Below are 115,343 nucleotides of genomic sequence, written 5' to 3' on the forward strand. Positions count from 1 at the left end.
AACAATCTAATTTTTTTGTAAGAAAGTAAATTATTTTCAGAAATGAAGCGGTACTACTTTTGTACATCTTGATACTTGTAAAATACTGTAAATGAATTAGTTTTTACTTTCTGTATCGGGAAATAAAAAAAAATCAAATTACATTAAATACAACCACACCTAAAAAGTGTGGTTTTTCAGTAATCAACAAATCAATAGCAATCGATACTCCCCATCGCTTTCTATAGGAGCTCTGTGAACACAAGGTAATACCTTTTGTGTAGGATGATCAACTGCAAATCGCCAAAGATTTCCTACACCTAAATTGACAGGTTTTGCATTTAGTTTTGGTTGATAATGAAGATCAAAGAAATACTCTTTTAGAAAGGCTTCAAATTCTGCTTCCGGACCGTTGTGTAATTCTTTAAGCTTTTCTCTGATTTCTGGAATCAGGATTTTTTGTTCAACCTGATCATTAGAAATAATGTCACTTGCAGCGCCGTGATAAGTGCATAAAAAAGTATCGGTTCCAATAGGTGAACGATCTACATGAAAAGAATAAACATCTGTAGAAATGAAATCAAACTCTTCATCTCGTTCGTAATTTTTAAGTAAATTAAGAGAGGGTAACGCTCCGAAATCTGTTAATAATTGTAAATCATTTAAGATAATTTCTCTTGCTACACTGCCTTGTTCTGATAATTTCAGGGCTAAAAGATTTTCTTTAGAAACTTCTGTAATATTTTCTTTTAAATGAAGTTTAGACACAATTTCTTTAAAATCTCCACTCAAATTTCTGTTCCAGCAGATTGCATTCATCGCTCCCTGAAAATTGGTATTTATCAATTCCGAAAAAGAAGAAACGAGCCTTATTTGACTGTTGTCTGAAAATTCATTACCCATATATAGAAAATATTGACGGAGCACAAAAATAATGAACTAATTAAAAAACATGAGAATTAAATTTATTTTTTTTAACATAATAGATTAGCATTATACCTTATTTGTAGATTTTATGGCCTAAAAAGGCGTCATTAACAAAACAATTTCGCATTATATATCGAGAAAAGTACAACAACTATACTCTACTTAAAAATATTCTAATCAAAAATCCGTAACTTTGCGCTCTACGAAAAATTTTATGGAAAGTATTCAAGTTCACGACAAAACTTTTGTTCCTTATTTAAAGGATGCCGAAATTCAGGAAATTGTAAAGGCAACCGCTCTAAAAATCTATGAAGATTATAAAGATGAAGTACCTGTTTTCATCGGTGTATTAAACGGTGTTATTATGTTTTTCTCCGACCTTCTTAAGCATTATCCTGGTCCTTGCGAAATCGCTTTTATCCAGATGAGTTCTTATGCAGGAACTGAATCTACAGGGATTGTTTATCAGAAAATGGAACTAACAAAAGATGTAAAAGACCGTCACATCATTCTTGTAGAAGACATCGTAGATACAGGAAATACTGTTGAAAGTCTATTCAAATATTTTAATGAAACACAACGTCCGAAATCTGTAAAAATTTCTTCATTTTTATTGAAACCTGATGTTTATAAAAAAGATTTCAAGCTAGATTATATTGGAAAAGAAATTCCAAACAAATTTGTTCTAGGCTACGGATTGGATTATGATGAATTGGGTAGAAACCTATCTGATCTATACCAATTGGAAGACGGACAAATCAATCATTAAACGCTGTTGGCTCTTAGCTGATAGCTTTTAGCCTAAAAAGTAAAAAAAATAAATTTAATAATAACTTAAAAATGCTAAAGGCTAAAAGCAAAATATGCTAATGGAAAAATCCAAAAGCTAACTGCAAAAAGCCAAAAGCCCTTCAACATTATGATAAACATTGTTCTCTTCGGTCCTCCAGGAAGTGGAAAAGGTACTCAAGCGCAAAACTTAATCGAGAAATTCAATTTAAAGCAAATCTCAACAGGTGATCTTTTCAGATTCAACATGAAAAATGATACCGAATTGGGAAAATTGGCAAAATCTTACATCGATAAAGGAGAATTGGTTCCGGATCAGGTAACAACAGATATGCTGATTGACGAAATCAGAAAGCCAAGTGATGCTGCAGGATTTATCTTCGACGGATATCCTAGAACTGCAGTGCAAACCGAAGCTTTAGAAAAAATAGTAAAAGAAGAACTGAATGATAAAATCGACATTTGTCTTTCTCTAGTTGTTGAAGATACTATTTTGGTTGAAAGATTACTGAAAAGAGGTGAAATCAGCGGAAGATCTGATGACAGCAATGTAGAAATCATTGAAAATAGAATAAAAGAATACTACACAAAAACAGCCGAAGTAGCCGAGCTTTACAAAAAACAAGGTAAATATGTAGAGATCAACGGTGTAGGAGAAATCAACGAGATTTCTGATAAACTCTTCGCTGAAGTAGAAAAAATAAAATAAGGAATTAGGGTTTAGGAATTAGGTAATAGTTGTTTACGCTAAATCCTAAGCTCTAAGCCCTAAATCCTAAGTTAAAAATATATGTCAAATTTTGTAGATTACGTAAAGATTCATTGTAAAAGTGGTCACGGTGGTGGAGGTTCTGCCCACCTTCGTCGTGAAAAATATATTCCTAAAGGAGGTCCTGATGGTGGAGATGGTGGTCGTGGAGGCCACGTTATCATGAGAGGAAATTCCCACGAATGGACTTTACTCCCACTTCGTTATACCCGTCACGTTAAAGCTGAAAGGGGTCAAAACGGAGCTAAAAACCAATTAACAGGAGCTTACGGTGAAGATGTTTACATCAACGTTCCGATCGGAACAATTGCCAAGAATGAAGATGGTGAAGTTGTAGGAGAGATTCTTGAAGATGGCCAAGAAATCATTTTGATGGAAGGTGGTAAAGGTGGTAAAGGAAATGAATTTTTCAAAACATCAACCAATCAAACTCCTCGTTTTGCACAACCGGGAATGGATGGACAAGAAGGCTATATCGTTTTTGAACTTAAAATATTAGCTGATGTAGGTCTTGTAGGTTTCCCAAATGCCGGAAAATCTACTCTTCTAGCATCAGTTTCGGCTGCAAAACCAAAAATCGCTAATTACGCATTTACGACTTTAACTCCTAACTTAGGAATTGTAGATTACAGAAATTATAAATCTTTTGTAATGGCAGATATCCCTGGGATTATTGAAGGTGCTGCGGAAGGTAAAGGTCTTGGTCACAGATTCTTAAGACATATTGAAAGAAATTCTATATTATTATTTTTAATTCCTTCAGATTCTGAAGATCATTTTCAGGAGTTTAAAATTTTAGAAAATGAATTAAAAGAATATAATCCTGAACTTTTAGATAAAGACTTTATTATTTCTGTATCTAAAGCTGATCTTTTGGATGATGAATTGAAAAAAGAAATCTCAGCCGAGTTCCCAGAAAATAAAAAACCATTATTTTTCTCAGGGGTTACCGGAGAAGGTTTAATGGAGCTGAAAGATGCCATTTGGAAACAATTGCACGGATAGAAAATAATATTTATCAATAAAAAAATAGAGAAGCTTTTGAGTTTCTCTATTTTTTTGTTCTTGTTTTTGGAACACTTATTGAAAGAAAGTTTTCAAAATTTAAAACAATGAAATATCTATTAAGCTTCTTTTCAATACTCTTTTTGTTCTCATGTACTTCTCAGAAAATGTCGTCAAAGTATTCAACTATAGAATATGAAGCTGGAGCTTGCTTTGGTTCTTGCCCGATTTTTAAAATGACGATTAATCCGGATAGAACTGCTGTTTTAGAAGCCGAACATTTTAATTTCTCAAAAGAATTTTCGAAGGGTGAATTTGATAAACCCAGAGAAGGAACTTTCAAAACAACCATTAAAGAAAGCGATTATAAAAAGCTAACTCTGCTTCTTGATGGTTTAGATTTAAAAAATCTTAATGAGAAATATGGCACCCGTAATATTACAGATTTACCCACATCATATCTTAGAGTAAAATTTGAGGATGGATCATCTAAAAATATTGAAGATTACGGAAAAAGAGGATCAGAAAAACTAAGTACCGTTTACAAATTTTTTGAAGATTTGAAGCATAATCAACAGTGGGAAAAAGTACAATAATTACTCTTAAATTTATTTAGACTATCTTTGCATTATATTTCGCGGCATTCTCAGCCAAATAGTAATTGATTTTACTTAAAAACTCTGTTAAATAAACTTTAGCAGATCTGCTAAAAATGATGAAGTATACTGCTTCGACCGCATTATTTTAATACACAACATACATTTTGTTATTTACAGACTTAAAATTAATTAAGCCCATCTTAGATGCGCTTCAACACCAGGGTTACGAAAAACCAACTCCAATTCAGGAACAAGCGATTCCTTCAATATTAGAACAGAGAGATGTACTGGGTACAGCACAAACGGGAACAGGAAAAACAGCGGCTTTTGCTATCCCAATTTTACAAAATCTTACTGAAAGAAAAGGACCAAAAAACAATCATATTAAAGCATTAATTCTTACTCCAACGAGAGAATTAGCAATACAAATTGAAGAAAGTTTTAACGCATACGGAAAAAATTTACCTTTAAAACAATTGGTAATTTTTGGTGGTGTAAAACAAGGAAATCAAGTGGCGGCTCTTAGAAAAGGAGTAGATATTTTGGTAGCAACTCCTGGAAGATTACTAGATTTTATTGCGCAGGGAATTATCTCGCTTAAAAATCTTGAAATTTTTGTATTGGATGAAGCTGATAGAATGCTTGACATGGGTTTTGTACACGATGTAAAAAGAATTATTAAACTTTTACCTCAAAGAAGACAAACTTTATTTTTCTCGGCAACAATGCCTACAGAAATTCAGAAGTTAGCAGATTCTATTCTGAATACTCCGATAAAAGTTTCTGTAACGCCTATTTCTTCTACAGCAGAAACCATTAAGCAATCTGTTTATTTTGTGGATAAAGATAATAAGCTAGATTTGCTTACGCACATTTTACAGAATAAAATTTCGGACTCTGTATTGGTTTTCTCAAGAACAAAACACGGAGCAGACAAAATTGCAAGAAAATTACAGGCTCATAAAATTTCTGCAGAAGCGATTCACGGAAATAAATCTCAGAATGCAAGACAAAATGCGCTCAACAACTTCAAATCTGGAGCAACAAGAATTTTGGTTGCTACAGATATTGCCGCAAGAGGTATTGATATTGACGAACTGAAATATGTTGTTAATTTTGAACTTTCGGATGTAGCTGAAACCTATGTTCACAGAATTGGAAGAACAGGTCGTGCAGGCTCAGAGGGAAGCTCAATGTCTTTCGTAGACGGATTAGACCTTTTAAACTTAAAGGATACCGAAAAACTAATCGGGATGAAAATTCCTATCGTAAAAGACCATCCTTTTCACACCGACAATTTGGTGGTTGAGAAAAGAGATTCAAACAATAAACCTTTTACGCCGAGACCAAAACCAGCAAACCCTGGTCAGCAGAAAAAAGATATTGGTTTTAAAAAGCCCAATAATAAAAGTAATTTCGCTAGAAAGAAATAATAAAAAAAGTCATTCAGGTTTTCTGAATGACTTTTTTTTGTAAAATATTTTTTAGTTTTTCAATTGATAAACTGATACCGAATCATACTGCGGTTGCCATGTTTTTATCGGGTTGACATACGATTTTATTTTAGTCAATTCACTTTCTTTCAGACTGTCTATAATTGTTTTTCTTAAGGTATTTCTTAGTTTAAAAACATAATCGTCAGTACGACTATCTACGTGAAGCGCCAGAAAGCCTTGTGTTTCATGTTTAGTATGAAAATGAGTAGGAAAAAGAAGGTATTTAATGTCATTCTTAATCATAAAATTTTTAAAATTACCTGATTTCATATCATTAAAATACTGTTTATTTGCTACCAATCCATCAGCAGGAATGACATTAAAATCTGAGTAAAAAGCAAATTTCCCCGGAAAATCATAAACATAAATACGTGTTTTTTTTGGAATTTCCTGTTCAAATTCTTGAGCCGTTTGTCGTACAAGGTCATTTGATTTTTTTTCTAATTTAGAATGACTTGCAAAAACATTATTCTGAATACTAAAACTCGTCGTGAGCTTTAGCCAAGCAATTCCACAAACAAAAATCAAGGCACCTGCAAAGATAATTTTATCAAAAGACCACTTCTCAAAAGTTTTATTAAATAAGCTATTGGCAACATCGTAAATAAATAAACCACAGAAAAACATTTGAGAAACAAAGTACCACTGCCCTATTTCCGACTGAAAAAGTAGATTATAAATGAGCTGTAATAAACTTCCGATTAAGAAAGAAAACTTTACGGCTCTATAGGTATCTTTTTTATTGAAACATAAAAAAATAAAATACAGAATCCCACATCCCACAAATATTTTTGGAAAGAACTCAAGATGAATATCCGGCTGAAAATCAGGGAATGAGCTTTTGATTCTTCCACTAATTGGAACGAAGTTATCAAAAAGATAATAATTAGATAAAAGATAAGGTAAAGCCAAGACTAAAAACCCAACAATCATTAATCCCAGGCTTTTGATGCTCCATTTTCTGAAATTCCAATATAGAAAGCCAAAAGGTATCAACACAAAAACATGGTCTAATCTTGCTAAAAAAACCAAACTGCAAATTAACCCAAATGCAAAATCATTGGTGAATCTCTTGCACATGAAGAAGATAATCAAGCTAAAAGTAAAAAATGTAAGATGTGCTTCAATTAAATACAGCGTTCCAAGGCTAAAAAACATCAAACAGTAAAATGCTAAGCTGAGAATCTTACCCATTTTACTTTCTTTAAAAACGGTCTTTTCTAAAAGAATATATCCAAATAAGACTAATAAAACCTGAAATAACCAAAGAATATTTAATGCAAAAAACTTATCTGAAGGGTTGATTAATTCTGCTACTACACAAAAAACCATCCATAAAGGATGAAATCCGTTGGTAAGATACAAATCATTGAATCCCATGAAGCCATGGTTAACCAGATTATAAGCAATCTGAGGATAGAAAAAGCCATCATCTGAAGGAAATTTAGAAGGATTTCCCAAGAAAAAAACAGAAGAAAGCAATAACAAATAATGAAAATTCTTTTTAATAAACTCCATGTCTAATTACAATAAATTTTTAGCTTGTGGTTTTAGTCGGGTTGTCTTATAAAAATGACCTCTAAACCATCATTTAAACATTTTTCTCGCATTCTCAGTAGTAATTCTATCGATTTCGGCAAAGTCTTTTTGATAAATATCGACCAACTTCCCAGCAACCAAATCTAGATATGAGCTTTCATTTCTTTTACCTCTGAAAGGAACAGGCGCAAGATATGGAGAATCTGTTTCTAAAACGATTTTATCTAGTGGAATTTCATTTAAAAATTGGTCAATTTTCCCATTTTTAAAGGTTACTACTCCACCGATTCCTAAAATAAAATTTAAGTCTAAAGCATGTTTTGCCTGCTCAAGGTTTCCTGAAAAACAATGAAAAATACCTCGTAATTTCGGATGTTTTTTTCTTTCTAAAACATCAAAGGTTTCATCAAAACTTTCTCGGGTGTGGATTACGATGGGTAAATCTTTTTCGATTGCCCAATCTATCTGTTGTTCAAAAGCTTTTACCTGAATATCCAACGTTGTTTTGTCCCAATACAAATCAATTCCTATTTCTCCAATTGCCGGAAAATGTCTTTGATCTAAATAGTTTTTCACCAATTCAAGTTCTTTTTCCCAAGACTCAGGTTTTACATAACAAGGATGCAAACCCATCATTGAAAAAATCTGATTAGGATATTCGCTTTCTAACTGAAGCATTTTCTCATGCGATTCTGAATCGATAGCCGGAAGATAAAACTCAGTAATCCCTTTATCTAAAGCTCTCTGAATAGCTTCTTTTCTGTCTTCATCAAATTCTTCGGCATATAAATGCGTATGGGTATCTATCATTATTATTAAAATTTCAAAAGATCTTCGTAAGGATTTTCTAAACCTAAAAGTAACCCAAAAGCGGGCTCGGTTTTTATTCCGTTATTCTTAAGATCAATAATTTTTTGTTTAAACTTATCTCCTTTTTCCTGCAAAATTTTGTATTCTGCAATCATGTGGCGATAAGCATTTTGTTGTGTTGTGTTGTTGGTTTATTTTGTGCAAAAATTTCGATAGGAAATTCTTCCAATTTAAAATTACAAATAATAGAATCTTCTCCTTTCATTGTAATTTTTTCGATTTTTAAATCATTCTCAGAAAAATTTTGAATTAAAAAAGCCTCAAACTTCATCTGATCCTCAACTTCACAGATAATATCCAAATCACTTCCTTCAATATCAATTTCTATAGGAATTGTTCCTGCTAAAATGGGTGAATAATCATCTAAGATGGTGAAGATTTTATATTTTGTAAGAACTTCGTACGCTCTTTTTTGCTTTTCATTTCCTATTTTCAGATAATCAAGTTTCGTAAAATCAATCATTTGAAAATATTTTATGTTTTACTTTTTGCTTTTGAGCTTCGATTCTCAGATTCAGTTTTTCTTTAAATTCGATGAATTTTGGATTTTTTTCATCATCCGTTCTATGTTCTAAAGCTCTATTGATTTTAAAATTTTCTTTGATAAAACCTTTCGTTTCATCTGAAAAATAAGCATTCCCAAATTTTTCAAAAATATAATTAATCGCCTGAGAATTAGGATGTATTAAATCGTCTTTATAAAATCTATAATCGCGTAAATCATCCATTACAATCTCATAAATAGGTAGATAATGGCAGTTTTCAAACTGAGCAATCACTTCATGAATCGATGTGATTAATTTAGACTTACTCAACTGATTTTCAATCATTCCATCTTTCGTATGACGGACTGGTGAAACCGTAAAAAGAATCTGTACATCATCTTTACAAATATCTTTCAGATTAATAATCGTATCATAAATAGAATCGTTTAATTCTTGATTCGTTAAAAGTCTTTTTTCGAAGAATTTTTGTGGAATTTTATGACAATTAGCAACCAGCTTTTTTTTAGGTTCAAATTCATAGATAAATGAAGTTCCATAAGTAATAATTACCCAATTGGACTCCTGCAAAAAACGGTTTCCTTCTTCTATTTTTGTATTAATCTTATCTAAAGTCTGATGAATGTATCGGGTATCAAAACTGGTGTGATGATCCAAAGAAATAAATTCGTCATCGTAAGCAATTAAATCATCTTCATGATAAAATTCTGCATCATGAAGTTTTTTAATCGAATTATTAATCGAAAACGGGTTAAAAACAGTTCCAAAAGGATTGTTTACTGTCTGAAGCTGACCTTTTAGAAACAAATCTGACATCTCTGAAGCAAAGCAAGAACCTATTGAAAATATTTTATCTTCAACTTTTATTTTTTGCGGCGATTCTTTAATATCAACTTCTGTCCGGAATTTCATTCAGTTAATTTGAAAATTTGAGAATATGTCAATTTGAAAATTAAAAACTCTGATTGATTCATTTTCAAATTTTCAAATTGACGAATGATCAAATTATGATTCTCTTCTTAAAAGGTAGTTTGCCAATTCTGTGAATGGTTTTTTCTTTTCTTCAGGAACATCTATTTTAGCCAAATAGCTTTGTCCGATTTCATTATGTTTTTCAATTAAACGTAATGCTTTCTCATCCACTTTTGTTCTTCTGAAAATCTTTTCTACACCGTACACTTTATCAATATTATCGGTTTTTTTAGAGTACCAGTAATCTAATTCTTTACGCTCTTCTTCAGTTCCGTGTTCTCTTGCCAAAAGATAAAGAACTGTTTTTTTGTTTTCATAGATATCTCCAGCGTGTTTTTTTCCAAACTGAGCCTGGTCACCGAACACATCCAAATAATCATCCATAATCTGGAAAGCGATACCAATATGTTTTCCGAAATTGAAGATGGCTTTTGCATCCTTAAACTGCGCTTTGGCAATCATCGCACCAATCTCAAATGATGAAGCGCTCAAAACTCCGGTTTTATAGGTAATCATTCTGATATAATCTTCGAACGTTACATTTTCCTGAGTTTCAAAATTAATATCATACTGTTGACCTTCACAAAGAAGTAAACCTGTATGGGTGAAAATTCTTATACATGCTTTAAAAATTTCAGGCTCCAAATCTTCAAAAAACTTATACGCCTTAAGCATTAAACCATCTCCTGAAAGAATCCCTGTATTAAGACCGTGAATGGTATGAATCGTCGGTTTATTTCTTCTTAGTGGAGCTTCATCCATAATATCATCATGGATTAAGGTAAAATTATGGAAAAACTCAATCGCCAAAGCTGGCTTTATCGCTTCTTTCTGGTCACCACCAAACAAGTCACAAGCCATTAAAACCATTATCGGACGGAGACGCTTGCCACCATGCGAGATAATATAATTCATCGGCTCATACAGCTCAGTCGGTTTGTCTTTAAACGTATATTTAGTAATAGCATCAGCAACAATCTGTTGGTAGGTGTCTAAGAATTCCATAAAAGATTTTAATTTGAACAAAAATACGATTTTCTGAGGGGTTGTAAAACAAAAAACTTTGCCCATTCGAGCAAAGTTTTTTATTTATTTTAAATTTTTCTATTTAAACAAGATATGTAACGATAAGGTAAGTAATTCCTGCAACAATTGCTGAAATTGGAATCGTTAATACCCAAGCCCAAAGAAGACTTACAGTGATCCCCCATCGTACAGCAGAGATTCTTTTCGTAAGACCAACCCCAATGATAGAACCTGTAATCGTGTGTGTTGTAGATACAGGAATACCAAAATGATCGGTTACAAATAAAGTGATCGCACCTGCCGTCTCAGCACTTACCCCTTCAAGAGAAGTAACTTTTGTGATTTTAGTACCCATTGTTTTGATGATTTTCCAACCACCACTCATGGTACCTAAAGCAATCGCAACGAAAGAAACCAAAGGAACCCAAAGATAATCTTTAGCAAAATAATTAAAACGATCTGCGGATGCAATTTGTAAATAATCATCTTGTAACATATTAACATGATAATAAATTACCGCTGCACCAATAATCCCCATTACTTTCTGTGCATCATTTAAACCATGTCCTAAACTAAATAAAGCCGACGAAGCTAACTGTAGCCTCTTAAAAGACTTATCAGCCTTGTAAGGATTAGATCTTTTATAAAGGTGAACGATGATTAAAGTAATAATAATCGAAATAATCATCCCAATAACTGGAGCCATAAAGATGAATAAGAAAATAGGAATTACTTTATCAAACTTCACAACACTCTGATGGGTAAGCTGGCTTATTGCCTCTTTAAACGTTTCCAAAGTCCCTAAGTGTGGCTGAGTTGCAACAACATCATGGTAATCTAACATAAAAGCGTGCATTAAAGCAGCCCCTATAAAGCCTCCAATCAATGTATGTGAAGATGAAGAAGGAATACCAAACCACCATGTCAGCAAGTTCCATAAAATTGCAGCGACAAGACCTGAAAAGATGACTTCAAGTGTTATAAAATTCTCGTTAACTGTTTTGGCAATCGTATTACCAATTTTGAACTCTCCAATAACGTAAGCAGCGATAAAGAACGCTGCAAAATTCCAAACTGCCGCCCAAAGTACAGCCTGAAAAGGAGTTAAAACTTTTGTAGAAACTATAGTTGCAATAGAGTTTGCCGCATCATGAAAACCGTTGATGTAATCGAAGATTAAAGCTAGTGCAATAATAACTATAAGTAAAATCGGAAATTCCATTTGTCAATTATAATTATTAATTAAGCGTATTTAATCATGATGTTTTCAATTGTATTGGCCACATCTTCTGCTTTATCGGTTACTACTTCAAGGTAATTTAATACAGATGAAATTTTAATAATATTAATAGCATCATTAGTTTCAAACAATTCTACCATAGAATTTGAAAGAAGATCATCTGCAATATTTTCTATAGAATTTACTTTAATACAAGCTTCTTTTACCTGCTCCATATTTTTGAAACCTTTAAGGTTTTTCATCGCATTCTGAATCTCAAGGCAAGCTTTGTAAATCAATAATGAAAAATCTGCATAAGCCTTCATCAAAGGAGATTTGTAAAGGAAAATATACTTTGCCGAAGCATAGATATAATCTGCGATGTCATCTAGACCAGTCGCTAACGTGTGAATATCTTCACGGTCGAAAGGTGTAATGAAGTTTTTCCCCAATTCAATGAAAATCTCGTGAGTAAGCTCATCATTTTTATGCTCGTAGTCGCTCATTAATTTAAGCATAGAATCATCATTAAGATCAAAATCTTTGATTCCGTGATTAAAATCGTTAGACATAGCAACCAAGTTATCTGTAACTTTTTCAAAAAGCACAAAAAAGATTTTATCTTTCGGTTGAAAAGCGTGGAAAATATTACCAATGCCCATTTTATAGTGTTTATAAATTCGTGTGCAAATTTCTAAAAAAACCATGTTACCAAAAAGCTTCTCACGTTAATTTTTGTTCACATTGAGGTAATATTTATCTTCACAAAAAGCCCACAACAATAAGCTTCTGGCTATAGACTTTGGAATCAACATTTTAAGCTTTGGCTAAAAATAAAAAAAGCCGACAAAAATGTCGGCTCAAATTATATGCTAAGAATAAGATTAGTTAGCTTCTTCAGCTCTCATATCTTTTCCTTTGAATTTCATTGATTGAATGTTCCCTAAAAGCTCATTCTTATATCCTTTTTCAATCTCAAAGAAAGAGAATTTTTCAAGGATTTCGATATTACCGATTTCCGCTCTCTTGTTACCTTTGCTTGAAGTTGCCTTGTTGATGATTTCTAAAACATCTAGTTTCTTCAACTGATCTTTTTTACCAAGATTGAAGAAAAATCTAGTCATATTTTCGTCTCTCTCTCTTGGTCTACCACCACGATCACCTCTTCTTTCTCCTCTGTCGCTTCTACCGTCACGATCTCTTCTGTCTCCTCTGTCACGATCTCTACCTCTGTCGCGGTCTCTATCTCTGCCTCTATCACGATCTCTTCCACCTCTGTCATCATCTCTGCTGCTCAATTTCTGATCCGTCAAATCATGTCTGTCTTTGTAATACAAAGCAAGATCTTTTAACTGGAACTGAAGTAATTTGTGCACCAACTCTTCTTTTGTGAAAGCTGATAAATCAGGAATTAAAGCATCGTTAAATTCAAAGAAATCTTCGTGTACTTCAAGTAAGTTTTCAAAAACACCAGCAACCTGAGCTTTAATTACATCTTCACCAGTAGGAATTTTAGCTTCTGTAATATCAATTTTTGTAACCGATTTAATCTGCTTTAATTTTCTGCTTTCTTCAGGCTTAATCAATGCAATCGAAATACCGTCTTTACCTGCTCTACCCGTTCTACCACTTCTGTGAACGAATACTTCAGGATCATCTGGTAAAGAGAAATGCACAACGTGAGTTAATGAATCAACATCCAAACCTCTTGCAGCAACATCTGTTGCTACCAAAATATCGATGTTTTTCAATCTGAATTTCTTCATTACCGTATCTCTCTGCGCTTGAGAAAGGTCACCATGAAGAGCATCAGCTGCATATCCATTCTGCATCAAGAAATCAGCAACTTCCTGAGTTTCCATTCTTGTTCTACAGAAAATAATTGAGTATTGATTAGGGTTTGAATCGATTAATCTCTTCAAAGCCTCTTTCTTATGACGGTAACCAGCTACAAAATAAAAATGCTTGATATTCTTCTTAACTTCGTTAATAGAACCCACAGAAATACGGTGAGGGTTTGTCAAATAATTTTTAGAAATACGCTCCACTTCTTTACTCATCGTTGCCGAGAACAAGAAAGTTTGTTTTGTATCAGGAGTTTCTTTCATAATGGTTTCCAAATCGTCTTTGAAACCCATTGAAAGCATTTCATCTGCCTCGTCTAAAACCAACCAGTGAATTGCTGAAAAGTCTAATGCCTTTCTGTTAATCAAATCGATTACTCTTCCTGGAGTTCCCACAATAATTTGTGGTTTGTCTTTTAAAGAACGAATTTGATCCATAATACTGCTTCCCCCATAAACTGCTGTAGTTTTGACGCTCGGCATGTATTTTGTGTAATTTTTGATGTCTTTTGTAATTTGAAGACATAATTCTCGCGTCGGACAAAGTACCAAAAATTGGATTTTGCGACTCGTATCGTCAATCATATCCAAAATCGGAAGCGAAAACGCTGCTGTTTTGCCTGTCCCTGTCTGCGCAAGTGCGATTAGATCGCGAATATCTGAAAGAATGAAAGGGATAGTCTGTTTTTGGATTTCTGTCGGGCTTTCGTAACCCAGTTCGCCAATGGCCTTAAGGATATCAGGACTTAAATTGGTCTCCGTAAATAAATTCATTAAATATTATAAAATTTCTGCAAAGATACAGCTTTTATTTGAATATTGAATTATATAATATTAACGAATTGATAATTTTATTTTAGAAAACCACAATCATTTTTATATTTAGACAAAAAAACTACACCTTTTTTATTTTTAATTTAAAAAATTTTCAACTATAGCCACAATTAACAGATAATACGTTTTATAGATTAATAATTATGAAATAATGAAAAACATCTCTATAATTATTTCAAATTTTATTATTTACATTTGATTAAAATTTAAAATATGGCATCTCAGGTCTCATCTAAAGTATTCGATTTTTTAAAACTTATTGAGAAAAATAACAACCGAGAATGGTTTAATGACAATAAAAATCTTTTCCTGGAAGCACAATCAGATTTTCAGAATTTCACTGAAGAACTGATTACCGAGATGGGAAAATTTGATGAACATATTTTAAAAATTGATGCTAAAAAATCTTTGCTAAGAATTTACCGTGACACAAGATTTTCAAAAGACAAAACACCTTACAAAACCTATTTTGGTGCGTCATTAGGAATGGGAAAAATGAATTCTAAAGCAGGTTTTTATCTCCATGTAGAACCTGGAAAATCTTTTCTTGGAAGCGGAATTTATTTACCAGACTCTCCTATTTTAAAAGAAATCAGAAAAGAAATCTCTATTTTTAAAGACGACTTCCTTACCTCCATTGAAAATCAAGATTTTAAAAAATACTATGGAGCGCTAGACCAAGAACACAAACTAAAAAACGTACCTCAAGGTTTTGAAAAAGAAAATCCCATGGGCGAATTTTTAAAACTTAAAAGCTTCATTGGCGTACACAACATGACCAATAAAGAATTGATGGAAAAGAATGCAGTGAAAAACATTTCTAAAATATTTGAAGCCGCAAAACCTCTGAATAATTTTTTAGACACCTCAATTTCCAACATACAAGATTAAACAAAATCAAAATAAGTACTGATAATCAATCTATTATAATCAATATTTTTTAACAACAATTTAACATTTTTCATTACCTTTGCTGGTCGTCAAATTCCCATACAATGTCTTTATACCAGCAACTCGCAGAAAAACTACAATACATCAGTCCAAGTTTTTATAAACAGAGATATTTTAAAAAATTAAAAAATCTTACAAAAGAAAACTTTTCAGGTCGCAATGTAGAACCAGAGTTGATTTGGATTAAAGAATATTTACAAAACGACGCCATAATTTTTGACATTGGAGCCAATGTTGGAACTTTTCTTTATCAGTTTGAATATAAACTGAATCATAAAAACATTTACGCTTTTGAGCCCAACAAAAAATTAAACATCAGGCTGAGAAGGCTTTTCCCAACGATGAATATTTCTTCTGTAGCACTTTCTGACGAAAATACAACTGCTCAGTTTAAAGTTCCGATTATTAAAGGAAAAATGGTTGCTTCAAGAGGTACTTTAAATACTTCTTACAAAGAAAAAGACGAAGAAAACTCTTATACAGAAACCGTAGAAGTGGTAAAACTGGATGATTGGGCAAAATCTAAAAACATCAAAAAAATTGATTTTATCAAAATAGATGTTGAAGGAAACGAAATGAAAACTCTGTTTGGCGGTAAAAGCACAATCCAGCAATTCAAACCTACTTTAATGGTTGAGATGGAACAAAGACACCACAACCAACCCATTTGGAACGAAATTTCAGAAGTAGAAAACTGGGGTTTTGAAGCTCATTATTTAAACAGAAAAACATTTGCTTTAGAAAAGCTCACTCAAGAAATTCTCATCAAAAACATCAGCGACGAAAAAAACAAAACCGACTACATTAATAACATTATTTTCCTTCCAAAAAACCTTTAAAATCTAAATATGAGTGTAGTTGCAAGGCAGGGTTTTAAGTATTCTATCATCGGGTACATCGCCACGTTGATTGGGATGTTTTCCATTTTTATTTTCACCAATGACCTTTTTTTTTACGGAACTTTAAGGTACATCATGTCAGCCGCAGAAATGTTGGTTCCTTTTGTGGTTTTAGGAATTTCTTATTCTAATGTACGATTTTTTGGCAAAACCCATGAAGATGGTAAGAATCAAAATATGCTCTCCCTTTCTTTAGCATTGGTTTTTATTAATTTCTTTCTATTTCTGATTATATTTTTGCTCATTCCTTATTTTTTCCCTGAATTTACCAAAATGAAAATCTGGGAAAATAAAAAATACATTCTTCCATTAGTTTTAACGCTTTCTTTATGTGCGGTTTTCAATAGATATATTTCCAATTATAAGAGAATTGTAGTTTCTAATATTTTCGACAATCTTTTGCCCAAACTAGCAAACCTGGGAGCCTTTTGTCTGTACTTTTATTTTCAGTTTTCAGAACAGATTGCATTGGCTTTTTTCTTCGGAATGTTTGCTTTAATGCTTACAGGATACATCTATTACACCAATAAGCTTGACAAAATAAACCTTGATTTCAGCAGAGATTACTTTAAAAAAGATAATTTTTACAAAGAATTTGCGGCTTATAGTTTCTTTGGGTTTCTAGGAACATTTGGAAACCACATGGCGATTAACAATTATATGATTGGAGAATTTATTGGGGAAGAAGAAATTGCTATTTACAGTATTTTACTGGCTCTAATTTCTTTGATTTCCATTCCACAATTGGGATTATTTAATATCTCTGCGCCGATTATCAGAAAAAATTTAGCAGATGGAGACATGGAAGAGCTCGACAGATTTCACAAAAAAACATCATTAACGATTTACTTTTTGGGCGCTGTTCTTTTTGGCTGTATCATGGTCGGATTTCCTTATCTCACTCATTTTATGCCTAACAAAGGTGATATGTTGAGAATGTACGAACCTGTAATCTGGATTTGGGGTTCTGCTGTTTTAATGGATTTAGCAACTGGTTTTAACGGAAATATTATCTCCCTTTCAAAATATTACAAATTCAACATTATCGTAATGCTTTTATTAGCGGGTTTAACGATTAGTTTAAACTGGTATTTCATCAATAACACCGACCTTTCTCTTATAGGAATTGCTTTATCTACCGCAATTTCGGTGACTATTTACAATGTTATCAAGGTTATTTTCAACTATTTCATGTTTAAAGTTTCTCCCTTTTCGATTGAAATGATTTTCGTGTCGATTATTTGTACTTTGGCAATTACCGTGGCGATTGTTTTACCGGTTTTTGAAAATAATTTCATCAATTTAGTTTATAAACCTGCAGTGGTATTGGTTCTGATATTTATTGGAAATCATTTCACCAAGATATTCCCGATTGAAGATTATCTGAATATGAGGTTTATTAAAAGTATATTAAAATTTAAATAACGATAGGATTTCCCACAGATTATTTTATTTGTAAGACGCCAATGCAACTTGTCACGAATGCACGAATATTAATTGCTATCAAATCTAGATTAGATAAGTTTTTGAAGAAGATTTTCTAAGTTTTCGAGAACAACTTGTTTGCTGTAGTCTTTTTGAAAATCATATTGAAGGTCATGTAATTCGTAGAACTGCTCTACAACATTTTCGTTTTCCGAAACAATAAAGTCGAGATTTGAAGTGTAATTTACCGGGAAAACTGCGATTTTATCAAACTTAATGGCATCACCGATATTTCCGGTCATTTTTGTTTTTCCGTAGATTTCTTTTTGGCTAAAAAACGTTGTCTTTTCCTGAATTGGACACCATAAAACATCTGCTTTTTTCATCCACATTTCAAAATCTTCCTGCGAAACTCTTTCTGTAAAATAGATTATATTAAATTGTTCAGCAATATTTTTAATACTTTCAAGCTCCTCGCCTATTGCTTTCCCAAGAAATACAAACTGAATATTTTTTGCGCCTTCCGATTTTTCAATCATCTCCAAAACATGTTGGTAATCTCTTCTTTTTTGAGAAACTCCACCCGGAATAACTACCGTAAACAATTTATTTAAAGGTTTTTCAATAGATTTTGTATAAAAAAGAGGCAAAAAATGATATTCTTGAGAAGAAAACGTTTTATCTAAAACCAATAGATGATTTGTCTTCTGGTATACTTTTGTAGAATAAAATAATCCTTCTTTCCACCATAATTTCAGTCTATAAATGAAATCTTCTTTAAAAATATTTTTAAGTAAATCAAACCTTGAAACTTTAGAAAAATTAAGATTATGAACAATTACCGCAGTTTTATATTTCTGAGTAATATTTAAAAGAGTATTAAAATAACGATGAACAGTCCCGATAATAATCAAATCATATTTTTGAGTTTTCAGCTGGTCTAAAATCATTGAATTATCACTAAGAAAAACATTTTCAGACCTTGTTTCAATTCTGTGTTTAATTCTTTCCGAAAAATAATAATCCACAGAAAATTCTTTTGAATCATTCATCAAATCCATAAAATCGGCAGCGATTTCTGCATGGGTATCGATTTCTATGTAAGCTATTTTTTTCAAAGTGAAAATTTAGATTTTAAGTTTTGGCTAAAGCCAATTGCATTAATTTTATTTTAAAAACGAGCTTAAGCCCATTCCTATTGAATTATTAAACTCTTGTGAATATTTAATTATATATATTGGATTATTGATACAATGACTACCAATCCATCAACCAAGAACTATAAACTATCAACTACATAATTTATACTTTAAACCATTTCTTTTTAAACATATCCCAACGTTGTTTGTTGATGACTTTTTGCTCCTCTTTTGAAATTTTCAATTCAAGATTTTGAGACTTGCATTTTTCATACGAACTGATAATCTGAAACAAAAACGAAGGTGATTTTATTTTAACAGCTTCTTTAGCTGCCGCAACATAAGTAAGGAAACGGTTGAGTCCTAAAAAATAAAAATATCTCCCGTAATAATCAGCAGGTTTTATGGTATAATCTGCGCCTTTTACTTTGATTAATTTTACATGCAATTCCGGAAGAACAATTTCTTTCCAACCTAAATTTTGCAGAAGAATAGCATCAATATTATCCCAACCTAATGTTTCACGCAAACCTCCCATTTGAAGAAAACATTCTCTTCGGTAAGCTTTCATTGGACCACGAACATGATGTTTATTCGAGTTTCCTTCATACACCCATTCTCCGTTTTTTTCCACATACAATAAACCACCAACCAAACCGTAATCTGTATTTTCCGCAAAAGAATTAGCAACTGCTTGAAGGTAATTTTCAGACAAAATAATATCTGAATCAAACTTGCAAATAATATCAAAATTATTCAAATCCTGAGTCTGTAATCCTTTTTTAAACGCTGCTACAACTTTTGAACCAGGTTGATGCACAGACTTTTCAAGATTAATGGTTTCAAAACGAGAATCCTGGTCAGTATATTTTTTAATGACTTCTGAAGTGCAGTCAGTTGAGCCGTCGTTCACCACCACCACTCTAAAATCTCTGCAACTTTGCTGTTGTAAAGAATCTAAAGTAAACGGAAGATTATTTTCCTCGTTGTGTGCGGGAATGATGATTAAAAATTTCAATGTAAATTATCAATGATAAATAATAATTGATAAATGATAAAATTCAACAGTTAGATTTGCATCAATTATCATTTATCAATTATTGTTAATATTATTTATTGTGCGGTGTCAGCATATTTTTAGGGTCTAGAATCTCATCTAATCTTTCCTGAGAAAGTAAATTCTGTTCCAAAACCAAATTATAAACACTTTTACCGGTCTCTAACGCTTCTTTAGCAATTTTTGTAGATTGTTTATAACCAATATAAGGGTTTAACGCTGTTACGATTCCAATGCTGTGTTTCACCATATTCAGGCAAACATCTTTATTGGCAGTAATTCCTACAACACATTTTTCACGAAGCGTTTCTAAAGCATTACACAAGAAATGAATATTCTCCATAATCGCATGCGAAAGTACTGGTTCCATTACGTTTAATTGTAGTTGTCCGGCTTCAGCAGCGAAAGTTACGGTAAGGTCATTTCCGATTACTTTAAAGCAAACCTGATTCACCACTTCCGGAATTACAGGATTTACTTTCCCTGGCATAATTGATGACCCTGGTTGCATTGGAGGAAGGTTAATTTCAGATAATCCTGCTCTAGGTCCTGAAGAAAGCAATCTTAAATCATTACAGATTTTAGAAAGTTTTACCGCAAGACGTTTCATTGCTGAAGAGTAAATTACATAAGAACCCGTGTCTGGAGTTGCTTCCACCAAATTGGGCGCTGAAATAACAGGATATCCCGTCAATTCAGCTAAGTTTTTAGCGCAAAGCGTAGCATAACCAATCGGAGCATTAATCCCAGTACCAATCGCCGTTGCACCCATATTGACTTCAACAAAAAGATTAGCGTTATTATTCAGTTTTGAAATATCTTCTTCTAAAGTAGCAGCAAAAGCTTCAAACTCTTGTCCCATCGTCATTGGAACAGCATCCTGAAGCTGCGTTCTTCCCATTTTAATGACATCATGAAACTCTTCACCTTTAGCACGGAAAGCTTCAACAATCCCTATTAATTTTTTCACCAGCGTATCATTCATCTGCAACAATCCCATTTTGATTGCTGTAGGATACGCATCATTGGTAGACTGAGAAAGGTTGATATGGTCATTTGGCGAGCAAAATTCGTATTCCCCTTTATTTTTACCTAATTTTTCTAAAACTCGGTTAGCAATCACTTCATTAGCATTCATGTTGATAGAAGTTCCTGCCCCACCCTGAATCATGTCTACCGGAAATTCGATATGGAATAATCCTCCAATCAATTCATCGCAGGTTTCTGCAATTTTAAAATATAAATCCTGGTCTAAAAGACCTAATTCATAATTGGTTTTTGCAGCCGCTTTTTTCACATAAGCCAACCCTTTGATAAATTCAGGATACGACGACAAAAGCTGTCCCGAAATTTTGAAATTGTCTATTGCTCTCTGAGTCTGAACTCCGTAATAAGCATTTACCGGTACATTTAATTCACCCAGTAAATCACTTTCTTGTCTAAAATTTTCCATTAAATATTATTTAATAGTTTATTAATTATGATTTATAAAAAAACGCACCGTAAAGATGCGCTTTAAAAATTTATTTTGTAGGATATTTTTGATTTAAAGCTTGAAGAATTGCCCATGTTTCGGCATCCATAATCCCATCATAAGTTTGAGGCCTGAAGTGATATTGCAATGCTTCAATTGTTTTTTTGGTAGCATCATCCCATTTTCCGCTTCCTTCAATAGCATAACCAAATTTCTGTAACGCTATTTGAACCATATACACAAAAGAGGGCTCATTGTATTTTGTTGAAATATCTGTTTGTGCCAAAGTAAGAAGATTCTGTTTAGCCGCTTCATCATACCACATTCCGATTTGATACTCATCATATAATTTTTTCCATGGGAAAAGTGGTCCTGGATCTTGTTTTCTTGTAGGAGCAATATCAGAATGCGCCAAAACATTGGTTGCAGGAATATTATATCTCGTTACAATATCTTTAGCTAAAGCTGCTACTTTCTTAATCTGGTCATCACTGAAAGGCTGGAAGGTCTTTAAACCTGCAGCATTTGCCGTATACCCCATATTTACAATCTCAATGCCGATTGAGGTATCGTTTAGGTTTTTATCTGCACGCCATGCACTTACTCCTGCATGATAAGAACGTTTGTTTTCGTCTACTAATTGATAGATTTCATTATCGCCTAAATTATTTACCAGATAATGTGCACTTACTCCTTGCTGAGTAAGTACTGTTATTGATTTATCATCCGGTAAAACGGTATAATGTAAAATAAGATATTTCTGTCTGAAATTTTGTGCAATGGCAGGGAAATGCGTTTTTACAACTTTATAGCCTGCGGGTTTTGCCGAAACAATAGAACCGTAACTTACCGTGTTATCATTTTTAGTTATATCTGCAATATTAGTAGTAAAAAACTCTACTCCACTTTCTTTTGTTATCTGTGGTTTAATTTTTTCCTGAGAAGCAGAATTAGTTACAGTTTTTGGTTGTGAGACTGGAGTTTTCGGGCGATATGTATTTTTTTTAATATTTTTTTGTGAGGTACATGAAAAAACAAGTGTACTTAAGCTTATGATATATAATGTCTTACGCATTAGTTTAAATTTTTAATCATTTATAAGCGTAAAAATACACAATTTTTTTCTGAATTTTATTTGGTAAATAAAGAAATCTGTTCTATATTTGCACTCGCAATAACGGAGCAGCGATCATTCAAAAAGACGTTATTTAGGAGAGTTGCCTGAGTGGCCGAAAGGACATGTTTGCTAAACATGCGTACTGGTAACGGTACCAAGGGTTCGAATCCCTTACTCTCCGCATTTATTATTCTCGGGGCGTAGCGTAGTCCGGTCATCGCGCCTGGTTTGGGACCAGGAGGTCGCAGGTTCGAATCCTGCCGCCCCGACTGTTTTAGTAATTTTCTCAAAATTACAAATGGGTGCGTAGCTCAGCTGGATAGAGCATCTGCCTTCTAAGCAGACGGTCTCAGGTTCGAATCCTGACGCGCTCACTTAAAACTCACAATGAAAATTGTGAGTTTTTTTGTTTTATAGGTTTCGAATCTTCAATTATTCTTTTTATTTCATTACTTTTTTTATCTTCTTTGGATCCCGCAACCTTATTCATTAGAAAAACTCCTTAAATACGCCCTTCCCACCTTAAGTAAACACCCCAACAAACGTTTTGAGTAAACCACCAACAAATACATATGAAGTAGTCTGAAATATACTTTACACTGTTTTTTGTGGCTCAAAATTCCGTTTTTAATATCTAAATTTAGCCCGTCAAATCATCAATAGCTTTAAAACTATCGAATGCCTAGATACAACTAAAACAATGATAACAAATAATTAAGTATGACAAAAACAAAATGGCATCTATTCATCATCACAACTATCACATTACTTGCAAGTAATACTATATTTAGTCAAATAAATTCTAAAGAAATAGATGTACTTGTTGCTAATGCAATGGGGAAATTCAATGTTGCAGGAGTTGCTGTAGCCATTGTAAAAGATGGAAAAATAATTCATGAAAAAGGATACGGTGTAAAATCAGTTGACAGCAAATTACCTGTTAATCAACATACAAATTTTGAAATCGCCTCTAATAGCAAAGCTTTTACCACTGCCGCTCTATCTATTTTAGTAGATGAAGGAAAGCTTTCCTGGAGTGATAAAGTCAAAAAATACATTCCCGAATTTAAAATGTACAATGACTATGTGACAGAAAATTTTACTATTGAAGATTTATTATGTCATCGAAGCGGCCTTGGTTTGGGAGCCGGCGATTTAATGATGTTTCCAGATGGCACAGATTTTACCATTAAAGACGTGGTAACATCTTTTCAGTATTTCACCCCTGTTTCGGGTTTCCGAACACAGTTTGATTATGACAATCAACTGTATTTAATGGCGGGCGAGGTAACTGCAAGAATAAGCGGAATGACTTGGGAAGCGTTTATACAAAAACGTATTTTGGAACCTTTACAAATGAAAAATTCATTCAGTTCAGTCAACCAAATAAAAGATTTCAGCATAATGGCTTCTCCACATTCATCAGAATCAGGGACTATAAAAAAAATACCATTATACGGAGCAATGGCAAATGGTGCGGCCGGAGGAATTGTATCAAATGTTAATGATATGTCGAAATGGATGATTACCCAGTTAAACAAAGGTAAATATGGAATCAATCTAAACCAACAGCTTTTCACTGAAGAAAGACAAAGTGAAATGTGGACGATACATACCGTTGAAAAAACAAATTCTAACCCAAGATATAACCAACACTTTAATGGATACGGATTAGGCTGGGATTTATCTGACATCAAAGGAAATTTAAGCGTTTCCCATACCGGAGGTTTACCTGGAATGCTTTCTATTGTCACCATGATTCCTGATTTAAATTTGGGTATTGTTATTTTAACGAATACAGAAAATGGCGGGGCAGGTCTTTTTTCATCAGTCAGTCAAACTATTATCGACAGTTATTTAGGATTGAACGATTTCGGTTGGATAGATAAATATGCAGCTCATTTTCAGTCTCAAAAAAAATCTGGAGATGAAGTAACCAAAAAAGTTTGGGAAACAGTAAGTAAAGCAAAAAATACAACCTTAAAAAATGAAGATTTAATCGGTTTGTATGAAGATAAATGGTTTGGAAAAATTGAAATTTCCCTAAAAGGAAACCAACTATGGTTTAAGTCATATCGTTCACCAAAACTAAATGGACCGATGAGTTTTTACAAAGCAAATACTTTTGCCATTAAATGGGAATACAGGGATATGAACTGCGATGCATTTGCCATCTTCAGTCTAGATGAAGAAGGTAAAGCGGAAAGCATAAAAATGAAAGGTATTTCGCCGGAGATAGACTTCAGTTTTGACTTTCAAGATTTAGATTTAAAAAAAATAAAGAATTAAACGATTCGATAATCATTCTTTCACAACAAAAAAACTCACAGTAACATTGTGAGTTTTTTTGCTTTTATGATTGATAATACACTTTATTCTAAATGCTTTCAGAATTATTGCAACAGTAAAATCTATTTTTTACTCTTCTACCAATTTTCTTCTAGCTGCCTTCATTCCAAAATAAAACATCATTATAATCGAAAGTGCTAAAAAGTAAAATGACCATTCCCAAGAGACATCAAAGTCATGTAATTTACCGAAAATAGCGGGTCCGAATGCTGCTATTAAATACCCTACCGATTGCGCCATTCCTGAGATTTTAATTGCATTAGCGCTAGATTGTGTACGCAAAGAGAAAAATAGGATTGACAAACTGAATGACAGACCATTTGACAAACCTAATAATACAGCGGTTAAGTAAATCCATTCAGATTTCAACCATGCAAACATCAGAATACTTGTTATCATCAATACACTGATAAAAACAATCATCGCTTTTTGATTTTTCATTTTACTCGCAATAATAGGCCCTACAAAGGTGATTGGAATCATCGAAACCTGTATAATAAATAAAACCCAGCCTGGTTCATTCCCACGCATTCCATAATCGCCAAGTACAGCCGGCAGCCACGAGATTAGTGAATAATACACCAAAGACTGAAGCCCCATGAAAATACTGATATTCCAAGCTTGTTTAGATTTAAACATATTAAAATCTGACTTAGCAAGCGACTTTCCAACTTGTTGCAAACTGGATTTATTTAAAAATAATTCTAAAATAACGACAAACAACGCCAACAATGCAATCACTAACCAAATTCCCAAAGAACCACGCCAGCCGTAGCCTGTCCATTCACCGAGACTTACGCTGTATCCTGAAGCTAAAGCCGCCGTAAGATTCATGGAAACCGCAAAAATGCCGGTCATTAAGCCTATCTGTTTTGGGAAATTATTTTTAATATAACCCGGAGTAACCACATTTCCGATACAAATTCCCAAGCCAATAAATACTGACCCTACAAACAAAGTAGAAACCGACCCAAACACACGCATAAACAGCCCAAAAATCAAGAAAATTAATGCATACAGTAAAAACCTAGCAATACTTAAACGACGCGAAAATTTACTAACCAAAACAGAACAGCTCGCAAACATCAAAAGAGGAATCGACGTAAGCATGCTACTTTGAAAATTATCTAAATGAAGCTCGCTGCTAATCTGATTCAACACCGGGCCTACAGAAGTAATGGGAGAACGCAGATTACTCGACACCAAAACAAGAACTAATATATTTATTGCCACCATTACATATGACAATTCTTTTGTTGTTTTATTTTCCATACTACTTTATAAAAATTGATACAGCAAAAATAGCTATGTTATTATTTTAAAATTTGCCATAATATCAATCTGAAACGACAACATTATCTAATGAAAATTTAAATACGAATAAAACTTTGGATTGAAGACATACGTTAAATAACAATTTAATCCTGTAAACACAGAAAAATACAATTAGTTTATGCAGAAAAAGAGTTTTAATGTTAACCGCTTATCCTGAACATCACAAAAATGAAATTATTTTCAATTTTATAATATGAGATAAATAAATGATTACCAGCATCATTATAGACATCAAAGAGTAAAGTCTAAATATTTATAAAAAATTATTGCAGATTTTATTTTGAAGTATAGAAAAATATCCTATCTTTGCACTCAGAAAAAACAAGGTAATTCTTGTTAAAAGATGACCTTTAATCGGGGCGTAGCGTAGTCCGGTCATCGCGCCTGGTTTGGGACCAGGAGGTCGCAGGTTCGAATCCTGCCGCCCCGACTGTTTTAGTAATTTTTTCAAAATTACAAATGGGTGCGTAGCTCAGCTGGATAGAGCATCTGCCTTCTAAGCAGACGGTCTCAGGTTCGAATCCTGACGCGCTCACTTAAAACTCACAATTTTCATTGTGAGTTTTTTTGTTTATAATGATTTTTCTAGATACATATATTTTTAAGAATATTTTTGTTTAAAATTATTTGTCATTAATATTGCACCATGAAAATCTACATTACACTATCTCTTTTATTCCTGCTTTTAAGCTGCGATTTTAAAACGTTTCGTGAAAATAATTCTCAAGACATAAAAGAAGCCGAGAAAGTAACTGAAAGCTATTACAGTCTTGTAGAAAAAGGTGATAAAGAAGAATTGTTGAAACTATTCAGTAAAGATTTTTTTGAATCCTCCGACAAGAATGCAGTTGAATCGGTTATTGATTGGCAGATTCAAGAAAGTAAAAAACCTAATTATACATATACTCTAATTGACTCTCAAACTCTTGTTGAAGAAGGAACTGATGCAAAATCAGAATATGTTTTAACTTATAGTGTACAAAGAGAATTTAAAACAAAAGATAAAATCACTCTAATTAAAGAAAATGATGATAAAATCAGAATCTTTAAATATGAAATGACTTCTGAAGAACGCAAATAACTATAAAACCACCGTAAATATACAGTGGTTTTCAAATTTATCATTAAAATTATTTCAGTTGATAAGAATCTCCGTTCCAAAGGTAGATTTTCGATGCGTTTTTCTTCTTTTCCCGATCTTTCTCATCTTTTTCACTTTTTTTCTTTATTTTTAATCATCTTATTTGAGATTTTTAAAACATGACAACGCCCTCGCAACTCTTACAACATTTAGAACACCTTCACCAGCTTAATGATGAAGAGCGTATTGCATTATCTAAAATAGGAAAACCTCTATTTCTTCCAAAAAAAACAAAATTGGTAGAATCTGGCGATTTATTTGACCATGTTTTTGTGCTTACAACTGGCTTATTGCGTTGGTATTTTGATTCGGATGATGGTACCGAAAATAATGTCTTTTTTACCTCAGAGAAGGAACACGCCATAATATCCGGAATTCCTGAATATTATGATGATCAAAAACAGACAAAATATACTATTGAAGCGCTTGTAGATACGCAGTTATTATTGTTTCCAAAAGACCAGTTTGAAGAATTAGCTTTTCAGCATAAAGGCATTTTTCAGTTTTATATTAAATCTCTGAAAGTTATTATTGATACTTTACGAAATCGTACAGAGCAGCTCTGCAGTGATTCTCCAAGTTCGCGTTACGAAGTTTTCTTAAAAAATCGTCCTTACATTACAAGAAATGCAAACCGTAAGTATATCGCTAATTTTCTAGGGATTACCCCCAATTCTTTATCGAGATTAACCTCTCGTATACATAAAAAGCTACCACCTAAAAAATAACTTAAGAATAGTTTTTCTGGATTTCTTCGTTCTAATTTTGTACCGTACAAAAAACTGTAATACAGACACTTGTATAAAAAGTATGATTTAAAACGAAAAAACAATGAACAAAAAAAAATTAAGAATAGGTATATCAAGCTTATTCATAATGTTAGCAAGCATGCACCTGAATGCACAATCACAACAAGTAGAAAAAGCTGGGATTTACATGACTCAAGAAATGTCATTTCTTAATATGACCCCAATACAGGTAGAACAAGTTTATCAAGCTAATTTAGAAGCTGCTGAAGCTGTAGAAAATCTAGACAAAGAAAGTATCGCTCAGAATTCAGCTCAGTCAGAAAACATCGAAAGTTTTGCAAAAATTCTAAAAGAGAGAAATCATTCTTTACAAGATATTCTTTCACCGGTACAATTTCAACTTTTTCAGGAAAATAAAATCGCAAGAGCCGCTACTTTCAGAACAATTGTTATGGCACGTATGCTAGATTTAAGCAACGACCAGTTGACGCCGGTTTTCAACATTAACCAAGAAATAGTAGAAAACGTAAGAAAAGATTTAGATATCTACTTTTCTGCAAATAACAATAGAGGTAAAAACAATGCTCAACGAAAACTACACAAAGCATTGAAAAAAGCAGACAAAGCTTTTGACCAGATTTTAAGCCCACAACAAATCATCACTTATCATGAAAATGCCGATTTCTTTCGCAATATAATTAGTGAAGAATACGGAACTAAAAATTAGTTTTTTATCATGTTTTATGATTCTCGGTATTATCTTAACTGATATGCCGGGATTTTTATCCCCAAATTTATCTTACCATGCAAAAATCACTTACAATACTATGTGTATTCCTGTGTTGCGGCCTTTCGTATGCTTCCACAGGAACTTTAGAAGACACTATCGCAGATACAGCATCTTGGCTTATCATGCTTATTTTACCATTTGCCGGAATCTTTCTTTTTTGGAAAGTTCATATTTATCCTGAAAAAGTGGCGGAAAAGAAAAACCATCCACAATTAAACGCCATCAAAAGCATGTGTTTGCTGTCGTTAATATTTGGTGGTCTGCTTTGGCCTGTTGCTTTAATATGGGCAAACTACGATTACAAAAAAGAAAAAACACCTTCTTCAGATTCAGAAAATTTAGATTCTACAAACGAAAAAGAAGAAATTTTAATTGAAGAAAATCAATCGCTTTCAGAAGAAACACAAAGTCATTAAGAATAAAAATTATGTTAGAATTACTTATCGGAATATATGCCGGAATTTGCTGGCTTCTCATCAAAAAATTAAAATGGATTCCTTGGAATTTCAATACGCAGGTCGTTGTCTATTCCTTACCCATTTTCGGGTCTATTGCTCTTATATTGAGTTTGAACTACTTCTGCCCTATCACATCGGATGTGAAAGTGGGTAATCGAAGCGTAGATATTACGACTCAAACTTTAGGAAGAGTAAAAAAAGTTTATGTAAAAACCAATCAGGAAGTTAAAAAAGGAGACACTTTATTCACCATCGACCCTTTGCCTTATCAACAAGAAATAGAATCTTTGGAAGCCCAACTAAACAATATGAAGTCTACCGTTTCGTCTTACAACTCGGATATTGATGCTTCTCGTAAAAACATTGCGAGCCTGCAATCTCAATTGGATTTGAGCAACAAAAGAATAAAGCAATATCAGGAATTAGTAAATGCAGGTGCAGCCAATAAATTTGATTTAGAACAGGCAATGTCAACTTCACAGGATTTACAATCAAGAATAAGTGCGGCAAAGGCTCAGAAATCATCTTTAGAAACCAAATACAACTCTAATTACAACGGAGAAAATGCTTCAGTGTCGGAACTTAAAGCCAAATTAGAGCAAGCAAAATGGAATCTTTCTCAAACGGTCGTTTTAGCACCAACAGACGGTTTTATTCCCAACGTACAGCTGAATGAAGGAGCAATCATCGCACCTTTCAAGTCTGCTTTTGTTTTGATTCAGAAACAGCAATCTATCATTGCATTCTTTTCTCAAAACGAATTGGAAGCGGTGAAAAATGGTGATGAAGTAGAAATTGCCTTAAAAACAGCCCCCGGAAAAGTGGTAAAAGCAAAATTGGAATACGTAATCGATGCAACAAGCCAGGGTATTATGAATAATGCAGGAGGAATGTTTGGCGGCAACGGAACAACAGCCGGAATCCCAGATACCGCGAGACAATTGCCCGAAACGGACGGAAAACTGATTGCAAAATTTGTTTTAGATGAAAAAGACCAGGTATTAACAGTAGGCTCTCGAGGTACAGCCGTTATTTATTCTGATAACATTAAACCTTTACATTTAATAAGAAAAGTGATGGTAAGAGTGAGCAGTAAAGTTAATTACTTAATTCCAAAACTTCACTAAATGCTAAAGAAAATAAGTATTGCAAGCGTTCTGTTGCTGAGTTTAACATCTTGTATTGGATACAAAAATGCAACACCTGAAAAAATAGAAGCTTTAAAAAACACCAGCGAAATAAAATCAAACATCGAAATCCCTGATAAATGGATTCAAGATAAAGAAACAGACAGCCCCGATTTTTCTTATCAATGGATGCATGAACTTATTACAACCGAGCTTGAAGTTTTGGTAAAGGAAGGCCTTGCTCACAACGCAGATATCATTATCTCTAAAGAAAAGCTGAACCAAATAGAATTGTCGATGGATATTGCAGGAAGCAATCTTTACCCAAGCGTAAATGCTTTGGCAAATACCAGCAACAATCTTGTAAGCGGTACTCACATCGGAAATTTACAGTTAAAGGCCAATTGGGAACTCGACCTTTGGGGAAAAAATAAATCGGCTGAAATGGTGAGCGTAAGTCAATATTACTCGGCAGCATTTCAGCAAAAAATGTTGAAACAATCGGTTGCTGCAATGATTGCTAAAGCTTACTATCTTAATATTGCCGGACAATATCAGGAGCAGAAAATCAGTCAGTATATTGGTATGACCGAAGATTTGAAGAAAATTTATTCGGTTCAAAACAAGGTCGGAACTGCCAATGAAATTGATTTATCCAACATCGAAAGTGAAATTATTTTGTTGAATTCTTATCTTGAAAAAGTAAAAAATGCCAATTCACAATCCAGAAGAAGTTTAGAAATGCTTTGCGGAAGATATCCGGAAGGCTTGCTGAAAGTTAATGCAGAGTTTTCAGCTTTAAAACAGGAAATTCCAGCCAATTTTCCTTTGAGTCTTTTAGAAAAAAGGTCGGATATTATGGCGCAGCAATTTCAGATAGAAACCAGTTTTCATGAAATTCAGGAAGCGAAAGCCGCAAGATTACCTTCCATCAACATCAGCGCAGCTTTTGGTGCAGCAGAAACTAATGTAGGAGCTATTAGCAATCTTTTTTCCAATCCTTTAATAAAAGTTGGTGGTGGATTGACTACGCCTATTTTCAACGGAGGAAAACTGAAAAAGAATGTTGAAGTAAAAACTTCAAAGCAAAAACAAGTGGTCGAAGAATATGCAAAATCAGTGCTTTTGGCCTATAATGAAGTAGAATCCGCATTAGCAAATCTCAGCTCTATCGAAAAGCTAAATGTTTTTCAGAAACAAGCAATTTCTTCACTTGAAAGAAACGTTGGTTTAACGAAAAAACAAATCAAAGTAGGCAGCAATAATAGTTTTGTTCTACTTCAAAAGCAAAGAGATTTGATTAAAAAAGAAATGAACATCATCGACCTTGACCTGCAACAGCGTATTGAAAGAATCAATCTTTATATGGCTCTAGGAGCAAATGGTCTTGAATATTTTTAGAAATATTGGTCTCAGTGGCTTTTCAAAAAAGAAAAGCAGACTTGGGACCTATTTTATATATTCAGTTTTGTAGATGACATTTTTTAACCGCAAAAGAAACAAAAGATTTTGTGGTCGTAAAAGTGATTTAAAAGTTAGCAAAATTAACACTGAATTGATACTGTGCTTTTTGCATTCTTTTGAAATTTTATTTTTTCAATCATTTCTTTTGTAGCTTTTGCGGTTTAGTACATGACATTTTTTTTTAACCGCAAAAGTGACAAAAGATTTTATTATGGATAAGTTATCCAAAAGCTAACAAAACAAGTGATAAAGTAAAAGAAACATTTTGTAAACTTTTGAACTTCTCTTTTTCCAATCATTTCTTTTGATGCTTTTGCGATTAAAAAGAGATTTTAAGTTTTTGTCATGTACTAAACTTTTGCGGTTAAAATTTAAATATTATTTTTTGTCATGTACGAAAATATTAAGAGCTTATTTAAATTTAAATGAAAATAATTTATCTCGCGGATATTGCTGATTAAGCAGATTAATTTCTGCTGTTTTTAATCTGCTTAATCCGCGAGAATTATATAAAAATGATTAAGTTTAGATAAAACAAAAACCACTGCAAAAATACAGTGGTTTTCAAATATATTGTTAAAATTATTTCAGTCGATAAGCATCTCCGTTCCAAAGATAAGTTTTTGAAGCATTTTTCTTCTTTTCACGCTCTTTCTCATCTTTTTCCATTTCTTCCATTTTAAAGATAAAAGCATCGGGAATTCCGCCCTTATCATTAGGAAAAACAAATTGTTCACTGTGGTAATAAACATCGGCATCTCCTACGTTCATGAGCTGAGGAAGTACAATCATTTTTTTATCTTTCAACAGGACATATTGGTCATAACTTGCAATTCCGCAAGCTTCGCCAGAAACCATGGCTTTTAAAGTAAATTCTACATTTTTCAATTTGTGATTACTTTCAATAGTAAACGTTCCATAGCTCAGACTTTCGCCTGAACCGGTATCGAAAGAAACCTCATCAATCAGTGTATTTCCTTCAACCATTTTAATGGAAGCAATATTTTGCTTGATTATAATTTCAGGATATTCCTTGTCTTTTTTATTAATGGTTTTTGTTAAGCCAAAAAGAAAATCATATCCATTTTTAGTTCTGTAGCCCACACAAAGATTTCCGCCCCAAACATAGCCTTCTGATCTTTTATCACCTTTCTGATAAGATATCTTGTACCAATTGGCTCTTCTTTCTCCTAATTTCAAAATAGTTTCATCTTTTTTAAGAATCAAAATCTGCTGATTCGTTTGTAAAGAATCTAAAATTTGAGCATTGACATTGGGTGATTGTCTGATTCTTGTAAAATCGGTAAAAATTTTCTGCGTTTTATTTTCTTCAAAGTGAAAAACTCCGTTTGCATATTCGTAATCTTCTTCCTGCGCAGAAAAAAGCTGAATGATACATAAAAATAAAACAGTGATGAATGGTTTCATATTTTTTAGGCTAATACTGAGGTTGAGGTTAAGGTTGAGGTTAAAATATTATGATAATATATCTTATTTCTCAAGCAATAAGCTTACCCATTCTTCACGTTGCAATTTCTTTTTAAGTTCTAAATTGTTTTCTTTACAAACTTCCAAAATATCATCAACGTCGAAGAAACACAATCCTGAAAGCAATAATTTTCCACCTTCATTCAATACAGAAACATACCTTGGAATATCTGAAATCAGAATATTTCTGTTGATATTTGCTAAAATAATATCGTAGTTTTCTTTTCCTAAATTATCTGCAGTTCCCAACTCAATATCCAATTCTACGCCGTTTCTTACAGCATTTTCTTTAGAATTTTCAACTGACCATTCATCAATATCGATGGCTTTTGTATCTCCGGCTCCGATTTGTTTTGCATAAATCGCCAACACTGAAGTTCCACATCCCATATCCAAGACTTTCTTGTCTTTAAAATCGATATCCATCATTTGCTGAATCATCAAATGAGTTGTTGGATGGTGACCTGTTCCGAAAGACATTTTAGGCTGAATGATAATCTCATGCATTCCTTCTACAGATTCATGAAATTCTGCTCTGATTAATACTTTATCATCAATATTGATGGGTTCAAAATTCTTTTCCCACTCTTCATTCCAGTTGATATTGGGCATTTCTGTGAACGTGTATTCTATTTTCACCTCATCATTCTGAAAAAGAGGCAAAGCCTTCAGTTCTTCTTCTTTAAAAAGTTCTTTTTGAATATATCCTAAAATACCATGAATTTCTTCTGTAAAACTGTCGAAACCTATCTCTATAAGTTCTGCCATTAATATTTCGTTCCAAGGCTGAAGTGGTGAAATCTTGAAATCGAATTCTAAATAATTTTGCATGTGAATAATTTGTTGCAAAAATAAGTATTTAAAAGTTTAAAGCTGATGAGATTTACCCATGAAGATTACAATTTAAAGAAAATACATTTTGCCTAAAGTCATGTATCGTATCAAAGCAAAAGCGGACTAAAGCCCGCTCTTGTTGATTTTATTATCTTGATGTAGAAGTTGTTATTATTTATAGCTACCCCGTCTTTTTGTTTTCACAAAAATCCACCTCTTCCTTGAATGGGAATTTCAGTATCCCTAATACTAACTTCTAACATCTAGTTTCTAACTTCTAAATTATGGATTGGTAGAGAAAATAGAACCATTAGCAATCAAAGCTCTTCTGTTCATTTTCAAAATATCTCTTACCCATTCTGCGAAATCTTCAGGCTGAAGAACTTTATCAGGATTACCATCCGTCAAACCTCCCTGAATAGACATATCTGAAGCAATTGTACTCGGTGTTAAAGTAATCACACGGATATTTTGCTTTCTCCATTCTGCCATCATTGATTGAGATAAAGAGACAACTGCTGCTTTTGACGCTGCATAAGCCGACATATTGGGTCCGCCTTTCAAACCTGCTGTTGAAGCTACGTTTACAATATCACCTTCACCTTTTTCTTTTAAGAACGGATACACTGCTTTTGAAGCATAATAAACACCAAAAAGATTGGTTTTGATGACTTGCTCCCAAGTTTCAGAAGGCATATCTTCGATAGAACCAAAATCTCCGATTCCCGCATTATTAATAAGAATATCTACCCCACCCAATTGCTCAGCAATAGATTCTATTCCTGCTTTCACATGAATTTCATTATCGATGCTAAACACTGCGTATGCTGCATTTACACCTAATTTCTGAATTTCATCAACAGTCATTTTAAGGTTTTCTTCATTTCTTCCTGTGATTCCTATATTTACGCCTTCACTGGCAAGGATTAAGGCTACAGCCTTTCCTAAACCTCTACCACCTCCGGTGATAATAGCATTTTTTCCTTTTAGATTCATTGTTTTAATTTTATTGGTACAAATTTACGAAACCATTTTTTTAAACAAGCGTTTACGATTTTGATTTAATAAAAATTAATCATCTTTAAATTCTATCTCAAAACAAAACCAGCCTACGAATAAGCCGGTTTCTGAAAGTAATATATAAAAAGTAAAAATGATGTAAGGAATCAATATTTAATAAAGTTTGAATTTGAAATTCTTGTGACTAATTTCTATACATATCATGCACGTTAAGCTCAACGTTATGTTTTGCTTTCGATAATAATTAAGTTTCTTTAGGCCTATATTTTTTTGTTTGCGCAAAATTAGAAAGCTATGACGAACATAGGTTTAATAGGGCTTTAACATATTTTAAACAAATTCTAAACGACATATTAATTCATGATTAACGATAATACATAAGCTTTTAGATAGCAGCACGTTAAAAGGATGAATTATTTTTAATACAAAAAGCAAGTTATTTTAGCCTACCTTAATAGTCTTTTCCGGAGAAAACATTTTGCTACACAAACATCATCTTATTTCGAACTGAGCTTACATAAACAAAAAATCTGCCCCAAATGAGACAGATTCTTGTTTCTAATTATTTAATCAATTTATTTTCCTTTCAACTGTTCCGGAATATTAGTGGTAATAAAACCTATCCCTTGTTTTTTCAGTTCGTTGTAAATTTCAACTTCATTGACTGTCCAAGAATTGGTGATTAAGCCTAAGGCATTGGCTTCAGAAATCCATGTAGGGTTTTTCTGAAATACTGAATAGTGATAATCTAATCCGTCTAAACCTTCTTCTTTAATCTGTTGTGGAGAAAGCTCACCTCTCAAATACTGAACTTTAAAATCAGGAGCCAGTTTTTTGATTTGTTTGCAAATATTTAAGCTGAATGAGATATATTCACATTGAGATTCCAGTTTCATTTCTTTAATCATTTTAATGGTTTTTTCCACCATTTCATTTTCTAAAGCTTCAGTTTTTGCAGGCTTAATTTCTACAATAAGCTTTAAACTTTTGTCTTTCTTACCAGCTTTCAGATAATCTTTCAGCGTAGGATATTTTTCACCATTTGAAAGTTTCAGTTTTTCCAATTCTTTAAAATCGGTTTCTGAAATTTCCATTTTCCCGTGATGCTCGTCGTGGTTAATCACCAAAACACCATCTTTAGACATTCTTACATCAAACTCAGATCCGTAAATCTTTAGTTTTTGGGCATTCTGCAATGCTGTAATAGAATTTTCCGTTGTTGGAGGATTTGTCTGAAAATAACCTCTGTGCGCAATAATTTGGGTTTGTGCATTCATAAAAACTGTCGTTAAAACTGCAAACCCTAAGATAAACTTTTTCATAATATCGATTGATAATTAAAATCTAAAAGCCTTTTTTCAGACTTTTAGATAAAATTAGTACTTATTTTTTTAGAATGAATATTTTGCTCCGATTTGAATTTGATAAGGATTACCTGATAAAGGTGCTAAACCACTGGTATTTTTAGCATATTCAAACTGTTTTGTAACGGGATCAAACTTATTGATTCTATACAAAGACATGTTTCCGTAAGATTTGTTTACTCCCCATTCTCTGTTAAGTAAATTGGCCAGGTTGAAAATATCAACAGAAAGTTCAAAGGCTCCAATTTTTTCAAACTTAATTTTTTTCGCTACACGTACATCCCAAACTCCGTAGAATCCATTTTTTCCACCGTTTCTTTCTGCAATTTGGTTATTATAATCGGTGATGTAATTTTTTAAAGCCTTTCCTACTTCAGGATCATCAATCAAAGATTGTGTTAATTGAGGGAAAATGTATGCTAAATCGTTAGTATCCACGAAATCTCCGTTGATATTCCCACCTGCTGTCACAGAAAAACGTGTTCCGCCAATTCCTGAATATCTGATTCCTAAAGTAAATCCTGCAATGGTTGGTGAGTTTCCGTATAATACCACTTTGTTTCTGAATTGGTTATCAGAATAGGTCATTCTTAAATTTCTAGGATCACTTTCTACCAATGTAGACAATGTCGCTGAATTCGCTACGTTACCGTTGTATGAAGTATTATCTTTAATATCAGACCATGTGTAACTTGCGGTAATTTCTCCGTCTTTCCAGTAACGGTAGCTTGTATCTGCTACAAAAGAGAATTGATTGACTTTTCCGTCACTTACAAGCTCTAAAACTCTCCCGAACTTTTTATTAATCGTTCCTTCTTTCCAATTCATTACACCATTACTTGCATTGATCGTACTAGCCGGAACAAAAACACCTCTTCCACCTTCATTATCAAGAGTGAAGAAAGGATTAGCTTCCATATTTCTATCATAATAGAAGTAATTGTTTCTACCTAAAGCCATATAACCTGCAAGCCCAGCTCTGAATCTTTCGTTGAAGAAATGCGTATACGAGATATTTGCTTTATAAACAATCGGGATTTTCGCATCTTCACCGGTATAATTAATCGTCGGAAGCTGATATTGCGACAATGTAGGAACAGTATTGTAATCATTTCTATAGCTGTTGAAATCAGGTGTCAAACCAATTTGTGAAGGATTAACATCTACCGTTGCTAAATGTTTCCCATCAAACACCAAATTATTGATAACCATATAATTGTTGATATCTGAAGAGAAAATTCCTGCTCCGAATTTTAAGAAATCTTTATTTCCTTCATTCACATTCCACTCAAACTGAAATCTTGGCTGAATAACAAAAGATTTAATCTGATTATCAGTTCTGATTCCCATTTCATCAAATAATTTCTGATTAAACTGAGCTTTCGGATAACCACCATAATCAAGCCTTAAACCAGCCATAAAATCTAAACCTTTTGCCACTTTCGTTTGAATCTGTCCGTAAATACCCGCATTCCAAATACTCGACTTTACAGACGGATCTTCTACCAAAGGAACTTCTCTGTAGAATCTGTTAGAAATAAGATTGTTAAAATTAAATAAATTATCACCACCGTTTACGGTAGGGTTTTCTCTGAAATGAAATCTTCCGTTGACCTCACTTCCGTACACAGATCTTGCTTTGGTGTACATTAAATCTACCCCAAAAGTATATTTAATCTTATCGGTATTGTAATACAAGTTATCAACAATCTGAATTACATTATTTTTGAAGCTTTCCTGCGCAAAACGGTGACCTCCAATCTGGATGTTTGTCGCCTTGTTTCCGTCGATATTGGTGATTATATTTTCTACAATTGCTCTCGGAACAGCATGTCCCAATTGGTCATTTTGATAACTGTCTTGGAAAGTATATAAATGTTGAACTTTCAATTCGTTCGTTATATTAGGCTTTAAGTTTGATCTTAAAGTTAACAACAAACTGTTATCCATGTTTTTATCGGTTCCGTAAGACTCAAATGCATTAATTGCCGTATTGTCTCCTAATCCGTTTTTATTGAGATCGTAAGTAAAATTGTTTCTTAATGTTAATAAGTTCTTCTCATTAATCTGCCAGTCTAAACGTAAAAAAGCGGCATCAGAATTTCTTACTTTATCGAAACTTCCAAACTGTGGAGAATTTCCAACACCGTATTTTGCTCTTGCAATATCAAGGAATTTATTAAGTGTCGCAGTTGTTGTATTTAATCTTAACTCATCTTCACGCGATTTGATGTCTGCAATCTGCAACGGTCTCGAATCTAGCTGATGATCCCAAGCTGCGAAAAAATGTAATTTGTTTTTAATAATTGGTCCACCCAATGAAAACCCGAACTGAGAAGTAGAAAAATCAACATCTCTCTTGTTTCCACGAATATCATATGGGCTCGAAAGCCAGTTGGTTCTCAAATATTCCCAAGCGCTTCCAGAAAATTTATTGGTACCCGATTTCGTAACCGCACTTACCGTTCCCCCTCCACTTCTTCCCAAAGTAACATCGTACTGATTGGTTGTGATTTTAAATTCTCTTACCGCTTCAATCGATATAGAAAAAGGCGCACCACTTCGGCTGGTTGTAGATCCGGCTGAAGTAGGATTTTTCGCCGTCATTCCGTCAATGGTAAAGTTGGTAGAAGAACCTAACTGCCCCGATAAATTACCGTTTTTACCGCTTAAAGGAGACAAATCTGTAAGACTGGCAAAATTTCTTCCGTTTACAGGTAAAATACCTATGTTCTTTGCCGAAATTGCAGTTGCTGCTCCTAAGTTTCCTATTTTATTTTTAAGATTACCATTAATAACTACTTCTTCAATCATTTTTTCGCTATCATCCAAATTGAGATTCACAGTAACCTGATCACCAAAATTTACATTGTAGCCTTCCTTTTTTTCGTCATTTACGATAACCGTATAAGGTCCACCCAAAGGTATTTCTTTGAAAATATATTCACCCTTCGAGTTGGTTTCTGTTACTGTACGAAAACCCGTAGACTCATTCACAATAGTAACTTTTACTTTTTCCTGAATACTTTTACCCGTAATTTTCCCTACAATAGAAGCTTGTGTTGTTTGTGCATAGGCAATAGTTCCTACTCCCAAAAACAGAAGTCCCAATAAAATCTTTACTTTTTTCATATGATAGATTAATTGGGTACAAAGGTATAGTGTCACTGCAAGCCACCTGTTTAAGGTAATTTTAACATTTTTTTAATTAAATTAGAATATTATGTTAAACAAATGTAAACGATTACATTATTTAATAGACTATCAAGTCATTAGATTACATTACAAAGTTTTAATTTTCTCAGAATAATTAATAGTGTTATTTTTTTAAATTATTATTTACATTATTTTTGTTGAAAAGATAGAAAACCCATGTCCGAAAACATTCAGCATAAAATTGAGCAATTAAGAAAAGAACTTCATCAGCATAATGAAAACTATTATCTGCTGGATGAACCCAGTATTTCAGATTTTGAGTTTGACTTATTATTAAAAGAGCTTCAGAATTTGGAAGCACAACATCCTGAATATCATGATGACAACTCACCCACGATTCGTGTAGGTGGTGGTGTAACAAAAAACTTCCCGACGGTTCAGCATCAATTCAGAATGTATTCTTTAGACAATTCTTACGACTTTGATGACTTAGAAGATTGGGAAAAGCGACTCATTAAAACCATCGATGAACCGGTAGAATTTGTTGCCGAACTTAAATATGACGGTGCCTCAATCTCTATTTTATATGAAAATGGAAAATTGATACAGGCTGTTACTCGTGGCGACGGTTTTCAGGGCGATGAAATTACAGCAAACGTACGTACCATTTCAGATATTCCATTAAAACTAAGCGCAGATTTTCCTGAAAGATTTTTTATGCGTGGCGAAATTTATTTAACCCGAAAAAACTTCGATAAAATAAATAAACAGCGTGAAGAGGAAGGCTTAGACCCATTTATGAATCCAAGAAATACGGCAAGTGGAAGTTTAAAAATGCAGGATAGCGGCGAGGTAAGAAAACGAAGACTTTCATCAGTACTTTATCAATTTGTTTCAGATGAAATTCCTGCAGAAACGCATTGGGAATTGCTACATCAGGCACAAAATTGGGGTTTCAAGATTTCTGATCAGGCAAAATTATGCAAAAATTTAGATGAGATTAAAGAATTCATTAATTTCTGGGATGTTGAAAGACATAACCTGCCTTTTGAAATTGATGGAATTGTATTAAAAGTTAACTCTATCAAACATCAAAGACAGTTGGGTTATACTGCAAAATCTCCGCGTTGGGCGATGGCGTATAAATTTAAAGCTGAAAAAGTAGAAACCGAATTACAAAGCGTTTCTTATCAGGTCGGAAGAACCGGAGCAATCACTCCTGTTGCCAATCTGAAGCCTGTTTTGCTTGCCGGAACAATTGTAAAAAGAGCATCTCTGCACAATGAAGATATCATCAAAAAACTGGGTCTTCACGAAAAAGATTTTGTGTACGTTGAAAAAGGTGGCGAAATTATTCCTAAAATTGTTGGCGTAAATACTGAAAAAAGAACTTCTGAAAGCAAAGAATTAGAATATATTAAAAATTGCCCGGAATGCGGAACCGAATTGGTAAAACTAGAAGATCAGGCGATACATTTTTGCCCGAACGATTTGCATTGTCCGCCTCAGGTTGTGGGTAGAATGATTCATTATGTCTCGAGAAAGGCTTTGAATATTGATAATTTGGGAAGCGAAACCATAGAACAGCTTTACAAAGAAAAACTGGTTGAGAATCCTGCCGATTTTTATGCTTTAACCAAAGAACAACTTCTTCCTTTGGAAAGAATGGCCGAAAAATCTGCACAAAACATCATTACCGGAATTGAAAAATCAAAAGAAATCGCTTTTGAAAAAGTTTTATACGGAATAGGAATTAAGCATGTCGGAGAAACCGTCGCTAAAAAATTGGTCAAAAACTTCAATACCATTGATGATTTAAGAAACGCAACAGCCGAAGAACTGTGTCAGGTTGAAGATATCGGAATGAAAATCGCTGTAAGTATTGTTGATTTCTTTAATAATTCTGAAAACATTTTAATGCTTGAAAGATTAAAATCTTACGGTGTACAGTTGGAAAAAGGTGAAAATACGAATGAAGTTTTATCGAATGCTTTAGAAGGAAAAACATTCTTATTTACAGGAAAACTTTCCCTTTTCACAAGAGAATCTGCAGAAGAAATGGTAGAAAAACACAACGGAAAAAATATTTCTGCCGTTTCTAAAAACCTCAATTATCTGGTTGTCGGCGAAAAAGCAGGAAGCAAGCTGAAAAAAGCACAAGACATCGGAACGATCACGATTCTTGATGAACAACAGTTTCTGGATTTGATTAATAATTAAAATAAAGACTGTCTTTTGGGCAGTCTTTTTTGTTTGATATTTTATTGTAATTTTATTTTATTAAATTATAAAAAATGGATTTTCTAAAAGACCACTCTATTCAAAACGAGTTGCTTTTGATTTTTATTTCGGTATTTCTCGGTCTTTGCATTGGAGCCGAAAGGGAATATAGAAACAAATCGGCGGGATTGAGAACATTTATTCTCGTTTGTTTTGGATCTTGTCTTTTCACCATTCTTTCCATAAAAATAGGCGTTGATAATCCCGATCGATTGGCAGCCAACATCATTACCGGAATTGGTTTTTTGGGCGCTGGAGTTATTTTTAAAGGAGACAATAAAATCGACGGCATCACTACTGCCACAACAATTTGGGCAACGGCGTCTATCGGGATGGCGGTGGGTTCGGGATATGTTTATTTATCATTACTGGGAACTGTTTTAGTGTTATTAATTCTAAGCTCACTCACCTATTTTCAAACGTATATTGATCATAATCACAAAATTCGGGAGTATAAAATCGTTGTATCCAACAAAGAAAATCTTGATTATTGTGAGGAATTATTTAAAGTAAACCATTTAAAATTCATTGTCATTAAACAACAGTTTTCAAAAGGATCATCCAGTACAACCTGGCTTTTGACAGGAAAAAACAGTCGTCATGAAGATTTAATACAGCAGATGATGCGCGATGAAAAAATAGATTCTTTTCAGTTTTAAAAATTCATCTTCATTAAAAAATTGAAATTTTCATTGATTAATTCTCTCTGCTAAAAAAATAAATAAATTCAAATATCTTTAATTTAAATTTATCCATAAACTGTAGTATTCATTTATATTCTTAATTGAGTTTATTTTAATAGCGATTTTCAAAATATACAACCATAAACAGCAAATGATGAGCCTCGGAAAAGCTCAGGTTTAAAAGAAATTAAATATTACTTTTACAATAGAGAAACTAATATCCATAAGGATTTCATGGAAAAACTGCTGAATATTTACAATAGTATAGAAGGTCTTTCTCAGGAGGAAGCCCTTTATCATGCCAACCAATTTGAGAAGATTGTTTTTGCAAAAAAAACGATGATTTTAAACGAAGGAACAGTAGAAGATTACCTGTATTTTATCGACAAAGGGATTATCCGTTTTTTTGTGAATAAAGTACATCCTACCGAGCCTTCCAAAGAAATTACATTTTCTTTTATTGCAGAAAATATGTTTTGCAGTGCTTACGATTCTTTTATTACAAGAAATCCATGTGCTTACAATGTAGAAACAGTGCAGGAAACGGTGGTCTACAGAATACATTTTGATGATTTGGAAAAACTTTACCAAAGAAGTAAGGTAGGAAATTATCTAGGAAGAATCTCCGCTGAGAATTTATATGTACGCAAAACCCAGCGCGAAATATCTTTACTTATGCACACTGCCGAAGAGCGCTATCTGAATTTGGCGAAAGCATATCCAAATTTTATCAGAGAAATACCTTTGAAACACATTGCATCTTACATCGGAATAACGCCACAAGCATTAAGCCGCATCAGAAAACAGAATTTATGAACATAGGTTCATTCTTTTGCTTGAAAATTATCACTTATTTTGCACCGCTAAAGAAAACACAAGTGATGAAATTTTCTTTCTCAGAATCAATACAATAGAAAAATATATCACTCTGTAAAAGATTTGTTAAAATTTATTTTAATGAAATTTTAACAAAAAAAAAAAACATATCCCAGAAAACCCTTTCTAAATTTAAATTTTAGGAAGGGTTTTTCTTTTCCTAAAAAAATTAAAATGTGTATTTTAGACAAAATTTTTAAATAATGATAAAACGTAATCTTCTTATTGCTTCGGCATTCTTCACTTTCTCTTGGGGAATCGCTCAGCAATACGGTGGAATGTGGATTCCTACGGAACTTAATGAAAAGGAAATGAAAGATCTTGGGATGAAAATTTCTGCTAAAGACATTTTCAATACACAAAAACCAAGTATCAAAGATGCTGTAGTACAGTTTAATGGAGGCTGTACAGCCGAAATCATCTCTCCAAAAGGATTATTACTAACCAATCATCACTGTGGGTATGGGCAGATTCAGGCACATTCTACAGTACAAAACGACCTTCTTTCTAACGGATTTTGGGCAAAAAACATGAGTACAGAACTTCCAAACCCGGGAGTAACTGTTGATTTTATTGTAGATATTAAAGATGTTTCTTCTCAAATTTTAGACGATACCGATAACCTTCAGGAGCCGGAACTCGCAAAACAAATCGCAAAAAATATTGAGATTTACAAAAATTCTCAAAAAATAGAAAATTATCAGTCGATTTCTGTAAAACCGATGTATTATGGGAATAAATTTTACGCTTATGTCATCGAAACCTATAAAGATGTACGTTTGGTAGGAGCACCTCCTCAAAGCATCGGAAAATTCGGAAGCGATACTGACAACTGGGTTTGGCCAAGACATACAGGAGATTTCTCGATGTTCAGAATTTATGCTGATAAAAACAACAAGCCTGCAGAATATTCTAAAGACAACGTGCCTTACGTTCCGAAACATTATCTTCCGGTATCCATCAAAGATAAGGCAGAGAATGATTTCACATTTGTATTCGGATTCCCTGGAAGAACAACGGAATATCTTCCTGCGATTGCCGTAGAAAAAATCATGAAAGAGATTGATCCTGCAAGAATTGCCGTACGTGATGTCGCTCTGAAAACTTTAGACGAAAAAATGCGTGCTGATGATGCTACAAGAATTAAATATGCTTCTAAGTTTGCCTCTGTAGCCAACTATTGGAAAAAATGGATTGGCGAAGTAGAAGGTTTAAAAAAATCTAACGCGGTACAGAAAAAAGTAATGTACGAAGGTTCTTTGATTGCTAAAAACCCTGAAGTAAAAGCAACTTTAGACCAACTGAATAAACTGTATAACGACCAGGCTCCTTATGCTTTGAACAATGCATATTATGGCGAAGTAGTAAGAAATGCAGAAACATTTGCATTGGCAAATATGTATTCTAACTACATTACTTCTGTAGAAGCTGGAAGAATGGATGAAAAAGGAACAGCTGCTTTTAAGAAAAAACTGACTTCTTTCTACAAAGATTACAGTGCTGAACTGGATTCTAAAGTTACGGCTAAACTTTTGGCATTATACGCTAACAAAACAGACGCTCAGTTTTTACCAGCTGGTTTTGATAAATATAAAAATGATGCTCAAAACATTACCAGCTTTGAAGAGCTATCAAAGAATTCTGTGATTACAGGAAGAAGCCAGGTGAACGGTGCTGCTCTTAACGGAGATATTGAAAAAGCATTTTCAAGTCAGGATAAATTGATTAAAACCATTAAAAAAGATGCTGTTTATCAATTATTTATGAGTGTAAAAGATGCTTATATGAAAACTGCTGACCCTCAATTTACAAGTTTACAGACCAAGATTGATGCATTGCAAAAAACCTATATGGCGCAGCAAATGGCTACAGATAAAGACAGAAAATTTTTCCCAGATGCTAACTCTACCCTTCGTGTAACGTATGGAAAAGTGAAAGGGTCTACTCCGAAAGATGCAGTAACTTATGATTACCAAACTCATTTAGCTGGAGTTATGGAGAAGTATATTCCTGGAGATTATGAATTTGATGTTCCACAAAAACTAATTGACCTTTATAACAAAAAAGATTACGGAAACTACAAAGATAAAAGTGGTGATGTTCCTGTAGGATTTACAGCAACCAACCATACAACAGGTGGAAACTCTGGAAGTCCGGCTTTGGATGCACACGGAAATCTTGTTGGTTTGAATTTCGACAGACAGTGGGAAGGAACAATGAGTGACATCAATTACGACCCACGTTTCAGCAGAAACATCATGGTTGATACAAAATATATTCTTTTCATCATCGATAAATTTGCCGATTCAAAATGGCTAATTGATGAGATGAAAATTGTAAAATAAGACCTATTTTATCGTAAATCTAAAAGATAAGATTCAATAAACCCCTTGAAATAATTTTCAAGGGGTTTTTCGTTTTTAATATTAATTCCGCTTAAACTAATTTTCATTAACCGCAAAAGACAAAAGATATTTGAAATGTATGTTATTTAGATATTCAAAGCTCTCAAAAGAATAAAAATCAAAGATTTTTTTAAAGCTTATGTGCTCTTTTTTGTTTATTGATAAGTTTAAACTTAAAATATCTAAATCTTTTGTGCCTTTTGTGGTTAAATAAACAAGTTTAACATTCTATTATAATACTCCAGCCCTTACACGGCTTAAAGTTTCGGGAGACATCAATAGATAAGAAGCAATATGCGCTACAGAAGCACGTCTGGAAACGGAGGGAAGCTCTCTGCAAAATCTGTCATAACGCTCTCTGGAGTTTTCAAAACGCCAGGAATCTGCTTTTTGTTGAGAAACCACAAGTTTATACTCCATCACCGCTCTGTATAGTTCATTAATTTCAGGAAACTCGTCACAGAGTTTTTTCCATTTATCATAATCTAAAAGAAATAATGTAGACGGCTCTAGAGCTTCGATGAGTAAACGGGTTGGCTGTTGCAAAAACAGACTTTCAATACACGTTGCGATATTTCCTTCACAAGAAAAATGTTCGGTTATATCTCGTCCGTCTTTATAATAAAACTGGCGAACCATCCCCTTTTCTACAATATAGAGATAGCGACTGATTGTACCCTCTTGTAAAACCATTTCATCCTTATGATATTCTTTTTTCACCAATATAGATTCAAATTTCGACATTGATTCCTGAGAAAATTGCACTTTATATTTATCGAGTAAAGTTTTTATAATATCCATTATTAAAAAAATAAGACTTCAAAATTAATATTTTTAATTGAAGTGATACGAATATGACGCCCGTCATTTTGCTTTAGGCAATCTGTGATTAGCTTTGCAGATATAATTTCAAAACAAGTATGGCTCAGCAAAAATTGCCTCGAATACGCATCAGTATTTTTTATTTCTATTTTATCATGGGATTGATATTTGCCAGTTGGGCAAGCAGAATTCCGGATATCAAATCTACTCTCAATCTTAACGACGGTCAATTAGGGCAAGTATTATTCGCCATGCCATTAGGACAACTGATGATGATGGTTGTTTCAGGATATTTGGTCAACAAATTCGGAAGCCGCATTATTTTGATAACTGCAATGATATTATACGGCATCATGCTCACATTCATTGCAAAAGCAGACAGCTTTATATTATTGTTTTTAATGCTATTTTTCTACGGTATTGCTTCAAATATGGCCAATATTGCAGTCAATACACAAGCGGTTAGCTTAGAAGCCTTATATAAACGAAATATCATGTCTTCTTTTCACGGATTATGGAGTCTTGGCGGATTAACAGGCGGAATACTAGGTGCCGTCTTTGCAGAAACAAAATTCTCTATTTTAACTCATTTCACCGTAATATTAATCTTTGGAGTAATAGGAATCATCATATTCAGCAAGAATTTATTAACTCAGGATATTAAAGAAAATTCAGATTCAAAAACACCTAAAAAGGCATTCAAATTAGATTTTGCCATTATTATTTTAGGATTAATAGGATTTGGAAGTATGTTCTGCGAAGGAACAATGTTTGACTGGAGCAGTGTTTATTTTTCTACCATTATAAAACCTGACGAAGCTTTTGTACGAATGGGATATATTGCCAGTATGGGAGCGATGACATTTGGCCGTTTTGTTGCTGACCGATTTGTCAACCGTTATCAGGCTTCCACCGTTTTAAGATTCTGCGGAATATTAATTACTACAGGATTATTATTAGCGACAATTGCCCCAGGATTAATACTATCTACTTTCGGTTTCCTGCTTGTCGGATTGGGTGTTTCTTCTATCGTTCCTATTTCCTACAGTGCAGCAGGAAGATTAAAAACAATGTCTGCAAGTATCGCTATCACCGCAGTTTCATCAATCAGTTTTCTCGGGTTTATGATTGGTCCGCCATTAATAGGTCTTCTTTCAGAAATAACCGATTTAAGAATTGCATTATTAAGCGCCTCAGTTTTCGGAATCTTAATTATTGTACTTTCTTATCAATACAAATCAATGAAATTTTAAAATATAAATCAATGAAAATTGAACATTTAGCCATTTGGGTAGACGATTTAGAGAAGATGCGCGAATTTTATTTAAACTACTTTAGTGTAACATCTAACGAAAAATACACCAATACCAAGAAAGGTTTTACCTCTTACTTCCTAGACTTTGGGGACGATAAAACGAGGATTGAATTAATGAATAGGCAAGATATTATTCAAGAACCAGACAAAAGAGGATTTATGAAAGGGATTGCCCATTTTGCCATCTCTGTTGGCAGTAAAGAAGCGGTAGATGCTTTAACAGAAAGGCTGCGCTCTGACCATCACATTATAGAAAGCGAACCTCGAACTACCGGTGATGGTTATTACGAAAGCGTTGTTCTAGACCCCGAAGGAAATTACGTAGAAATTTCTATGTAATCTGAAAATTTTTCACAACAAAAAACAGGCTGTTTCAATGAATGAAACAGCCTGTTTTAATTTTTGTCTTTTTAGAATATCTTTAATAGCCAAAGATTTCTTTTAAACCTACTTCTTCAAAAGTTCCCATTTGCTCCACTGCTTCTAAATTCAGGTTTTCTTTTTTCCCGATAATGGCGGTGTTGTACTGAATTGGTTTTACTTCTGTCTGATAAAACTTTTTGATTTCTTCAAAATTTAAACTTTCAATCTGACTGTAAATATCTTTTCTGAAATCATGATGAATTCCCAGTTTTTTCAACCTCAATGTATTAAAGAAAATGTTGGTTCTGGTAATTCTTGTGGAAGCAATTTGCTTTAATGCAGATTTTTTAGCATTTTCAAACTGTACCGGAACTTCAGGAAGCTCATTCATCAAATCGCTCATCGTATCAACCGCAATCTGCAATTTGTCGGGTTGAGTTCCAATATATGTCGTGATATAATCTGGATGATTCAACTGAGAATTGGGTGAATAAGAAACATAGGCAGAATACGCTAAACTCTTACTTTCGCGGATTTCCTGAAAAACAATTGATGATAAACCACGCCCGAAATACTCATTGAAAACATTTATTTTCCCAAAGTTTTCAGGGTTTACATTTTTACTTTTCCCAATTTTGCTCATTTCCATCTGTACCATATCATAATCGGTAAAATAGACAGATCCCGTTGTTTCCTGCTCAGAATATTTTTTGGGTTGAGAAACCGTAAAACGTTCCTCGATAATATAGTTTGGAATATAATTTTTAAAGCTTTCAAAATCTTTTCCATAGAAGAAAACCTGGTAAGGGAAACCAAAAAGCTTTTTCATACGGTCTGTAAAATCTTCCACATTAGCATTTTCTAGTTGTTCTTTAGAAATTACATCTAAAAATCTTGAAGCTTTTCCTAATTTTGTATAAGTTGTCAAAGCCGTCATAATGCGGTTTTTATCTTTTTTCACCGCTTCACGGTTTTCCAGAATAGTATCCACAAACTGATTGTAAATTTCCTGATCAGGTTTTACATCATCCATCCAATGCTGCAACAAAGAAATCCCTTTTTCGAGGTTAGATTCTAATCCGCTTAAAGAAATAGTCAGTTGATCTGAACTCGTTTTAAAATCATTGGTAATTCCTATTTTGAAGAATTCTTCCTTTAAATCTTCGGGAGAATATTTTTCGGTTCCTAAATACTGTAAAATCTGGGTAGAAATCCCCAATTCTCTGTCGTGATCACTTCCAAAAGGGAAAATAAAGTGTACCTGAGCAATTTCGTTGTATTTATTTTTCACGAAACTTACTTTTTTATTTTGAACAGTATCTGCTTTAATTTCTTCCTGATAATTAATAAATTCAGGCCGAATATCTTCCGTTTTATCTGCTAAAATTTCCTGCAGAAAATCCGACTGCGATTCACGATTGATTTTAATAGGCGTAATCCCTGGATTTTCAACTCTTAAAAGCTGGTCATTCACTCCTTTTTCTTTGTTGATAACCACATAATTATCTTTGAAAAATGCATTCGCAAAATCAATAACCTCTTGTTTTGTGACAGAAGCATAATCATCCATTTCACTCAACTCTTCTTCCCAGGTTCTGCCTTTAATGTAAGTGTCGTAAAGATTGGTCGCCAAACCTTCCGCAGTTTCCAGGCCTTTTAATCGTTGTAATTTAAAATCATTGATGATGGCAGGAAGCATCCAATCGGGAAAATCTCCTTTTTTCAGCAACTCGATTTGCTCCAACATCATCTCTTTTGCTTCAGATAAAGTTTGGTTTTCTTTCGGAACTGCTACAACCGAAAAATATCCGTATTCTTTTAAACCTAAAGAATAAGCTTGAGCCCAAAGCATTTTTTGAGTCTGATTGATATTTAAATCCAACAATCCTGCTTCTCCTCTATTGCTTAAAATATTAGCCGTAATATCAGCCAAAATTGCTTCTTTGGTACCGTAACTTTCAGTTCTCCATGCCAATTGAAGTCGTGGTGTTGTAGGGCTTTTTACCGTTCTTTCAACAATTTCAGTCAGAGGTTTTTCAATAATTAAATCTTTCTTCGGCAATTCTCTGCACGGAATTGTTCCGAAATAGGTATCAATTAAAACAATAGTTTCTTCAAAATCTAAATCTCCAACTAATACTATTGCATAATTATTGGGAACATAATATTCATCAAAATATTTATGAATCGCCTTCATAGAAGGATTTTTCAAATGTTCTGGATTTCCTAAAGTCGTTTGCTGACCGTTAGGATGAGTCGGGAAAAGTGCATCCATCAGCTCATAATTCACCAATCGAGAATCACTATCCTGTGCACGATTAAATTCTTCATAAACAGATTCTAACTCAGTATGAAAAAGTCTCAAAACCAGTTCTGAGAAGCGCTCTTTCTCTACTTTAAGCCATTTTTCAAACTCGTTATTGGGAATATTATTTTTATAAACCGTTTCGTCAAACCAGGTGTGAGCGTTGGTTCCGGTTGCTCCTAAAGAAGAAATTACTTTGTCATACTCGTTTGCAATCGCATATTGACTCGCTTCCTGAGAAATTTCATCAATTTTCTGATAGATTTCTTTTTTAAGCTCAGGATTTTGTTCGGCTTTATGTTGTTCGTACAATTCTGAAATCTCTTCCAACAAAACTTTCTCTTTTTCCCAGTTTTGAGTTCCGATTTTTGAAGTACCTTTAAACATCATATGCTCAAGGTAATGCGCCAAACCAGTGTTATCAGAAGGGTCATTATTACTTCCCGTTCTCACCGGAATAAAAGTTTGAATTCTCGGTGCGTCAAAATTCTGAGCAAGAAAAACTTGCAACCCATTTTTAAGGGTATAAATTCTTACTTTGTTTTCGTCGTTGGTAATGGTGATATAATCGTAATTATTTTTATCGGTGTGAAGTATTTCGCTGTATATTTTGTCAGTCATATTTTCATTTTACAAGCTCTAAAATTTTAGAACATCTTACAAATTTACGGATTCAAAAAAGAAGAGTTCAAAATTTTATAACTATTAATCTATTGCAATGATTTATTTTAAATTTTAACCTTTTTAAAACGATTAAAAGGTCCCAATAATTTTCGTTACATTTATCAAAAATAAAACCATTTAAACATCAATTGATCAAAATGAAAATCGAACTTATTCCTGTTATTGAAATTAATAATTATGAACAAGATGTTCCAATGCCGCCTCACGGTCCTTACTGGAAATTTCCTATAGATTGGGAAAATTATCGAGTTCAAGCAAATTTAGAAGCTGGATTTTCAAAAAGTTTAAAACCTTATTCTAAAGGTACATCATTATATCAAATTAATGATATTTCAAATGCAGATTTGTTAAAGGTAATTCACAAGGAAATTAAAACACAACAAACTGAGGAAAATTTAGGAATAGAAGATTTGGTTTTGCCTTTTTACGGAGGTTATATTTTAAAAATTGAAGGAATTGATAAATATTTCCCGCAATGTTGTAGTGATTTAGGAGACATTACAGAATGGAATGATTTGCTCGATAATGAAGATTATAACTTTTATATGGGACACCCTTCTCCAAGAATTGAAAAATTTCAAAACACAATAATTTTTGATTTTCTCAACTCTGAAATTCAGGAAAATTATTCTCCGCCAATTTTAGAAGATCAAATCGCTGTTGATAAAAATGAGCTTGCAAATGCCATTGAGGACGCAAAAAAAGAATTAAAAATTTTTGCAGAAAAACTTATCCTAATAAATGAATCAGAAAATTTAAACATTCCGAACATTGAAAATATATTGATATACGGTAGTGACTAAACTGATTACTAAAAAATAAATCATTTTAAAATAAATGGGAATAATTATTTACATTATCATTATATTTGGTTTAGCCAATTTATTTTATTTCTTATTTTCTGACGGAAAAAAAGTAAAGCAAAAGTTTTGGTTAACTGTTTCAGTATTATCAATTATACTTTTAGTAGTTGGAATTTTCTTAAGTCTTATTTCATCAGATTCAATCATTACAAATACTAAAGATTTTTTAATTTTCACTATTTCATCAATCATTTTAACAATAATTATTCTATTATACCATTTAGAATTGCATAAAATTTTAAATGCCTTTTTCACTTTTCCAAAAAGTTATTTTCGCTATACATTCATCTTTTCTTTATTTTCATTTTTTCTAAACTTTATTTTTATCATCATTCTTTTTATGATTTTGTCTGTTATCTTCGATACTGAATAATTATTTAAAATACTATTAATGAGTGCTACATTCTTTCCAACACCACAAGATTTTAGAAATTGGCTCGATAAAAACCACAAAACCGAGCAAGAATTATTGGTAGGTTTTTATAAAGTAGGAACCCAAAAACCTTCGATGACTTGGTCGGAGTCTGTAAATCAGGCTTTATGTTTCGGCTGGATTGACGGAGTGAGAAAATCGATTGATGAAGAAAGCTACAGCATCCGTTTTACGCCGAGAAAAAAGGACAGTATTTGGAGTGTTATTAATATCAAAAAAATTGAAGAGCTTACAAAGTTAGGATTGATGAAAAATGAAGGTTTAGAAGCTTTTAAATTAAGAAAAGAAGACAAATCCGGGATTTATTCTCACGAAAAAGAACCTGCACAACTCAAACCTGAATACGAAAAGCAATTTAAAACGAATAAAAAAGCCTGGGAATTTTTTGAAAAACAAGCGCCATCGTATAAAAAAGTGATGATACACTGGATTATGAGCGCCAAACAGGAAAAAACACAACTTTCACGTCTTGAAAAAACGATTATTGAAAGTGAAAAGGAAAAGAGAGTCTTGTAAATATTTGCTCTAAAGAAAAAAGCCATCAATACTGAATCGGAATTTTTAGTAATTTTAAATCTTATTCAACTCAAATAAAATGGCAGCTAAAAAACTAATCTCAGCACAAGAAAGTACCGAACTTTTAAATACATTAAAAAAACGTTTCGAAAAAAATAAGAAGCGCCATGAAAAATTGGATTGGTCAAAAATTGAGGAGAAACTCAATTCAAACCCCGCAAAATTATGGTCGCTCAACGAAATGGAAATTTCCGGTGGCGAACCTGATGTTGTAGATTATGATGAAAAAACTAATGAATATCTTTTCTTCGACTGTTCTGCAGAAAGTCCGAAAGGCAGAAGAAGTTTTTGCTACGACCTCGAAGCTTTAGATTCTCGAAAAGAACATAAGCCACAAAATGATATCATTACGGTTGCAACAGAAATGGGCATAGAAATTCTCTCCGAAGAACAGTATCGCTTTTTACAAAACTTAGGAGAATTTGACCTGAAAACTTCAAGCTGGATAAAAACACCAAAAGAAATCAGAGAATTGGGTGGTGCTATTTTCTGCGACAGACGTTACAATACGGTTTTTGTGTATCACAACGGTGCCAATTCTTATTACGCGGCGAGAGCTTTTAGAGGAGTTTTGAAGGTTTAAAATAAGTAGAAAAAGCCAAAAAAATGTATCGAGAGCCAATGAAATTCAAACAAAATTTGTCTTATGCCCAACAACTTCTCGATACATTCTGCTTCGCTGCATTACTCGAAGTGACGATATAATTCACAATCAAAAAAATCACGTCCATCAAGTTCGAATGAAATTATTTGAAATAAAGTGGAAGATAATTTTGTATCGAGAACTTAATGCAAAGGGCTTCTCGGTACGCTTCGCTACTCGAAGTGACGAAAAAAAGAGTCCTATAAATTGATTCAGATTTTTGAATACAAAAACTATTGTCATACCTTTGAGCTTTGAATAAAATACTATGAATACACAGGTTTTAGATTTTTGGGTCGGGAATTTCAGAACGGAAGATGATTTTTTCCAGTTTGTAGAGGAAGATGAGAATTACTACATCGAGGAAGAATCTGATGATACTTATATTTCAAAATTTGCGGAGTCGCAAAACACCATTTGGTTTGATCAGGATTTAATGGAATACGGTTTTGAACAAAGCATTCAGCATTTTTCTGAATATTCTTTTGCCGAGCAATGGCTTCCGGTTTTATTCAACAGACTGAATGAAATGAATCTTAAATTCGATATCAACTCGCTTATTTTTGTAAGCCAGGGACAAGTTCCAACACCAAAATCTGTAGAAAATGATGATTTTTCTTTAGTTTATGTGGGCGGAATTGAGTTTGAGTATTAAATTTCATTATCTTTGATAGTATCAAATGATACTATCACTTATGAAACCTCCTTATCAGATAACCTCACAAATTTTACTTCTAATTTCAAGTATATCCCAAAAGATAGGCGAAGTTAATGCTAGTTATTTAATTAAAAACAACCCTCAACTAAGAAAGCAGAATCAAATTAAAACAATTCATTCCTCATTAAGTATTGAGGGAAATACGCTTTCTGAAGATCAGATTACAGCAATTTTAGAAAACAAAAGAGTTTTAGGTCCTGAAAAAGATATCAATGAAGTTTTAAATGCTTTAAAAATCTATCAAGAATTAAACAAGCTAAAATTTAGTAATGAAAAAGACTATTTGAAAGCTCACAAAACTCTAATGATTGGTCTCGTTGAAAATCCCGGAAAATACAGAACTAAAGGTGTCGGTATTTTAAAAGGTTCAAAAGTAGAACACATTGCTCCACCTTCAGAAAATGTACCCTACTTAATGAAAGATCTTTTCACTTACCTGAAAGATAATTCGCAATTGAGTTTAATAAAAAGCTGCGTATTTCATTACGAGATGGAATTTATTCATCCATTCATGGATGGAAACGGCAGAATGGGAAGACTTTGGCAGACTTTAATCTTAATGAATGAGTTTCCTATATTTGAGTTTTTACCTTTTGAAACATTGATTTCTAAAAATCAAACTCAATATTATCAAGCACTTTCCCAATCGGACAAAGAGGGAAATTCAACTGTATTTATAGAATATATGCTGAGAATTATTGATGAATCTTTATTAGAACTTTTAAAAAATTCTGTTCAAAAGCTTACACAAAATGATAGAATTTCAATTTTCCTAGAAAATATTAATGGAGAATTTTCTAGAAAAGATTATATGAAGAAATTTTCAGAAATTTCTTCTGCTACTGCAAGTCGTGATTTGAAAATAGCTTTAGAAAAAGGATTTATTGAGAAATTTGGTGATAAAAATTTAAGTGTTTACAGAAAGTCATAACATAAAAAAACTTCTGCCACTTGACAGAAGTTTTTTAAAACCTTTTTCTTAATGCGCTTCCAGCCAGTTATTCCCTACTCCAACCTCAACCAATAACGGAACTTGTGTTTCAATAGCACTTTCCATTTCTTTTTTGATGAGGTTTGTAACGGCTTCCACTTCCTCAATTGGCGCTTCAAACAACAATTCGTCATGTACCTGAAGGAGCATTTTGGTTTGAAGATTTTGTGCTTCCAATTCTTTATCGATTTTAATCATCGCCATTTTTACAACGTCTGCTGCACTTCCCTGAACAGGAGCATTCACAGCGTTTCTTTCAGCGTGACCTCTCACAACAAAATTTCCTGAATTAATATCTTTCAGATGACGTTTTCTGCCTAAAATTGTTTCAACATAACCTTGTTCACGAGCTTTAGCAACCTGTTCAGCCATGTAAGCTTTTAATTTTGGATACGTTTCAAAATACGCTTCAATCATTTGTTTTGCTTCCGTTCTCGACATTCCGGTTTGTTCAGCTAAAGCAAAAGCACCTTGTCCGTAAATGATTCCAAAATTTACTGTTTTTGCCTGACTTCTCTGCGTTTTGGAAACTTCTTCCAATGGAATTTTAAATAATTTCGCAGCGGTAGAAGCGTGAATATCTTCACCATCCTGAAACGCTTTGATCATATTATCTTCACCCGAAATTTCGGCTATTAAACGCAATTCAATCTGAGAATAATCGGCAGAAATAATCTTCTTTCCTTCGCCAGAAACAAACGCTCCGCGAATTTGCTGTCCTCTCAATGTACGAATCGGAATATTCTGTAAATTCGGATTTACACTCGCCAAACGACCTGTTGCAGCCGTTGTTTGCGAGAAGTTCGTATGAACACGATTGTCTTCTTTATCAATCTGTGACGGCAAAGCATCAACATACGTCGATTTTAATTTCTGGTATGTTCTGTATTCTAAAATATGCTGAATAATCTCATGTTTTGAAGCCAATTTCTGTAAAACATCTTCCGAAGTAGCGTATTGTCCGGTTTTTGTTTTTTTAGCTTTTGGGTCGAGCTGCATTTTTTCAAATAAAACATCACCCAATTGTCTCGGTGAGTTCATATTAAATTCTTCACCCGAAATTTCAAATATTTTAGATTCTAATTGTCTTAAATCATTCTCAAGATCGATACTTTCCTGAGCCAGCCATTTTTCATCTAAAGAAATTCCTGCCAATTCCATTTTAGCTAAGACTTCCATCAATGGCATTTCGATGGTAAAGAAAAGCTCTTCAAGATTTTCTTTTTTCAGTTGAGGTGCAAACAATTCGTACAGCTGAAAAGTAATATCTGCATCTTCTGCTGCGTAATCAGTCTGCGTTCTCAAGTCTGCATCTCTGAAATTACCTTGATTTTTTCCTTTTTTACCAATAATGGTTTCTATCGAAACGGGTTTATAGTTTAAATAAACTTCCGAAAGATAATCCATTCCGTGTCTTCCGTCAGGATTTAAAAGGTAATGCGCAATCATGGTATCGAACATCGCTCCTTTTACCGTTACATTATATTTTTGAAGAACTTTATAATCGTATTTTAAGTTGTGAGCAATTTTTACTAAATCTTCCTTTTCAAAAAACGGTCTGAAAATTTCCAAAGTCTGTAAAACTTCACCCTGATCTTCGGAAAACGGAATATAATACGCCAAACCTTTTTTGTAAGAAAAACTCATCCCAACCAACTCAGCTTCCAATTCGTTTAGCGATGTTGTTTCTGTATCAAAACAGACAGCTTTTTGTTGTAATAAATTTTGAACTAAAATTTTCTGCGCTTTCGGATTGTCTACAAATTGATACAAATGGTCGTTTTCTGTAATCGTAGATTTTGTGGTAGTTGCTTGATCCAACTCTTCATAAGTCGCAAAAAGATCGAGTTGACCGACATTAGCTGCCACTTTCTGTTGAGGAGTTTGAGGAGATTCTGTCTCGCTTTCCTTATTTTTATTAGATTTTGCAGCAACAATTTCTGAGGGAGCAAAAGCACGATACAGATTTTCGTATAATCTTGTAAATTCAATTTCGTCGAAAACTACTTTTACTTTTTCAAAATCAGGAGTTTCAAGGTCGTATTGTTCTTGGTGAAATTCTACAGGCGCATCACAGATAATCGTGGCCAATTTTTTAGATAAAATCCCACGTTCTGCTGAAGCTTCGATTTTTTCTTTAATCTTACCTTTCAGTTTGTCTGTATTGGCTAAAAGATTTTCGATGTTACCAAATTCTTGCAAGAATTTCATCGCCGTTTTTTCACCAACTCCATCCAATCCTGGAATATTGTCAACCGCATCTCCCATCATGGCAAGAAAATCAATGACCTGTTTTGGATCTTTAATGCCATATTTGGCATTCACTTCATCAACGCCTAAAATTTCTATTTCGCCTCCTTTTGATGAAGGCTTATACATTTTTATTTTATCAGTCACCAACTGCGCAAAATCTTTGTCTGGAGTAACCATAAAAGTGGTGTATCCTTCTTTTTCAGCTTTACAGGCAATGGTTCCTATAATATCATCAGCTTCATACCCTTCAACACCCAAATACGGAATATGCATCGCATCTAAAATCCTATGAAGATATGGGATTGCAATTTTTATCGCTTCCGGAGTTTCACTTCTGTTGGCTTTGTATTCTGCAAAATCATCTGTTCTTACACTTGCCTTACCCACATCAAAGACAACAGCTAAGTGAGTCGGTTTTTCTCTTCTAATTAATTCAATCAAAGAATTGGTAAAACCAAAAATTGCTGATGTGTCAATTCCTGTACTTGTAATTCTTGGACTTCTGATCAATGCATAATATCCTCTGAAAATCATCGCATACGCATCGATGAGAAAAAGCCTTTTATCTTGTGTTGCCTCCATATTTTGAATAATCAACAAATATATGAAATCGGGATGAGTGGTCAAAGATAAAGAATGGTGATGAGATGATTGATTAAGATTATTTTGTACGTCAAGTCAAGTGAAATTCTGAAAGAATTTTATATCGAGAATTAAAGTTTTTTTTCATTAAGAGTAGAAATAAAATTGTTTTGCGTGTGGATATTATTTATTTTTAGAGAAAATATAGTTTTGATTGATGGATTGCGTGAAGCCAAACGTTAACTGTAATTTTATAGTATAAACCTTAATAAATTTAACATAACATTTTATGAGTTGTAATGTATACATCAAAAAAAACGATCTTGATTTAAATCCAGATAATATTATTAAAGAAAAAATTTTAACCTTTTATAATAACAAAGGAATAACTTTATTTGAATGCAACGAATTAGAGGTAACACCATCTCAGCTAACAAATAATTTCATTAATCAAGATATAGACAAATTTATATTTGACTTTAATATTTTTAGTGATAACAGAGTTGCTAAAAAAATCATAGAAGAAAAATTTATTTGCGCAATAAAAGACATTAATTTATTTTTAAATTATGTAGAAAAAGAAAAACTAATTGAAGATAAGTTGGTTTTCTTAACAAAAAATTTAAACAATTTTAAAAAAGGTGATGTTTTTTTAGTTAGAAAAACAAACCTAACAGAATTATATTTTCACTTCTACAATGAGAATATTTACAACTATAATTTGGTTAAATATAATGTAAATATTGAAAAATATACAAATATGAAATTCGCATTTGAACCATTAACTTTAACCGCACTATTAAGTGCTGCTGCAATTGGCTTTGCGGAAGCAATTGGTTCAAATGCTGCCTCAAGTATATATGCTTCTATATTCCCCGACACACTTCCTTCTTTTAATGAAAAAACTTTAAAACAGCTATCCAACGTTATTAAAAAGTCTATACGAGAAGAAGCTATCAATGAAATAAAAAATGAGGCTGAACATATAAATTACTGGTTTAAAACACTCTACACTGATAGAAAAAATACACTATTTAAAAAATATGATGGAAAATTAAACTATAATGCTAAGAAAGATCTTTACGATATGTTGTATAATCAAAATATTGAAATAGATAATAAAATTATACCAAGGTTAAATTTCATTAAAGACAAAGAATTAAAAAATGCAGAAATGTTTAGTATATTTATGCTTTTAGCTACTCAACAGTTTTTTATTATGGCTGAAATGATCGATTTAGATCCAGAAGCAACCATTGATAGTCCTTCAAGTATAGAAACAACATTAAAATCATATATAAAGCATTACTCTAAAAGAATTGAAGACGTATTATGGGAAATAACAGAAATCAGGAAACAATATGTTATAAAATCAGAGGGAAATGAAGGATGTCAAAGAGAAGTAAAACCACCACATGCAATATGGGGATGTGTTTGGTATTATCGATTTGAAGATAAAATAAACAACTACTCTCAAAAATTTCGAAATGAAGAGAGAGGTAAAAATGAAACATCTGAAAAACCAGAAAGTGCAGTGATAACTAGAAACAGAAAGTATAATGAATATATTGAAAATTTAAATGTTATAAACAACAATGAATTAGATGATCCTTTATCTAAAATTAAAGCATGGAAAAGTACTTTTAAAGTTGATTAAAGAAACTACAGTTAATAGGTTTTGCAAAATGCGGAGTTAATTACAAAGCTAAACTTCTACTCCATTTATTCCGCAAATTGCTTTTCATATTGATTATTTTATTAATTTAGACAATATGAAAAAGCATTTGCTTCGATTGGAATCCTTGAACTTTTTGTTCTTATTCCCGCACTTCGCAAAGCCTTTTCCGTTAACTGTGATTATATAAATAATGGATAATCAAAATATAGCACTCAATAGGTAACACAAGACAAAATATTATCGAAGAAAAAATTTATAGATGAATAATCATTATAAAGTTCTCGATACAAAATTATTTTAGAATCCCATTCGAATTGACGAATGTTCAATTTAATTCTAAAGCGTACAAAACACGTTTTTAGCAGACATCCTTTCGAAAAAAATTCTTAAATTTGCACTGTGAATACAAACAAGACATATTATTACGGAATTTTTAACTCAGATTTGGGATAAGGATTTCTTGTATATATAACTAAAACCTCGTCCTTTGGGCGAGGTTTTTTATTTTTAAAATTTAAACAAATGAAAATAAGTATCATTGGTGTGGGGCTAATTGGAGGATCAATTGCCTTAAAATTAAAACAGAAAAAAACAGCAGATTTCATTTATGGAATCGATAATAATACAGAAAACCTTAATGAAGCTTTAGCCTTAAATATCATTAATGAAAAAGCAGATTTAGAAACAGGAATTAAAAATTCAGATTTGGTGATTATTGCCATTCCTGTAGATTCGGCGAGGAAAATTCTTCCTAAAGTTTTAGATTTAATTTCGGATCAGCAAACCGTGATGGATGTTGGTTCTACAAAATCAGGAATTGTAGATGCTGTAAAAAATCATCCTAAAAGGTCGAGATTTGTGGCTTTTCACCCGATGTGGGGAACCGAAAATCATGGTCCCAAATCTGCTGTAGCCGAAAGTTTTTCAGGGAAAGCCGGCGTGATTTGCAATCGTGAAGAATCTGCGAAAGATGCTTTAGAATTGGTAGAAAATGTGGTAAAAAGTCTCGAAATGCATCCCATTTATATGAATGCAGATGACCATGACATCCACACCGCATATATTTCGCATATTTCACACATTACGTCTTACGCTTTAGCCAATACCGTTTTGGAAAAGGAAAAAGAAGAAGATACTATTTTTCAATTGGCGAGTTCTGGATTTTCAAGTACGGTACGTTTGGCAAAATCTCATCCTGAAATGTGGGTTCCAATTTTTAAACAAAACAAAGAGAATGTACTTGACGTTTTGAATGAACATATCTCACAACTAAGAAAATTCAAATCTGCTTTGGAAAAAGACAATTTTGAATATTTGGAAGAATTGATTATCAATGCCAACAGAATTCGAGGAATTTTAAAATAAGCAAGCTCATTTTTTTAACGCAAAGGTTCCACATCAAAGCTCTAAACCTTAGCGAGCAAAGATGAATCAACGAGTTGATTTGATAAAGCTCTATTTTCAAGCTTTGCGAAACAAATTTTATTTGTCTTTGCTTTCCTAAAATTAAGAATAGAAAATAAAATCTTTGCGTTTAAATTCCATATAATCAAACTTAAATTAGACAAAAACTTCCCTTATCAGGAAGTTTTTTTAGTTTTAATTTAAAACTAAATTTTAACTTTATTAAAATATTTTTTAACTTTATTAAAAATAATATTACATTTGTAAAAACAAAATTCAATGAAACTTCCTATAATTTGTCCGAGTTGTGATCATACACTCAACGTAAGTCAAATGAAATGCTCCGATTGCGGAACTAGTGTGAACGGAGATTATGAACTTCCTGTTTTTCTAAAACTCAACCGAGATGAGCAGGATTTTATTTTAAACTTTTTTCTTTCCAGCGGAAGCATTAAAGAAATGGCAAAACAGGCAGAGCTTTCTTATCCGACGATGAGAAATAAAATGGACGATTTAATCAAAAAAATTGATCAATTAAAAAAATAACACCTATGAACTGGAAAACTATTTTTAATCCTTTTGAAAAATTTGATGAAAAAATCCTATTTTTCATAGGTCTTCTATTTTTCATGCTTATTATTCCATTCTGTTATTGGACTGATACCTGTTTTATAAGCATCTATAGAATTGCTCCTTTTAAAGCCTCTCATTTTTATGATTTAATTGTTCCAACTTCTATAAGCTTTGCCGTAATGATGATCGTATTATTTTTATTGGGCAAAATATTGTATCGAAAAACAAGAATAATTGACATTGTAAACACAGTTTTAATTTCTCAAATTCCTCTTATCATTCTTATTCCTTTTGAGAAATATACTTTTATTAGTGATGCTATAGAAACCGTGGTAAATTACAAAGATCAACCAACAACTGCTTTCCCATATGTAAGCTTTTTGATCATGATTTTATTTACAATAGCCAATGTGGGATGTTTAATTTACAGCATCGTTATTTTATACAACGGATTTAAAACGGCAACAAACATAAAAAAATGGCAACACATCGTACTATTCTGTATCGTAACATTTTTTACAGTAATCGTTTGCCAAATATTTAACAACTAAAAACTTACTTTAATGAAAACCAAACTATTATTCGTGCTGATTGTATTAGCACAGACTTTTTACGCCCAAGAAATAACAGGTTCCTGGAAAGGAGAGCTCGATTTAGGCGGAATGACGCTACCCTTAATTCTTGATGTAAAAAAAGAAAATAACATTTATGTTTCAACCGCGAAAAGTCCAAAACAAGGCGATCAAATTATTACCGTTGATAAAACAGAATTCTTAAACAACGAATTAGTTTTTGAGATGAAAGCTTTGGGAGCCTCTTACAAAGGTCAGTTTAAAACAGATCATTTTGAAGGAACTTTTATGCAAAATTCAAGATCTTTTCCTTTGAGTCTTTATAAAAATGACGGAAAAGAAAAACCCAATCCGAAAGATGAGAAAATAAAAGGCATTGGTAAAAATGGAATCAACACAGCAAAAATTGATGATTTCTTAAATTACATTAGCAAAAACAAGCAAGGAATCGGAAGCATTACTATTTTCCAAAATGGAAAAGAAATTTACACAAAAAACTTTGGTCAGGATCAACTATCTAATGTAGAATGGGACAAGAATACAGGATATCAAATTGGGTCTATCAGTAAATTAGTTACTGCCGTTATGCTCATGCAATTGGAAGAAAAAGGAAAAATAAAACTGGATGATAAACTTTCAAAATATTATCCCGATGTTCCTAATGCCAACAAAATCACTTTAGAAAACTTAATGAACCATACAAGCGGATTAGGCGATTATGCTGGACCATGGCTGTTTGGAAAACCTGTGGGTGACAAAGCTATTTTAGACACGATAAAAAAACACGGCGTAGAATTTCAGACCGGAGAAAAAGAGAGATATTCAAATTCAGGGTATTATCTTTTAAGCAGAATTTTAGAGAAGGTTGCCAAGAAACCTTACAATGTTTTGTTAAAAGAAAACATCACCAGCAAAGCCAGTATGAAGAATACATTTTCGGTTTTAGACAATGAAAAAAACATCTTCAAATCGTATGAAAATACAACTAGAAAATGGATGGAAGTAGAAGATTTTGATTTCCGTAATTGTATTGGTTTGGGTGACATCACTTCCACAACCTATGATATGAATTTATTTATTAACGCTCTATTTAATGATAAATTTATAAAAAAAGAAACATTAGATAAGATGCTTCCCAAATCAGGAAAACCTTTTGGATTAGGTTTGATGGCGGTTCCTTTTTATAATAAAGTTTCTTTCGGACATGGTGGTGATACAGCAGGAACACACTCATTAGTTTCATACAGCCCGACTGAAAAATATTCGGTTGCAACAGTTATTAACGGTGAAAAATTAGCACACGGAAAGATATTCTTAGGAATCGTTAATCTTATTTACGATCAGGAATATGAATATCCAAAATTTACAGACCTGAAAAAAGTATCAGAAAAAGAATTACAAAAATATGAAGGTACTTATTACTCCAAAGACATTAAAGCAGATTTTAAAATCTTTATAAAGGACGAAAATCTTTTTGCTCAGTTGGCAGATCAGCCTTCATTTCCGCTAGAATATGTTGAAGGAGATCAATTCAAATATGATAATGCGGGTGTAGAAATTGTTTTCTCGATAGAAAAAAAGCAACTTACCCTTATTCAAAATGGAAATAATCTTGTTTTTGATAAGAAATAATTCTATTGTAAAAAAGATGCGGACGTTTTCATTAAAACGTCCGCATCTTTTATTAAAAACGTTCTGAGTTTTTTAAACAAACATCAGAACGTTTTTTATTTGAAATTTTTACTTTTCATTTTAACATTCCGGAACATTCACCGCAATTGCCAAACCACCTTCTGAAGTCTCTTTAAAGCGGTCATTCATTGATAAAGCAGTTTCCCACATCGTAAGAATTACCTCATCCAAAGTCACTTTAGCTTTTGCAGGATCACTTTCTAAGGCAATATTTGCCGCTGTAATCGCCTTAATTGCACCCATCGTATTTCTTTCAATACACGGAATCTGCACCAAACCTTTGATTGGATCGCACGTTAAACCTAAATGATGCTCCATTGCTATTTCTGCCGCCATTAAAACCTGGCCGATACTTCCACCCAGAATTTCCGTTAAACCAGCTGCCGCCATCGCCGAAGAAACCCCAATTTCCGCCTGACAACCACCCATTGCTGCAGAAATGGTAGCGTTTTTCTTAAATAAAGTTCCGATTTCTCCTGCCACCAAAATGAATCTTGCAATATCATCTTCACTTACCGCATCTGTAAAAGCCTGAGCATACATTAAAACTGCCGGAATCACACCACTCGCTCCATTTGTTGGTGCCGTGATAATTCTTCCGAAGCTTGCATTTTCTTCGTTCACCGCCAATGCAAAACAGGCAATCCATTTATTGATATTGGTAAAATTTTCTTCAGCATCTACAACCTGCTGAAACCACTCCTCTTGATTTTTATAAATTTTATCTCCTAAGAGTTTTCTGTTGATTCCGGCTGCACGACGAGTAACATTCAGTCCACCCGGCAAAATTCCTTCTTTATTAACGCCTTTATAAATACATTCTTTAATCTGACTCCAAATATAAAGCGCTTCCTTTCTAGTTTCCTCCTGTGTTCTCCAGCTTTCTTCATTAATTAAAATTAAATCTGAAATTTTATCAAAACCTAATTTGTCGCAGTATTTAGAAATATCCGAAGCTTTATGACAAGGATAAATGGTGCGTACACACTGTTTTTCGATAGAATTTTTCTCCTGGCTCATGATAAAACCTCCACCCACAGAATAAAAATCCTGAACAATCTCGGTTCCATCTTCAAAAATTGCTTTAAAAATCATTCCGTTAGGATGGTAATCAAGCGTCTGAGACATATTTAATATCAAATGATGCCCGTAAACAAAAGGAATTTCTTTCTCTCCTCCCAAATTAATAACCTTAGATTCTTTAATCTGATGAACGATATCATCAATCTTTGTGGTATCTATAGTTTTAAAATCTTCACCCGTCAAACCAAGCATTCCGGCAATATCGGTTCCGTGGCCAATCCCTGTTTTTGCCAATGAACCAAAGAATTCAAGAAAAACTTCTTTTACCTCAGTAATTGATTTTTCTCTTTTTATAATTCTGATAAATGCAGCAGCTGCATTCCAGGGTCCCATTGTATGCGAACTAGACGGGCCTATTCCTACTTTAATAATTTCAAAAACCGATATTGATTCCATAACTAAATTCCAATTTCATGAAAAGCAAATATACACGATAAATTGTAAGGAATACAAATGGAAAAACAGTTTACCAATACTTTAAAATTTGGCTAACCATTTTAAGCTTTCATGATGCTGAGACATATCCAAACCTTCATTTTCTGATTCTTCTGAAACCCGTAATGTAATAATATTATCTGTGATTTTGTATAACAGCATTGAACCAAAAAATGCAAAAAACGAAACTAAAATCAACGCAATTATATGATGTGCAAAAACGCCAAAACCTTCATGAAGAAAACTTGCATTTTCTCCGTGAGCAAAAATCGCAGTAAAAAATCATCCCCATAATCCCTCCTACTCCATGACAGGCAAAAACATTAAGCGTATCATCAATCTTTTTAAGGGCTTTCCAATTGACCATTACATTAACAACCCCTATAAATTAAACAAAAATTTTATTTAAAAGTAAAGAAACCTCTTTATACTTAGTTGCCGGGAAAAGATGAGTTCCACCTTTAATAATATAATCCGGTTTTGAATTTTTAATTGGAAAAACAATATCACGGTCGCCCATAATCTGGATAACATGAGGATTTTCTTCAAACTTCCATTCAGAAATTCTTTCTACAGACCATTTCAGATAATAAGGATCTCGCACCCGAAAATATTCAATGACTTTAGGATTTTTTGAATCAACCATCTGTCTAATCTTGCCATAAAGCTGAGAAGTACGGTCACTAAAGAAACCTATCGGCAGATATTTTGGGATTTTAGTAATTTCTCCCATCTTTATTAACCTTGATTTTTCTTTATCAGATTTAATACTTCCTAAAATCACTACTTCTTGAGCAGGTTTTATTTTATCGATTTCCTGCACCATAATTCCACCAAAAGAATACCCCAACAAATAAAAAGGTTCTGAAGCATCAATCTTTTCAGCCATTCTTTCAACATAAGCACTGAAAGATTCGTCGTTTTCAGGAATCAGCCAATCGATAAAAACCACTTCATGATTTTTGGGAAACTGTAACCGTTCCAAAACTTTAAAATCTGCGCCAAGACCGCTTATTACATATATTTTCACCTGATTCTTTTTTATTTAAATGATTACTCAATCATTTATGAGTAATTGACTAAGCTAAAATAAAAAAAGGACCGCTTATCTAAAAGCAGTCCTTTGTATTTTATTATAATTTTAACCTTATAAAGGTCTTTCGTTATCTATTTTCTGAGTAGAAATTTTAAACTGAATATCCATTTCGTCTTTGATGAAATAATCTTTCAAAGAATTTTGGTAAACAATTTTGAAGTCTTTTCTGTTTAAAGAGAATTTTGAAGACTCAATCTCTACTGTAAACTGCGTAATATGCGCGTTTGCAGGGAAAGAAATTGTCTTTCTGATATCTTTGATCGTAATATCACCTACAATGGTAGAATTGTACTCGCTGTTTGCAAGAGGGATGATTTTCTTTAAATGAAATTTAGCCGTTGGGAATTTTTTTACTTCAAAGAAATTAGTCCCTTTCAACTCATTGGTCAATTTTATCTGGTCATCACCCGAAAGATCAGCAACTACAAGACTTCTCATGTCGATTACAAACTCGCCATCTACCAAAACCGTTTTATCGAAATTAAATTTACCACTTTTCAGTTTTAAACTTCCATAGTGAGACGAAGCTTGAGTTTTTACCACTTTATGTCCCCACCATTTAATCTCGGATGTTATCACTTTTGAAACTTTATCTCCTTTCTTTTGAGCAAAAACAAATGATATGCTTGCACACATCATAACAAACAATAGTAATCTTTTCATTATTTTTTATTTACAATTCAACAAAAATAAAAAAAAGTGTAGAACTTCTACACTTTTAATAATATTTTTTTGAATATTTTATTTTGCACTCACCTTTACGGTCATTTCTATCTCATCTTTCACAAAAACATCTTTCATTGAAGACTTGTAAGCCACGTCAAATTTTTGTCTGTCGAAAGAGAATTTATCTGAAGTTAAAGTTACCACTCCATCTTTCACAGTTACGTTTGCAGGGAAAGAAACAGGGTTTGTTTTACCTTTTACAGTAAGGTCTCCGCTAACTATACGATTGTACGTTTTATCGTTGTTTTTCTTTACTGAAGTAATTTTAAATGTTGCTGTAGGGAATTTTTCAACTTCAAAGAAATCACCGTTTTTAAGGTGACCGTTTAATTTCCCTTGCATTTCACCTGAAACATCAGTCGCGTTGATAGAATTCATATCCAAAACGAAAGCCCCGCCAGCAATTTCGCTACCTTTCATTACGATGTTTCCAGATTTTACAGTAATCGTACCGTCATGAGAACTTGCCTGAGATTTAGCTACTTTATAACCCCACCAGTGAACATCTGAGCTTACTACTTTTTTTGCTTGTCCGAAAGCTAATCCACTAGCTAAAACTGCTAATACAAATATTTTTTTCATTGTAAATTTTTAAATCGTTTATTAAAGCTGCAAATGTAATTATCTTATTTAATAATTCATCTTGACCTACATCAATAAAAAATTTATTTTGACATGAATAAAATCAGGCATAAAAAAACTCCGAATTTCTTCGGAGCTCATATTTATTCTGTAAAGTAAGCGGTATACAGTGCCGCACCATTGATACTTGTACTCTCTGTATTAACCACATAAATTGGAATGTTCTTCAACATATCCTCCATTTTATCACTAATCTTGAATTTCTCATAGAATTTATCTTTATTGATATATTCTCTGATAACCTGTGGAATATCTCCCGCAATTAGCAGTCCACCTGTTGCTTTCAGTTTTAAAGTAAGGTTATTAGCTTCTCTTGCCAAAAACTCTACGAATGTGTCTAAAGCAATTCTACAAATCAGCGCATCTTCATGCATTGCTGCTTTATAGATTTCTTCGGTAAAGTTTCCGTTGGCTAAACGCTCAGAAAGCCATTCCGGCTCAGGATGTCTTTTTACATCTCTCAAAAATCGATAGATATTAAACAAACCGGTTTTTGAAAGTACATTTTCCCAGCTTACAATTCCGTAGATATTATTTAAAAACTGATAAAATTCTACCTCAACATTTGTTCTCGGTGAAAATTCAGAATGACCTCCTTCCGTTGCAAATGGTCTTAAATATTTTCCGTCAAAGAAATATCCTGCTTCTCCCAAACCGTTTCCAGGAGCTAAAATAGCAACATTTCCTTTTTCAAGATGACCGCTTGTATAGATAGCATCCAAATCAGAATCATCCAAAAGACCAATTCCGTAAGCAGAAGCTTCTTGGTCGTTTAGCATATCTACTTTCTCAAAACCAAATTTGCTTCTATATTCTTCTACATCTAAGCTCCAGCTTAAACGTGCCGGATGACTTTTACCATCTATTACAGGTCCCGGAACCGAAATCCCAAGTCGCTGAACATTTTCAAGCTGAGAATCCTGCATAAACTTCGAAAGAACATCTGTAAAAGAAGCATATTCTTTGGTAGGATAATTATTTTTACATTTAAGTTCTATCCCGGAATTTCCTGAAGTATAATATGCAATTGTAGTTACATCTTCTCTCAGGTTGGCTCCGATAATAGAAACATTATCATTATTGGCGTTCCTTACTCCCGGTAAATAGAGAGGAAATTTTGGATTCAAGTTCATAATCGCAAATTTTATCAAATATAATAATTGTTTTGGTATTTTTTGTATGGTAATAAAAAACCTTTTCAAAAACTCGAAAAGGTTTGGCTAATAACTAATTATATTGTGCCTAATTATTTCCCTAAAGGAATATTGTACGAAAATCCTGCTCCGATGCTTCCCACATTATAGTCCTGAGAAGCTGGTGTTGCTATATCACCGTTACTTCCTGCAAAAACTTTTTGGTATTGTACATAGAAATTCCAGTCTCTATTATGGTATCCAATCTCTGGTTTTAGGTAAAAACCTCCATCGGGTCTGTTTACCGTAGAATTGGTTGCTACCTTGTCATCTCCTACCAAAAATCCGTATCCTAAATCAGCTCCAAAATAAAATCCTGTTTGCTTAGGATAGACTCTGAAAAGCGCTGCTACAGGAATAACTCCTACATCATTATTAGTATATCCATTGTTATTTTTTCCAAAATAATGGGTGTATCCTGTTGCAATACCCAAACCAAAACCTGGTGTAATTAAATTCTGATATGCTACATCTACTCCTACTGCTGCAGAAAGGTTATCTGAAGGAACAGCAATACCTGCTGTAGCTCCAACTTTAATCATATTATTCATCTGAGCACTTTGCGCACTTACTAAACCTGCTGTTAAAATTCCAGCTGCTAAAATGGTTTGTTTAAACATTTTCATAACTCTGATTTTTTTAAATTTTACTGGTTTGCAAGATGTAAAAATCATGCCAAAACCTTTTAATTAACACTCACAGAGCCTCATAAACACCATCAACAAAATGATTTTCAATAATTTAAAATCCAAAAAAATTAAATACTTGTTTAAATATTTTAAGTCTAACATAATAATTACACATTAAATTTTGTTTATACACTTTAACCAATTCAAGTATACGCAACCATTCTCAAAAACTGGCTCAATGCAGATTCTTCAAAAGTTCTAGGCTGGAAAAACGGTGTTTACGATTTTGTATAAAAAAAACCTTCCAAAAATTGGAAGGTTTTAGCTTTTAGTGAGAAGAAGGAAGCGTTTTTTTCAAATCTTTCTCTTCTTGACTTTTATCGAGCTTCTCGGTAACTTTTTTAATGATAAATTCTATTACAATGGGTACAACGAGCGCTACAACAGCTTTTAATATTCTAGATTTCATATTATTTTATTTTCACAACTAAATTACAAGTTTTAAGCCAAATTCCAATTATAGGTTTTCATTATTACTTTTTTGTTGCTGATAATTTGAGTTAGCAATTCTGATGCTGTTAGCAATTCTGTGCTTTAGTTTTCTCGGTCCTAAAACGGTAAGAAACTCGCCCATTCCTAAAATCATGCGCTCCAATTCAAAATTGAGTTGCACACATATTTTAAAAACAGTCCCACTCTCATCTTCTTCCAGAATGACCTGACTGTGGTGAAAAGGCTTGGTTTTTACATAAGGAGCGTGCTGTGGAGTCACTTTAAAAATTACATTTTGCCCCCGTTGCGTTTCTGAAACCGTTGCCCCAATCACATCCCCGAAATATCGGTCGGCATCAAAATCTTTGTCAATATATTCTGTTTGAGAATCTGTTTCTATCGTTATCATTCGGTCTAAAGCCAAATTGTAAATCGCTTTTTTGTGCCAACAAATCAAAAACCATCTATTGTTGTATTCTTTCAACAGTTGAGGATGAACCGTCAGAATATTCTCTTCTCTTGCCTTAAAACTCTTATAGCAAATCTTTAAAACTTTTTTATTGAGAATACTTTCATACAAAACATCAATATATTCCAAACCTTTCAACTGCTCATTTTTATCTAAATGAATAATCGATTTTTGCTTGGTAGAATGTATAGAATCTTCCAGCTTCTGAATCACGCCATTCATTTCTTTAAACATCGAAAAATCTTTGAACTGCTTCAAAATCTGTATCGCATTATTCATCGCTTTCAAATCATTTTCGTTGACCGAAATCTGATGAATACTGTATTCCGGGTCGCTATATCGGTAATATCTCCTTTCATAAACCTCAATCGGCGCCTCATACCCGAATTTTTCGCTTCGCATATTCTGCAAATCCAGTTGCACCGTTCTTTTACTCACAAAAGATTCTTTGCCTTCATACTCAAACAAGGCTTCAGAACATTCGTCAATCAAATCTTCCAGTGTGTATTTTTTGTATTTATTCTTTAGACATTTATCTAAAGTTTTGTAGCGGATGAGTGCATTTTTATTTGAGGACATAATTTTTATATATTTTATTTACACATACCTAATAAACTCATTCTATCTTTATCATTTTTAAGCTCAAACATTTCAGAATGGTAATTTTTTCTTTTCCTCTTCTGCGAATAAATATTCCTTACCATTTCAGATGTGTCTAATTCAATTTTAAGAGCTCTTACATCTAAAGAATAACATTCTGAGTATGATGAATGTTTTTCATAAGGAAAATTATTTTTGAAAGTCTTATTATAAGTAGGTTCAAACATTTTAATTAATGCTGCTTCGGTGAAATTAATTTTTTGCTTCTCTGTAAATACCAATCCCTTATTATCACTAAAATCTTTAATTAATTTATCATCTCTTTTTTTATTTTCCTTTGAATAAATTTTCTCATCAACTCCTCCGGTATATAACATACTTAGTTGAGAAAATTTTGTTAGTAGAATCCAGATATCACTATCTGGATTATTTGTCAAAGCATGAGTATAGATTTTCTGTAATGTTTCATGAGCTGGTAATCTATCAAAAGCAGTTCTATTTCCTAAATGTCCATATGCTTGTCCAATATATAAAATTTCATAATCAAGGATATCTGTAGTGATATTTTTATCCAAACTTATTTGATCGTATAATAAACTAGATTTAGCTACTAATAAAGTTTTTTTATCATCAAAAAGCTCGAATTGACTAAACGGATACTTTGTTGTTAATTTGATTTTTGATTCTACTTTAGGCAAACCAATACTAAGAGAAATTCGATGCTTATCCTCTTTGTTATGAATTACAAAATCAAATAATGCTCTACTTCCATTACTAGAAAACGATTGTGGGTCAATAGTAATTTTTGGTCTTTGCAAGATAAAATAGATATTGCACGGATTATCATCATTGAATATTCTTTCATTTTCTGAATAAGTATCTAAATCTGATCCCAAAACAAATTGATATTGACTGAGAAACATAGACAAAAAAGTTTCTGCTCCAAATTTATGATTATCTCTTAAGAATAGATTATTTTTCATGATGCAATAACTTTCTACTTTAATTATTATTTTCTCGCCAAAGCTTTCCCTTCAAAAGAAATTCCGTCCCAGCCGCATTCTATAAAGTTTCTGATATTTTGATGGTCTGTACCTTCAGGATTTTGTAAAACATCTTTTCTGTAAAACTCTCCAAAAAGATTCAGCGTTTCTTCTTTTGATAAATCATTGAGTTGAGCAAAGCTGAACACTTTACACGAACCATTGTTCTGATTAGCTTCATTTATCGTATTCCCGTTGGTAAATTTTGTAGGCGTAAAATCGTAATGTTCATCGATAAATGCAATAACATCATTAAACTGAATGTCTTCCGCCGATTTTTCTAATTGTTCAAATAACATATTTTAATTTTTTTATTAGTAAATAATTCAATTTTAAAAACAGAAAATCTGCTCCATCGAAGCAATATCTCTGTAGAAAAGTTCTAAAAAACCGTTGCGCGTTCCTTAGGAACGCTATCTTTTTTCATTTGAAACGATTCAGACTTTCCTTATATTTTTTCTTATTCCTCACCACTTCCATTGAGACAATGTAGAATTTTAAAAGTAAAACTGTAAAATGAATGTCCGTAATTCATAACAACTTAATTTTTAACAGTTTGTTTTTCATTCCGCAGGAAACTTCAGTGTGTTGAGATTCCTACGGAATGACAAAAATGACTGCTGATTTTAGCGTTATGCTTAAAGAAGGACATTCACAACTGTAAGGTTTAATAATAACTACCTCATAAAAATCTTTGATTTTTTTAAACTAATGTGCTCTAAAATATTCTCAATAATTTACCTAAAAACTTTTGTGACTAATGTGTCAAAAAACTTTTATTCCTTTTGTGGTTAATTCTTCAAAAATAATCAAAATAAATTTACCTACGCAAAAAGATTGCATACTTGTTCTATTACTTTGCATTATCAAAATAACAAAACAGTATTAAAAAAAGTTGAATCTCTCGCAGCCCGACTTGAACGAAGCTCTTTTTGTAAGGAGGAACGACGAGCAAAAAAGCGGGAGTGGAAGGCGGATTAAGCTGCCCAAATAAAAAACAAATAATATGACAACAATTACAGGAAAAGAATTAATCGCTTTAGGATTTACACCGAAAAAATGGTTTGCCGAAGCTTTGGAATATATCAACGAAACTCAATTAACTGAAAATGAAATGATGGAATATTTGGAGCAATTCAAATCTCCGGAACCTATTCCATTATTAGAAAATCCTGCAGATTTTATCATCAACATCAGAGCGGAACACGAAAGTGAAAATGATAACGTAGAAAAAGTAATCAACACCATGAAAGTCCTGATGAAAACGCCGACTTTAGTTTCAGGAGCGATTATGCCCGATGCTTGTCCGACCGGACCGGAAGGTCATATTCCTGTGGGCGGAGTGGTCGTGGCAAAAAATGCAATTCATCCAGGGTTTCATAGCGCAGATATTTGTTGTTCGGTGATGTTGACCGACTTTGGAAAAATTGAACCGAAACTAGTTTTGGATGCCGCCCACTCCATCACGCATTTCGGATACGGAGGAAGAGATAGAGGTTCGCAAATGCCGATGTCACAAGAATTAATGGATGCTTTCAGAGAAAATGAGTTCTTAAATGATGAGAAATTAATCAGTATTGCCCGTTCTCATATGGGAACTCAGGGCGATGGAAACCATTTCTTATTTGTAGGAATTTCTAAAAATACAGGAAACACAATGTTGGTGACTCATCACGGTTCAAGAGCGCCGGGAGCGATGTTATACGATAAAGGAATGAAAGTAGCCAACCGTTTCAGAATGGATATTTCACCGGAAACCTTGAAAGAAAACGCATGGATTCCGTATGAAACCGAAGAAGGAAAACAATATTGGGAAGCTTTGCAACTCATCAGAAAATGGACGAAAGAAAACCATGAATCGATTCATAATGCAACTTTAGAAAAACTGAATATCGAAAAACAAAACAGATATTGGAACGAACATAATTTTGTATTCAGAGATGGCGATTTATTCTATCATGCAAAAGGAGCAACGCCTTTGGATGATAAATTTATGCCCGATATTACAGGCCCAAGACTGATTCCTCTGAATATGGCAGAACCTGTATTGATTGTTCAAGGAACAACCAATGGTAGAAATTTAGGTTTTGCACCACACGGTGCGGGAAGAAATTTCAGCAGAACGCAACATAAAAAATCTCTGGCTCATAAAACCATTGAAGAAGTTTTTGCAGAAGAAACAAAAGGATTAGATATCCGTTTCTTTACCAATGATATTGATATTTCTGAACTTCCGACCGCTTATAAAAGTGCAAAAAACGTAAGAGCCCAAATTGAAGAATACGGATTGTGTGAAGTTCTGGATGAAGTGATGCCTTATGGATGTATTATGGCGGGTGATGTGCAGAAGAATGCGCCTTGGAAGAAAAAGAAGAAGTTTAGGAAATAATTAGAAGATTACGGGTTATCGTAATCTTTTTTTGTGGATTGGGAGTATATTTGTTAAATTTATTTTATATGATAAAATAAACATTTTTTTTAATCCTATCAAGCTAATATTTTGGAAATATTATAATGGCTGGGTTAATAAAAGTAATCTGAATAGAAACCCTCCTGCGACTAATCATTAAAAAAAAAATGAAAAAAACTTTGATAATAATAAGATATACAATCTCTCTATTATGCCTGTGTTTATTGTTGTTATATTTAACTCCTATTTTTTTTCCAAGCATTTCGACTAAATATGCTGAAAATTTTGATATGGACAATTTTAATGAAATTAAAATTGGTGATAATAGACATAGTGTGGATAATCTATTAGGAAAACCATTTTATGTTTCTACAGAAAATATAAACAGGGATAGTTTAAAAACAAATTATTGGTATAGCGAAAATAGGACATCTATTATGGAATATGATAAAATAATCATTCAATTTTATGATGATAAAGTAGTCAATAAAGTAAGAGTTTTAGATGGAGATTAATACAAAACCTGATACCCGCTGGTGCAAACGTCTCGCTCGTACCCATTACCAATAAATACAGCGGTCACAAGCGAGACGCTTGCGCCAGCAAAGAACCACAAGACGATAAAAGACCAGAAGAAATTCTGGTCTTTTTATTTACACGATAGCGCAGATTTGCAATCTGTGCTTACCCAACTTAACATAATACCCTCAAAATCAAAATATTTCAACAAAATCTACCATCCATTCAAAATAATTTCTATATTTGAATTACTAATTAAAAACACAATTGATATGTCTAGCACCTCAGAAGTAGGTCACGCTAAAAATGTAGCGAACCTTCAAAAAATAACGCAACAAGTTTCTACGTACAGCCGTTACAATCCACCGATTGCCGACATTACTCTACCCAACCTTCAGGCACTCTACTACAGTGCCAATGCAAAACTAACAGAAGTTGGAGACAAAAGAAACGCTAACAAAAACGCCATCGTTGCCCGTCAGACTACTTTCGAAAATTTGAGTTCCACCTGTACCAGTATCATGAATGTATTGGAAATTGTAGGTTTACCGCAAGGAACTTTAGATCAGGCAAGATCTTTAACCCAGACCATTCAGGGCAGTTCAAGGAAGAGCAATCCACCGATTGAAAAAGGCGAGGAAACTCCCAAATCCTCATCTACCTCCCGACAGTCATTCACCTCAAAAGCTGAAAATTTTGGTCTGCTCATCCAAATGCTGTCTACCCTCCCCGCTTACACTCCGAATGAAGACAACATAAAATTGCAAAACCTCAGCATCTATCACGAATCATTAAAAGCGGCGACCCTTATCGTAGACCAAACCGTATCTGAGCTGAACACCAAAATCATAGAACGCGACAAAATTCTTTATGCAGACGAAACCGGAGTCTATCCCATCTCCCTAAAGATTAAAAAATACGTAAAAAGTCTATACGGAGCCACTTCCCCGGAATTTACCACCGTCTCCGCCATAGAATTTACCGATAGAAAATAATTTGTGTTTTAACGTGAAAAATATTGAAACTCTGTAATTCAATATTGTATCAAAGTAAAGTTGCATTGTTATGATGTAACTTTATTTTTTTGCCATGTATTTTTACATTCTCCCAATGTCATTCTACATTGGCACGATGTAGTTTTACATTCTCGCATTGTTACTTTACATTCTTGCGATGTAAGTTCACATTTTAGCATTGTAAGTTTACATTGGCACGATATGATTTCACATTCTTCCGATGTAGTTTTACATTCTCGCATTGTTACTCTACATTCTTGCGATGTAAGTTCACATTTTAGCATTGTAAGTGTACATTGGCACGATGTGATTCTACATTGACCCCCGTTGGTGCAAGCGCAATGGATAAAAGAGCTGGGAACAATAATCACTTCAGAAAAAGAAGAAGCCGACTTTGATTTCTCTTTAGAAACCTTAGAAAAAGATAGTTTTACAAAGGTTTTTAAATAATAATTGAGCTGTCATTTTGAGTGAAAAATCTAGAAATAATGGCTTTTTTTAAAATCATTATTTTCCTTTGTCTTAATTTATAAGAAACAAAATAGTGAATGTCCGTCTTTAAGCATAACGCTAAAATCAGCAGTCGTTTTGTCATTCCGCAGGAATCTAAACTAATTTATTTTCAGTGTATTGAGATTCCTGCGGAATGACAAACAAACTGTTAAAAATTAAGTTATTATTAATTACGGACATTCATAAACAAAATCGTTAAGTTATTCATACAAAGAGAATTTTATCTTCGATAAAATCTTTGCGCCTTAAAAACGGAATGAATTAAAAAACTTTGCGTCTTTGCGTTTTACCAAAGAACCAAACATTAGAGTTTAATTTTTATTCTCCCGCAGATTTAGCAAATTAAGCAGATTTTATAAATGTAATTATCGGCGATAATCAAACTAATCTATGAGAGAATTATATATTAATATTCTTAATTGAAATAAAACCATCTTTCACATCAATTACAGTTCTTTTTCCATAATCAATCTGAAGATTAAACATGTTTTCTAAAGGAAATTTTAAGACAGATTGAAGAATCAAACGGATAACTCCGGCGTGGGTTACAATTAAAATTTTGTTGATGTCTTTTTTAGAAAGCAGTTCATTCCAAAACTCAGAAACACGGGTTTGCATTTCTAATAAATTTTCGCCGTTTGTAGCTTTTACATTGATAAAATCTTCATACCAAGGATTAATTTCTTCTTTCGGAATTTCTGTCCATTTTTTCATTTCCCAATCTCCGAAATTCATTTCTTTAATTCTTTCATCAATTTGATAATTCGAGTGAAAATGCTTCGCTAACAAATGACATCGCTGAGATGGACTCGAAATAATTAAATCAAAATCTGAATCAATTTGAATCGATTTAAAATCTTCTTCAAAGTCTTTTTTTAGAGACATTTCGGCAAATCCATAACACAGATTATCCGGATTTTCTACGGCCGTATGACGAATTAAATGAATTTCCATACGATAATTGTTCCTAAATAAAATAAAACTTCACAAACCTGCTGAACTGTTCCCAAACAATCGCCTGTATAACCTCCAATATGTTTTTTGAAATACCAACCCAAATAGATTTTTCCGATATACGCAAAAAGCAACGCAACAATCAATCGCCAATCGGGAATTAAAGAAAAAGCCAATAAAACAGCCATAAAACTAATGGCCAAAGACTTTCCGTCTAGTGCTTTATTCGCCAATGGTTTTGATTTGCTCACGTCAATATCTGTTACATATTTATGCGTATAAATCATTGTTCCGGCGATAAATCGGCTTGAAGTATGAGCAAAAATAATGATGGCTAAAGTTTTCATTACATCTAAAGTTCCCAATTCTTTAATGCTGAGAAATTTTAAAGCAAACAACAAAATAATACCAATCGCACCGTAAGCACCTACCCGACTGTCTTTCATAATGGTCATAATTTTCTCCTTGCCATAACCACCTCCAAAACTATCGCAGACATCGGTAAAACCATCTTCATGAAAAGCTCCTGTCAACAAAACACTCGAAATCATCATTAAAACAACAGCAATTTCAAGGTTAAAAATGTTAAATGAAAGATAAAAAATAACAGCATTAATCAATCCAACCAACAAACCCACCCACGAGAAATATTTCTGAGATTTATTCATAATCTCGCTTGAATAAGGAACTTTGAACGGAACCGGAATTCGAGTAAAAAACATCAGCGCCGTTGCGAAATAAATCAGTTCATTTTTGAATAACTTCATCTACTCTTTATTTGAAATTTGGGCATCTTCGAAGCTCGACATTTCATTGATAAAATTAACCGCACTTTGAATAATAGGATAAGCCAATGCACAACCTGTTCCTTCTCCAACTCGTAAATTGAGATTCAACAAAGCTTTTTGATTTAATAATTCCAATAGTTTGATGTGTGCATATTCATCACTAACGTGGCAAAAAATACAGTTATTTAGGATTTCAGGATTCAGTTTCCAAGCTACCGAAATGGCAACCGTTGCGATAAATCCGTCAATTAAAATCAACATATTTTGGTGGTAAGCTTCCTGCATTGCTCCAATCATTTGGGCAATTTCGAGTCCTCCAAAAGTTTGCGCAATTTCTTCAACTGTTTTAAGATTGGGATATCTTTCAATAACTTTTGAAAGAATATCAATCTTATTCTGAAGTTGAGCGTCATTCAAACCAGTTCCTCTACCTACACAATCCGCAATTGAAATATCGAATAACTGGCTCATCATCAATGATGACGACGAGGTGTTTCCAATTCCCATTTCACCAAAACCGATAATATTACAACCTGTTTCTGCAATTTCTTTAACCACAGATTTTCCGTTTTCCAAAGCCTCTTGGTATTCTTCACTCGTCATGGCAGGTTCATCCAACATATTCCTGCTCGACTTTCTGACCTTTTTATGAATCAAATTTAATCCTTCAGGAAAATCAAAATTTACGCCTGCATCTACAATTTTAATCTGAATATCATTCTGTTTACAGAATACATTAATTGCTGCACCGCCGCCCAAAAAATTCATCACCATTTGATAGGTAACTTCCTGCGGGTAAGCGCTCACTCCGGCCTTTGCAATTCCATGGTCGGCTGCGAAGACAACCATATGTGGATTGAGTAATTTGGGTGAAATTGTCTGCTGAACCATTCCTATTTTATGCGCCAGATGTTCTAAAAACCCTAATGCACCTAAAGGTTTTGTTTTGAAATCAATTTTGTGTTGTAATTCGTCTGCTAACATTGATGTATTGTATGTTTTTGCAAATTACTAAAATCTATTTGTTAAACAGATATTTAATTTTCTTTTGTCTTGAAACAAAATAGTAAAATTGAAAAATCGCAAAGACGCAAGAAAATCAAAGGTTTTCAGGAAACAATGTTTAGTTTTAAAATTCTCACAGCTTAATTTTATGTCTTTGATTTTTCCAACAACATCAATTATATTTTGAATAGTAAAAAAACTCTATGACTCTCAAACCCTCCGACACTAAAACCCAAAACCACAACGTAAAAACATTGCGCAGCACTCCTTTTACTTTGCATGATAAAATTAAAAACAATGACACCAAAAATACTAGATAAACTAAAAGAAATAGAGGCAAAAAGAAATATAGAAATATTTCTTGCCGTAGAATCGGGAAGCCGAGCCTGGGGTTTTGCTTCGCCGGACAGCGATTAAATCAAACATCATCATTCAAACTCTACACTAGTAGACTATCCAAATTTGGAAAAGACGACCAAAATTTTAGTGGAAATAAGAAACTCTTTGTACAGCAATTAAAACAAAAAAGGCTCCGAGATGGAGCCTTTTATATGATATTATCTATCGGGTTTCAGTACCGAAAATCGAATGATTATTTAACCATTCTGATTTCTACAGCCACAAAACCTTTAGGAGATTTCTCTTTTTCGAAAGATACTTTATTTCCTTTTTTGATAGGTTCCATACAGTTGTTACTGTGGAAGAAAACATTTTCTTTAGAACCGTCTTCTGTAATAAAACCATAACCTTTTTCACTGAAAAATGTTACAATTCCTGTTTTCACCAATTCTTCAGCTTCAATAGGAGCTGCACCAAGCTGAATGTTGTTGATATCAAACTCTTCAACATTGCTGTTATCCGGTGGTGTAGAAGTCAACTGCCCATTGGCATCAACGTACATAATCATGTCGTCTAGACCTTTACCTTTGTTGTTGCTGGTTTTACGCTCTTCTCTTTTTTGAGCTTTTTCCTTTGCTTTTTGAACTTTTTTCTTGAAATTTTCTTTTTTTGAGAAAGAATCCGCCATATATTATTTAAAATTAATTTGTTAAGTATTGATATTGTGGTGATAATTTCGATTTGAAATTGAAATTATTCTCATTCAATATTATTCTGAAATTGAAGTAGAAAGGTATTCTATTGTTTTTCAGTATTGATAAAAGATTGCCGACACAAATATTTTTAAAGAATAAACTGAGGCATCTGAAATGTGAAAACTGAGAGAAAATAAATGTTTTAAACCTTACTTTAAAGCAAAAGCTAAAAACCTTCCTATTAATTGCTTTGCAAATATACGACAAATATTATTGAGATTAAGCTTTAATCTAACATTTTAATATTCAATTATTTATATAACACAAGTTTAAGTCATAAAATTAATATTAATTCTTTCTGATAACTGTAACAATTAAATAAATTCTGCAATTAATAAATCAACTTAAATTATAGAGAAATTAATTACTGTATGTTGACAAGCAAAAGCCGCAACTAAAAATATCGTGGCTTAATCTATTTAATTCTTTCGTAAACTCTTAAGGGTATTTTGTTTAAATCTTTCCCCTGAGATTTCATAAGAGAAATATATTTTTCATAAAAAGTTTTTGCTTTTTCTCTCTCTTCTAATTTCCATTGTAAATCTGCCAAATTCAGCCAAGCAACTACACGTTCCGGAAAGTTTTGAAGTATTTTTTCTAACAATATTTCTGCTATATTATTTTGATTTTTCTGTAAATAATAAAAAGCAATATTATTAAGATATGCTACATTTTTATTGTTTACGATGATTTGATTTTCCCATGTATTATTTCCGAAATTAAATAAATAGAAATCAAAAGGTCTTTTTTCAAAGTCGCTATTTGATAAATTAACTTTTAAAGGATTGTCATCTTCTGCATTTTCATAAAATTTTTCTTCATATTTTTCTAAGTAAAACTTATTATCCTCATATTTTAAGGAGTATGTAGAAGTAAAATATCTATTTCCATCAAAAGGATAATTAGTTGTACTGAATTTTAATATATAATTATTAAAGCTAATATCTGAATATAAATTATCAGATTTTCCAGAACATTCTCTACAGGGTACTATTTCGTTAGATTCAAATACTTTTTCATACTTATTGTTATTGTTTTTTTTCAAAATTAATAACATTCTTTTAGATATATTATTATCTGTACTGATTAATGGCCTCTCGTTTTCTTTTTTATTAGATAATATGAGTATATAATCCTTCTGCTTATCAGAATTAAAATCACATTCTTTTTTTAAGGAAATCTCATAGTTTGTCGGAATGAAATTTCCCAATTGTTGAGAGTGAAGAGCCCCAAACCAAATTAAAAAAAAAGATTGAATTAAATTTTTCATTTAAAAATTATTATTGTTCTTAAAAATGCTTTTCTTCTTTCATGATACGATTTAGTTGATATATTAATTGCTGCTATGATTGTATGAAAGCGCTTCGCTGTGCAAAATCTCCAAATATTAAGTAAAAGCATCCCCTCGCAGGAATTCCATCATTCTTAGTTCTTTCACGGTAAAGTTACCTTCTTGCAATGTACTTTATTTTCTTGTAATGTCATTTTATATTGGCACGATGTGACTGCATATTGTAACGATGTAAAATAATATTTTTGCTTTGTGAAAAGATATTCTAGTGCTGTAACTCACTATTCTCCAAATTGCAACTAATAATCTTCAATTTAAAAACAATAAACCACCGAGAGTTTCGGTGGTTTATAATATATGATTTAAAAATCTTATGCTTCAGATGAAGGATTTTGATTTTCTGCAGGCTTTTCACCTTCAGGTCTTCTATTTCCTTCCGGTCTTGCAGGCCTTTCAGGTCTGTTTTGCCCTTCTGGTCTTGGACCTCTTTGCTCTCCTTCTGGTCTCGCTGGTCTTTCAGGTCTTGGCAACAAAACTTTTCTTGAAAGTTTCATTTTCTTACGGTCATCATAACCCATAAACTTCACTTCAACTTGGTCACCTTCGTTGTAAGGAACCTTGTCAAGCCTAGCCCACTCGATTTCAGAGATGTGAAGTAATCCTTCAGTACCTTTAGCAATCGCTACGAAAGCTCCGAAATCCATTACTTTTACTACTCTACCTTGGTAAATTTCACCGATAGTCGGTACAAAAGTAATCTCGTTGATTCTTGCAATCGCTTCGTTGATTTTCTCTCTGCTAACACCAGAAATTTCGATTCTTCCGATTTCGCCAACTTCTTCAATTGCGATAACGGTATCAGTATCTTTCTGCATTTGCTGAATGATTTTTCCACCAGGTCCGATTACAGCACCAATGAAATCTTTAGAGATTTCCATCATTACCATTTTAGGAGCGTGAGGTTTCACGTCTTCTCTTGGTGCAGAAATAGTTTCATTCAATTTATCTAAGATATGAAGTCTTCCGTTTCTAGCTTGTAGAAGCGCTTTCTCCATAATATCCATAGAAAGACCTTGGATTTTAATATCCATCTGACAAGCAGTGATTCCGTCTGCAGTTCCTGTTACTTTAAAGTCCATATCACCTAAGTGATCTTCATCTCCTAAGATATCAGAAAGTACAGTGAATTTACCTGTTTTTACGTCAGTTACCAATCCCATTGCAATACCAGAAACTGGTTTTGTAATTTGAATACCAGCATCCATCAAAGCCAAAGTTCCAGCACAAACAGTTGCCATAGAAGACGAACCATTTGATTCTAAAATATCAGAAACAATACGGATAGTATAAGGATTTTCTTCAGGAATCATATTTGCCAAAGCTCTTTGAGCTAAGTTTCCGTGACCAACTTCTCTTCTTGAAGTTCCTCTTAAAGGACGAGCTTCACCTGTTGAGAACGGTGGGAAGTTATAATGTAGGAAGAATCTTTCGTCATAATTTACCATTACGCTGTCTACCATGTTTGCATCTTTTACTGAACCTAAAGTTACAGCGGTAAGAGATTGAGTTTCTCCTCTTGTAAAGATTGCAGAACCGTGAGCTCCCGGTAAATAATCAATTTCAGACCAAATTGGACGAATTGTTTCAGGATCACGACCATCAAGACGAATTTTATCATTGATAATCATCTGACGCATCGCCTCTTTTTCAACATCATGGAAGTATACTTTTGCGAAAGGGGTAACTCTTTCCAATTCTGCAGCATCTTCTACATATTGAGCTAAAAATTCTGCCAAAACAGCTTTGAATTTATCACCTCTTTCTTCTTTTCCTGAAGGAGTTTTTGCTACTTCGTATACTTTATCATACGTTTCTTTCCACACTTTCTCACGAATTGCTTCGTCATGATTTTCGTGGCTATATTCTCTTTTAGGGAAAGATTTACCTACTTTTTCAGCTAATCTTTCCTGAGCTTCTACTTGTTTTTTGATTTCAACGTGCGCGAATTGAATTGCTTCAAGCATTTCTGCTTCAGAAATTTCTTTCATTTCACCTTCCACCATTACGATAGAGTCTTTAGTAGCTCCCACCATGATATCAAGGTCAGCTAATTTAAGATCTGCATAATTAGGGTTAACAGAAAGTTCACCGTTGATTCTTACCACTCTTACTTCAGACATTGGTCCGTTGAAAGGAATATCTGTAATTGCAATCGCTGCAGACGCCGCCAAACCTGCTAAATCATCAGGAATAGACTCTCCGTCATAAGAAATTAATGAAATCATTACCTGCACTTCTGCATGGAAATCTTCAGGGAACAAAGGTCTCAAAACTCTGTCTACCAAACGCATGGTCAGGATTTCCTGATCAGATGGTCTCGCTTCTCTTCTAAAAAAGTTTCCAGGAATTTTTCCACCAGCGTAGAATTTTTCTCTGTAATCTACTGTTAATGGCAAGAAATCTACACCATCTTTGGCTTCTTTGCTTGCTACAACGGTTGCTAAAAGCATTGTTCCGCCCATTTTCACGACTACAGATCCGTCAGCTTGTTTTGCTAATTTTCCTGTTTCTAATGTAATTTCTCTGCCGTCTGCAAGAGTAATTTTTTCTGTAATTGCTTGAGGTATACTCATAAATTGTTTTGTGTTGCGCTCCGTATTGAGCACTTTAATTATTGATAATTTCGTCTAAATGTGATGCAAATTTAGTGTTTTTGTTTTAAATAAAATCTTTTACGTTAATCCCTCTGAATTTCAACATCTTTTTGCATTCATTAAGAGTTTTTCTTATTAAAAATCCTGTAACCGAGCCTCCATTCAATATAATCGGCTTTGTGAAATTTAAATGATTTCAAAGCGATTCCTATCAGCAAATTTTTTCCGATAGTATATTGAAAACCTACTCTTTGATAGAAAATCGTTTTATCGTAACGTCGGTCTATCTCTTTTTTAAATAGATAAAATCCCGGTTGAATCTGAATGGCAAATTTTGAAATTGAAAGTCGGTAAGAAGGAAAAACATTCAACAGAAGCTGATCATTTTTAAACCTTCTGGTTGATTGAATTACCCCATTTTCATCCTGATAAAATTTGTGGTTGTAATCTTCATCATACATAAGGCCAATTCCCAGCCCGAGAGAAGATTTATACGTTACCTGTCTGTGATAAACCGTTTCTACTCCCCAATTCTGATAATATTTACCTTCAAATTTCCTAATCATATCAACATCAAAATCCTGAAAACCCGGATCTTTCCCATAAAAAATAGAATGTCTTATCCCGCCAAAAACATTAACATCCAACGTAGAATATTTATCAAATGCCGACAAAGAATCATGTGGAGCAAATTGTCTTTCATCAAAATGATACGTTAAAGATAATTTTGGAGAAAAAGTATTCATTCCTTTATTCGGAAGTTTTAAAGCTCCGTTTGAAAAATGGTTAAAATTTAGGCCTAATCCTAAGTCAAAATGTTTTCCTAAATAATATTTATAATTAGCTCCCAAATTAATATAAATACTCACAGACGAACCAAAAGTCTGATTGATATAGCCTTTTTTCAAATCATAGGGAGTCCAGTTAAAAGCAAATCCGCCACTTGTTTCATAATTCCAGGAATGTGTTTTTGTTTCTTTAATAACTCCTCCAAACGTTCCGTAGACAGCGAAAGGTTTTCCCATATCACTGTTTTTAAGGTAATCAAAAGCGATAATCCCTCCACCATAATAAGGTTTTCCAAATCTTCTGTGCCATTCCTGGCTTCCATCGGTTTGTGTGGTAAGCTCTGCAGACATTCCGATAAAATCTCTATGTTTAAGTTCTTTGAGATAATCATTGGTTCCTAAAAACTTTCCAAACTGCATACTTAGAGAACCTTGCAAATTCGATTTCGAAATAGTATCCAATTCCTGAGAACTGTAAAAAGCTGAGAATAAAAGAAAAAAGTAGAAGTAAAATTGTTTCAAATTTTTAATTTAAATGTAAAAAACAGCAAATTTAAATGATTTCATTAAAGATTTTTAAATTTTAATGTATAATTATCAGAATTTTTAAAATTAAATAACAAAAAAAGCAACCTCTTTCGAAGTTGCTTCAGTTTTTTTTGGAATCCAAAGATTATTTTCTTAGACCAAGTTCAGCAATAATTGCTCTGTATCTTGTGATATCTTTTTTCTTAAGATAATCTAATAAGCTTTTTCTTTTACCTACTAATTTCACCAAAGATCTTTCAGTATTGAAATCGTGACGATTAGCTTTCAAGTGCTGAGATAAGTGGTTAATTCTGAACGTGAAAAGAGCTACTTGTCCTTCAGCTGTTCCTGTGTCTTGTGCAGATTTTCCATGTTTTGCGAAAATTTCTGCTTTTTTTTCTGTTGTTAAGTACATTCCAATATTGTTTAATGATTATTATGTAACGGCTGCAAAAGTACGACTATTTTTTTAATCGCCAAAAAGTAATTTACATTTATAAATAAGACAAAATTAAAAACGTCATTCTTTTCCTAAATAATACAGAATCAGGTGTATTTTAATAATTATTTAAGTTAATCATACGACTTTGGAAACATTATTGATTTCATATATTAAAATTGATAGAAAAATATGTTAATAAATTCTTAAATAAATTATGTCATCCCATTAAAAGACAGTAATTTTACACCCGACAAAAAGATGAAAAATTTTTTATTTTATACGCTTATATCTTCTGTATTTATCATCAGTGTTTCTTCTGTAAAAGCGCAGAAAAACACGACTCATGATAAAGTAAAAAAAGTTTTATACTTCAACCCTGAAGTAGATCCCGATATTGAAGAAATAAAAGAACCTACCAATCATGCATTCTTTAGTGCCGTTTCGGATAACATCAGCAGTTTCCGCAAAAATAAAATGCTGAGATCTGAAATTCAGGTTTCGTATGACAGCATCGATTCTAAAACCATCACCGAATACAGTAAAAACAATGATGCCGATTTTGTGATTGTTCCTAAAGTAAAATACTTTAAAGTAGGATTAGGAAAATACGTTTTTTCAAATCAAGTTGTCGTAAGTATGAAACTTTTTGATGCTGAAGGAAACTTCATTACTTCTTCAGAATATGACACTTACCGAAAGAATATGCGTCTTTTAGGCTCTACCGAAAACTCTATAAAAATCGGAACCAATGGCGCTATGAAAAACATTCTTAAAGAATTAAAAAAGATAAAGCCATCTGCAGAAGCAGGTTTTTAAACTTTAAATTAACCTTAAATCTGGCTCATCATTCCCCTATTCTAAAAATTTGAGTTATTTTTGCATATCAAAAATTTCAGGTTTTGAATTCTACACACGAACTTACTTTTAATCCAGCCGATATTGCCGAAAGACTCAGTGAACTTCCTGCTGATGAAAGGCTGCTTGCTTTTCTGAAAGTTCCGAAGCAGTATAAAGCAGATGTATTTTCACATTTAGACCCTGATTTTCAGGAAGAAACCATTCGAAGTATTGGAAGTGATGATGTTTCAGAAATCCTGAATGCCATGACTCCTGATGACAGAACTGCTCTGTTTGAGGACTTTCCGGATGAGTTGATTAAGTATTCTATCAATCATCTTAATCCTCAGGAAAGAAGAATTGCCCTGAAACTTCTTGGCTATAATTCTGATTCTATTGCACGTCTGATGACGCCTTACTACATTCAAATCAGAAAAGAATGGACGGTAAAAAAATGTCTTCAGCAAATTAAAAAAGTTGGTAAACGAGTAGAAACCCTCAATCATTTGTATGTAGTTGATGAGAGAAACCACCTTATTGACGACTTACCTTTAGGAAGCTTATTGTTGGTAGAAGAAGATACTTTAGTCTCAGAATTAACTGATAATCAGTTCGTAGCCATAAAAACAACGACTTCTAAAGAAGATGCTGTTACGTATTTTGAAAAATATGACCGAACGGCACTTCCTATTATTACCGAAGCTGGAGTTTTGGTTGGAATTGTAACGATTGATGATATTTTAGACCAAATTGAATCTCAGAACACTGAAGATATTCAAAAATTTGGGGGACTTGAAGCTTTAGATTTACCATATACCCAAACCTCTTTGATTGAAATGATTAAAAAAAGAGGAACTTGGTTAATTATTTTATTTTTTTCTGAAATGCTCACCGCTTCTGCGATGGGATTTTTTGAAGATGAAATTCAGAAAGCTGTTGTTTTGGCATTATTTGTTCCTTTAATTATTTCAAGCGGCGGAAATTCCGGTTCTCAGGCAGCTACTTTGATTATTCGTGCGATGGCATTACAAGAAATCGGTTTAAAAGACTGGTGGTACGTAATGAAAAAAGAGATTTTCACCGGATTAGTTTTAGGTGGAATTTTAGGAGTTATCGGATTTTTGAGAATTATGGTTTGGCATAAAGCAGGATTTTTTGATTACGGAATTCACTGGGCTTATGTAGGCTTAAGTGTTGGCGTTTCGTTAATCATGATTGTTTTATGGGGAACACTTTCAGGCTCTATGGTACCTTTTATTCTCAAAAAACTAAAACTAGACCCAGCCACTTCTTCAGCTCCCTTTGTAGCGACTTTGGTAGACGTTACCGGATTAATTATTTATTTCTCTGTTGCTGGGCTTTTCTTAACCGGAAAACTTTTGTAATTTTAGGCAAAGTCTAAAATTTTCATGAAATCGCCATGATTTGAAAACCCAAATCATGATGGAATGGTGCGATTGCATATGACCTTTAAAGACCATAAAAATCTACCTATGAAAGTTGTATCTTTAGTTCCTTCTATTACAGAAGCTTTATTTGATTTAGGTTTAACGGAAAATGAAATTGTTGGGAGAACAAAATTCTGTATTCATCCTTCAGAAAAAGTAAAAAATATAGAAATTATTGGAGGTACAAAAAATCTTAATCTTGAGAAGATTAAAAGTCTAAAGCCTGATTTAATTCTAGCCAACAAAGAAGAAAACGTAAAAGAACAGGTAGAAATTTTAATGCAAGATTTCAAAGTCATTGTTTACAATACAGAGACGATTGAAGATAATTATTACCTGCTAAAAAATCTGGGATTGCTTTTTAACAAAGAAGAAAGAGCCCAGATGTTTAATCTAAAAATCTACGAAATTCTCAATCAGACTACAATAAATTCAAAACTAAAAGTGGCATATCTTATTTGGAATAATCCTTATATGACGGTAGGTTCAGATACTTTTATACATCATGTTTTAAATGAAATTGGTTTTGAAAATCTATTTAAAAATCAAACCCGTTATCCTGAAATTAAAACTGAAGATTTAGCTGAAGCAGATGTCGTTATGCTTTCATCGGAACCTTTTCCTTTTAAAGAAAAACATATTGCCGAGCTGCAAGAATTTTATCCTGATAAAAAAATATTAATTGTTGACGGAGAAGCGTTCTCATGGTATGGAACACATATTGCGAAGTGCGAAAATTATTTTAAAGAATTGATTGCTGAATTTTAATCATTAAGTTTTGGCTAAAGCTTAATACATTTTCTTTATTACTAAACGGGCTAAAGCCCGTTTCTATTGATATTTAAGTACACAAAAAACTCCGATTAAAAAAATCGGAGCTTATATTTTATTATTAAGTAAGATTAGATAATCTTTGAAACTTCATTACAAAGCCATTCCAATAACTCTAAATCTTCTTTTGTAAAAGGATCGATTGTGTGAGAATCAATATCAATCTGGCCGATATTTTCACCATTTTTAAAGATAGGCACTACAATTTCAGCTTTTGTATCAATCGAACAACTCAGATAATTATCTTGTAACTTCACATCGGGAACGATAAATGTTTCGTTGGAAACAGCTACTTGTCCGCAAATACCTTTTCCGTAAGGAATAATGGTATGATCGGTTTCTGCTCCTACATAAGGCCCCAACTTCAACTCATCTTTATCTCCATTTTTAAAGTAAAAACCAGTCCAGTTGAAATAAGATATTTCCTGATCCAATAGATGACAAACTTTTTCAAGCTTCTCCTCCGTATTATGTTTTGGACTTTCAAGAATAAACGAAAGTCTTTTTTTTAATTCAGACATTGTAATAATTTTTATGAAAATTGTCTCAGAGAAAGCTCATTTTTAAATCCGAACATTCCTCTTTCTTTTATCATTTCAGCAACACCATCCGGAACCTGGTTTTCCCAACCGCTGATATTGCATGCAATTTTTCTTAGAATTTCTCTTGAATATATTTCCAAAAACTCCGGATTGAAGCTTGTAATATCTACAATACGGTTGTTATGTTTGAAATATTTGTACAACTCTTTTAGATTTTCTTCTACTTTTAGGGTTGAAGAATCTAATAATTCGTGGGTTTCAGGATCTTTATACGGATATAGATACACTCTCATTCCGTTTCTGAAAAACTTACCAAAAGCTTCCAAAATACCTCCGGAAAGATCTTTATAATATTTCTCATCGAATACCATCAATAAGTTATTTACCCCCATTGTTACCCCAATATCTCCATTGGTATAATGTGAGAAATAATCGATCAATCTGTAATATTCTGAGAAGTTTGATATAATAACGGTATAACCTAATTTACCTAAAACATCTACACGATCCAAAAAGTCTCTTTCATCAATATCTCCGTCTGCACGCAGGTTTGAGATGGTAATTTCAATAAGAACCTCAGTTTCTTCTTGGGTACAAATAGCATCTTTCAGGAACATTTCCATTCCGTTGCGGATCATGTCTATATTTACTTTTGTCACCGGTCTGAAACTTCCTCTTACTGCAAAAATATTTTTCTTGTATAAAATATCCGCAGGAAGCATATTATTCCCTTCAGCATTAAAAATTACAGCATCGGTCATATTGTTTTTCACCAACTGCAAAGACATCAGTCTATTGTCAACATACGCAAAAGCCGGACCGCTGAAATCGATCATATCAATCTCAAGATTGTCTGTAGTAACCTCATCATAAAGAGATTCTATCAACCTTCTTGGGTTATCATAATAATTGTATGCACCGTAAATAAGATTTACACCAAGGTTTCCAAGAGTCTCTTGTTGCAGCGTAGCATCATTTTCTTTGAATTTTACGTGAATTACAATCTCGTTGTAATCTTCATTTTCTTTCACCTGAAAACGAATTCCGACCCAACCGTGACCTTTTACAGTTTTATCAAAATTAATCGTTGTTACCGTATTTGCATAAGAAAAGTATTTTCTCCCAGGATTAGTATCCCTAGAAATTCTTTCTTCTATTAGCGAAACTTCATAGCGAAGCATTTTTCTAAGTCTGTTTTGGGTAACATACCTGTTTTTTACTTCTTTTCCGTAGATGGCATCACTAAAATCTTTGTCGTAAGCCGACATTGCCTTAGCAATTGTACCGGAAGCCCCCCCTGCTCTAAAAAAGTGTCGTACAGTTTCCTGCCCTGCTCCAATCTCTGCGAAAGTACCATAAATAGTAGGATCTAGATTAATTGTTAATGCTTTTTGTTTAGGAGTTAATTTCTGATACATTAGGACATTAAATTTTTGTAAATTTACCAAAATTAAAACAACCTCAAAAGAAAATGAAGTTGAAATTTTTAGGAACCGGAACTTCTCAAGGTGTCCCCGTTATCGGTTGCACTTGTGAAGTATGCACTTCACTAAACCCAAAAGACAGCCGCTTTCGGGCTTCAGCGATGATTACCACCGATGAAAACAGAAAAATATTGATTGATTGCGGACCCGATTTTCGGCAACAAATGCTTATCAATAAAGAAAACCATATCGACATTACGCTTCTTACCCATGAGCATAATGATCACGTGATTGGTTTGGATGATATGCGCCCCTTGATCTTTAAAAGTGGTAAAAACATGCCTATCTATTGTCTCTCAAGAGTTGGACAGGAAGTTAAAAATCGATTTCCTTATGCTTTTGCAGATATTCGTTACCCAGGAGCACCTGCTTTTGACTTACATGAAATCAATAAAGAAAGCTTCACTATTTTAGATACAGAAATCACTCCTATTGAAGTAACACACTATAAAATTTCGATTCTAGGATTTAAGTTTAAAAAACTCGCTTATATTACTGATGCCAACTTTATTTCTGATTCGGAAAAAGAAAAACTTATCGGTTTAGACGTATTAATTTTAAACTGCATTCGAAAATTTGATCCTCATCCGGCTCATTTTGTATTAGCGGATGTCATTAAATTGTATCATGAGCTAAAACCTAAAAAATTATTTTTAACCCACATCAGTCACCACTTTGGGCTGCATGACATTGAAGATAAGCTACTTCCCGACGGAATACACCTTGCCTACGATGGTTTGGAAATAAATTTTTAAGAAAAGTTTGCAAAAAGCTTTTGAACATTGAAAAAAGTTACTATATTTGCACACCAATTTGAAACAAACAGCAACGTTTGAAGCAAACATCAAGCCCAGGTGGCGGAATTGGTAGACGCGCTGGTCTCAAACACCAGTTCTTAGGAGTACCGGTTCGATCCCGGTCCTGGGTACAAAAAACCCCTGAAATCATTTGATTTTCAGGGGTTTTTAATTTTTAGGGTGGTCAAAAAGGTGGCTAAAATTTATTCTATATTTTATTGTCAGTATTGAAATTTTAGTTACTTTTATATAATGCCATTTTCATTAGAAAAATTATGGAAACTAAATTAATAAATTTCATAGATTTATTTGCTGGGGCATCTGGTATGTCTGAAGGATTTATAAATGCAGGGTTTAATCCTATAGCTCACATTGAAATGAATCAGGAAGCTTGTTTAACAATAAAAACAAGAGCTGCATATCATTATCTTAAATCAAAAAACAAACTTGAATCATATTACACATATATTAAGGGTGAAATTTCAAGAGAAGAATTTTACAAAAATATACCTCCTGAAATATTGGATTCTGTTGTTAATGTAGAAATAGATGATAATTCTATTAAAGATATTTTTAAAAAGCTAAATCTCCAAAAACAAAATATTGATCTAATAATTGGTGGGCCACCTTGTCAGGCGTACTCCTTATTAGGAAGACATCAGGAAAACATTGAAAATGATCCTAGAAACAAACTATATATTCAATATGGAAGATTTTTGAAAGAATTTAGTCCAAAAGCATTTGTTTTTGAAAATGTTCCAGGTTTATTAAGTGCTAACAAGGGAAAGCACTTTAAAAATCTGAAGGCTTATTTTAGAAAACTTGGTTATGAAGTATATCACGAAAAACTTAATGCTTCGGATTACGGTGTGGTTCAGGCACGAAAAAGAATAATAATTATTGGATGGAAAAAGGAAAACGATTTTGGTTTTCCTGATTTTGAAAAATTAGAAATAAAACATACTGTTAATGATGCTTTTAAGGATCTTCCTAAATTAAAACCAGGGGAAGGCTATAAGTATATAAACTATAAAGAAAAAAAAAATAGTTATCTTGAGAAATTCAATTTGAGAAATGGAATTGACTTTGTTACTCAGCATGTATCACGTCGTCATAATGAAAGAGATTTAGCAATATATAAAACGGCAATACATAAGTGGAATAATGAACAGATAAGAATAAAATACCCAGACCTGCCAGAAGAATTAAAAACACATAAAAATGAATCGTCATTCATTGACAGATTTAAAGTTGTTAACGGAACAGGAGTTTCGCATACTGTTGTGGCACATATAGCAAAAGATGGACACCATTACATACACCCAGATGAAGAACAATGCCGCTCTATTTCAGTAAGGGAAGCTGCAAGGTTACAGTCTTTCCCAGATGATTTTTACTTTGAGGGTTCACGCTCTGCAGCATTTAAACAAATAGGTAATGCAGTCCCCCCATTAATGGCTTATGCCATTGCCAAAAAAATAAAAGAATTATTATGAATAATATACAAGATTTAGATGTTGGATTTTATAAAATAAGACCTGCCGCAAGAATTATTCATACAATCGGGAGTGATTTAATCGGGGACTCTTATTCTGCATTAATTGAGCTTGTTAAAAACTCATATGATGCTGATGCTTCTAAAGTTAATATAATATTTGAATATAGACTTATAGATAATGAAAAAGCCATAATTATAACTGTAGAAGATGATGGGCATGGAATGAATTTCAGCACTGTAATAAATAAATGGTTAGTTCCTGCAACTGATGATAAATTACAAAGAAAAATTAGTCCTGCAAGAAATAGACAACTACAAGGACGAAAAGGAATAGGAAGATTCGCTGCTTCTATTTTAGGACAGGAAATGACATTATCATCGGTAGATCTTAATGGTCAAAAATCAACTGCGGTTATTGATTGGAGATTATTTAACTCTAATGATTATCTTGAGAATGTAGATATACTTGTCGAAAAGACGGTTACGGATGAAAAACCGGGAACTACATTAAAAATGATTGCCAAAAATGAAAATAAGGATGATAAAATTTCTGTTTGGGATAAAAAATCAATTGATAATTTAATACAGGAATTAAGGAAATTAATATCCCCATTTTCCGATTTTGAAGAAGACAATTTTGACATTAATTTATCTTTTATAAATAGCCCATTTTCAGAATTTAATAATACGCAATTTAAAATTGAGACATATCCAATTATTAAATACTATGATTATAGAATAAGTGGTACGGTTGATAAAAATGGAAAAGCAATTCTGAAATTTGAAGATAATTTAAATCCTGAATCAATTCAATACGAGAATATTGAAATTCAGCTTGAACTTGAAGGAGCGGGAAAACATTGCGGTTTAATTACTATTGATTATCGTGTATTTGACAGAGAGCCGGAAGCTATAAGTAACCTGATTAATAAAGGACTTATTAATCCTGTAAACAATAAGTTTATGGGAAAAAATGAAGCACGAAGATTGCTAAACGAAGTGTATGGTGTAAATATTTATAAAAATTCTTTCCGCATCCGCCCTTATGGTAATGGTGGTGTAGACTGGTTAGATTTAGATAAAGACAGAATACAAAATCCTGCTCAAAAAATAAGTAATAATCAAGTTGTTGGATTTATCTCCATTCAATCTGAAGAGCTTTCCGGGTTAGAAGAAAAAAGTGCACGAGATGGTCTAAAAGAAAACGAATTTTATTTAGGACTAAAAGAATTTTCAAAGAAAGTTTTGTCCGAACTTGAGACGAGAAGGTTTATTATTAGAAAGAAGAGTAATAAAAGTCGAGGCATACATGATAGTTTCCAAGATAAGGTAAATAGCCTTTTTAGTCTTAATGATGTAAAATCTGCAATTGACACAAAGTTAAAGAATCTAAAAGTCACTGAAGAAGCTCGAATTGAAATTACTGAGATTCTTGAAAAAGAAGAACAGAAAAAACAGTCCCTTAGATATGAAATAGAAAAAACAATTGCAATTTATCAGGGGCAGGCAACTTTAGGTAAAATTGTAAACTTTATTCTGCATGAGGGTAGAAAACCAATTCAGTTTTTCAACTCAGAAACCACAGTCTTAGAAAGATATATTCGACATTATATATCCACTAAGAATGAAGAAGTATTAACAGACTTATTAAATAGTATTGCAGGTTTTAAAACCAATAGTAAAATAATTTCAGGTTTATTCAAACGAATTAACCCTCTTGCAAAACAAAATCGAGGACCAAAAGAGAATTTCAATGTAAAAAAAGTAATTGAAAATTGCTTTAAAATTTTTAATACATCTTTAATAGAATCCAATATTGAAATAGAGATTAATTGTGATCAGGATTTAATAATTTATGGTTGGGAAGAAGACTTATACACTGCTTTGACAAACCTTATTGAGAACAGTATTTATTGGTTAGGGCTATCTATAAAAGACGATAAAAAAATTATTACTGATGTATCAGAAGATTCAGGAACCTTAATTATAGATTTCAGAGACAATGGATCAGGATTATCACACAATGAAATTGAAAGTGATATAATCTTCGAGCCTGGATATTCAAAAAAACTCAATGGAACAGGTCTAGGTTTAGCAATTTCGGGAGAGGCAGTAGAAAGATTAAATGGAAAATTATCTGCCAGAAAATATAGTGAGGGAGCTTATTTTCAAATTGAGATAAACAAATAAACTATGAAAAAAAAATTTAAATTATTAATTGTTGAAGATGATCCTTTAGTGATTTCTACTTATCAAAGCAACATTAGCTCCTATAACAAAACGAATGATCAAGTAGAAATTACTGCAACCATAAATTCGGATAAAGATGATGCAATTTTATTATTGAGAAATTCAGAGAATAGTTTTGATGGTGCTATAATAGATTTAGATCTTAAACAATCTGGAGGATCAGATTCCTCAGGAAATGATATTGTTAGAGAAATTAAAGAAAATTTGAGATTTCCAGTTTTTGTTATTTCGGGTACTACTCATAATTTATCAAAAGATTTGGCAGAAGAAACCTCTTTTTTTAAAGTTAAGGAAAGGGATGATTCAGAATTTGATTATTTAGATGAATTCATAAAGATATTTAATACTGGAATAACTCAGATATTGAATAGACAAGGTATTATAGAAAAAAATATAAATGATATTTTTTGGAAACACTTATCCGGATCATTAGAACTATGGATAAATGACATTCAAAAAACTCCCGAAAACAAGCAGAAATCTCTTCTTAGATATGTGCTTTCCCATTTACAAGAATATTTAGATTTAACAGAAGAATCAGATTTTGACACGTACCATCCCGCCGAAATTTATATTATGCCACCTATTAAAAATAAAGTTTTTACTGGTGATTTAGTAGAGGAAAGTAATACAAATAAATTATACATTGTCTTAACTCCTTCTTGTGATTTGGCTCAATCAAAAGCAAAAGAAATATTATTAGCTGAAATTGAATCTGACAGTGAGGAAGGACTTTTATTTGAAAAAGCTAATATTTTGAAAAAAAATAAAGCGAAAGAAGAAACAATCAAAAACGCTGAAAAAGATTTAAAATCACTAATAAATAACAGCTACTCAAATAAATATCATTTTTTACCAAAATATAATGAGATAAAACCAGGGTTAATAAATTTTCAAAAGCTAAAGTCAGTTCGTAATAAGGATTTAAATAATAATTTCTCAAGAAAAGCTTCTATCAACAGTACTTTCACAAAAGATATAATAGCGCGTTTTTCTCACTATTATTCACGCCAAGGCTCCCCCGATTTTAATCTTGATGAGATTTATGATTCATTACTAAAGTAAATAATTATGGATGTCTATACTCCTGCGCAACGTTCAAAAAATATGCGCGCAATTAAAGCAACAGGAACTAAAGACGAAGTTCGTTTAGCAAAAGCTTTATGGAGCTTAGGATATCGATATAGAAAAAATAATAAAAGTGTATTTGGAAAGCCTGATATTACTTTCAAAAAATACAATTTAGCAATTTTCGTTGACAGTGAATTTTTTCATGGTAAAGATTGGGAGACTGAAAAGCATAGAATTAAATCTAATGTCGAGTTCTGGCATAAGAAAATTGAACGAAATCTTCAAAGAGACAAGGAGGTAAATATTTATCTTGTTCAAAATGGATGGACAGTTTTGAGATTTTGGAGCAAAGATGTAAAAAAGCATTTAGATGACTGTACTCAAAAAATAGTTTCAATTATTGATTCTAATAAATAGTACGATATGCGCTAACTTCTCGTTGTCGATGAAATTTTGAATAAAAAAGCAACGAATGACAAGCATTTTGAAGAAACGAGAAGTCTGAGGAAGTGACGACTGAAAATTTTTTAATACTTTGTAAGCGTTAAAAATTTGTTTTTTGAAAAAATACACCTACTTTTACCAAAGAAAAAACAGGGTAAATAAAATCTGAACAGCTTAACCGCAGGATTTCTAAAACCTGAACAGTTTTTTCTTTTTTAAGTTAAAAATAAACTTATAAAAATCCATCTCAATAATTTTAGAGATGGATTTTTTTTATCTTAAAGATTAAAAATCAAATAGTTAATTAACTATTAGTTTATGGGTCGTATTTTCTGTTTTAAGAAAATAGACACCTTTCAGTAGATTATCAATTAGCATTGAATTGCTATTTAAGTTTGATTTCTTAATCAGCCTTCCTTCACTATTATAAATAAGAATTTCATTTACATTTTTATTAAGATACAGATATTCACCATTTTTAATTGGATTAGGATAAATTGAAAGCTGAGCCACCTTACTAATTTCACTAATTCCCAAATTTGAATAGCAAGTCCAGGAAAGATCATCAATAGCAACCCTCTGCCCCGTATTAGGATTTACAAGCTTAATATTGATATTTCCCGCAATATTTATATTATCAATTGTCGTTGTCACAACTCCAGAATTAAAAGGTATTGTTCCTACCTGGATATCATTAATTTCCAGAATAAGATTTCCCGGATTTCCTGCAAATTTCAATTGTGTAGTAACAGTAAGACTTTTAATTCCTCCTGTAGTAATAGAACTCGCAAGACTACCATTTCTGATAACAATAGCTTTGCTATTAATTGTCTGATCGGTTCTGGAGTCCGAAGCCGTCCATGTAATATTATTATTTACCCAGCTGTTTGTTTCAAAAGAACTGGAGCTTGTAGGAATATTTTCAAAATCTTCCGATCCGCAAGAAAAGAACATTTTAAAATTCTGATTAGTAAATTTCTGATTGATTGAATTGCAGTAAAGCACATTAGAAAAAAGCATTAATACACTGGTAATAAGTAAATTGATTTTGTTTTTCATTTTTTAAAATTTTAAATTAATATCGTTTAATGTTTGTTTTTAGATATAGAATCCCTGTTCTGGAGAGGTTCCAAAATTCTTTTGTCGTAGTACAGTGGTCGTAAAAATTGTTTGAATTAGTTAGTAGCTTCAGAAAAGCTGAATATTAAGCTTTACTGCTTATTTTTCTTGTTGATCTCCTTTATCCAGATCGGATAAAAAATATGGTTTCGTTCTATTTCCGAGAAATATTTTTTTTACACTTCCATATTTTTTCCTTCTTATTTTAATCATTTTAATTCTCTTAAAAACGATAACTGGCATATAATGAATTTTAAATAGCCTCTCATTGGATTCGATTTCTAAAAAATATTTATCTAATAATTTTTCAATATTTTTCCTATCCCAATAGGTAATTCTTAGAATATTAATTTCATTTTTCTTTGCATATAAATTCTTTTTGTGATCTCTCTTAACACCTTCAATAAATTTTTTCAAATCATTATATCCAGGTTTTACTTTAAAGTGATGCATTCCATCATATTCAATAATCAGCTTATATTTTTCGATATAAAAATCAATAATTAATGTCTTTCTATTTTTTAAATCTTGAAAAACAGGATCATTATGTTTAAATTCGACTTTGTATTTTTTATCTAATAACTCTTCTATCACTTTTTCATAATAAGAATTACTTTTACATATCTTGCAAAATCCTTCTCCTGCATATATATGACGATTATAGTTAGTGTGAAAAACACCATGCTTCGGGCATATTACAGGAATTTTCTTAAAATCAATCATTATTGCTTTTTTGATATCTTCAAGATTATATAAATATTCAGGGTGCAATTTTTTGCCCTCTTGACAAAATTCTTCTCCAGTATGTTTTATTTTTAATTTTTTTAAAAATAAACTTCTACATTTATCACAAGGAATTGTATTTGTTTTACTTTGAATAACATCAAATTGTTTACGTTTTATTCGTTGATTTATGTGGGTTTTACAACTAAAGAAAATAAATATTCTACCTTCTTCTCTTTCAATTTTATGAATGGGGAAATTTTCAAAATTTTGAATTTTATCTTTTATTTCTAAAATTATTTCTTCATCAGTTTTTCTAGGAGGTCTTAACCCTTGACATATTTTACACGGTTTTCTTCTATGCAGATCTTTTGTTCTAAATATGTTTTCTTCTAGTAAACCATGCTTAATACACTCAACATGAGCATAGGTTCTTTCTTCATCATCATTGTAAATTATATCCCGAATAAAGTACAAACCTTCATACTGTTTATTACTATTAATTTTTTCTTGAAACCTTTTTATTTTCCCGGGTTTCTCCTTTTCTCTTTTTCTTTCTCTTCCACAATCCAGACAAGCATCATTTTCATGGAGAAAATTAGTTAAGTCTTGTGAAAAAGGCTTTTTATGCTTAAAACAAAAAGCTTTTACCTTTATTCGCCTTTCCGATTTAAAAGTATCATCCACTCGAAATCTATTTGGTGTCTTTTTATCAATTCTATTTTGTATTTCTTGAACTGTGAGTGCTTTTCCCATTTCCTATATTTTTAATTAGCATATTAGCTTTTTTAATTATTCAATTAATTTTTGTCAAAAAAGATTTCAATTATTTTCTGTAGTTCCAAACAAAGCCTTGTCAAGTTCTTTATAATCTACTTTCGGCTTTTCTACTGTTGTTTTAACTGAATCTTTTCTTATAGCAATTGAGATCAAAAAGATCATTACTATTAATAGGGTTACAATGCCCCAAACTGAAATTTTGCTCTGTAGTATTTTCATAACTTTTTTTGTTTTTATAATTATTTAATGATTGTTTGATTTATAGACTCCTGCTTGAAAACTTAAAGTTTCTTTCATTCTCTTCAAGCTCAGCAGATGAATTAGTTTCTTCATCTTCAATTATGTTGATTCCGCTAAATTCTTCAGAACTATTATCGAAAGCGGGATTCATTTGTCTGGATCGATCTTGCTTGCTTTCTTTTTTATTAGTTTCGCCCTTGAAAAGAGAAATAATTTCATTGACTTCATCCCGAACTTTTTCATAATAATCAGTAATGACGAAATCAGGCTGATTCTTAAACTGACTGTCTATCTGATACGCTAATTGCTTTCTTTTAACAGGTAAAAATTTCTCATGAATATAAGCTTCAGAACTTTCGGCAACTCTTCCAATGAATTCACCAACCGGTAGCTCCATAAAAACTGAATTTCTGAAAACGTCTCTTTCTTGTACAGATCGACTTTTACCAACGTTTCTCTTAAATGGATTTAGAAAATGACGTGAAGTATTACTGCTTTCAAAAAATTGATCTTTCTTACCAAACTGTTTACTGAGAATATCTGCAGTATGACTACTGGAAACCTGACCGTAAAAATGATTTAGACAGCTTGCAAATAACACATCTGCTTTTTCTTTCGTATAACCATCCGTAAGTTGTGAAAGATCCTGACAGAAAAACATACTTGCGATTTTATTACTTCTTCCCGTATTTGGAAGAGTTTGGATGTCGTTAATAAAAACAGTTGGAAATTCATCCAGTAGTACAAAAGAATGGTGTTTACGAGGTTGATTCAATTGTTTTGCTGCAACTGATATAACCAAACTACACAATGGAGCTAAAGTAGTTGCAATGGAAGGATTATTTCCTACAGTCAAAACAATCGGATTATCCGGATTATTAATATTCAGATCAAAATCCTCCCCTCCGAAAATATACATAAACTCCGGAGTATTAATTTGTGCTACTGCTCCCTGTAATGATCCAACTACTCCCGCCAATTGTGAATTTGCTTCGCTCTCCAGAGCTGTAGCAAGTGACAATATCATTGCCTTGGTTTCGGAATTTGAAGACAGTAAAGCAATTAAATCAGTGTGATTTGTCGCAATCAATGCTAATGTATGTGGAAGATCACAATATTTAGGATATTCTTTCTTCAGGAACCAAATACATGCTGTCAGAAGATCTGTTGCAGAACGTGACCAAAAATCCTCTTTCTTAATAGATTCTTTCATCAAATTTTTGGTGATGGCAAAAGCGTATTCTCTGGCATACGCTGAATGTGGCAAATATTTTGGATTTAATGGATTACACCTATGGCTTTTAAGTGAATCATTGAAGTTCAAAACATAATGCTTTATACCCGAATCTGAATAAAAAAGCTCTATATCATTTGCCAGTGCCGGATACTTAAAATCATAACAGATACCTGCAAATTGTTTTTGTGCTAACTCTCGTATAAAGGGAACTGCAAAACTTTCAGATTTTCCTGCTCCGGGACCGCCAATCACCAAAATTCCACGAAAAGGGTTAGGAATTTGAACGGTTCTTTTTTTAGTTTGCAGAGTCAATCCCTGAAATTTTTTCTTTGAATCTTTCAAAAATGAAAAGCCCGTAAATTGTTTACTAATAAACCCAAACGGATAAAAAATTAGTTTTTTATAAAAATTAAAAGGTGCTTTCAGTGGCGGAATTAAAGATTTCATAACCCAGAATTGAATCAGAATGTATAAAAGTTCTGCATATCCGAAACAGATTCCCACTACTAAAAATTTTAATCTTGCCAGGAAACTTGCTTCAGGAGATACCGCTACTGAAAATCCGTGCTGAGATATATTGTATAAGAATGAATTAATACCTATAACCTTCATTCCGAGCATATACAATAAAAATAAAGACATTGCGACAATGATAAATTTTATCATTAAAATTGGATCTTTTTCCATGTTTGTTATTTTTTATAGGGTTAAGCCCTGGTTATTTTTTTTACTTTGTTCGACAGTTTTTTTAATTTCATGTTGCTTTGCAGATTCCTGCTTTATTGCTGTTTCTATTACTCTTTTTCTTTCTTCGATTGTACCGTTTTTAATCGCATTACAATATTCAAAAGATTGTTTATAGTTTCTTTGAAAGGCAAATTTCTTATCAAAAGCTTCTTCGGATTTTTGAATGAAATTTTTACGGTCAAAACCTCCTTTAACCTGTCCTTTTGTTGTGTTTTTATGGTTCGTCATTGGAGAAAGTTTCATTCTTTTATCTAAAGATTTTCTGCTAACAACTATATGAACATGCATATCAATATTATTTTTCATGTTTCTTTCGTGATGAATTTTAGCGTAGTACATGATATCTTTAGCTTGTAATCCTTTGCCAAAATTTTCCGCATACTTCTGCATTACTTCGTTTCTAACATAATCTTTCAGAGCATCACTTCTTTCTTGGGAGGTTTTGCCAATTTGCTGTAATTCTTTTTCTGAAGGACTCACAGTAATGACAAAGAATTTTGCATCTTCTTTTGTCAGCTTCTGTTTATTGTTGTCAAGGGATTCAATAACTTCCGCTGAAGGAACTCTATCCTGGTCATGAGAAAAAAAATGTTCAACCTGTTTCCCCTCCTTCAATCTTTCCAGGTCTTCATGTTCTAAATAATCAACTAGATTTGATGAACTTCCAGAATTCAAATATTTACCACTTTCGCCACCCTGAATTTTAATGTTCATTGCTATTACCTTGATTTAATAATTTCAAAGAATTTTTTGTTTCCATGGCAAAAGAATTAAACCCTCTGATGAACTCATTAAAATGTTCAATTTTCAGAATTTTGGAAAGATCATTTTTAATTCTTTCCTCACTCGAAACGATTGCTTCAAAACTTGGACGTATAGTTTCTTTCTCCTGAGTTTTTATAAAAGCGATAATCTGATCTATTCTTTTTGTCACTTTTTCCAGTTCAGCTTTTGGAGATTCGTGTTTAACCGGATCGAGTCCGGTTCTCTCAAAAAAATCTAACGAAACTGTAATAAATTCTTTTTTCGAAAGTCCTTTTTTTCTTACAAAGCTCTCAAGTCTTTTCAGATCTTGTTGAGAAATAGCAATTGTTGTATTTGGCTTTTTAGTAGACTCCATTATATTGATTTATATGTAATAACTTCGATGAATAAAGCTCTTCAAGAGATTTATATATCCTTGATATATAGTTTCAAAAAGACTAAATATTATAATTTATTGACAGTCAGCCATTTCCCCGAAGGGGCAAGATGAAACAGTGGCTCTGCCCAGTTTCGTCTTGCTGGATAAATCCACCCTTATCAGCCACGAGAAACTCATTAAAATCTTTGTAATCTTTATATATAAAACTACAATCTACTGCGTTGGAAAAAGAAGACAATAGTTCATCTTTTGTCTTTTTTCCGGCAGGATCATTGTCGAGAAAAAGTAATATCTGCGAATAGTTTTGAAGATAATTTTTAGCTCTGTTTAACATAGAAATTGAGTTCAGGATTAGAATATCTTCTTTCAATTTTTCTTGAAATTCGATATAAGAAAGTGCATCAAAAAAGCCTTCAAAAACAACAATTTTATTGCTGTCATTTTTAATTATCGAAATATCTTTTTTCAAAAGTGAGCCTTTGTAAAATGAATTTCTAAGTTCCCATCCTCCAGATAAATTTTCAAATCCAACAGCATACAATTTTTTATTATTGATCGTAAATTTTATCTCTTTTAAAAATCTGAATGATCTTTGGGTAATACCTCTGTCAAATAAATATTTTTTCAGATTCCAATTTTGAATTTCCGCAACTTCAGTAATGTTGTAATTTGGCTTCTCAATTTCCGCTTGCTGATGAAAAGAAGAAAAACTTTTCTCGGATGCCCAGGAGAGAATTTCATTGATCGAATAATTAAAATATTTCTTTAAAAAATCGATGTTATTACCACCAATGCCTTGTGAGTATAGATACCAAATATTTTGGCGTTTATTGAGCTTAAAAGATGCTTCAGTTTCGATTCCGAAAGGACTGAGAAACCAAGCTTCTTTTTCATTTTGTTTTTTTGGAAAGTGTCCGAGAGAAATGAGAACTTCTAGCAATTGCCAAGAATTGACCTGTTTACAATTTTTCATTTTTTTTTTTTTGATTAGCAAAAATTCCTTTTAATAAAAAAGAAAACTTTTAAATACTTTTAATATATATTTTAGTAATTCCCGAAAACCCTTTACAGGTGGTCGTTTGAGTTAAAAATAGCAGGAGTGGAATACCGCAATTGACAGGAGTGGAATACCGCAAAAACAAGAGTGGAATACCGCGAACAAATCAATTATAGCCGAGTGGAATACCGCAATTAGAAAGTTTATTCGCTCGAATTTTCATTATTTATGATTCTTAAGTGAAAATCTCATTTGAAAAAGAGTGGAATACCGCAAAACAGTTGTAGAAAATCTATTTTTTAACATTTTCTTAACTTCAGAGAGTGGAATACCGCAATTAGAGAGAGTGGAATACCGCAAACACAGGAGTGGAATACCGCAAACTCAATTTATAATATAACCGGATATGCATTTGGAAATCTTTTTCCTGTTTCTGATTCTCGGTAAACTTCAATAAGGAATTTTTGTAATTCTTGAAGAAAATAAATCCCCCTAATGTTATTAGAAGCTATTCCTTTGGCTCTATTATTTTCAATAAATTTTATGTAAGCTTTATCGATCTCACTTCTTATTTTTGAAATATTAGAATAGGAATATACAAACCTAGTTGAGTCAATGCCTTCCAAACAATATCTCCTTCTAAAATATCTCAATCTTTGATTTATAACTCTAGTATCATTTGTTTTTTCTGTTAGTGACTTGTTTTCATCATTTTTATTTAAATATGGAATAATTGAAATCATATCACCTTCATATTTATAATTAAATGATAATTGATCTTCTAATTTATCTAAGCTGAGTCTAATTGGTCTTAAAAATTTGACGCAAAAATCATTAGAAGTCTTATAATTGAGACCGAATTTCTGATTAAAAGTTGAAAGTTTTAATATCGTACCATCTTCAGGAACCTTCAATAGCCATATTGCAAACAAAATATGTTTGTTATTTCTGATTTCATAAACCAACTCATATATTATATGGTTATATTCTGTTAAGACAATCAATTTTTTAAGCCAAAAACTACTGATTAAAAAGGATGTATATCCTCTTTTTTCATAGGTAGGTAAAGAGATCAGTCCTCCAAAGGTTTTAATATCCTTACCTGCTATATTTTTTGATGTGTACCAACCCATTCTGAACTTTGTAAGATATTCGTATGCTTCAACGATCTGTTTACTGGATCTTTTTTCTGAAATCTTTTTATTTCTAATTTTCATTGAGATAAAAACATTGTTTTCAGTTTCAAATTCTTCATCAAATAAAGTAAGTTGCCTCACCTGCTTTTTAGGCATAAACTGATCATTTCTCAGTATTGAGATTATATTGAAAATAATTCTTAACGCATTTATGGGTATAGCCGTTGCTTTATTATCTTGAAACAAAAAGTCATCGGCAAATTGGTTACCTATTCTTATAAGTTTAGCATTCTCAATATCATCATAGCTTCTTTTAATAATTTTTCTACTTTGATCGGAAACCATATGTGTCATTTTTAATTTCTTCTTAACGCTTTAAAGATTCTTTGAAAATTGAAATTATTTTTGAAAATAATTTCTTTAACATTTCACCAAAATTCTCTCTGTAATATTTGTCTACGAAATTTTCCTGAACCAGAATGTTACAAGCTAATCTTCGAAGATGGTGTCTTGATAGTTCCGGATTTCTTTGAATAGAATTCAAAAACTCTTTTCTGGAAGTATTATTTGATAGAGAATCTAGCTGTTTAATCAGTTTATGTAATTCGTTCATTACAATTCTGACTATTTACGATTCCTTCTACCGTATTCCAGAAGTTCTTTTTTCGAATAATAAAATCTCCCGCTGAAATTATAGTAGGGAAGATCTTTATTCTTTCTCCAGTCTATAATTGTTGGCAAAGAAATATGCAAGAATTTTGAAGCTTCAGTCTGAGAAATAAGATCTTCAGGCTGTTCAATGTTTTTTTGAGGAACAGCTATTGAAAATTCTGCGTATTTTTTAAACATAATTTCAACAGCCTTTTCCAAATCATGTTTGGAGTATGAGAATAATTGTACAGACATTTTAATAAACTTTTAGTGGTTTTTCTAAAGCCAAAGTTCATAAAAATGGAAAACCAAAAATAAAGTCCCATAAAAATGGGACTGTTTTCTTAATATTAATGATTTATTATAGCAATTTCAAAAGCTATTTAAATAGCTTATTGGGACTAGAGATTTTAGTTCTTTTACTAAATCTTTATTTATTTTAAATTTTGGGAGTCGGTGTACTTTTCGCAATTGTTCATTTTCTATTGAGTCAATATTATTGCTTATGTATAATAATAAATATATTAATTCTTTAATACTATTGATATCAAATATTTTCGTTTCATTTTTCAAGGTAATGAAAAAGCTCAATAAATATTTTACGGTTTCGAGATTTGTGTTTCTTAGAATCGGAATCTGAGTAATTTCTGGTGTTTTCACAAAATGGAATAACATTTTAAAATCTTTCTTTAAGTTAATATCACCAAATAATTTAGCATCAATATAAGTATCAGCAATAATATTTAAAGATTTTAAATCGATATTGATTTGTAAAATTGATTTTAGTTTTATAGAGATTAACTGACTTTTCTGCTGATTTTCAATTTCATCAATTCTATTTCTCGTATTCACTAGTTCATTTTGTTCTCCAACTCTAGGTGATGGAAAAAACTCCTCCAAATTTATCCATGAATATCCAAAACTTTTCCAATCGTCAAATAAAATTGGTGAACGAAAATCAACTTCTATACTAATCAAATCTCTTCCAAATATAAAATTTGAATCAATTTTATATTTTTCCTTGCTATTTTCTTTTGAATATTCTAAAAATCTCGAAATATTTGAAAACTCTTCTTCTGTAGGCATATAAATATTATCTCTGAGATAAAATGGATTTAAAAGTTTTGCGCAATTTGAATCAGTACGTAGCATAATTTCTTCAACAATTGAATTTAACTTCAAATCTAAGTTTTCTCTTATTATTTCAATACCAGAAAGTTCTTCTGTCTCAATTTGTAGTGATTTTAAATCGTCCTTCATTAAATTCTCTATTTTTTCTTGATCAAAAAGAAAAGGTACAATTTTCAATAATTCAGGATTATTGATGAAATAAGGGTACTCCAGAAATGATGGTCTATCACTTTTACTGACACACGTATAGAAATAATATAAATCGTTTGTTATAACTATTCTTTCTAAAATTATAAAAATTTCAATTAGATAATAGAGGTTGAGATATATTGCAACATCTTTTTCTTCTTTTACTAGATATTCAAAAACTACTCTTGACTTTAATGAAAAACTATCAGAAGCATATAAAAAGCGAACAACAGAGTGAATGTGTAATTTTTTTTCTTCAAACAGACTTTCAAATTTTTGTATTAATGACTCTCTATTTCTATACAGACAGAAAAACTTAGTCAAATTGTCAGTATAACTAATTCTATCGTAATCTTGGAGAAATTGAAATATTTCAGGATTTGTCGAAAAGAATCCTTCTAATAAATAGGGATTTGTCTTTTCTGACGAAAGATATTTTGTGAATTTTAAACTACTTATTTCCATGCCTTATCCATTTGATCATCAGTAAATGCTTCAGTAACTTTCATATATTTATCTAAAACAGCATCTTTTTTAATGTTTGCTATTTTCTTAATTGCTTTTGGTTCCATTCCTAAAAGAAGAGAATTTGTGATAAATGTTTTCCTGGCTGTATGGCTTGTAATAAATTTACATTTTGGCTTGGTCAAAGATTTTTTTTGATTGCCTACAAACCAATGTATTGTGAAAGGCTGCGTTATCTCTGCTTCCTCACAACATTCTTTTATATAATCATTGAATTTTTGAGATGAAATATGAGGTAATGGCTCATAAATAGTACCTTTATACTTATTCAAAATCTCTTTTGCGTATTTATTTAGTTTAATAGCATGATTTTGAGTCTTCGTTTTTTGAATTGATAGGATAATATGTTCTTCAGAAATATTTGCCAGGTGAAGCTTTGAAAGATCGGAAAATCTTAATCCGGTAAAGCATCCCATACAATAAAAATCTCTTACCTGGCTTAATCGCTCACTTTCAAATTCTTTATTATAAAGAACCATCAACTCTTCAAAAGTTAGATAAACGATATCGATATCATGTTCTGAAGCTTTGAAGTCTTCGAATTTGCGGTTTTCGGTATAGCCTTTTTTAATACTCCATCGAAGCATTGTTTTAATTACAGCAATGATTTTAGCGAAGTAGTTATTTTTAATCTCCTTTTCAAAAAAACAATACTTCGACAATTCTTCAAAAAAATAGTCGTCAATACTTTCAAATTTAACTTTAAAATTTTTGTCATTTTGAAATTCTTCAAGAAAGTTTTTAACCGTATTTTGAGCCTTTGTTGTATTGTAGGCTTTTGAAAGTTTGCCAATTTCAATAAATTCTTTAAAACAATCAAAGAAGTCAAAATTAGCAGTTTTAATTTCTTCTTCGCTATCATATTTCTTAAGGAATAGTTCTTTGGAGAACTCTAGCTTATTTGCCCGGAAAAAGAAAAAAATATCATTGATCTTCTCTTCAGCTTTCTGAAGTTTATCATTCAAAAATTGGTAATTATTACTTGGTTCTTTTTTAGCATTCGGTTTAACTCTCGAACCACTCCAATATTTTTCCAATACTGAAATGCCAACATTTTTTCTTATTCTTTCTCCTTCAGCTCTAACAACAAATTGGACAGGTATTAATCCATTTGCATTAATTTTCTCTTTTCTTAATTCAAAACTTACTTTCATTTCAATTAAACCTAAATTAAATAAATTAAAGGGTGGCTAAAAAGGTGGTTTATTTTGAAATTAAGTGAATGAAAAATCAGACAAAAATATATTTCAAAATTCTACACTATTCAAATATACTGATATTTAGATAGTTTAAGAACATTAAAATTAACTAAAAATATACGGTAGTTCGGTCCTGGGTACAAAAAACCTCTGAAATATTTTTCAGAGGTTTTTATTTTTTAAGGATTGCTGAAAAATTTTTCAATATTCAGGATCAGTTGCAATAGTATTGAGAAGATTTTTCCAATACTATTGCGGATAGAATCTCATTTGTTCAAACACATAATTTGGTTTTGATCTCAGCAGGTCAATTAATTGCTTTAACTCAGATTCTTCCCAAGACTTCTGAAACATTTCATCGTGAATGAGCATCACCACATTATTTTTAGTGAAGGTATTTCCTGAATTACAAAGATTTTGTACCGATTTATACATCTCGTCAACTGACTGTATTGGTGTTCCGTCATTGTTACGATGCTGCCATTCGATATCCCATCCAACGACCTTATATCCTAGTTTTGCCAATTGATCAGCAGTTTGAATTCCATTAGAGACATCATTCTTTGATTTTCCATTTAAGCGCCACATATTGCGACCCGGAAGGCGAACAATTTTATAGGGAAGCTTCAGCAGATTCTGGTTATACACAATGTCATTAACCGATTTTTGAACATCATTGTAAAATACTTCATAATGATTATTCGCATGAGTAAAACTATGATTGTATTCATCGATGTAAGGATTTTCATCATAATATTTGGCATACGTATCCATTTGTTTATCCTTAATCACATGCTCTCCTACCATAAAAACACTTATTTTAATCTTCTCCTTTAAAATAATATCGTTGATATTTTCACTTCCATTCAATGGACCGTCGTCAAAGGTTAGATAGATATAGCATTTGTTCTGCGCATGAATTTGATTAAAAATCATCAATAAAGTGATACCTAAGAAAGAGATTGTTTTCTTCATGTAATAGTTTTAATAAAGATAACTAAAATCAAAATATTTTTAATTATTTTTGATAGGAACACTACTCCACAGTTTCATTAATAAAAATGGTATGAAAATCGTCAAATTATCGAATGTCATCAGATTAATTCGATGGAAAGAAGTCTTAGCAATTATTGTTTTGCTCTTAGCGTTTGTCTTTTTCAGGAGTGAAAGACACGAACTTTCATCTATCGGTCCTCAACTAAAAAATTCAAAAATTGAATGGGTTTTTATAGGAATTCTTTTAGTGTTTATATATGTTTTTCTTCAGGGGCTGATGTATGTTACCAGTTTCCGAAGCGTTAAATTAGATGTTAAGCTTTCAGATTCAATCAATTTATTTTTAAAACGTAATTTTCTAAGTATTTTTCTACCTGCCGGAGGAGTAAGTTCTCTCGCCTATCTTCCTCGAAATATTAGAATTAAAGGATATAAATCTTCTAAAATTCATCAAGCAAGCGCGATTTACGGCTTTGTAGGATTTCTGACGGTGCTTATCGTAGGAATTCCTTTGATTTTATACGCTGTTTCGGTTAATAAAGCTTTTGACAACAGTTGGTTTGGTATTATTTCATTATCCATTTTATTATTAGCACTTTATGGGATTTTTATATCATTTAGAAAAAAGAATTTCCTTTATCGGGTCGTCGAAAAAAGATTCCCGAAGATTATCAGCTCTATTGATGAAATATTCAATAATGAAATTGATAAAAAATATTTTTGGTACACCGTTGCTGTATCGGTAATTATTGAGTTTTGCGGTGTTTTTCATCTGCTCATTGCAATGTATGCTTTTGGTGTAGAACCATCTTTTACGGCAGCAGCAATATCATATATTATTTCAATCCTGTTGATGATTGTTTCTCCATTTTTAAGAGGATTAGGAGCTGTTGAATTTTCACTGACTTACATTCTTACTAATTTTGGATATCATCACACCGAAGCCCTAGGCGTTACATTACTTTATCGTTTTTTTGAATTTTGGCTGCCTTTACTTTTAGGCGTTATCGCTTATTTATGGAGCGGCAGAAAACTATTTGCCAGATTATTACCTGTTATCATGATATTCTTTTTGGGTATTATTAATATCCTTTCTGTCATTACCCCTGCATTAACCAATCGTTTATTTATTGTAAAAAGCTATCTCTCACAAGATTTCATACACATTTCGAAGATGTTCACGCTTTTGTCGGGAATATTATTGCTCATTACTTCAGCGAATTTATTTAAAGGAAGTAAACGGGCTTGGTATTTTGCTTTGATTCTCACCATCAGTTCTATTATTTTCAATCTTATAAAAGCTTTAGATTATGAAGAAGCTCTTTTCGCATTATTCACGTTTGGATTGTTGATTTACAGTCGTAAAGAATACACATTCAAAGTCAATAAAGTTTTTTTCCAACGTGGATTTAGTTGGTTTTTAGGAATTTTCGTGAGTATTTTTATTTTCAATTATCTGAGTTTCTATTTTATAGACCCATCTCATTTCGGAATAGATTTCACAAAAAAAGAAGCTCTTTATTATACACTACACACTTTTCTATTATTTAAAGATTCAGGATTAACTCCGCACACGGGTTTCGCAAGAGACTTCCAGCAATTGAATTATATTTTGGGAATTGTTTCCTGGCTGGTTCTGATTTTTTCATTTTACCGAACCAATAAATTGATTGAACAAAGTGATTGGGAAAACCGAAATGATGCAGAAAATCTTGTGGAAGAATTTGGTATATCATCATTGGATTATTTTAAGCTAACCTCCGACAAGCAATTATTTTTTGCCGAAAACCGGGAGGGCTTTTTATCATACAGAGTAGCCAATAGTTTTGCCGTGATTTTGGAAACTCCGGTTTGTGCAGAAAGTGATACAATCAGTTTAATTAAAGAATTTGAAGATTATTGTAAAAATAACGGATTGAAAACAATTTATTATCGAGTTGGTGAAAGTGAACTCTCCTATTTTCTACCATTTAAAAAGCAAAAATTGTTTATTGGTCAGGATGCTATTCTTGATACTGAAAAATTTAGTTTAACAGGTAAAGACAAAAAGTCTATTCGTAATGGAATCAACACTTTGGAAAAATCAGGATTTGTAACGGAAATAAAATATGCGCCACACAATGATGAAATCTTAGATAAAATTGAATTGGTTTCCAATGAATGGTTAAAGGAATTTGATAAAAAAGAAATCGTCTTTGCAGAAGGTATGTTTGAAAGAGAGGTTGTAAAAGAGCAGGATTTAATCATTATTTCTGATGAAGAAGCAAATTGCGTGGCTTTTCTTAATATCATTCCGCATTGTGCTCCAGACGAATGCAGTTATGATATGATAAGAAAAACAGAAAAAGCACCAAATGGCAGTATTGATGCTTTGATTATAAAGCTTATTAAATATTCAAAAGATAAAAAACTGCAATTTATCAATATGGGAATGACACCCATGGCAGGATTGGATGAACCCAATAATACAGCAGAAGAAATTCTGAAATTTGCCTACCAAAGAATAGGAAGCTTCCAACACTATCAAACGCTAAGAAATTTTAAAGAAAAATATGCTGAACTTTGGGAAAATAAATATTTGATTTACAATAACGACCTAGATTTATTACAAATCCCAACAGTATTAAACAAAGTGATGAAACCGTGAAAAAAATAGTAAAAACAATAACCATCATTCTTAGTTTGTTAGTTATTGGATTTATCATCCTTAAGCTAACATCTAATAGTGATTTTAAAGTTGCAGAATGGAATTCTCATTCCAACAAACCCATTATTTTCTACATAAGTGGTGACTCAGGATTTAATACTTTCTCAAAAGGAATGGGAAATAATTTACATTCTTTAGGGTATGATGTTTTTGCATTAGACACCAAATCTTATTTCTGGAAACATAAAACCCCTAAAAAAGCCTCTCATGACATTGAAAAATACATAAAAAAACAATTGAAAGGTCGAAAAAACCAACAGGTCATCATTGCTGGATTTTCTTTTGGTTCAGAGGTCGCTCCGTTCATCTACAATAGATTGAGTGATGATTTAAAAAGTAAAATACAGAAAGTATTTATTATCGGACCTACTACAACGAATAATTTTCAAATTCAATATATTAATGCTGGTGAAAGAAGTCAACAAAACCTTTTGGTCATTCCTGAGATTAATAAGATGGGAAACGTTCCGGTAATGGTTGTTCTGAGTGATGACGAATTTACCGTTTTTCCGTACAAACAAATTACTCTGGGGGAAAATTATCAAATGAAGCATATTGCCGGAGACCATCATTATGGCGGAAATACAAAAATGCTGGCTGATTTTATTAATGACAATTTGAAATAATTCATATCAAACCTTATTCTGATTTTGCTTTCAACACATGCGTCCGGCATTCGGTAGTTTGAAAAAGTTCGAAACCTTCCTGCCACCAAATTGCCATCTCTTCTTTATCAAATATAAAAGAATGGGTGGTCAATATTCTCTTTATGAAATAAAAGTTAATATTAACATTGCTAGTGGCGGCTTCCAGTTGGGAAATAATCAAGTCATCATTGGCGATTTGGTTGAGCATAAAATCTGTAGTTCGTGCAAAAACATCCAATATATTTTGTAAAGGCGGATTATTATAGGAAGTTTTTTCTAATCGAAGGACAATTGTATCAATCGATGTCGCACCTTTCACGAGTGCTTCCTGCAAAGGAATAAGATTACCAAAACCACCATCAGCATACTCACTGCCATTTTTTTGACAAAGACTCATCAAAGGCACCATATTGGAAGATGCCCAAATCCAGTCACAGAAATCTTCATAACTATAATCATTAGACGATTTATATTCTATTTGCTGATTGGTAAGATTCGCAACGGTGACCACGATTTCTTTTTTTAATGTCTTTATCCTTTGAAAATCTTCTTCTGAAAAATTATCCCGGATGAGGTTTCTAAGATTGGTGCTATCGCCTAAAGTCTTTTGTCCTTTTATAAATTGTTTTATAATACCAAAGTGATTAATCCCTACTTTGACCTTACCATTCTTTTTCCTAATCTTAAATGGGCAGACCGTAAAAATATCTGATTGCTCAATTGAGGTATAAAGTTTTTTAATCCGTTCTATATCCCCAAGGGCAAGAAAAGGAATCAGGAGGCTTCCTGTTGAGGTTCCTACAAATAGTTGATACTCTTTCTTAGAATGCCTTAGAAGATATTCGGCAACACCTCCCGCAAAAGCACCTTTACTCCCTCCGCCTGAAATAACCAATGCCTCCATAGTTTGATTTTAAGTTTATATCGAATTTAAGAAGAATATGGAATAATAGCTTAAAAAATTTCACACATTTATCACCACTTCATTTACTTATCAATTTTTATCATTTTCAACTTGTTATTCTAATCATAATTAATAGAGACGCAGCTTTTAAATTGTGAAATTATTTCTATCTTTTACTCTAAATGCTTCGATATCTCTTTGGTTATGGGCACAAAAAAACCTCTGAAATCATTTGTTTTC

At 32.5% G+C, this 115,343-nt stretch carries 101 protein-coding genes, 6 tRNA genes and 2 pseudogenes; 51 read left to right on the forward strand and 58 right to left on the reverse strand.

The genetic code is table 11. The annotated features are described in order from the left end of the window. Positions 1–183: 183 nt before the first annotated feature. Positions 184–882, reverse strand: coding sequence for a DUF1826 domain-containing protein (locus LO744_RS14750; protein WP_230670605.1), 699 nt, complete (start codon positions 880–882; stop codon positions 184–186). Positions 883–1,120: 238 nt separating this feature from the next. Between LO744_RS14750 and LO744_RS14755 the strand changes: the two genes are divergently transcribed. From LO744_RS14755 to LO744_RS14775, 5 genes are all read left to right on the forward strand, one after another. Then, positions 1,121–1,675 carry a phosphoribosyltransferase gene (locus LO744_RS14755; RefSeq protein ID WP_230670608.1) on the forward strand — a complete coding sequence of 185 codons (555 nt, stop codon included), beginning with the start codon at positions 1,121–1,123 and terminating at the stop codon, positions 1,673–1,675. A gap of 150 nt (positions 1,676–1,825) precedes the next feature. Next, positions 1,826–2,404: an adenylate kinase gene (locus LO744_RS14760; RefSeq protein WP_230670611.1), complete on the forward strand. Its 579-nt coding sequence runs from the start codon at positions 1,826–1,828 to the stop codon at positions 2,402–2,404. Between the two features lie 81 nt (positions 2,405–2,485). After that, complete coding sequence (obgE, locus tag LO744_RS14765) at positions 2,486–3,469, forward strand: GTPase ObgE (RefSeq protein WP_230670614.1); 984 nt, start codon at positions 2,486–2,488, stop codon at positions 3,467–3,469. A gap of 107 nt (positions 3,470–3,576) precedes the next feature. Then, positions 3,577–4,065, forward strand: a complete 489-nt coding sequence (locus LO744_RS14770; protein WP_230670616.1) for a DUF6438 domain-containing protein — start codon at positions 3,577–3,579, stop codon at positions 4,063–4,065. Positions 4,066–4,232: 167 nt separating this feature from the next. After that, positions 4,233–5,501, forward strand: a complete 1,269-nt coding sequence (locus LO744_RS14775) for a DEAD/DEAH box helicase (protein WP_230670620.1) — start codon at positions 4,233–4,235, stop codon at positions 5,499–5,501. Between the two features lie 51 nt (positions 5,502–5,552). On the opposite strand, the gene LO744_RS14780 is transcribed toward LO744_RS14775, so the two are convergent. The 9 genes from LO744_RS14780 to LO744_RS14820 all read right to left on the reverse strand — a co-directional run bounded on the left by LO744_RS14780 (position 5,553) and on the right by LO744_RS14820 (position 14,311). After that, complete coding sequence (locus LO744_RS14780) at positions 5,553–7,082, reverse strand: hypothetical protein (protein ID WP_230670624.1); 1,530 nt, start codon at positions 7,080–7,082, stop codon at positions 5,553–5,555. A 69-nt stretch (positions 7,083–7,151) separates the two neighbouring features. Continuing rightward, on the reverse strand, positions 7,152–7,913 hold the full coding sequence (locus LO744_RS14785; protein ID WP_230670627.1) for a TatD family hydrolase: 762 nt from the start codon (positions 7,911–7,913) through the stop codon (positions 7,152–7,154). A 5-nt stretch (positions 7,914–7,918) separates the two neighbouring features. Next, on the reverse strand, positions 7,919–8,068 hold the full coding sequence (locus LO744_RS14790) for a DUF4269 domain-containing protein (RefSeq protein ID WP_230670629.1): 150 nt from the start codon (positions 8,066–8,068) through the stop codon (positions 7,919–7,921). Next, complete coding sequence (locus LO744_RS14795; RefSeq protein ID WP_230670631.1) at positions 8,065–8,436, reverse strand: DUF4269 domain-containing protein; 372 nt, start codon at positions 8,434–8,436, stop codon at positions 8,065–8,067. The genes LO744_RS14790 and LO744_RS14795 overlap by 4 nt, the downstream gene beginning before the upstream one ends. Continuing rightward, complete coding sequence (locus LO744_RS14800; protein ID WP_230670635.1) at positions 8,429–9,388, reverse strand: GSCFA domain-containing protein; 960 nt, start codon at positions 9,386–9,388, stop codon at positions 8,429–8,431. Before LO744_RS14800 ends, LO744_RS14795 begins: the two co-directional genes overlap by 8 nt. A gap of 93 nt (positions 9,389–9,481) precedes the next feature. After that, positions 9,482–10,453, reverse strand: a complete 972-nt coding sequence (locus LO744_RS14805) for a polyprenyl synthetase family protein (protein WP_230670638.1) — start codon at positions 10,451–10,453, stop codon at positions 9,482–9,484. 103 nt (positions 10,454–10,556) lie between these two features. Further along, positions 10,557–11,696: an inorganic phosphate transporter gene (locus tag LO744_RS14810; protein WP_230670641.1), complete on the reverse strand. Its 1,140-nt coding sequence runs from the start codon at positions 11,694–11,696 to the stop codon at positions 10,557–10,559. A 20-nt stretch (positions 11,697–11,716) separates the two neighbouring features. Beyond that, positions 11,717–12,355 (reverse strand): DUF47 domain-containing protein, encoded by a 639-nt coding sequence (locus tag LO744_RS14815; RefSeq protein ID WP_230670645.1) that lies wholly within the window; start codon positions 12,353–12,355, stop codon positions 11,717–11,719. Positions 12,356–12,577: 222 nt separating this feature from the next. Continuing rightward, positions 12,578–14,311, reverse strand: coding sequence for a DEAD/DEAH box helicase (locus LO744_RS14820; protein WP_230670649.1), 1,734 nt, complete (start codon positions 14,309–14,311; stop codon positions 12,578–12,580). A 273-nt stretch (positions 14,312–14,584) separates the two neighbouring features. Here LO744_RS14820 and LO744_RS14825 point away from each other — a divergent pair, with 273 nt between their 5' ends. The 3 genes from LO744_RS14825 (at position 14,585) to LO744_RS14835 (ending at position 17,646) form a co-directional block, all read left to right on the forward strand. After that, positions 14,585–15,262: a DUF2461 domain-containing protein gene (locus LO744_RS14825; RefSeq protein WP_230670651.1), complete on the forward strand. Its 678-nt coding sequence runs from the start codon at positions 14,585–14,587 to the stop codon at positions 15,260–15,262. Between the two features lie 104 nt (positions 15,263–15,366). Beyond that, entirely contained in the window at positions 15,367–16,161 is a 795-nt protein-coding gene (locus LO744_RS14830; RefSeq protein ID WP_230670654.1) for an FkbM family methyltransferase, read from the forward strand. Between the two features lie 9 nt (positions 16,162–16,170). Then, entirely contained in the window at positions 16,171–17,646 is a 1,476-nt protein-coding gene (locus tag LO744_RS14835; protein ID WP_230670657.1) for a lipopolysaccharide biosynthesis protein, read from the forward strand. Positions 17,647–17,735: 89 nt separating this feature from the next. Here LO744_RS14835 and LO744_RS14840 read toward each other — a convergent pair whose 3' ends face one another. The 4 genes from LO744_RS14840 to LO744_RS14855 form a co-directional block, all read right to left on the reverse strand. Further along, positions 17,736–18,764, reverse strand: coding sequence for a hypothetical protein (locus tag LO744_RS14840; protein WP_230670660.1), 1,029 nt, complete (start codon positions 18,762–18,764; stop codon positions 17,736–17,738). Positions 18,765–18,948: 184 nt separating this feature from the next. Continuing rightward, positions 18,949–19,803, reverse strand: a complete 855-nt coding sequence (locus tag LO744_RS14845; RefSeq protein ID WP_230670662.1) for a glycosyltransferase family 2 protein — start codon at positions 19,801–19,803, stop codon at positions 18,949–18,951. A 91-nt stretch (positions 19,804–19,894) separates the two neighbouring features. Continuing rightward, positions 19,895–21,295: an aspartate ammonia-lyase gene (aspA, locus tag LO744_RS14850; protein WP_230670664.1), complete on the reverse strand. Its 1,401-nt coding sequence runs from the start codon at positions 21,293–21,295 to the stop codon at positions 19,895–19,897. A 70-nt stretch (positions 21,296–21,365) separates the two neighbouring features. Further along, positions 21,366–22,391, reverse strand: coding sequence for an N-acetylmuramoyl-L-alanine amidase (locus tag LO744_RS14855; RefSeq protein WP_230670667.1), 1,026 nt, complete (start codon positions 22,389–22,391; stop codon positions 21,366–21,368). Positions 22,392–22,527: 136 nt separating this feature from the next. On the opposite strand from LO744_RS14855, the gene LO744_RS14860 reads away from it, so the two are divergent. The 4 genes from LO744_RS14860 (at position 22,528) to LO744_RS14875 (ending at position 24,722) form a co-directional block, all read left to right on the forward strand. Continuing rightward, a tRNA-Ser gene (locus tag LO744_RS14860) sits at positions 22,528–22,614 on the forward strand. 13 nt (positions 22,615–22,627) lie between these two features. Beyond that, positions 22,628–22,702: transfer RNA gene (locus LO744_RS14865), tRNA-Pro, on the forward strand. Between the two features lie 31 nt (positions 22,703–22,733). Then, positions 22,734–22,807 (forward strand) — tRNA-Arg (locus LO744_RS14870). A gap of 346 nt (positions 22,808–23,153) precedes the next feature. Then, positions 23,154–24,722 carry a serine hydrolase gene (locus LO744_RS14875; protein ID WP_230670670.1) on the forward strand — a complete coding sequence of 523 codons (1,569 nt, stop codon included), beginning with the start codon at positions 23,154–23,156 and terminating at the stop codon, positions 24,720–24,722. Positions 24,723–24,851: 129 nt separating this feature from the next. Here the strand turns inward: LO744_RS14875 and LO744_RS14880 are convergent, their stop codons facing one another. Next, positions 24,852–26,054 (reverse strand): CynX/NimT family MFS transporter, encoded by a 1,203-nt coding sequence (locus LO744_RS14880; RefSeq protein ID WP_230670672.1) that lies wholly within the window; start codon positions 26,052–26,054, stop codon positions 24,852–24,854. Positions 26,055–26,472: 418 nt separating this feature from the next. On the opposite strand from LO744_RS14880, the gene LO744_RS14885 reads away from it, so the two are divergent. The 8 genes from LO744_RS14885 (at position 26,473) to LO744_RS14920 (ending at position 31,783) form a co-directional block, all read left to right on the forward strand. Next, positions 26,473–26,547: transfer RNA gene (locus LO744_RS14885), tRNA-Pro, on the forward strand. A gap of 31 nt (positions 26,548–26,578) precedes the next feature. Beyond that, positions 26,579–26,652, forward strand: a tRNA-Arg gene (locus LO744_RS14890). A 111-nt stretch (positions 26,653–26,763) separates the two neighbouring features. After that, positions 26,764–27,198 carry a hypothetical protein gene (locus LO744_RS14895; RefSeq protein ID WP_230670675.1) on the forward strand — a complete coding sequence of 145 codons (435 nt, stop codon included), beginning with the start codon at positions 26,764–26,766 and terminating at the stop codon, positions 27,196–27,198. Positions 27,199–27,377: 179 nt separating this feature from the next. Beyond that, positions 27,378–27,986 (forward strand): Crp/Fnr family transcriptional regulator, encoded by a 609-nt coding sequence (locus LO744_RS14900; RefSeq protein ID WP_230670677.1) that lies wholly within the window; start codon positions 27,378–27,380, stop codon positions 27,984–27,986. Between the two features lie 103 nt (positions 27,987–28,089). Then, complete coding sequence (locus LO744_RS14905; protein WP_230670679.1) at positions 28,090–28,734, forward strand: hypothetical protein; 645 nt, start codon at positions 28,090–28,092, stop codon at positions 28,732–28,734. 77 nt (positions 28,735–28,811) lie between these two features. Then, positions 28,812–29,213, forward strand: a complete 402-nt coding sequence (locus LO744_RS14910) for a DUF3302 domain-containing protein (RefSeq protein ID WP_230670681.1) — start codon at positions 28,812–28,814, stop codon at positions 29,211–29,213. An 11-nt stretch (positions 29,214–29,224) separates the two neighbouring features. After that, positions 29,225–30,382, forward strand: a complete 1,158-nt coding sequence (locus tag LO744_RS14915; protein ID WP_230670684.1) for an HlyD family secretion protein — start codon at positions 29,225–29,227, stop codon at positions 30,380–30,382. Continuing rightward, positions 30,383–31,783, forward strand: coding sequence for a TolC family protein (locus LO744_RS14920; protein ID WP_230670687.1), 1,401 nt, complete (start codon positions 30,383–30,385; stop codon positions 31,781–31,783). It begins immediately after the preceding gene. A gap of 645 nt (positions 31,784–32,428) precedes the next feature. On the opposite strand, the gene LO744_RS14925 is transcribed toward LO744_RS14920, so the two are convergent. The 5 genes from LO744_RS14925 to LO744_RS14945 form a co-directional block, all read right to left on the reverse strand. Then, a complete protein-coding gene (locus LO744_RS14925; protein WP_230670690.1) occupies positions 32,429–33,274 on the reverse strand; it encodes an SH3 domain-containing protein in 846 nt (281 codons plus the stop codon). Between the two features lie 63 nt (positions 33,275–33,337). Further along, positions 33,338–34,165: a 50S ribosomal protein L11 methyltransferase gene (gene prmA, locus LO744_RS14930; protein WP_230670693.1), complete on the reverse strand. Its 828-nt coding sequence runs from the start codon at positions 34,163–34,165 to the stop codon at positions 33,338–33,340. 285 nt (positions 34,166–34,450) lie between these two features. Continuing rightward, positions 34,451–35,164 (reverse strand): 3-ketoacyl-ACP reductase, encoded by a 714-nt coding sequence (locus LO744_RS14935; protein WP_230670696.1) that lies wholly within the window; start codon positions 35,162–35,164, stop codon positions 34,451–34,453. A 599-nt stretch (positions 35,165–35,763) separates the two neighbouring features. Beyond that, entirely contained in the window at positions 35,764–36,510 is a 747-nt protein-coding gene (locus tag LO744_RS14940; RefSeq protein WP_230670699.1) for a glycerophosphodiester phosphodiesterase family protein, read from the reverse strand. A gap of 69 nt (positions 36,511–36,579) precedes the next feature. Next, positions 36,580–39,684, reverse strand: coding sequence for a TonB-dependent receptor (locus tag LO744_RS14945; RefSeq protein WP_230670702.1), 3,105 nt, complete (start codon positions 39,682–39,684; stop codon positions 36,580–36,582). Positions 39,685–39,924: 240 nt separating this feature from the next. Here LO744_RS14945 and ligA point away from each other — a divergent pair, with 240 nt between their 5' ends. The 4 genes from ligA (at position 39,925) to LO744_RS14965 (ending at position 45,892) form a co-directional block, all read left to right on the forward strand. After that, the gene (ligA, locus tag LO744_RS14950; RefSeq protein ID WP_230670706.1) at positions 39,925–41,928 is read left to right on the forward strand and encodes an NAD-dependent DNA ligase LigA; all 2,004 of its coding nucleotides are present in this window, start codon (positions 39,925–39,927) and stop codon (positions 41,926–41,928) included. Between the two features lie 74 nt (positions 41,929–42,002). Further along, complete coding sequence (locus LO744_RS14955; RefSeq protein WP_230670708.1) at positions 42,003–42,647, forward strand: MgtC/SapB family protein; 645 nt, start codon at positions 42,003–42,005, stop codon at positions 42,645–42,647. Between the two features lie 258 nt (positions 42,648–42,905). Next, positions 42,906–43,487: a Crp/Fnr family transcriptional regulator gene (locus tag LO744_RS14960; protein WP_230670711.1), complete on the forward strand. Its 582-nt coding sequence runs from the start codon at positions 42,906–42,908 to the stop codon at positions 43,485–43,487. A gap of 263 nt (positions 43,488–43,750) precedes the next feature. Next, positions 43,751–45,892 (forward strand): S46 family peptidase, encoded by a 2,142-nt coding sequence (locus LO744_RS14965; RefSeq protein WP_230670715.1) that lies wholly within the window; start codon positions 43,751–43,753, stop codon positions 45,890–45,892. A 291-nt stretch (positions 45,893–46,183) separates the two neighbouring features. Here LO744_RS14965 and LO744_RS14970 read toward each other — a convergent pair whose 3' ends face one another. Beyond that, complete coding sequence (locus tag LO744_RS14970; protein WP_230670717.1) at positions 46,184–46,753, reverse strand: Crp/Fnr family transcriptional regulator; 570 nt, start codon at positions 46,751–46,753, stop codon at positions 46,184–46,186. Positions 46,754–46,872: 119 nt separating this feature from the next. On the opposite strand from LO744_RS14970, the gene LO744_RS14975 reads away from it, so the two are divergent. After that, positions 46,873–48,027 carry an MFS transporter gene (locus LO744_RS14975; protein ID WP_230670720.1) on the forward strand — a complete coding sequence of 385 codons (1,155 nt, stop codon included), beginning with the start codon at positions 46,873–46,875 and terminating at the stop codon, positions 48,025–48,027. A gap of 11 nt (positions 48,028–48,038) precedes the next feature. Further along, entirely contained in the window at positions 48,039–48,428 is a 390-nt protein-coding gene (locus LO744_RS14980) for a VOC family protein (protein WP_230670723.1), read from the forward strand. 82 nt (positions 48,429–48,510) lie between these two features. Here LO744_RS14980 and LO744_RS14985 read toward each other — a convergent pair whose 3' ends face one another. Continuing rightward, positions 48,511–51,378: a M16 family metallopeptidase gene (locus tag LO744_RS14985; RefSeq protein ID WP_230670726.1), complete on the reverse strand. Its 2,868-nt coding sequence runs from the start codon at positions 51,376–51,378 to the stop codon at positions 48,511–48,513. Between the two features lie 200 nt (positions 51,379–51,578). Here LO744_RS14985 and LO744_RS14990 point away from each other — a divergent pair, with 200 nt between their 5' ends. The 5 genes from LO744_RS14990 (at position 51,579) to LO744_RS15010 (ending at position 55,605) form a co-directional block, all read left to right on the forward strand. Beyond that, the gene (locus tag LO744_RS14990; RefSeq protein ID WP_230670729.1) at positions 51,579–52,244 is read left to right on the forward strand and encodes a hypothetical protein; all 666 of its coding nucleotides are present in this window, start codon (positions 51,579–51,581) and stop codon (positions 52,242–52,244) included. 451 nt (positions 52,245–52,695) lie between these two features. After that, complete coding sequence (locus LO744_RS14995) at positions 52,696–53,253, forward strand: YdeI/OmpD-associated family protein (RefSeq protein ID WP_230670734.1); 558 nt, start codon at positions 52,696–52,698, stop codon at positions 53,251–53,253. Positions 53,254–53,332: 79 nt separating this feature from the next. Next, positions 53,333–53,896, forward strand: a complete 564-nt coding sequence (locus LO744_RS15000) for a DUF4256 domain-containing protein (RefSeq protein ID WP_230670737.1) — start codon at positions 53,333–53,335, stop codon at positions 53,894–53,896. 328 nt (positions 53,897–54,224) lie between these two features. Then, a complete protein-coding gene (locus LO744_RS15005) occupies positions 54,225–54,611 on the forward strand; it encodes an immunity 22 family protein (protein ID WP_230670740.1) in 387 nt (128 codons plus the stop codon). 40 nt (positions 54,612–54,651) lie between these two features. Next, on the forward strand, positions 54,652–55,605 hold the full coding sequence (locus tag LO744_RS15010; RefSeq protein WP_230670743.1) for a Fic family protein: 954 nt from the start codon (positions 54,652–54,654) through the stop codon (positions 55,603–55,605). Between the two features lie 48 nt (positions 55,606–55,653). Here LO744_RS15010 and polA read toward each other — a convergent pair whose 3' ends face one another. Further along, positions 55,654–58,500, reverse strand: a complete 2,847-nt coding sequence (polA, locus tag LO744_RS15015; RefSeq protein ID WP_230670746.1) for a DNA polymerase I — start codon at positions 58,498–58,500, stop codon at positions 55,654–55,656. A 289-nt stretch (positions 58,501–58,789) separates the two neighbouring features. On the opposite strand from polA, the gene LO744_RS15020 reads away from it, so the two are divergent. The 5 genes from LO744_RS15020 (at position 58,790) to LO744_RS15040 (ending at position 64,359) form a co-directional block, all read left to right on the forward strand. Then, positions 58,790–60,157, forward strand: a complete 1,368-nt coding sequence (locus LO744_RS15020; RefSeq protein WP_230670748.1) for a hypothetical protein — start codon at positions 58,790–58,792, stop codon at positions 60,155–60,157. Positions 60,158–60,700: 543 nt separating this feature from the next. Then, positions 60,701–61,543, forward strand: coding sequence for a prephenate dehydrogenase (locus LO744_RS15025; protein WP_230670751.1), 843 nt, complete (start codon positions 60,701–60,703; stop codon positions 61,541–61,543). A 318-nt stretch (positions 61,544–61,861) separates the two neighbouring features. After that, positions 61,862–62,128 carry a DUF2089 family protein gene (locus LO744_RS15030; RefSeq protein WP_230670754.1) on the forward strand — a complete coding sequence of 89 codons (267 nt, stop codon included), beginning with the start codon at positions 61,862–61,864 and terminating at the stop codon, positions 62,126–62,128. Between the two features lie 5 nt (positions 62,129–62,133). Then, on the forward strand, positions 62,134–62,706 hold the full coding sequence (locus LO744_RS15035) for a hypothetical protein (protein ID WP_230670760.1): 573 nt from the start codon (positions 62,134–62,136) through the stop codon (positions 62,704–62,706). Positions 62,707–62,718: 12 nt separating this feature from the next. After that, the gene (locus LO744_RS15040) at positions 62,719–64,359 is read left to right on the forward strand and encodes a serine hydrolase domain-containing protein (protein WP_230670763.1); all 1,641 of its coding nucleotides are present in this window, start codon (positions 62,719–62,721) and stop codon (positions 64,357–64,359) included. A 120-nt stretch (positions 64,360–64,479) separates the two neighbouring features. Here LO744_RS15040 and LO744_RS15045 read toward each other — a convergent pair whose 3' ends face one another. The 11 genes and pseudogenes from LO744_RS15045 to LO744_RS15095 all read right to left on the reverse strand — a co-directional run bounded on the left by LO744_RS15045 (position 64,480) and on the right by LO744_RS15095 (position 73,126). Continuing rightward, complete coding sequence (locus tag LO744_RS15045) at positions 64,480–65,898, reverse strand: L-serine ammonia-lyase (RefSeq protein ID WP_230670766.1); 1,419 nt, start codon at positions 65,896–65,898, stop codon at positions 64,480–64,482. 81 nt (positions 65,899–65,979) lie between these two features. Then, positions 65,980–66,316, reverse strand: a pseudogene (locus tag LO744_RS15050) (ammonia channel protein); the annotation flags it as partial. 9 nt (positions 66,317–66,325) lie between these two features. Continuing rightward, positions 66,326–66,967 carry an alpha/beta hydrolase gene (locus tag LO744_RS15055; RefSeq protein WP_230670769.1) on the reverse strand — a complete coding sequence of 214 codons (642 nt, stop codon included), beginning with the start codon at positions 66,965–66,967 and terminating at the stop codon, positions 66,326–66,328. A 117-nt stretch (positions 66,968–67,084) separates the two neighbouring features. Next, positions 67,085–67,696, reverse strand: a complete 612-nt coding sequence (locus LO744_RS15060) for a YceI family protein (protein ID WP_230670772.1) — start codon at positions 67,694–67,696, stop codon at positions 67,085–67,087. Positions 67,697–67,774: 78 nt separating this feature from the next. Beyond that, the gene (locus LO744_RS15065) at positions 67,775–68,341 is read right to left on the reverse strand and encodes a YceI family protein (RefSeq protein WP_230670775.1); all 567 of its coding nucleotides are present in this window, start codon (positions 68,339–68,341) and stop codon (positions 67,775–67,777) included. Between the two features lie 143 nt (positions 68,342–68,484). Then, on the reverse strand, positions 68,485–69,534 hold the full coding sequence (locus LO744_RS15070) for a glucokinase (RefSeq protein ID WP_230670778.1): 1,050 nt from the start codon (positions 69,532–69,534) through the stop codon (positions 68,485–68,487). 113 nt (positions 69,535–69,647) lie between these two features. Next, on the reverse strand, positions 69,648–70,220 hold the full coding sequence (locus LO744_RS15075) for a hypothetical protein (RefSeq protein ID WP_230670781.1): 573 nt from the start codon (positions 70,218–70,220) through the stop codon (positions 69,648–69,650). 331 nt (positions 70,221–70,551) lie between these two features. Further along, positions 70,552–70,692 carry a hypothetical protein gene (locus LO744_RS15080; protein ID WP_230670783.1) on the reverse strand — a complete coding sequence of 47 codons (141 nt, stop codon included), beginning with the start codon at positions 70,690–70,692 and terminating at the stop codon, positions 70,552–70,554. A 48-nt stretch (positions 70,693–70,740) separates the two neighbouring features. Further along, positions 70,741–71,763 carry a helix-turn-helix transcriptional regulator gene (locus LO744_RS15085; RefSeq protein ID WP_230670785.1) on the reverse strand — a complete coding sequence of 341 codons (1,023 nt, stop codon included), beginning with the start codon at positions 71,761–71,763 and terminating at the stop codon, positions 70,741–70,743. A gap of 14 nt (positions 71,764–71,777) precedes the next feature. Beyond that, the gene (locus LO744_RS15090) at positions 71,778–72,767 is read right to left on the reverse strand and encodes a hypothetical protein (protein WP_230670788.1); all 990 of its coding nucleotides are present in this window, start codon (positions 72,765–72,767) and stop codon (positions 71,778–71,780) included. 26 nt (positions 72,768–72,793) lie between these two features. Then, positions 72,794–73,126 carry a HopJ type III effector protein gene (locus tag LO744_RS15095; RefSeq protein ID WP_230670791.1) on the reverse strand — a complete coding sequence of 111 codons (333 nt, stop codon included), beginning with the start codon at positions 73,124–73,126 and terminating at the stop codon, positions 72,794–72,796. A 707-nt stretch (positions 73,127–73,833) separates the two neighbouring features. Between LO744_RS15095 and LO744_RS15100 the strand changes: the two genes are divergently transcribed. From LO744_RS15100 to LO744_RS15110, 3 genes are all read left to right on the forward strand, one after another. After that, positions 73,834–75,216, forward strand: coding sequence for an RtcB family protein (locus LO744_RS15100; protein ID WP_230670794.1), 1,383 nt, complete (start codon positions 73,834–73,836; stop codon positions 75,214–75,216). Positions 75,217–75,527: 311 nt separating this feature from the next. Further along, entirely contained in the window at positions 75,528–75,752 is a 225-nt protein-coding gene (bamE, locus tag LO744_RS15105) for an outer membrane protein assembly factor BamE domain-containing protein (RefSeq protein ID WP_262908836.1), read from the forward strand. 276 nt (positions 75,753–76,028) lie between these two features. Beyond that, the gene (locus LO744_RS15110) at positions 76,029–76,751 is read left to right on the forward strand and encodes a hypothetical protein (RefSeq protein ID WP_230670801.1); all 723 of its coding nucleotides are present in this window, start codon (positions 76,029–76,031) and stop codon (positions 76,749–76,751) included. Positions 76,752–77,684: 933 nt separating this feature from the next. Here LO744_RS15110 and cobC read toward each other — a convergent pair. Genes cobC through cobT form a run of 3 tightly spaced genes read right to left on the reverse strand, consistent with a single transcriptional unit; the run spans position 77,685 to position 80,011 of the window. After that, on the reverse strand, positions 77,685–78,239 hold the full coding sequence (gene cobC / locus LO744_RS15115; protein WP_230670804.1) for an alpha-ribazole phosphatase: 555 nt from the start codon (positions 78,237–78,239) through the stop codon (positions 77,685–77,687). Next, positions 78,224–79,006, reverse strand: coding sequence for an adenosylcobinamide-GDP ribazoletransferase (locus LO744_RS15120; protein ID WP_230670807.1), 783 nt, complete (start codon positions 79,004–79,006; stop codon positions 78,224–78,226). The genes cobC and LO744_RS15120 overlap by 16 nt, the downstream gene beginning before the upstream one ends. Further along, positions 79,007–80,011: a nicotinate-nucleotide--dimethylbenzimidazole phosphoribosyltransferase gene (gene cobT, locus LO744_RS15125; RefSeq protein WP_230670810.1), complete on the reverse strand. Its 1,005-nt coding sequence runs from the start codon at positions 80,009–80,011 to the stop codon at positions 79,007–79,009. A 318-nt stretch (positions 80,012–80,329) separates the two neighbouring features. On the opposite strand from cobT, the pseudogene LO744_RS15130 reads away from it, so the two are divergent. Beyond that, positions 80,330–80,446: pseudogene (locus LO744_RS15130) on the forward strand (DNA polymerase beta superfamily protein); the annotation flags it as partial. Positions 80,447–80,624: 178 nt separating this feature from the next. Here the strand turns inward: LO744_RS15130 and LO744_RS15135 are convergent. The 5 genes from LO744_RS15135 to rpsO all read right to left on the reverse strand — a co-directional run bounded on the left by LO744_RS15135 (position 80,625) and on the right by rpsO (position 86,802). After that, positions 80,625–81,059 (reverse strand): cold-shock protein, encoded by a 435-nt coding sequence (locus tag LO744_RS15135; protein WP_230670812.1) that lies wholly within the window; start codon positions 81,057–81,059, stop codon positions 80,625–80,627. Positions 81,060–81,541: 482 nt separating this feature from the next. Next, a complete protein-coding gene (locus LO744_RS15140; protein WP_230670813.1) occupies positions 81,542–82,396 on the reverse strand; it encodes a tetratricopeptide repeat protein in 855 nt (284 codons plus the stop codon). A 392-nt stretch (positions 82,397–82,788) separates the two neighbouring features. Beyond that, entirely contained in the window at positions 82,789–85,050 is a 2,262-nt protein-coding gene (locus LO744_RS15145; RefSeq protein ID WP_230670814.1) for a polyribonucleotide nucleotidyltransferase, read from the reverse strand. Between the two features lie 140 nt (positions 85,051–85,190). Then, positions 85,191–86,381 (reverse strand): acyloxyacyl hydrolase, encoded by a 1,191-nt coding sequence (locus LO744_RS15150; protein ID WP_230670815.1) that lies wholly within the window; start codon positions 86,379–86,381, stop codon positions 85,191–85,193. 151 nt (positions 86,382–86,532) lie between these two features. Next, complete coding sequence (gene rpsO, locus LO744_RS15155) at positions 86,533–86,802, reverse strand: 30S ribosomal protein S15 (protein ID WP_027386233.1); 270 nt, start codon at positions 86,800–86,802, stop codon at positions 86,533–86,535. A gap of 285 nt (positions 86,803–87,087) precedes the next feature. Here rpsO and LO744_RS15160 point away from each other — a divergent pair, with 285 nt between their 5' ends. From LO744_RS15160 to LO744_RS15170, 3 genes are all read left to right on the forward strand, one after another. After that, complete coding sequence (locus LO744_RS15160) at positions 87,088–87,645, forward strand: pyruvate decarboxylase (RefSeq protein WP_230670816.1); 558 nt, start codon at positions 87,088–87,090, stop codon at positions 87,643–87,645. Between the two features lie 83 nt (positions 87,646–87,728). Continuing rightward, positions 87,729–89,051, forward strand: coding sequence for a magnesium transporter (gene mgtE, locus LO744_RS15165; RefSeq protein WP_230670818.1), 1,323 nt, complete (start codon positions 87,729–87,731; stop codon positions 89,049–89,051). Between the two features lie 108 nt (positions 89,052–89,159). Next, the gene (locus tag LO744_RS15170) at positions 89,160–89,882 is read left to right on the forward strand and encodes an ABC transporter substrate-binding protein (protein ID WP_230670820.1); all 723 of its coding nucleotides are present in this window, start codon (positions 89,160–89,162) and stop codon (positions 89,880–89,882) included. A gap of 134 nt (positions 89,883–90,016) precedes the next feature. Here the strand turns inward: LO744_RS15170 and LO744_RS15175 are convergent, their stop codons facing one another. Then, positions 90,017–90,466: a GAF domain-containing protein gene (locus LO744_RS15175; protein WP_230670822.1), complete on the reverse strand. Its 450-nt coding sequence runs from the start codon at positions 90,464–90,466 to the stop codon at positions 90,017–90,019. Positions 90,467–90,477: 11 nt separating this feature from the next. After that, complete coding sequence (locus LO744_RS15180) at positions 90,478–91,905, reverse strand: TonB-dependent receptor (RefSeq protein ID WP_230670824.1); 1,428 nt, start codon at positions 91,903–91,905, stop codon at positions 90,478–90,480. A 53-nt stretch (positions 91,906–91,958) separates the two neighbouring features. Between LO744_RS15180 and LO744_RS15185 the strand changes: the two genes are divergently transcribed. The 6 genes from LO744_RS15185 (at position 91,959) to LO744_RS15210 (ending at position 98,004) form a co-directional block, all read left to right on the forward strand. Beyond that, on the forward strand, positions 91,959–92,726 hold the full coding sequence (locus LO744_RS15185; protein ID WP_230670826.1) for an MBL fold metallo-hydrolase: 768 nt from the start codon (positions 91,959–91,961) through the stop codon (positions 92,724–92,726). A 93-nt stretch (positions 92,727–92,819) separates the two neighbouring features. Next, positions 92,820–92,899: transfer RNA gene (locus LO744_RS15190), tRNA-Leu, on the forward strand. 144 nt (positions 92,900–93,043) lie between these two features. After that, on the forward strand, positions 93,044–94,264 hold the full coding sequence (locus tag LO744_RS15195; protein WP_230670828.1) for a DNA cytosine methyltransferase: 1,221 nt from the start codon (positions 93,044–93,046) through the stop codon (positions 94,262–94,264). After that, positions 94,261–96,456 (forward strand): ATP-binding protein, encoded by a 2,196-nt coding sequence (locus LO744_RS15200; RefSeq protein WP_230670831.1) that lies wholly within the window; start codon positions 94,261–94,263, stop codon positions 96,454–96,456. The genes LO744_RS15195 and LO744_RS15200 overlap by 4 nt, the downstream gene beginning before the upstream one ends. Before the next feature lie 3 nt (positions 96,457–96,459). Continuing rightward, positions 96,460–97,581 carry a response regulator gene (locus LO744_RS15205; RefSeq protein WP_230670833.1) on the forward strand — a complete coding sequence of 374 codons (1,122 nt, stop codon included), beginning with the start codon at positions 96,460–96,462 and terminating at the stop codon, positions 97,579–97,581. 6 nt (positions 97,582–97,587) lie between these two features. Next, on the forward strand, positions 97,588–98,004 hold the full coding sequence (locus LO744_RS15210; RefSeq protein ID WP_262908801.1) for a very short patch repair endonuclease: 417 nt from the start codon (positions 97,588–97,590) through the stop codon (positions 98,002–98,004). Between the two features lie 327 nt (positions 98,005–98,331). On the opposite strand, the gene LO744_RS15215 is transcribed toward LO744_RS15210, so the two are convergent. The 13 genes from LO744_RS15215 to LO744_RS15275 form a co-directional block, all read right to left on the reverse strand. Then, positions 98,332–99,090 (reverse strand): T9SS type A sorting domain-containing protein, encoded by a 759-nt coding sequence (locus LO744_RS15215; RefSeq protein WP_230670839.1) that lies wholly within the window; start codon positions 99,088–99,090, stop codon positions 98,332–98,334. A gap of 159 nt (positions 99,091–99,249) precedes the next feature. Beyond that, on the reverse strand, positions 99,250–100,629 hold the full coding sequence (locus LO744_RS15220; protein WP_230670842.1) for an endonuclease domain-containing protein: 1,380 nt from the start codon (positions 100,627–100,629) through the stop codon (positions 99,250–99,252). Positions 100,630–100,695: 66 nt separating this feature from the next. Continuing rightward, positions 100,696–100,872: a hypothetical protein gene (locus tag LO744_RS15225; protein ID WP_230670845.1), complete on the reverse strand. Its 177-nt coding sequence runs from the start codon at positions 100,870–100,872 to the stop codon at positions 100,696–100,698. Positions 100,873–100,912: 40 nt separating this feature from the next. Further along, positions 100,913–102,817 (reverse strand): type IV secretory system conjugative DNA transfer family protein, encoded by a 1,905-nt coding sequence (locus LO744_RS15230; protein WP_230670848.1) that lies wholly within the window; start codon positions 102,815–102,817, stop codon positions 100,913–100,915. Between the two features lie 12 nt (positions 102,818–102,829). Beyond that, positions 102,830–103,552 (reverse strand): DUF5712 family protein, encoded by a 723-nt coding sequence (locus LO744_RS15235; RefSeq protein WP_230670851.1) that lies wholly within the window; start codon positions 103,550–103,552, stop codon positions 102,830–102,832. 28 nt (positions 103,553–103,580) lie between these two features. Beyond that, complete coding sequence (locus LO744_RS15240) at positions 103,581–103,997, reverse strand: BfmA/BtgA family mobilization protein (RefSeq protein ID WP_230670853.1); 417 nt, start codon at positions 103,995–103,997, stop codon at positions 103,581–103,583. A gap of 106 nt (positions 103,998–104,103) precedes the next feature. Beyond that, on the reverse strand, positions 104,104–104,994 hold the full coding sequence (locus tag LO744_RS15245; RefSeq protein ID WP_230670855.1) for a toprim domain-containing protein: 891 nt from the start codon (positions 104,992–104,994) through the stop codon (positions 104,104–104,106). A 413-nt stretch (positions 104,995–105,407) separates the two neighbouring features. After that, positions 105,408–106,499, reverse strand: coding sequence for a hypothetical protein (locus LO744_RS15250; RefSeq protein WP_230670857.1), 1,092 nt, complete (start codon positions 106,497–106,499; stop codon positions 105,408–105,410). A gap of 22 nt (positions 106,500–106,521) precedes the next feature. Then, the gene (locus LO744_RS15255) at positions 106,522–106,767 is read right to left on the reverse strand and encodes a hypothetical protein (protein ID WP_230670859.1); all 246 of its coding nucleotides are present in this window, start codon (positions 106,765–106,767) and stop codon (positions 106,522–106,524) included. 11 nt (positions 106,768–106,778) lie between these two features. Continuing rightward, positions 106,779–107,060 carry a helix-turn-helix domain-containing protein gene (locus tag LO744_RS15260; RefSeq protein WP_230670860.1) on the reverse strand — a complete coding sequence of 94 codons (282 nt, stop codon included), beginning with the start codon at positions 107,058–107,060 and terminating at the stop codon, positions 106,779–106,781. 117 nt (positions 107,061–107,177) lie between these two features. Then, positions 107,178–108,590: a hypothetical protein gene (locus tag LO744_RS15265; protein ID WP_230670861.1), complete on the reverse strand. Its 1,413-nt coding sequence runs from the start codon at positions 108,588–108,590 to the stop codon at positions 107,178–107,180. Beyond that, positions 108,581–109,804 carry a site-specific integrase gene (locus LO744_RS15270; RefSeq protein ID WP_230670863.1) on the reverse strand — a complete coding sequence of 408 codons (1,224 nt, stop codon included), beginning with the start codon at positions 109,802–109,804 and terminating at the stop codon, positions 108,581–108,583. Before LO744_RS15270 ends, LO744_RS15265 begins: the two co-directional genes overlap by 10 nt. Before the next feature lie 294 nt (positions 109,805–110,098). Beyond that, positions 110,099–110,824: a polysaccharide deacetylase family protein gene (locus LO744_RS15275; protein ID WP_230670865.1), complete on the reverse strand. Its 726-nt coding sequence runs from the start codon at positions 110,822–110,824 to the stop codon at positions 110,099–110,101. A gap of 91 nt (positions 110,825–110,915) precedes the next feature. Between LO744_RS15275 and LO744_RS15280 the strand changes: the two genes are divergently transcribed. Both LO744_RS15280 and LO744_RS15285 read left to right on the forward strand, forming a co-directional pair. After that, positions 110,916–113,492 carry a phosphatidylglycerol lysyltransferase domain-containing protein gene (locus tag LO744_RS15280; RefSeq protein WP_230670866.1) on the forward strand — a complete coding sequence of 859 codons (2,577 nt, stop codon included), beginning with the start codon at positions 110,916–110,918 and terminating at the stop codon, positions 113,490–113,492. Then, positions 113,489–114,178, forward strand: coding sequence for a virulence factor (locus LO744_RS15285; RefSeq protein WP_230670868.1), 690 nt, complete (start codon positions 113,489–113,491; stop codon positions 114,176–114,178). The genes LO744_RS15280 and LO744_RS15285 overlap by 4 nt, the downstream gene beginning before the upstream one ends. A 13-nt stretch (positions 114,179–114,191) precedes the next feature. On the opposite strand, the gene LO744_RS15290 is transcribed toward LO744_RS15285, so the two are convergent. Beyond that, positions 114,192–115,103: a patatin-like phospholipase family protein gene (locus LO744_RS15290; RefSeq protein WP_230670870.1), complete on the reverse strand. Its 912-nt coding sequence runs from the start codon at positions 115,101–115,103 to the stop codon at positions 114,192–114,194. Between the last annotated feature and the right edge of the window lie 240 nt (positions 115,104–115,343).

This window comes from Chryseobacterium turcicum, assembly GCF_021010565.1.
GTDB classification, from domain to species: Bacteria; Bacteroidota; Bacteroidia; order Flavobacteriales; family Weeksellaceae; genus Chryseobacterium; species Chryseobacterium turcicum.

Coding starts and splice junctions, on each gene's coding strand:
- LO744_RS14750 (WP_230670605.1), bottom strand. CDS start 882: ATGGGTAATGAATTTTCAGACAACAGTCAAATAAGGCTCGTTTCTTCT.
- LO744_RS14755 (WP_230670608.1), top strand. CDS start 1,121: ATGGAAAGTATTCAAGTTCACGACAAAACTTTTGTTCCTTATTTAAAG.
- LO744_RS14760 (WP_230670611.1), top strand. CDS start 1,826: ATGATAAACATTGTTCTCTTCGGTCCTCCAGGAAGTGGAAAAGGTACT.
- obgE (WP_230670614.1), top strand. CDS start 2,486: ATGTCAAATTTTGTAGATTACGTAAAGATTCATTGTAAAAGTGGTCAC.
- LO744_RS14770 (WP_230670616.1), top strand. CDS start 3,577: ATGAAATATCTATTAAGCTTCTTTTCAATACTCTTTTTGTTCTCATGT.
- LO744_RS14780 (WP_230670624.1), bottom strand. CDS start 7,082: ATGGAGTTTATTAAAAAGAATTTTCATTATTTGTTATTGCTTTCTTCT.
- LO744_RS14785 (WP_230670627.1), bottom strand. CDS start 7,913: ATGATAGATACCCATACGCATTTATATGCCGAAGAATTTGATGAAGAC.
- LO744_RS14790 (WP_230670629.1), bottom strand. CDS start 8,068: ATGATTGCAGAATACAAAATTTTGCAGGAAAAAGGAGATAAGTTTAAA.
- LO744_RS14795 (WP_230670631.1), bottom strand. CDS start 8,436: ATGATTGATTTTACGAAACTTGATTATCTGAAAATAGGAAATGAAAAG.
- LO744_RS14800 (WP_230670635.1), bottom strand. CDS start 9,388: ATGAAATTCCGGACAGAAGTTGATATTAAAGAATCGCCGCAAAAAATA.
- LO744_RS14805 (WP_230670638.1), bottom strand. CDS start 10,453: ATGGAATTCTTAGACACCTACCAACAGATTGTTGCTGATGCTATTACT.
- LO744_RS14810 (WP_230670641.1), bottom strand. CDS start 11,696: ATGGAATTTCCGATTTTACTTATAGTTATTATTGCACTAGCTTTAATC.
- LO744_RS14815 (WP_230670645.1), bottom strand. CDS start 12,355: ATGGGCATTGGTAATATTTTCCACGCTTTTCAACCGAAAGATAAAATC.
- LO744_RS14820 (WP_230670649.1), bottom strand. CDS start 14,311: ATGAATTTATTTACGGAGACCAATTTAAGTCCTGATATCCTTAAGGCC.
- LO744_RS14825 (WP_230670651.1), top strand. CDS start 14,585: ATGGCATCTCAGGTCTCATCTAAAGTATTCGATTTTTTAAAACTTATT.
- LO744_RS14830 (WP_230670654.1), top strand. CDS start 15,367: ATGTCTTTATACCAGCAACTCGCAGAAAAACTACAATACATCAGTCCA.
- LO744_RS14835 (WP_230670657.1), top strand. CDS start 16,171: ATGAGTGTAGTTGCAAGGCAGGGTTTTAAGTATTCTATCATCGGGTAC.
- aspA (WP_230670664.1), bottom strand. CDS start 21,295: ATGGAAAATTTTAGACAAGAAAGTGATTTACTGGGTGAATTAAATGTA.
- LO744_RS14855 (WP_230670667.1), bottom strand. CDS start 22,391: ATGCGTAAGACATTATATATCATAAGCTTAAGTACACTTGTTTTTTCA.
- LO744_RS14875 (WP_230670670.1), top strand. CDS start 23,154: ATGACAAAAACAAAATGGCATCTATTCATCATCACAACTATCACATTA.
- LO744_RS14880 (WP_230670672.1), bottom strand. CDS start 26,054: ATGGAAAATAAAACAACAAAAGAATTGTCATATGTAATGGTGGCAATA.
- LO744_RS14895 (WP_230670675.1), top strand. CDS start 26,764: ATGAAAATCTACATTACACTATCTCTTTTATTCCTGCTTTTAAGCTGC.
- LO744_RS14900 (WP_230670677.1), top strand. CDS start 27,378: ATGACAACGCCCTCGCAACTCTTACAACATTTAGAACACCTTCACCAG.
- LO744_RS14905 (WP_230670679.1), top strand. CDS start 28,090: ATGAACAAAAAAAAATTAAGAATAGGTATATCAAGCTTATTCATAATG.
- LO744_RS14910 (WP_230670681.1), top strand. CDS start 28,812: ATGCAAAAATCACTTACAATACTATGTGTATTCCTGTGTTGCGGCCTT.
- LO744_RS14915 (WP_230670684.1), top strand. CDS start 29,225: ATGTTAGAATTACTTATCGGAATATATGCCGGAATTTGCTGGCTTCTC.
- LO744_RS14920 (WP_230670687.1), top strand. CDS start 30,383: ATGCTAAAGAAAATAAGTATTGCAAGCGTTCTGTTGCTGAGTTTAACA.
- LO744_RS14925 (WP_230670690.1), bottom strand. CDS start 33,274: ATGAAACCATTCATCACTGTTTTATTTTTATGTATCATTCAGCTTTTT.
- prmA (WP_230670693.1), bottom strand. CDS start 34,165: ATGCAAAATTATTTAGAATTCGATTTCAAGATTTCACCACTTCAGCCT.
- LO744_RS14935 (WP_230670696.1), bottom strand. CDS start 35,164: ATGAATCTAAAAGGAAAAAATGCTATTATCACCGGAGGTGGTAGAGGT.
- LO744_RS14940 (WP_230670699.1), bottom strand. CDS start 36,510: ATGAAAAAGTTTATCTTAGGGTTTGCAGTTTTAACGACAGTTTTTATG.
- LO744_RS14945 (WP_230670702.1), bottom strand. CDS start 39,684: ATGAAAAAAGTAAAGATTTTATTGGGACTTCTGTTTTTGGGAGTAGGA.
- ligA (WP_230670706.1), top strand. CDS start 39,925: ATGTCCGAAAACATTCAGCATAAAATTGAGCAATTAAGAAAAGAACTT.
- LO744_RS14955 (WP_230670708.1), top strand. CDS start 42,003: ATGGATTTTCTAAAAGACCACTCTATTCAAAACGAGTTGCTTTTGATT.
- LO744_RS14960 (WP_230670711.1), top strand. CDS start 42,906: ATGGAAAAACTGCTGAATATTTACAATAGTATAGAAGGTCTTTCTCAG.
- LO744_RS14965 (WP_230670715.1), top strand. CDS start 43,751: ATGATAAAACGTAATCTTCTTATTGCTTCGGCATTCTTCACTTTCTCT.
- LO744_RS14970 (WP_230670717.1), bottom strand. CDS start 46,753: ATGGATATTATAAAAACTTTACTCGATAAATATAAAGTGCAATTTTCT.
- LO744_RS14975 (WP_230670720.1), top strand. CDS start 46,873: ATGGCTCAGCAAAAATTGCCTCGAATACGCATCAGTATTTTTTATTTC.
- LO744_RS14980 (WP_230670723.1), top strand. CDS start 48,039: ATGAAAATTGAACATTTAGCCATTTGGGTAGACGATTTAGAGAAGATG.
- LO744_RS14985 (WP_230670726.1), bottom strand. CDS start 51,378: ATGACTGACAAAATATACAGCGAAATACTTCACACCGATAAAAATAAT.
- LO744_RS14990 (WP_230670729.1), top strand. CDS start 51,579: ATGAAAATCGAACTTATTCCTGTTATTGAAATTAATAATTATGAACAA.
- LO744_RS14995 (WP_230670734.1), top strand. CDS start 52,696: ATGAGTGCTACATTCTTTCCAACACCACAAGATTTTAGAAATTGGCTC.
- LO744_RS15000 (WP_230670737.1), top strand. CDS start 53,333: ATGGCAGCTAAAAAACTAATCTCAGCACAAGAAAGTACCGAACTTTTA.
- LO744_RS15005 (WP_230670740.1), top strand. CDS start 54,225: ATGAATACACAGGTTTTAGATTTTTGGGTCGGGAATTTCAGAACGGAA.
- LO744_RS15010 (WP_230670743.1), top strand. CDS start 54,652: ATGAAACCTCCTTATCAGATAACCTCACAAATTTTACTTCTAATTTCA.
- polA (WP_230670746.1), bottom strand. CDS start 58,500: ATGGAGGCAACACAAGATAAAAGGCTTTTTCTCATCGATGCGTATGCG.
- LO744_RS15020 (WP_230670748.1), top strand. CDS start 58,790: ATGAGTTGTAATGTATACATCAAAAAAAACGATCTTGATTTAAATCCA.
- LO744_RS15025 (WP_230670751.1), top strand. CDS start 60,701: ATGAAAATAAGTATCATTGGTGTGGGGCTAATTGGAGGATCAATTGCC.
- LO744_RS15030 (WP_230670754.1), top strand. CDS start 61,862: ATGAAACTTCCTATAATTTGTCCGAGTTGTGATCATACACTCAACGTA.
- LO744_RS15035 (WP_230670760.1), top strand. CDS start 62,134: ATGAACTGGAAAACTATTTTTAATCCTTTTGAAAAATTTGATGAAAAA.
- LO744_RS15040 (WP_230670763.1), top strand. CDS start 62,719: ATGAAAACCAAACTATTATTCGTGCTGATTGTATTAGCACAGACTTTT.
- LO744_RS15045 (WP_230670766.1), bottom strand. CDS start 65,898: ATGGAATCAATATCGGTTTTTGAAATTATTAAAGTAGGAATAGGCCCG.
- LO744_RS15060 (WP_230670772.1), bottom strand. CDS start 67,696: ATGAAAAGATTACTATTGTTTGTTATGATGTGTGCAAGCATATCATTT.
- LO744_RS15065 (WP_230670775.1), bottom strand. CDS start 68,341: ATGAAAAAAATATTTGTATTAGCAGTTTTAGCTAGTGGATTAGCTTTC.
- LO744_RS15070 (WP_230670778.1), bottom strand. CDS start 69,534: ATGAACTTGAATCCAAAATTTCCTCTCTATTTACCGGGAGTAAGGAAC.
- LO744_RS15075 (WP_230670781.1), bottom strand. CDS start 70,220: ATGAAAATGTTTAAACAAACCATTTTAGCAGCTGGAATTTTAACAGCA.
- LO744_RS15080 (WP_230670783.1), bottom strand. CDS start 70,692: ATGAAATCTAGAATATTAAAAGCTGTTGTAGCGCTCGTTGTACCCATT.
- LO744_RS15085 (WP_230670785.1), bottom strand. CDS start 71,763: ATGTCCTCAAATAAAAATGCACTCATCCGCTACAAAACTTTAGATAAA.
- LO744_RS15090 (WP_230670788.1), bottom strand. CDS start 72,767: ATGAAAAATAATCTATTCTTAAGAGATAATCATAAATTTGGAGCAGAA.
- LO744_RS15095 (WP_230670791.1), bottom strand. CDS start 73,126: ATGTTATTTGAACAATTAGAAAAATCGGCGGAAGACATTCAGTTTAAT.
- LO744_RS15100 (WP_230670794.1), top strand. CDS start 73,834: ATGACAACAATTACAGGAAAAGAATTAATCGCTTTAGGATTTACACCG.
- bamE (WP_262908836.1), top strand. CDS start 75,528: ATGGACAATTTTAATGAAATTAAAATTGGTGATAATAGACATAGTGTG.
- LO744_RS15110 (WP_230670801.1), top strand. CDS start 76,029: ATGTCTAGCACCTCAGAAGTAGGTCACGCTAAAAATGTAGCGAACCTT.
- cobC (WP_230670804.1), bottom strand. CDS start 78,239: ATGGAAATTCATTTAATTCGTCATACGGCCGTAGAAAATCCGGATAAT.
- LO744_RS15120 (WP_230670807.1), bottom strand. CDS start 79,006: ATGAAGTTATTCAAAAATGAACTGATTTATTTCGCAACGGCGCTGATG.
- cobT (WP_230670810.1), bottom strand. CDS start 80,011: ATGTTAGCAGACGAATTACAACACAAAATTGATTTCAAAACAAAACCT.
- LO744_RS15135 (WP_230670812.1), bottom strand. CDS start 81,059: ATGGCGGATTCTTTCTCAAAAAAAGAAAATTTCAAGAAAAAAGTTCAA.
- LO744_RS15140 (WP_230670813.1), bottom strand. CDS start 82,396: ATGAAAAATTTAATTCAATCTTTTTTTTTAATTTGGTTTGGGGCTCTT.
- LO744_RS15145 (WP_230670814.1), bottom strand. CDS start 85,050: ATGAGTATACCTCAAGCAATTACAGAAAAAATTACTCTTGCAGACGGC.
- rpsO (WP_027386233.1), bottom strand. CDS start 86,802: ATGTACTTAACAACAGAAAAAAAAGCAGAAATTTTCGCAAAACATGGA.
- LO744_RS15160 (WP_230670816.1), top strand. CDS start 87,088: ATGAAAAATTTTTTATTTTATACGCTTATATCTTCTGTATTTATCATC.
- LO744_RS15170 (WP_230670820.1), top strand. CDS start 89,160: ATGAAAGTTGTATCTTTAGTTCCTTCTATTACAGAAGCTTTATTTGAT.
- LO744_RS15175 (WP_230670822.1), bottom strand. CDS start 90,466: ATGTCTGAATTAAAAAAAAGACTTTCGTTTATTCTTGAAAGTCCAAAA.
- LO744_RS15180 (WP_230670824.1), bottom strand. CDS start 91,905: ATGTATCAGAAATTAACTCCTAAACAAAAAGCATTAACAATTAATCTA.
- LO744_RS15185 (WP_230670826.1), top strand. CDS start 91,959: ATGAAGTTGAAATTTTTAGGAACCGGAACTTCTCAAGGTGTCCCCGTT.
- LO744_RS15195 (WP_230670828.1), top strand. CDS start 93,044: ATGGAAACTAAATTAATAAATTTCATAGATTTATTTGCTGGGGCATCT.
- LO744_RS15200 (WP_230670831.1), top strand. CDS start 94,261: ATGAATAATATACAAGATTTAGATGTTGGATTTTATAAAATAAGACCT.
- LO744_RS15205 (WP_230670833.1), top strand. CDS start 96,460: ATGAAAAAAAAATTTAAATTATTAATTGTTGAAGATGATCCTTTAGTG.
- LO744_RS15210 (WP_262908801.1), top strand. CDS start 97,588: ATGGATGTCTATACTCCTGCGCAACGTTCAAAAAATATGCGCGCAATT.
- LO744_RS15215 (WP_230670839.1), bottom strand. CDS start 99,090: ATGAAAAACAAAATCAATTTACTTATTACCAGTGTATTAATGCTTTTT.
- LO744_RS15220 (WP_230670842.1), bottom strand. CDS start 100,629: ATGGGAAAAGCACTCACAGTTCAAGAAATACAAAATAGAATTGATAAA.
- LO744_RS15225 (WP_230670845.1), bottom strand. CDS start 100,872: ATGAAAATACTACAGAGCAAAATTTCAGTTTGGGGCATTGTAACCCTA.
- LO744_RS15230 (WP_230670848.1), bottom strand. CDS start 102,817: ATGGAAAAAGATCCAATTTTAATGATAAAATTTATCATTGTCGCAATG.
- LO744_RS15240 (WP_230670853.1), bottom strand. CDS start 103,997: ATGGAGTCTACTAAAAAGCCAAATACAACAATTGCTATTTCTCAACAA.
- LO744_RS15245 (WP_230670855.1), bottom strand. CDS start 104,994: ATGAAAAATTGTAAACAGGTCAATTCTTGGCAATTGCTAGAAGTTCTC.
- LO744_RS15250 (WP_230670857.1), bottom strand. CDS start 106,499: ATGGTTTCCGATCAAAGTAGAAAAATTATTAAAAGAAGCTATGATGAT.
- LO744_RS15255 (WP_230670859.1), bottom strand. CDS start 106,767: ATGAACGAATTACATAAACTGATTAAACAGCTAGATTCTCTATCAAAT.
- LO744_RS15260 (WP_230670860.1), bottom strand. CDS start 107,060: ATGTCTGTACAATTATTCTCATACTCCAAACATGATTTGGAAAAGGCT.
- LO744_RS15265 (WP_230670861.1), bottom strand. CDS start 108,590: ATGGAAATAAGTAGTTTAAAATTCACAAAATATCTTTCGTCAGAAAAG.
- LO744_RS15270 (WP_230670863.1), bottom strand. CDS start 109,804: ATGAAAGTAAGTTTTGAATTAAGAAAAGAGAAAATTAATGCAAATGGA.
- LO744_RS15275 (WP_230670865.1), bottom strand. CDS start 110,824: ATGAAGAAAACAATCTCTTTCTTAGGTATCACTTTATTGATGATTTTT.
- LO744_RS15280 (WP_230670866.1), top strand. CDS start 110,916: ATGAAAATCGTCAAATTATCGAATGTCATCAGATTAATTCGATGGAAA.
- LO744_RS15290 (WP_230670870.1), bottom strand. CDS start 115,103: ATGGAGGCATTGGTTATTTCAGGCGGAGGGAGTAAAGGTGCTTTTGCG.